The sequence below is a fragment of the Photobacterium sp. S4TG1 genome, from assembly GCF_036040035.1.
Taxonomy (GTDB): Bacteria; Pseudomonadota; Gammaproteobacteria; order Enterobacterales; family Vibrionaceae; genus Photobacterium.
Genome location: NZ_JAYXUH010000011.1, coordinates 1 through 115,343, shown reverse-complemented (window position 1 = coordinate 115,343; position 115,343 = coordinate 1). Strand labels below are relative to the sequence as shown.

The 115,343-nt window shown below is 37.6% G+C and carries 106 protein-coding genes and 5 pseudogenes (1 of these 111 running past the window's edge); 66 read left to right on the top strand and 45 right to left on the bottom strand.

Translation table 11 applies throughout. The features are described 5' to 3' along the window. Positions 1-162, bottom strand: partial view of a LysR family transcriptional regulator gene (locus tag VXS03_RS13630; protein ID WP_327764315.1) — the 5' end (the start) only. Its footprint begins 726 nt before the window's first position; 162 of the gene's 888 nt are visible here — the first part of the coding sequence; the start codon lies at positions 160-162; its stop codon lies off the left edge, out of view. 161 nt (positions 163-323) lie between these two features. Here VXS03_RS13630 and VXS03_RS20310 point away from each other — a divergent pair, with 161 nt between their 5' ends. The 4 genes from VXS03_RS20310 (at position 324) to VXS03_RS13615 (ending at position 3,934) form a co-directional block, all read left to right on the top strand. Then, positions 324-542 carry a DUF1656 domain-containing protein gene (locus VXS03_RS20310; RefSeq protein WP_442957452.1) on the top strand — a complete coding sequence of 73 codons (219 nt, stop codon included), beginning with the start codon at positions 324-326 and terminating at the stop codon, positions 540-542. Positions 543-566: 24 nt separating this feature from the next. Continuing rightward, positions 567-1,475, top strand: coding sequence for an HlyD family secretion protein (locus VXS03_RS13625; RefSeq protein WP_327764314.1), 909 nt, complete (start codon positions 567-569; stop codon positions 1,473-1,475). Next, positions 1,466-3,592: an FUSC family protein gene (locus VXS03_RS13620; protein WP_327764312.1), complete on the top strand. Its 2,127-nt coding sequence runs from the start codon at positions 1,466-1,468 to the stop codon at positions 3,590-3,592. Before VXS03_RS13625 ends, VXS03_RS13620 begins: the two co-directional genes overlap by 10 nt. A gap of 111 nt (positions 3,593-3,703) precedes the next feature. Further along, positions 3,704-3,934: a hypothetical protein gene (locus VXS03_RS13615; protein WP_327764311.1), complete on the top strand. Its 231-nt coding sequence runs from the start codon at positions 3,704-3,706 to the stop codon at positions 3,932-3,934. A gap of 211 nt (positions 3,935-4,145) precedes the next feature. Here VXS03_RS13615 and VXS03_RS13610 read toward each other — a convergent pair whose 3' ends face one another. The 5 genes from VXS03_RS13610 to yfcC all read right to left on the bottom strand — a co-directional run bounded on the left by VXS03_RS13610 (position 4,146) and on the right by yfcC (position 8,861). Then, entirely contained in the window at positions 4,146-4,763 is a 618-nt protein-coding gene (locus VXS03_RS13610; RefSeq protein ID WP_327764310.1) for a TPM domain-containing protein, read from the bottom strand. Continuing rightward, positions 4,763-5,521: a TPM domain-containing protein gene (locus VXS03_RS13605; RefSeq protein ID WP_327764309.1), complete on the bottom strand. Its 759-nt coding sequence runs from the start codon at positions 5,519-5,521 to the stop codon at positions 4,763-4,765. The genes VXS03_RS13610 and VXS03_RS13605 overlap by 1 nt, the downstream gene beginning before the upstream one ends. Then, entirely contained in the window at positions 5,522-6,121 is a 600-nt protein-coding gene (locus tag VXS03_RS13600) for a LemA family protein (RefSeq protein ID WP_327764308.1), read from the bottom strand. Positions 6,122-6,373: 252 nt separating this feature from the next. After that, positions 6,374-7,381: a succinylglutamate desuccinylase/aspartoacylase family protein gene (locus VXS03_RS13595; RefSeq protein WP_327764307.1), complete on the bottom strand. Its 1,008-nt coding sequence runs from the start codon at positions 7,379-7,381 to the stop codon at positions 6,374-6,376. A gap of 4 nt (positions 7,382-7,385) precedes the next feature. Continuing rightward, positions 7,386-8,861 (bottom strand): putative basic amino acid antiporter YfcC, encoded by a 1,476-nt coding sequence (yfcC, locus tag VXS03_RS13590; protein ID WP_327764337.1) that lies wholly within the window; start codon positions 8,859-8,861, stop codon positions 7,386-7,388. Between the two features lie 465 nt (positions 8,862-9,326). On the opposite strand from yfcC, the gene pcp reads away from it, so the two are divergent. Continuing rightward, positions 9,327-9,965 (top strand): pyroglutamyl-peptidase I, encoded by a 639-nt coding sequence (gene pcp, locus VXS03_RS13585; RefSeq protein ID WP_327764306.1) that lies wholly within the window; start codon positions 9,327-9,329, stop codon positions 9,963-9,965. 8 nt (positions 9,966-9,973) lie between these two features. On the opposite strand, the gene VXS03_RS13580 is transcribed toward pcp, so the two are convergent. Beyond that, positions 9,974-11,089 carry an HD-GYP domain-containing protein gene (locus VXS03_RS13580; RefSeq protein WP_327764305.1) on the bottom strand — a complete coding sequence of 372 codons (1,116 nt, stop codon included), beginning with the start codon at positions 11,087-11,089 and terminating at the stop codon, positions 9,974-9,976. 614 nt (positions 11,090-11,703) lie between these two features. Here VXS03_RS13580 and nifJ point away from each other — a divergent pair. Continuing rightward, positions 11,704-15,240, top strand: a complete 3,537-nt coding sequence (gene nifJ / locus VXS03_RS13575; RefSeq protein WP_327764304.1) for a pyruvate:ferredoxin (flavodoxin) oxidoreductase — start codon at positions 11,704-11,706, stop codon at positions 15,238-15,240. A gap of 249 nt (positions 15,241-15,489) precedes the next feature. On the opposite strand, the gene gcvP is transcribed toward nifJ, so the two are convergent. Both gcvP and gcvH read right to left on the bottom strand, forming a co-directional pair. Then, complete coding sequence (gene gcvP, locus VXS03_RS13570) at positions 15,490-18,369, bottom strand: aminomethyl-transferring glycine dehydrogenase (protein ID WP_327764303.1); 2,880 nt, start codon at positions 18,367-18,369, stop codon at positions 15,490-15,492. A 16-nt stretch (positions 18,370-18,385) separates the two neighbouring features. Beyond that, on the bottom strand, positions 18,386-18,766 hold the full coding sequence (gene gcvH, locus VXS03_RS13565; RefSeq protein ID WP_327764302.1) for a glycine cleavage system protein GcvH: 381 nt from the start codon (positions 18,764-18,766) through the stop codon (positions 18,386-18,388). 251 nt (positions 18,767-19,017) lie between these two features. On the opposite strand from gcvH, the gene gcvT reads away from it, so the two are divergent. After that, entirely contained in the window at positions 19,018-20,139 is a 1,122-nt protein-coding gene (gene gcvT, locus VXS03_RS13560; RefSeq protein WP_327764301.1) for a glycine cleavage system aminomethyltransferase GcvT, read from the top strand. Positions 20,140-20,237: 98 nt separating this feature from the next. On the opposite strand, the gene VXS03_RS13555 is transcribed toward gcvT, so the two are convergent. From VXS03_RS13555 to tyrS, 3 genes are all read right to left on the bottom strand, one after another. Then, positions 20,238-20,411, bottom strand: a complete 174-nt coding sequence (locus VXS03_RS13555; RefSeq protein WP_327764300.1) for a hypothetical protein — start codon at positions 20,409-20,411, stop codon at positions 20,238-20,240. Positions 20,412-20,729: 318 nt separating this feature from the next. Beyond that, positions 20,730-21,842, bottom strand: coding sequence for a M20/M25/M40 family metallo-hydrolase (locus VXS03_RS13550; protein WP_327764299.1), 1,113 nt, complete (start codon positions 21,840-21,842; stop codon positions 20,730-20,732). Between the two features lie 288 nt (positions 21,843-22,130). Then, the gene (tyrS, locus tag VXS03_RS13545) at positions 22,131-23,405 is read right to left on the bottom strand and encodes a tyrosine--tRNA ligase (RefSeq protein WP_327764298.1); all 1,275 of its coding nucleotides are present in this window, start codon (positions 23,403-23,405) and stop codon (positions 22,131-22,133) included. A 1,429-nt stretch (positions 23,406-24,834) separates the two neighbouring features. Here tyrS and VXS03_RS13540 point away from each other — a divergent pair. Both VXS03_RS13540 and VXS03_RS13535 read left to right on the top strand, forming a co-directional pair. After that, entirely contained in the window at positions 24,835-25,503 is a 669-nt protein-coding gene (locus tag VXS03_RS13540) for an FCD domain-containing protein (protein ID WP_327764297.1), read from the top strand. 359 nt (positions 25,504-25,862) lie between these two features. Beyond that, positions 25,863-27,044 carry an amino acid aminotransferase gene (locus tag VXS03_RS13535; RefSeq protein ID WP_327764296.1) on the top strand — a complete coding sequence of 394 codons (1,182 nt, stop codon included), beginning with the start codon at positions 25,863-25,865 and terminating at the stop codon, positions 27,042-27,044. Positions 27,045-27,137: 93 nt separating this feature from the next. On the opposite strand, the gene VXS03_RS13530 is transcribed toward VXS03_RS13535, so the two are convergent. After that, positions 27,138-27,518 (bottom strand): PH domain-containing protein, encoded by a 381-nt coding sequence (locus tag VXS03_RS13530; protein WP_080155774.1) that lies wholly within the window; start codon positions 27,516-27,518, stop codon positions 27,138-27,140. Between the two features lie 176 nt (positions 27,519-27,694). Between VXS03_RS13530 and VXS03_RS13525 the strand changes: the two genes are divergently transcribed. The 3 genes from VXS03_RS13525 to VXS03_RS13515 all read left to right on the top strand — a co-directional run bounded on the left by VXS03_RS13525 (position 27,695) and on the right by VXS03_RS13515 (position 31,406). Beyond that, positions 27,695-28,612, top strand: a complete 918-nt coding sequence (locus VXS03_RS13525; RefSeq protein WP_327764295.1) for a LysR family transcriptional regulator — start codon at positions 27,695-27,697, stop codon at positions 28,610-28,612. A gap of 207 nt (positions 28,613-28,819) precedes the next feature. Next, positions 28,820-29,929, top strand: a complete 1,110-nt coding sequence (locus tag VXS03_RS13520; protein WP_327764294.1) for an NAD/NADP-dependent octopine/nopaline dehydrogenase family protein — start codon at positions 28,820-28,822, stop codon at positions 29,927-29,929. 70 nt (positions 29,930-29,999) lie between these two features. Beyond that, entirely contained in the window at positions 30,000-31,406 is a 1,407-nt protein-coding gene (locus VXS03_RS13515; protein WP_327764293.1) for a YfcC family protein, read from the top strand. A gap of 82 nt (positions 31,407-31,488) precedes the next feature. On the opposite strand, the gene mtnN is transcribed toward VXS03_RS13515, so the two are convergent. Continuing rightward, positions 31,489-32,313: a 5'-methylthioadenosine/S-adenosylhomocysteine nucleosidase gene (gene mtnN, locus VXS03_RS13510; protein WP_327764292.1), complete on the bottom strand. Its 825-nt coding sequence runs from the start codon at positions 32,311-32,313 to the stop codon at positions 31,489-31,491. 183 nt (positions 32,314-32,496) lie between these two features. On the opposite strand from mtnN, the gene VXS03_RS13505 reads away from it, so the two are divergent. Then, positions 32,497-35,934, top strand: a complete 3,438-nt coding sequence (locus VXS03_RS13505) for a M66 family metalloprotease (protein WP_327764291.1) — start codon at positions 32,497-32,499, stop codon at positions 35,932-35,934. Between the two features lie 80 nt (positions 35,935-36,014). On the opposite strand, the gene VXS03_RS13500 is transcribed toward VXS03_RS13505, so the two are convergent. Both VXS03_RS13500 and VXS03_RS13495 read right to left on the bottom strand, forming a co-directional pair. Next, positions 36,015-36,932, bottom strand: a complete 918-nt coding sequence (locus VXS03_RS13500) for a permease (protein WP_327764290.1) — start codon at positions 36,930-36,932, stop codon at positions 36,015-36,017. 139 nt (positions 36,933-37,071) lie between these two features. Next, positions 37,072-37,383, bottom strand: coding sequence for an ArsR/SmtB family transcription factor (locus VXS03_RS13495; RefSeq protein WP_442957451.1), 312 nt, complete (start codon positions 37,381-37,383; stop codon positions 37,072-37,074). 209 nt (positions 37,384-37,592) lie between these two features. Between VXS03_RS13495 and VXS03_RS13490 the strand changes: the two genes are divergently transcribed. Then, complete coding sequence (locus tag VXS03_RS13490) at positions 37,593-38,564, top strand: nucleoside hydrolase (protein ID WP_327764289.1); 972 nt, start codon at positions 37,593-37,595, stop codon at positions 38,562-38,564. A 72-nt stretch (positions 38,565-38,636) separates the two neighbouring features. Here the strand turns inward: VXS03_RS13490 and VXS03_RS13485 are convergent, their stop codons facing one another. Both VXS03_RS13485 and VXS03_RS13480 read right to left on the bottom strand, forming a co-directional pair. Beyond that, positions 38,637-39,200, bottom strand: coding sequence for a dihydrofolate reductase family protein (locus VXS03_RS13485; protein WP_327764288.1), 564 nt, complete (start codon positions 39,198-39,200; stop codon positions 38,637-38,639). Positions 39,201-39,396: 196 nt separating this feature from the next. Further along, a complete protein-coding gene (locus VXS03_RS13480) occupies positions 39,397-39,966 on the bottom strand; it encodes a cytochrome b/b6 domain-containing protein (protein ID WP_327764287.1) in 570 nt (189 codons plus the stop codon). Between the two features lie 313 nt (positions 39,967-40,279). Between VXS03_RS13480 and VXS03_RS13475 the strand changes: the two genes are divergently transcribed. The 5 genes from VXS03_RS13475 (at position 40,280) to VXS03_RS13455 (ending at position 45,038) form a co-directional block, all read left to right on the top strand. Next, the gene (locus VXS03_RS13475; protein ID WP_327764286.1) at positions 40,280-40,978 is read left to right on the top strand and encodes an EAL domain-containing protein; all 699 of its coding nucleotides are present in this window, start codon (positions 40,280-40,282) and stop codon (positions 40,976-40,978) included. A gap of 174 nt (positions 40,979-41,152) precedes the next feature. Next, complete coding sequence (locus VXS03_RS13470; RefSeq protein WP_327764283.1) at positions 41,153-42,061, top strand: VirK/YbjX family protein; 909 nt, start codon at positions 41,153-41,155, stop codon at positions 42,059-42,061. A gap of 316 nt (positions 42,062-42,377) precedes the next feature. Further along, positions 42,378-43,166 carry a phytanoyl-CoA dioxygenase family protein gene (locus VXS03_RS13465; RefSeq protein ID WP_327764282.1) on the top strand — a complete coding sequence of 263 codons (789 nt, stop codon included), beginning with the start codon at positions 42,378-42,380 and terminating at the stop codon, positions 43,164-43,166. Positions 43,167-43,528: 362 nt separating this feature from the next. Then, complete coding sequence (locus tag VXS03_RS13460; protein ID WP_327764280.1) at positions 43,529-43,885, top strand: hypothetical protein; 357 nt, start codon at positions 43,529-43,531, stop codon at positions 43,883-43,885. 343 nt (positions 43,886-44,228) lie between these two features. Continuing rightward, the gene (locus tag VXS03_RS13455; protein WP_327764279.1) at positions 44,229-45,038 is read left to right on the top strand and encodes a hypothetical protein; all 810 of its coding nucleotides are present in this window, start codon (positions 44,229-44,231) and stop codon (positions 45,036-45,038) included. 402 nt (positions 45,039-45,440) lie between these two features. On the opposite strand, the gene VXS03_RS13450 is transcribed toward VXS03_RS13455, so the two are convergent. Next, positions 45,441-46,586: a M14 family metallopeptidase gene (locus tag VXS03_RS13450; protein WP_327764278.1), complete on the bottom strand. Its 1,146-nt coding sequence runs from the start codon at positions 46,584-46,586 to the stop codon at positions 45,441-45,443. A 350-nt stretch (positions 46,587-46,936) separates the two neighbouring features. On the opposite strand from VXS03_RS13450, the gene VXS03_RS13445 reads away from it, so the two are divergent. Next, complete coding sequence (locus VXS03_RS13445; RefSeq protein ID WP_327764277.1) at positions 46,937-47,983, top strand: FUSC family protein; 1,047 nt, start codon at positions 46,937-46,939, stop codon at positions 47,981-47,983. Between the two features lie 15 nt (positions 47,984-47,998). Here the strand turns inward: VXS03_RS13445 and VXS03_RS13440 are convergent, their stop codons facing one another. Then, positions 47,999-48,307, bottom strand: a complete 309-nt coding sequence (locus VXS03_RS13440; protein WP_327764335.1) for a c-type cytochrome — start codon at positions 48,305-48,307, stop codon at positions 47,999-48,001. A 175-nt stretch (positions 48,308-48,482) separates the two neighbouring features. Then, a complete protein-coding gene (locus VXS03_RS13435; protein ID WP_442957450.1) occupies positions 48,483-49,454 on the bottom strand; it encodes a DNA ligase in 972 nt (323 codons plus the stop codon). 287 nt (positions 49,455-49,741) lie between these two features. Between VXS03_RS13435 and VXS03_RS13430 the strand changes: the two genes are divergently transcribed. After that, on the top strand, positions 49,742-50,800 hold the full coding sequence (locus VXS03_RS13430) for a PTS transporter subunit IIC (protein WP_327764276.1): 1,059 nt from the start codon (positions 49,742-49,744) through the stop codon (positions 50,798-50,800). Between the two features lie 51 nt (positions 50,801-50,851). Here VXS03_RS13430 and VXS03_RS13425 read toward each other — a convergent pair whose 3' ends face one another. Continuing rightward, positions 50,852-51,361: a hypothetical protein gene (locus VXS03_RS13425; protein ID WP_327764274.1), complete on the bottom strand. Its 510-nt coding sequence runs from the start codon at positions 51,359-51,361 to the stop codon at positions 50,852-50,854. A gap of 289 nt (positions 51,362-51,650) precedes the next feature. Here VXS03_RS13425 and VXS03_RS13420 point away from each other — a divergent pair, with 289 nt between their 5' ends. Further along, positions 51,651-52,346, top strand: coding sequence for a hypothetical protein (locus VXS03_RS13420; RefSeq protein ID WP_327764273.1), 696 nt, complete (start codon positions 51,651-51,653; stop codon positions 52,344-52,346). Between the two features lie 70 nt (positions 52,347-52,416). Here VXS03_RS13420 and VXS03_RS13415 read toward each other — a convergent pair whose 3' ends face one another. Next, positions 52,417-53,883, bottom strand: coding sequence for an NAD(P)-binding protein (locus tag VXS03_RS13415; protein ID WP_327764271.1), 1,467 nt, complete (start codon positions 53,881-53,883; stop codon positions 52,417-52,419). 577 nt (positions 53,884-54,460) lie between these two features. On the opposite strand from VXS03_RS13415, the gene VXS03_RS13410 reads away from it, so the two are divergent. The 4 genes from VXS03_RS13410 to VXS03_RS13395 all read left to right on the top strand — a co-directional run bounded on the left by VXS03_RS13410 (position 54,461) and on the right by VXS03_RS13395 (position 57,611). Continuing rightward, positions 54,461-55,501 carry an OmpA family protein gene (locus VXS03_RS13410; RefSeq protein WP_327764270.1) on the top strand — a complete coding sequence of 347 codons (1,041 nt, stop codon included), beginning with the start codon at positions 54,461-54,463 and terminating at the stop codon, positions 55,499-55,501. A 266-nt stretch (positions 55,502-55,767) separates the two neighbouring features. Beyond that, the gene (locus VXS03_RS13405; RefSeq protein ID WP_327764268.1) at positions 55,768-56,196 is read left to right on the top strand and encodes a hotdog fold thioesterase; all 429 of its coding nucleotides are present in this window, start codon (positions 55,768-55,770) and stop codon (positions 56,194-56,196) included. Between the two features lie 5 nt (positions 56,197-56,201). Further along, positions 56,202-56,438, top strand: a complete 237-nt coding sequence (locus VXS03_RS13400) for a DUF3389 domain-containing protein (protein WP_327764267.1) — start codon at positions 56,202-56,204, stop codon at positions 56,436-56,438. Between the two features lie 171 nt (positions 56,439-56,609). Then, positions 56,610-57,611 (top strand): OmpA family protein, encoded by a 1,002-nt coding sequence (locus VXS03_RS13395; protein ID WP_327764266.1) that lies wholly within the window; start codon positions 56,610-56,612, stop codon positions 57,609-57,611. A gap of 141 nt (positions 57,612-57,752) precedes the next feature. Here VXS03_RS13395 and rodA read toward each other — a convergent pair whose 3' ends face one another. After that, positions 57,753-58,844 carry a rod shape-determining protein RodA gene (gene rodA, locus VXS03_RS13390; RefSeq protein WP_327764265.1) on the bottom strand — a complete coding sequence of 364 codons (1,092 nt, stop codon included), beginning with the start codon at positions 58,842-58,844 and terminating at the stop codon, positions 57,753-57,755. Between the two features lie 254 nt (positions 58,845-59,098). Here rodA and VXS03_RS13385 point away from each other — a divergent pair, with 254 nt between their 5' ends. Then, positions 59,099-60,001, top strand: a complete 903-nt coding sequence (locus tag VXS03_RS13385; RefSeq protein WP_327764264.1) for an ROK family protein — start codon at positions 59,099-59,101, stop codon at positions 59,999-60,001. Positions 60,002-60,077: 76 nt separating this feature from the next. On the opposite strand, the gene VXS03_RS13380 is transcribed toward VXS03_RS13385, so the two are convergent. The 5 genes from VXS03_RS13380 to VXS03_RS13360 form a co-directional block, all read right to left on the bottom strand. Beyond that, positions 60,078-61,238 carry an MFS transporter gene (locus VXS03_RS13380; RefSeq protein WP_327764263.1) on the bottom strand — a complete coding sequence of 387 codons (1,161 nt, stop codon included), beginning with the start codon at positions 61,236-61,238 and terminating at the stop codon, positions 60,078-60,080. A gap of 558 nt (positions 61,239-61,796) precedes the next feature. Continuing rightward, entirely contained in the window at positions 61,797-62,753 is a 957-nt protein-coding gene (gene ylqF / locus VXS03_RS13375) for a ribosome biogenesis GTPase YlqF (RefSeq protein WP_327764262.1), read from the bottom strand. 261 nt (positions 62,754-63,014) lie between these two features. Then, a complete protein-coding gene (locus VXS03_RS13370; RefSeq protein ID WP_327764261.1) occupies positions 63,015-63,530 on the bottom strand; it encodes a macro domain-containing protein in 516 nt (171 codons plus the stop codon). Further along, positions 63,527-63,799, bottom strand: a complete 273-nt coding sequence (locus VXS03_RS13365; protein ID WP_327764260.1) for a hypothetical protein — start codon at positions 63,797-63,799, stop codon at positions 63,527-63,529. The genes VXS03_RS13370 and VXS03_RS13365 overlap by 4 nt, the downstream gene beginning before the upstream one ends. A 42-nt stretch (positions 63,800-63,841) precedes the next feature. After that, positions 63,842-64,306, bottom strand: coding sequence for a hypothetical protein (locus tag VXS03_RS13360; protein WP_327764259.1), 465 nt, complete (start codon positions 64,304-64,306; stop codon positions 63,842-63,844). A 693-nt stretch (positions 64,307-64,999) separates the two neighbouring features. On the opposite strand from VXS03_RS13360, the gene VXS03_RS13355 reads away from it, so the two are divergent. Further along, positions 65,000-65,566: an inovirus Gp2 family protein gene (locus VXS03_RS13355; RefSeq protein ID WP_327764258.1), complete on the top strand. Its 567-nt coding sequence runs from the start codon at positions 65,000-65,002 to the stop codon at positions 65,564-65,566. Between the two features lie 416 nt (positions 65,567-65,982). Here VXS03_RS13355 and VXS03_RS13350 read toward each other — a convergent pair whose 3' ends face one another. The 7 genes from VXS03_RS13350 to VXS03_RS13320 all read right to left on the bottom strand — a co-directional run bounded on the left by VXS03_RS13350 (position 65,983) and on the right by VXS03_RS13320 (position 71,948). After that, positions 65,983-66,411 (bottom strand): hypothetical protein, encoded by a 429-nt coding sequence (locus tag VXS03_RS13350; RefSeq protein WP_107188208.1) that lies wholly within the window; start codon positions 66,409-66,411, stop codon positions 65,983-65,985. 164 nt (positions 66,412-66,575) lie between these two features. Continuing rightward, complete coding sequence (locus tag VXS03_RS13345) at positions 66,576-67,454, bottom strand: L-ribulose-5-phosphate 3-epimerase (RefSeq protein WP_327764257.1); 879 nt, start codon at positions 67,452-67,454, stop codon at positions 66,576-66,578. Positions 67,455-67,462: 8 nt separating this feature from the next. Then, positions 67,463-68,110 carry a 3-keto-L-gulonate-6-phosphate decarboxylase UlaD gene (locus tag VXS03_RS13340; RefSeq protein WP_327764256.1) on the bottom strand — a complete coding sequence of 216 codons (648 nt, stop codon included), beginning with the start codon at positions 68,108-68,110 and terminating at the stop codon, positions 67,463-67,465. A 4-nt stretch (positions 68,111-68,114) separates the two neighbouring features. Continuing rightward, on the bottom strand, positions 68,115-68,936 hold the full coding sequence (locus VXS03_RS13335; protein ID WP_327764255.1) for a Cof-type HAD-IIB family hydrolase: 822 nt from the start codon (positions 68,934-68,936) through the stop codon (positions 68,115-68,117). 5 nt (positions 68,937-68,941) lie between these two features. After that, positions 68,942-69,634 carry an L-ribulose-5-phosphate 4-epimerase gene (locus VXS03_RS13330; protein ID WP_065194142.1) on the bottom strand — a complete coding sequence of 231 codons (693 nt, stop codon included), beginning with the start codon at positions 69,632-69,634 and terminating at the stop codon, positions 68,942-68,944. 10 nt (positions 69,635-69,644) lie between these two features. Further along, a complete protein-coding gene (locus VXS03_RS13325; protein WP_107198363.1) occupies positions 69,645-70,124 on the bottom strand; it encodes a PTS sugar transporter subunit IIA in 480 nt (159 codons plus the stop codon). Between the two features lie 66 nt (positions 70,125-70,190). Next, the gene (locus VXS03_RS13320; protein ID WP_327764253.1) at positions 70,191-71,948 is read right to left on the bottom strand and encodes a PTS ascorbate-specific subunit IIBC; all 1,758 of its coding nucleotides are present in this window, start codon (positions 71,946-71,948) and stop codon (positions 70,191-70,193) included. Positions 71,949-72,310: 362 nt separating this feature from the next. Between VXS03_RS13320 and ulaR the strand changes: the two genes are divergently transcribed. Continuing rightward, complete coding sequence (gene ulaR, locus VXS03_RS13315; RefSeq protein ID WP_107188207.1) at positions 72,311-73,066, top strand: HTH-type transcriptional regulator UlaR; 756 nt, start codon at positions 72,311-72,313, stop codon at positions 73,064-73,066. A gap of 99 nt (positions 73,067-73,165) precedes the next feature. Continuing rightward, positions 73,166-74,233 (top strand): L-ascorbate 6-phosphate lactonase, encoded by a 1,068-nt coding sequence (ulaG, locus tag VXS03_RS13310; protein WP_065194139.1) that lies wholly within the window; start codon positions 73,166-73,168, stop codon positions 74,231-74,233. 319 nt (positions 74,234-74,552) lie between these two features. Here ulaG and uxuA read toward each other — a convergent pair whose 3' ends face one another. The 3 genes from uxuA to VXS03_RS13295 all read right to left on the bottom strand — a co-directional run bounded on the left by uxuA (position 74,553) and on the right by VXS03_RS13295 (position 77,756). Next, positions 74,553-75,737: a mannonate dehydratase gene (gene uxuA, locus VXS03_RS13305; RefSeq protein ID WP_327764250.1), complete on the bottom strand. Its 1,185-nt coding sequence runs from the start codon at positions 75,735-75,737 to the stop codon at positions 74,553-74,555. A 151-nt stretch (positions 75,738-75,888) separates the two neighbouring features. Next, on the bottom strand, positions 75,889-76,677 hold the full coding sequence (locus VXS03_RS13300) for an FCD domain-containing protein (protein WP_065194137.1): 789 nt from the start codon (positions 76,675-76,677) through the stop codon (positions 75,889-75,891). A gap of 95 nt (positions 76,678-76,772) precedes the next feature. Then, the gene (locus tag VXS03_RS13295) at positions 76,773-77,756 is read right to left on the bottom strand and encodes a TRAP transporter substrate-binding protein (RefSeq protein WP_327764248.1); all 984 of its coding nucleotides are present in this window, start codon (positions 77,754-77,756) and stop codon (positions 76,773-76,775) included. Positions 77,757-78,069: 313 nt separating this feature from the next. On the opposite strand from VXS03_RS13295, the gene VXS03_RS13290 reads away from it, so the two are divergent. The 8 genes from VXS03_RS13290 to VXS03_RS13255 all read left to right on the top strand — a co-directional run bounded on the left by VXS03_RS13290 (position 78,070) and on the right by VXS03_RS13255 (position 85,905). Then, entirely contained in the window at positions 78,070-78,582 is a 513-nt protein-coding gene (locus tag VXS03_RS13290; RefSeq protein WP_327764247.1) for a TRAP transporter small permease, read from the top strand. A 20-nt stretch (positions 78,583-78,602) separates the two neighbouring features. After that, positions 78,603-79,904, top strand: a complete 1,302-nt coding sequence (locus VXS03_RS13285; protein ID WP_327764246.1) for a TRAP transporter large permease — start codon at positions 78,603-78,605, stop codon at positions 79,902-79,904. A gap of 105 nt (positions 79,905-80,009) precedes the next feature. After that, complete coding sequence (locus VXS03_RS13280) at positions 80,010-81,473, top strand: fructuronate reductase (RefSeq protein ID WP_327764245.1); 1,464 nt, start codon at positions 80,010-80,012, stop codon at positions 81,471-81,473. Positions 81,474-81,582: 109 nt separating this feature from the next. Then, entirely contained in the window at positions 81,583-83,007 is a 1,425-nt protein-coding gene (uxaC, locus tag VXS03_RS13275) for a glucuronate isomerase (RefSeq protein WP_327764244.1), read from the top strand. After that, positions 83,004-83,951, top strand: coding sequence for a sugar kinase (locus VXS03_RS13270; RefSeq protein ID WP_327764243.1), 948 nt, complete (start codon positions 83,004-83,006; stop codon positions 83,949-83,951). The genes uxaC and VXS03_RS13270 overlap by 4 nt, the downstream gene beginning before the upstream one ends. A 30-nt stretch (positions 83,952-83,981) precedes the next feature. Further along, positions 83,982-84,608: a bifunctional 4-hydroxy-2-oxoglutarate aldolase/2-dehydro-3-deoxy-phosphogluconate aldolase gene (locus VXS03_RS13265; RefSeq protein WP_065194130.1), complete on the top strand. Its 627-nt coding sequence runs from the start codon at positions 83,982-83,984 to the stop codon at positions 84,606-84,608. A gap of 101 nt (positions 84,609-84,709) precedes the next feature. Beyond that, positions 84,710-85,375 (top strand): hypothetical protein, encoded by a 666-nt coding sequence (locus VXS03_RS13260; RefSeq protein ID WP_327764241.1) that lies wholly within the window; start codon positions 84,710-84,712, stop codon positions 85,373-85,375. Continuing rightward, complete coding sequence (locus tag VXS03_RS13255) at positions 85,372-85,905, top strand: YgjV family protein (RefSeq protein WP_327764240.1); 534 nt, start codon at positions 85,372-85,374, stop codon at positions 85,903-85,905. The genes VXS03_RS13260 and VXS03_RS13255 overlap by 4 nt, the downstream gene beginning before the upstream one ends. A 139-nt stretch (positions 85,906-86,044) precedes the next feature. On the opposite strand, the gene VXS03_RS13250 is transcribed toward VXS03_RS13255, so the two are convergent. Both VXS03_RS13250 and VXS03_RS13245 read right to left on the bottom strand, forming a co-directional pair. Then, positions 86,045-86,887 carry a YhcH/YjgK/YiaL family protein gene (locus VXS03_RS13250; RefSeq protein ID WP_327764239.1) on the bottom strand — a complete coding sequence of 281 codons (843 nt, stop codon included), beginning with the start codon at positions 86,885-86,887 and terminating at the stop codon, positions 86,045-86,047. Between the two features lie 352 nt (positions 86,888-87,239). Beyond that, entirely contained in the window at positions 87,240-87,398 is a 159-nt protein-coding gene (locus VXS03_RS13245; protein WP_235860465.1) for a hypothetical protein, read from the bottom strand. 493 nt (positions 87,399-87,891) lie between these two features. On the opposite strand from VXS03_RS13245, the gene VXS03_RS13240 reads away from it, so the two are divergent. From VXS03_RS13240 to VXS03_RS13210, 7 genes are all read left to right on the top strand, one after another. Beyond that, positions 87,892-88,833, top strand: coding sequence for a helix-turn-helix domain-containing protein (locus VXS03_RS13240; RefSeq protein WP_327764238.1), 942 nt, complete (start codon positions 87,892-87,894; stop codon positions 88,831-88,833). 422 nt (positions 88,834-89,255) lie between these two features. Next, entirely contained in the window at positions 89,256-89,789 is a 534-nt protein-coding gene (locus VXS03_RS13235; protein WP_065194124.1) for a fimbrial protein, read from the top strand. 63 nt (positions 89,790-89,852) lie between these two features. Continuing rightward, positions 89,853-92,258, top strand: coding sequence for a PefC/AfrB family outer membrane usher protein (gene pefC, locus VXS03_RS13230; protein WP_327764236.1), 2,406 nt, complete (start codon positions 89,853-89,855; stop codon positions 92,256-92,258). A gap of 13 nt (positions 92,259-92,271) precedes the next feature. Further along, entirely contained in the window at positions 92,272-92,958 is a 687-nt protein-coding gene (locus VXS03_RS13225) for a fimbrial chaperone (RefSeq protein WP_327764235.1), read from the top strand. A 1-nt stretch (position 92,959) separates the two neighbouring features. Then, positions 92,960-93,859, top strand: a complete 900-nt coding sequence (locus VXS03_RS13220) for a hypothetical protein (protein ID WP_327764234.1) — start codon at positions 92,960-92,962, stop codon at positions 93,857-93,859. A gap of 12 nt (positions 93,860-93,871) precedes the next feature. Continuing rightward, positions 93,872-94,423: a hypothetical protein gene (locus VXS03_RS13215; RefSeq protein WP_327764233.1), complete on the top strand. Its 552-nt coding sequence runs from the start codon at positions 93,872-93,874 to the stop codon at positions 94,421-94,423. A gap of 659 nt (positions 94,424-95,082) precedes the next feature. Next, the gene (locus tag VXS03_RS13210) at positions 95,083-95,430 is read left to right on the top strand and encodes an FHA domain-containing protein (protein WP_087853307.1); all 348 of its coding nucleotides are present in this window, start codon (positions 95,083-95,085) and stop codon (positions 95,428-95,430) included. Between the two features lie 47 nt (positions 95,431-95,477). Here the strand turns inward: VXS03_RS13210 and VXS03_RS13205 are convergent, their stop codons facing one another. Continuing rightward, on the bottom strand, positions 95,478-96,689 hold the full coding sequence (locus tag VXS03_RS13205; RefSeq protein ID WP_327764232.1) for a tyrosine-type recombinase/integrase: 1,212 nt from the start codon (positions 96,687-96,689) through the stop codon (positions 95,478-95,480). Positions 96,690-96,836: 147 nt separating this feature from the next. Beyond that, entirely contained in the window at positions 96,837-97,142 is a 306-nt protein-coding gene (locus tag VXS03_RS13200; RefSeq protein WP_327764231.1) for a hypothetical protein, read from the bottom strand. A 766-nt stretch (positions 97,143-97,908) separates the two neighbouring features. On the opposite strand from VXS03_RS13200, the pseudogene VXS03_RS20305 reads away from it, so the two are divergent. The 17 genes and pseudogenes from VXS03_RS20305 to VXS03_RS13120 all read left to right on the top strand — a co-directional run. Further along, a pseudogene (locus VXS03_RS20305) lies at positions 97,909-97,989 on the top strand (AlpA family phage regulatory protein); the annotation flags it as partial. Positions 97,990-98,025: 36 nt separating this feature from the next. Further along, positions 98,026-98,368, top strand: a pseudogene (locus VXS03_RS13195) (HNH endonuclease domain-containing protein); the annotation flags it as partial. 476 nt (positions 98,369-98,844) lie between these two features. Then, the gene (locus VXS03_RS13190) at positions 98,845-99,663 is read left to right on the top strand and encodes a winged helix-turn-helix domain-containing protein (protein ID WP_327764230.1); all 819 of its coding nucleotides are present in this window, start codon (positions 98,845-98,847) and stop codon (positions 99,661-99,663) included. A gap of 2 nt (positions 99,664-99,665) precedes the next feature. Then, the gene (locus VXS03_RS13185) at positions 99,666-100,172 is read left to right on the top strand and encodes a FidL-like protein (protein ID WP_065192217.1); all 507 of its coding nucleotides are present in this window, start codon (positions 99,666-99,668) and stop codon (positions 100,170-100,172) included. 974 nt (positions 100,173-101,146) lie between these two features. Further along, positions 101,147-101,425 (top strand): BMC domain-containing protein, encoded by a 279-nt coding sequence (locus tag VXS03_RS13180; protein WP_327764228.1) that lies wholly within the window; start codon positions 101,147-101,149, stop codon positions 101,423-101,425. A 19-nt stretch (positions 101,426-101,444) separates the two neighbouring features. Then, positions 101,445-101,729 (top strand): BMC domain-containing protein, encoded by a 285-nt coding sequence (locus VXS03_RS13175; protein ID WP_062689453.1) that lies wholly within the window; start codon positions 101,445-101,447, stop codon positions 101,727-101,729. A gap of 12 nt (positions 101,730-101,741) precedes the next feature. After that, positions 101,742-102,020 carry a BMC domain-containing protein gene (locus tag VXS03_RS13170; RefSeq protein WP_327764227.1) on the top strand — a complete coding sequence of 93 codons (279 nt, stop codon included), beginning with the start codon at positions 101,742-101,744 and terminating at the stop codon, positions 102,018-102,020. 62 nt (positions 102,021-102,082) lie between these two features. Beyond that, complete coding sequence (locus tag VXS03_RS13165; RefSeq protein ID WP_327764226.1) at positions 102,083-103,735, top strand: acetaldehyde dehydrogenase (acetylating); 1,653 nt, start codon at positions 102,083-102,085, stop codon at positions 103,733-103,735. Positions 103,736-103,760: 25 nt separating this feature from the next. Next, the gene (locus VXS03_RS13160) at positions 103,761-104,018 is read left to right on the top strand and encodes a EutN/CcmL family microcompartment protein (protein ID WP_065192213.1); all 258 of its coding nucleotides are present in this window, start codon (positions 103,761-103,763) and stop codon (positions 104,016-104,018) included. 13 nt (positions 104,019-104,031) lie between these two features. Then, positions 104,032-105,174 carry a 1-propanol dehydrogenase PduQ gene (locus VXS03_RS13155; protein WP_327764224.1) on the top strand — a complete coding sequence of 381 codons (1,143 nt, stop codon included), beginning with the start codon at positions 104,032-104,034 and terminating at the stop codon, positions 105,172-105,174. An 81-nt stretch (positions 105,175-105,255) separates the two neighbouring features. Further along, positions 105,256-108,672 carry a choline trimethylamine-lyase gene (gene cutC / locus VXS03_RS13150; RefSeq protein ID WP_327764223.1) on the top strand — a complete coding sequence of 1,139 codons (3,417 nt, stop codon included), beginning with the start codon at positions 105,256-105,258 and terminating at the stop codon, positions 108,670-108,672. A gap of 94 nt (positions 108,673-108,766) precedes the next feature. After that, complete coding sequence (gene cutD / locus VXS03_RS13145) at positions 108,767-109,741, top strand: choline TMA-lyase-activating enzyme (RefSeq protein WP_327764222.1); 975 nt, start codon at positions 108,767-108,769, stop codon at positions 109,739-109,741. Between the two features lie 9 nt (positions 109,742-109,750). Continuing rightward, complete coding sequence (locus tag VXS03_RS13140) at positions 109,751-110,353, top strand: BMC domain-containing protein (RefSeq protein WP_327764221.1); 603 nt, start codon at positions 109,751-109,753, stop codon at positions 110,351-110,353. After that, the gene (pduL, locus tag VXS03_RS13135) at positions 110,350-111,015 is read left to right on the top strand and encodes a phosphate propanoyltransferase (protein ID WP_327764220.1); all 666 of its coding nucleotides are present in this window, start codon (positions 110,350-110,352) and stop codon (positions 111,013-111,015) included. The genes VXS03_RS13140 and pduL overlap by 4 nt, the downstream gene beginning before the upstream one ends. A gap of 11 nt (positions 111,016-111,026) precedes the next feature. Next, positions 111,027-111,728 (top strand): hypothetical protein, encoded by a 702-nt coding sequence (locus tag VXS03_RS13130; RefSeq protein WP_327764219.1) that lies wholly within the window; start codon positions 111,027-111,029, stop codon positions 111,726-111,728. A 49-nt stretch (positions 111,729-111,777) separates the two neighbouring features. Further along, on the top strand, positions 111,778-112,188 hold the full coding sequence (locus tag VXS03_RS13125; RefSeq protein ID WP_065192206.1) for a DMT family transporter: 411 nt from the start codon (positions 111,778-111,780) through the stop codon (positions 112,186-112,188). Beyond that, positions 112,182-112,511, top strand: a complete 330-nt coding sequence (locus tag VXS03_RS13120) for a DMT family transporter (RefSeq protein WP_327764217.1) — start codon at positions 112,182-112,184, stop codon at positions 112,509-112,511. The genes VXS03_RS13125 and VXS03_RS13120 overlap by 7 nt, the downstream gene beginning before the upstream one ends. A 72-nt stretch (positions 112,512-112,583) precedes the next feature. Here the strand turns inward: VXS03_RS13120 and VXS03_RS13115 are convergent. Then, positions 112,584-112,874 (bottom strand): annotated as a pseudogene (locus tag VXS03_RS13115) (IS1595 family transposase); the annotation flags it as partial. 144 nt (positions 112,875-113,018) lie between these two features. Here VXS03_RS13115 and tnpA point away from each other — a divergent pair. The 3 genes and pseudogenes from tnpA to VXS03_RS13110 form a co-directional block, all read left to right on the top strand. Beyond that, entirely contained in the window at positions 113,019-113,234 is a 216-nt protein-coding gene (gene tnpA / locus VXS03_RS20300) for an IS66 family insertion sequence element accessory protein TnpA (protein ID WP_412547330.1), read from the top strand. 92 nt (positions 113,235-113,326) lie between these two features. After that, entirely contained in the window at positions 113,327-113,416 is a 90-nt protein-coding gene (gene tnpB, locus VXS03_RS20295) for an IS66 family insertion sequence element accessory protein TnpB (RefSeq protein ID WP_107250207.1), read from the top strand. Positions 113,417-113,526: 110 nt separating this feature from the next. Beyond that, positions 113,527-113,850, top strand: a pseudogene (locus VXS03_RS13110) (IS66 family transposase); the annotation flags it as partial. Here VXS03_RS13110 and VXS03_RS13105 read toward each other — a convergent pair. Continuing rightward, positions 113,837-114,169, bottom strand: a complete 333-nt coding sequence (locus VXS03_RS13105; RefSeq protein WP_327764216.1) for an Arm DNA-binding domain-containing protein — start codon at positions 114,167-114,169, stop codon at positions 113,837-113,839. The pseudogene VXS03_RS13110 and the gene VXS03_RS13105 overlap by 14 nt on opposite strands. 758 nt (positions 114,170-114,927) lie before the next feature. Here VXS03_RS13105 and VXS03_RS13100 point away from each other — a divergent pair. Then, a pseudogene (locus tag VXS03_RS13100) lies at positions 114,928-115,343 on the top strand (MotA/TolQ/ExbB proton channel family protein); the annotation flags it as partial.

Here is a 115,343-nt window from a genome sequence, read left to right as displayed (position 1 = left end):
TCGAGTAGTTTTTATTAATAATTTAACGCCTAAATATTTTTCTAACCCTCGAATATGTTTACCCACCATTGGGGCACTAATTCCAAACTCTTCAGAAACAGCAACGAAAGATCCTAAATCAACAGATCTAACAAATATTTCCATACTAATAAATTTGTCCATGTAACCTCTCAATGTTAATTGTTCATAGTATCATGAATATTATGTTTTATTAAAAACTTATGGTTTTGATTGAAAAAACTTTTTGATTATTGTCTAAGCGGTAAATTAATATAAAATTATCAACTTCAATCAATAATGATATTAAATTATTTAGAGGTGAAATGTTATTTGATATAACATCGAAAGAAGTGTCTATTGATGGTATTTATATACCAACCATATTAATAGTTATGTTGATTTCAATAATGATGACTTCAGGTACTGTGCTAATACTGAATAAGTTAAAATGGTACAGATATATAGTTTGTCCTCCTTTAGTTGAGTTATCGATTGCTATTGTTTATGTAATAATTATTGGTTTTTTTATTATTCCAATTTGAATAATTAATAAATGAGAAGAGATATTGAAAAAAATAACAACTACAATATTTATAATTTTAATAGCATTGTTTTTAATAGCGTTAAAGTACCATTATTACATTAATAATCCATGGACTAGAGATGCTATTGTTAGATCAAATATTATTGAAATAACACCTAAAGTAACTGGAGAGATAATAGCTTTATATGTAAATAATAATACTGAAGTTAAGAAGGGGGATCTTCTTTTTAAGATAGATCCACGAATTTTTGAAGTGGAGTTAGATAAAAATAAAGCTAATTTATATAAAGAAGAGATAAATTTAAAAAGAGAAAAAGATATATATGTTCGCGGGTTGAAATTATATAATCGTCTTCCTAATTCTATATCTAAAATAGAGTTATACCAACAAAAAAACGCAGTAAAATTAGCTCAAGCTAAAGTTAAAATGGCGACATCATTGCTTAATGAAAGTAAGCTAGAGTTAAGCTTTACCAAAGTGATAGCACCAACGGATGGTTATATTACCAATATAAATATTAATGTAGGGAGTCAAGTGGTTTCAAATCAGCCTGTATTTCCTTTAATTGATATAAACAGCTTTTGGATCGAGGGTTTTTTTAAAGAGACGAATATTAAAAATATAAGTATTGGAGATAAAACTACTGTTACATTAATGGCATACGATAATAAGCCTTTAATTGGTTATGTTGAAAGTATTGGTTATGGTATCGCCTACAAAAATGGAAGTACAGGGACCGCATTATTACCTAATGTATCACCAACATTCCAATGGATTCGTTTAGCTCAGAGAATTCCTGTGAGAGTGAGATTAAATATAATCCCTAAAGATGTTAAATTTATAATAGGAGCATCTGCATCTGTTACTATTCATAATGAAAACTCGCCAATAAGTTTTTTAACTTTATTTAAGGAGTTATTATGCATATAAATAGGCGCTTTCATTTGCCTATTAAAACGGCAACAACATTAACTTTAGTTATTGTATTTTCACTCTATCTTGGTTGGGATAAATCATATTGGGCGGCATTTCCTGTTATTATGCTGGCGATAACTGAAACAAGAGGGCATTCATTAAAAAAAGGGCGTCATCGTATAATTGGAACTGTAATAGGATCTATTGTTGCATTTATATTAATATCTCTTTTTTCACAGAAACCTTTTTTATTTTTTATTTTTTATAGCTGTTTAGTATTTATTTGTGTATATAATCAATCAAATGCAGATAATGGTTATATTTGGTTAATGGGGCTAGTTGTTGCTAGTATTATTATTGTTATAGGCGACTTTTCGCCAGAAAGAACTTTTAATATTGCTATGTTAAGGATTCAGGAGACAATTCTCGGTGTTTTTTGTTTCAGTCTTGTGTTTGGTATTTTGTGGCCAAATTCAAGTAGTAAAGCTTTATTTAGTTTAATAATTAATAATTATAAGCATGATAATAAACGAATTGAATACCTTGTTAATAAATTATTTACTACAGATGAATTTAAAAAAAACATTATTTTAAGTGAATATGTAACATCTTTAGCACGATTAGATGATTTATTAAAATCGGCTAAAGTTGATAGTTACCGTGTAAATGCTAATTGTAAATCTTGGGATGTTTTTTATAGGCAGCAAGAAGAGTGGGTTATATTATGCGGACAGTTATCTGAAATTATCTTGTTGTTAAAATGCCCTATAAATAAAATGCAAAAAGATATAATAATAAAAGTATTGTTAAATATTAGAAAGAGAAATGAAGTAACAATAAATGAATTGATTTATTACGATTATAATTCTTTTGTTAAAGCAGACAGAACGTTTTTTTTGAAACCGTTATTAATCGATATTAAAAACTTAGAGATAAAAGGAAATGATAGAATTACTTCATTTCTATATGTTTTGCAAAAAATAGAAATATTAAACTATGAACAACAAAAAACTATTTTTAATATATTAAATGGAAATAATATAATAAATGAGAACTGTAATAATGTTCAAGGGACTAAGAAAATAAAAATTAATCCAACGCAATTGATCAATGCTTTTAAGGTTTGTATTATTTATTGGATCTGTGTTCTATTATATGTTTTTATTCCTATTTCAGATGGAATGATAATGATTTTTATTGGTACTTTGTTTGGTAGCGTTACGGTATCAATGCCCTGTGTAAATCCGATATCATTATTGTTTTATATAATAATTTGGTCTGTTTTTGCGTTAATTCAATATATTTTCTTACTTCCTTTTTTTACGGAAATATGGCAAATAATTCTATTTTATTTTATTAATACATTTATAATTTGGTATGTTTTTGATCAAAATAAACATATATTGCATAGGTTATTTGGTCTTGTTGGTCTAATTTTAACAACAAAAAACATAATATCATTAACACCTGTTTATGATATAAAATCTATATTACTAACATTGGTTTTTATTAGCATTAGCTTTTTTGTAATATTCTTTGTTAATTATAGTGTTTATTCTTCCCAACCAGAGAGTGTATTACTTCGTCAGTTAAATCAATTTAAAAAGGATTTAGCAATAGAGATTAGATGTATTTTAATAAACGATAAAGAACCATTTTATTTTTTTCAGTCACCTGTAAAATCAATATTATTAGCAGAGGTTGCATCAAAAAATATAGATTGGAAATATTATGAATATATAAACTCAGAAATAATGGATGATATCATAGATGAATATTATAGTGTGTATTTGCATCATAAAATATTTTCTAATTATTACCATAATATTCATGATATTGATAATGTTAAAATTAAAGAAATGGTTTTTAATATACTGAATAATGTAATTATTATTATAAATAAAACTGAGAGGGAGGATGTAATAACAAAGTCTATAATTGAAATAAATAACTTTCAAAATGAACTGAAAATATTTATTGGAGATCTTAATGTTAAACATGATAATTTGAATAACAAACAATATTACTTAATAACATCGTTATTTATTTTCACACAATCAATGGGTAAGATCATTGATAGAATAAATTCAGATATTTTATATGAATTAAAATCTCCTCCTTTTATAGTTTGAGGCATCTTAAGGATAGGGTGGTTATTTAGTTGAATAAATATTAATTTAAACGTTATATTTTTTAATCATCATATAGAAATTGTTCAATCTAATGGTTATAGGGAAAACTTTATGAATACTTATATTAAATCAATTATACTACTTACAGTTATTTCAATATCTTATGCTGTTTTTGCTAGTGATGGTAATTTCACTGGTAATGTGAATTTTGAAAGAAACAATGCATATCCATTACAAATTAAAAACCAAGATAACGTGGTAAATAAAGAAAAATTAGAAAGTAAAGAAAAAGTTGAGACCAAAGAAAAAGTAGAAAGTATAAAGTATAGAAAAATAAGATAAGTTATAACTTTTGGGACATGTTATATTTTAAGTTTTTGGTTGGTAATTATTTAATTGTAATAACTAATCAAAAACTTTCATTTTAAATGGTATTGCAAAGAATATGTACTATCTTAAATATGATAACTTTTGAATTATGACAGATTCGATATTGTTGAAATAACCTTAGGCTATTTCAACAATTAATATGAGTGGTTGATTGTTTTATATGTTAATCAATAACGATTAAACAATTAGGTAACTCATTTTTTTCTTCTGTGTACGGTAAGGCGTTAGTCAATAATTTACCAGATTGCTGTAAACACTGAATAAAGCCTTCAAACGTTTTTCCTGCTTTAACATCTTTGGTGAAATCTCTGATTAGACTTTGCCATGCCTCATCACTGATACATTCACTAATACCGTAATCTGTCAGAATTTCAACATAATGCTCGGCTTCGCAAACAAAGATCATCACCCCTAAATGCTGTTTAGTACGATGAACACCATTGGCTAAAAATTGCTCACGAGCCACAAGACTTGCACGACGATGTTTAACTACTTTTGGTAATAAAAGGTACTTAATGGCTGGAATACGAAAGATCAATGTTAGAACAATAAAGGTGGCTAATTGCACTAATAAAATATCTGTCAGCTCTAACCATAATGGAGTAATGATTAATAGTGCGGGGACAAATAGCGCAATAATAGCTGCCCATAAAGTTGGAACAAAGTAATAGTCATCCGCTTTTGTTGCCATTACGGTAATTAATTCGGCATCTGTGGTTTTTTCCATATCACTGATGGTTTGGCTAATTGTTTGTAGTTGTTCATTTGTAAATAATTTCATTACCATCCTCCTGATGCACCGCCGCCGCCAAAGCCACCGCCGCCACCACTAAAACCACCACCGCTACCGCCACTACTTCCTCCGAAACCACCGCCAAAGCCACTAGAGCCGCCACGGTGTGATCCAAAACCACCACTGGTGAAGACATCACCATCGCGGCCGTAATAGGTTGAACGGTTGCGACGACGACGGCTAAAGGCAATAATTTGAATGATAACGACAAATAAAATAAACAAATAGAAATCGTAGGGTGGTTTATCTTCTGTCACAACAGGTTTGTATTCACCATGGATAGCAGCAATGATAGCTGTTACGCCATTATCGATCCCTGTTGCAAACTTACCGGCTTTAAAAGCGGGCTTAATGTCATTATTTATAATATTAATTGCAATCGCATCAGGTAACGCACCTTCTAAGCCATAACCGACTTCAATGCGCATCTTTTTGTCGTTTTTAGCGATAATTAATAATACGCCATTGTCATGTTGTTTCTGTCCAATTCCCCAAGTACGACCGAGTTGATAGCCATAATCGGCGATCGGGATACCATTGGTTGAAGGTATTGTCACAACGACAACTTGATTAGATGATGATTTTTCTTCTGCTGCAAGTATTTGTTCTAGTTGTTGAGTTTGAGCTTGATTAAGCATATGAGCGTCGTCGACCACTCTCCCTGTTAATTCAGGGAAAGTGATTGCAGCCAATGCATTTTGGCTGATGAACAACAAAAGCCCACAGATAAGTAGGACTTTTTTCATTTAGAATTCAACCTTAGGCGCAACATCAGCGTTAGGTGTTGTTGCTGTAAAGTTAGGTTTGATTTTTAGATCGCTATACATTGCCCAGTGCCATAAACGACCAGGGAAGGTACGAATTTCAGTATTAAAGGCTTTTACTGAGTTAATGTAATCTCGGCGTGCAACAGCAATACGGTTCTCTGTGCCTTCTAGCTGGGCTTGAAGCGCAATAAATTGTTGATTCGCTTTCAGATCAGGGTAGCGTTCTGATACAACCATCAATCGAGATAACGCACTGCTGAGTTGGCCTTGAGCAGCTTCAAATTTCTTAAAGGCTTCTGGATTATTTAATGTTTCAGGTGTGACTTGCATTGATGATACTTTTGAGCGCGCTTCTGTTACTGCGGTTAATGTATCTTTTTCGTGGGCAGCATAACCTTTAACGGTTGAAACTAAATTGGGAATAAGATCAGCGCGACGCTGGTAGTTATTTTGTACTTGTGCCCAGTCAGCATTGACTTGTTCATCAAGAGTGGGGATGGTGTTAATACCACACCCTGTTAGTTGAGTAAGCAGTAATGCGATAAATAAATATTTAATTGATTTGAGATACTTCACCATAAGATTCCTTCTTTTATGCTTTTAAGTGATAATTATCACTCAAGTAAAGCATACATTGCATCATTATTGGTAAATGTTCATCGATTATTGTGACTAATTGATGGCAAATCGACCTTTTTTTATACAATATTTGTTGGCATAGAATAAGGCAATGAAATTTTAAATGTTCTATGGGAATGTAGTGTTTATAAACAATAACCCATGCTAATCACTAACCTAGCATGGGTATTGTGGTGAATTGAAGCTTAATGGTTAATCGTGAATAAGACGTACAATTAACGCCCCTGCGTCACGTAAAGCATCTGTATTGTGACTTAATACAATACCATCACGAGGAGCGATATAACGTGTAAGTTCATTACCAAACAGGTCGTATTGTGTTGCGATAATATCGCCTTTGCTTACAGTTGCTAGCATCTCAACATTTGCAAGTGTTAGCCCACCGATATCAGCGCGAATAGATGTCACGTTATCTGCTTCTATCGCGCAAGGCGTCAAGGTTGCTGTTGTTAAATGGTGTTGGTTTTTAATAATTTTCATAACCCCCATAGCTGCACGATTAATTAACGTTGGCTGAGTAATCTTGCCACTACCTACTTCAATGGTGATCGCGCTAACGCCATGCTGATTCCAAACGGTTTCTAATACTCCCTGATCGCCAGGATCATTTAAGATCGCATCAGGCGTTATTAACCTTGCCATCGCCAGTGCTGATTCAATTCGAAAATCAGCAAATACATATAATGGGTAACAGGTTCCCGTAGTTTGAGTATGAAGATCTATCGCAATATCGGCATTGGGTAATAATAAATGTTGCCATAGTTGAGCAAGGTAACGTTCAGCGGCATTACCTTGATTATTACCGGGAAAATAGCGATTAAGATTCACGGTAGATAAATCTTGATCCGCACCATGAAAATCACGATGGTGGTGAATAATACCCGATAGATTAATCGCTGGAACAATAATCACGCAGCCACAAATATCAGTCTGTTGTAGCTGACGCGCCAGTTGTTGCGCGGTTAAAATGCCATTGAGTTCATCACCATGAATGCCTGCGGTGATCATTATTTTCTTGCCCGCTTGCTGGCCTTTAAATACCCACACGGGTAAATGTTGATCTTGATTTAAGGCGTTAGTCGCAACGTTGAACCAAAACTGATGCTGACCAATAGCGAGATCGTCCACATTTAATGCTGAAATCACCGCAACATTATTAATCATATCACCCGTTAGTTGGGTTGTGAGCGTTGTTGTCATGTGATTAATTAAATCCTGCTAGGTGAGCACAAATTACCGTCACACTTGAAGTGACGAACAATAACAGCATAAAGCGCCAGCTAAAACGGATCCAATCACCCCAATCAATACGACATACTCCCAATGTTCCCATTAAGGACGCTGATGTTGGTACCACTATATTGGTAAAGCCATCACCTAATTGGAACGCCAGCACTGTTACTTGACGAGAAACGCCAGCAATGTCGCCCAAAGGTGCGAGTAATGGCATGGTGAGTGCTGCTTGCCCTGATCCTGATGTCACAAAGAAATTAAATACAGATTGGAAGAGGTACATGATCCAAACTGCCGCTACATCAGGAATGCCACTGATTGCGCCGCCAGCACTGTTTAAAATGCTATTAAGTACGCTGGGCTCATTAGCTGAGCCATCACCTAGAATTAATAATACGCCTTTGGCACAACCAACAAGTAGAGCAGGAGCAAGCATGACGCCAGCGCCTTCTTTAAATGAGGTCGCAATGTCATTTAAGGTCATATTATTAAGTTTAAAGATAATACCAATAATACCGGCAATAAAGCCCATAGTGAAAAATTGCGATGCAATCTCAGGAATATACCATGCGTGCGCAACAACCCCCCAAACAACCCAACCTGTTGTGATTGCAACGGTAATGATCACTAAGGTATAACCGATATTCCACTGTGATTGTTTAACCTCTGCTGTTTTATCACGTAAAAATTGATCGGTTTTAAAACTGTAAGATAATTCTGGATTGCGTTTGATTCTCGCGGCATAACGCATGGTAAAGATAACACCCATTAAAGTGAAACCTACCCATAGTGGAATACGAACCGTCATCCCTGAAAGTACAGGGATGCCGGCAATGCCTTGTGCAATAGCAACCGAGAAAGGGTTCATCCATGATGATGCAAAACCAACTTGGGTTGCAACATAAGTCACCATGACCGTTGTAATACCATCATAACCAAGTCGTAACATGAGTGGTGCAATAATAATTGCAAAGGCAATAGCTTCTTCACCCATACCAAAGACAGCACCACCCAATGAAAATAAGACAAAGAGAACGGGAATGAATAGAAAGTCATTGCCTTTTGTTTTATGAATGAGTGCTAAAATACCTGCATCAATGGCACCAGTACGCATGACAACACCAAAAGCGCCACCAATAACCAGCATGAACATAATCACGCCAACAGCGGATCCCCATTTGTCACCAGAAACTAAGCCTTCGAACATAAAGTTCATTAAGCCAATACCGCCGCCGGCACTAAAAAATCCAACTGTGTTATAGATTTTTTCACCATTAGCATCAATAGCATATTTAAAAGATGCGGGATCAATAACAGTACGTGTTTTTTCTACACCATCAGCAATAAAACTCACTGCATGTTGAGTAAAACTGCCTGCCGGAATGAGATAAGTGAGAATAGTTGCTAATACGCCAACGATAAAAATAATGATTAATGTATCTGGTATTTGCCAGGATTTCTTAGTATCAGCTGTTTTAGAATGATCTATTGAATTGTGCAAAATATAATTCGCTATAATTTGATAAAGTATGCATAAAATATCAATTATTATTCGAATCTTATCAATTTAATATTTTTATAGTTACGATAAAAAATATTACTCAATATATAGCATGATGGGATATTTATTGGTAACAAGAATAATACAAGGTTTTAATAAAGAGTGTTTTATAAAAACATATCTATTACTTGGTTTTTTATTATATACACCCTGTTTTTTTCATTCTATTTAACTAGAAACGGCAAATTTAATTTTGTAATCTCGGTGAAATATCACGATTATTCATGAAAGTTACAGCCAGATAATCGCGTAGTTGTTAATTAAAGGCGATATAAACAACAGGATATCCCTGTTATGGTTTTTTGTAGCGAGTGTAGAGCTATTGATTTTGCTTTTAAAGGTGAAGTAAGAATGAAAAAAATATTAATTAGTGGGTTTGAACCTTTTGGTGGTGAAATAATTAATCCGGCATTAGAAGCGGTAAAATTATTAGATGGGGTCGTTCTTAACAACGGCAAAATTGTTGTTTGCCAAGTGCCAGTTACTCGTTTTAAAGCAACCGCAGCTGTGATTGAGGCGATTAAACACCATCAGCCAGATTATGTAATTACTGTGGGGCAAGCTGGTGGGCGAGCTGCAATTACGCCAGAGCGTATTGCGATTAATATTGATGATTTTCGAATTGTTGATAACGAAGGAAATCAACCAATTGATCAACCGATAGTTGTTGGTGGGCCTGATGCTTATTTTTCTACATTACCGATTAAAGCTATCACTCAAGCCCTTCAGCAACAAGGGATACCATGTCAGGTATCAAATACAGCCGGCACTTTTGTGTGTAATCATTTATTTTATGGTGTTCAGCATTATCTACGTTATACCCAGATTGGTCATGGCTTTATTCATATCCCTTTGTTGCCACAGCAAGCAATGTTTAGGGATCTGCCAAGTATGTCATTAGATCTGATCGTTACAGGGTTAAAAATAGCCGCACAAGCGGTAATTGATAATACTTCTGATGTACCATTAAGCGGCGGCACTATTTGTTAATAGATTAGTTATAATGGCGCTGTTTCCTCAATAACATCAGGATATCGTTTCTGAATCAGTGTGATTTTGTCGAGTGAATATAAAATGGCGTCAATACAAAGGGGATCAAATAACGTTCCTGAGCCATTAATTAAATACAGTTCGACATCATCTATTGACCACGGCTGTTTATAAGGGCGGTGGCTTAATAGAGCATCAATAACATCAGCTACCGTAACAATGCGGGCTTCTAATGGAATGTCAGTACCTTTTAATTTATCTGGATAACCATTACCGTCGTAGCGTTCATGGTGGTGACGAATAATATTAAGGATGATATCAAGTTCTTGGTTATTATCGTATTTAAAAGTAGTTAATATATTTGATAGAAGCTGGCAGCCTAGCTCTGGATGTTGATTCATAACCGCTCGTTCTTCATCAGTATAAATCTTTGTTGAATACAAAATATCTTCAGGGATTAAAGATTTACCTATATCGTGCATATCAGAGAAATGATAAACAGAATCAACAAAATCACCGTTGCATTTGCCTTTTTTAGCCAAATAAAGTCCAATCAAACGGCTATATTCTGCAACTCTTTTTAGATGGTTTTGGGTTTCAGGATCTCGATGGTGGCTTAATAATAAAACGGTTTTAACAATAGAATGGAATGATTTTTTGTTATTAAAATTATCAGCAATAAGTAGAGAGATCAGAATGGAGAAGGTAGTAAAATAATTTATTTTTTCACTAAAAAAATCTTTCACCTTAGCATTGATAAATAATACGCCAATAAAAATATCATTACTATAAATTGGACATGCCATGCTTGATATACAATTACTTTGAAGTAATCGTAAATGGATTTGTTTCACTGATGATTGATGAGAAAGCATATTATCAATAATACTAGGTTCTAATGATGCGCGTATTTTATTTAGACGTGGCGATTGGCTAATAGATGAAATAAAAGTTGGGAAGTTATCGCCATAATCAGGGCTACGATAAACTGAATATAGGTTATCGTGTTCATCTATTCGTGTAACCGCAATTCCGATAATTTCTGGATAAAGTTTTTTAACGGAAGCAACAAATAGATTTAAACGTGTATTTAACGAATGTGTTGAATTTAAAAATGAATACATCAATAAGTCCTTCCATAACCATAACCATATGCATATTGATTTATATTTGATCAAATATAGTATCTTGTATAGTTATTTGTTCATTAATAATATGAATATTGAGTATTTATCATAGCTGAGACAGAAAAAGGAATATCAGCACTGTCTTTTGCCTTGTCCCATTGATTATTGTCATATTACTGTCCCCGTGGAGTTGGTTGACCAACTATCTGTGTAAAAACTTAGTCGAGCATTACACACTTACAGCCTCGGAAAAGCATGAAGTAAAAAAGTTAATATTGGTGCAATGAACGTCGAGATTCGTTTAGATAAAGGGTATGCCTAACCGACTTGTTGGTGTCAGACTGGTTACGGAACTGTTCATAATGTTAGCCCTGTTTGGTAGGGGCTTGTACCTTATCCTTATATTATATTTATACGTATTAAGTAAAAATTAACACTAATTTAATACATTAGTATTTACCCTTATTTATACATATTTGATGAGATATAGCTTAATGAATCCAGACAATAAGTCATATATCACTTATATATTATTATTGGTACTAGGCATTAAGGTCAATATATAACGATCACACCAGCTAAGAAGCTGGCCGTAACTTAAGGTTAATTAAATGAAAATACTGGACGGTAATGGCGCAGCAGCGGCAATTGCTTATAAAACCAACGAAGTCATTGGTATTTATCCAATTACACCAAGTTCTTCTATGGCAGAGGCTTGTGATCAATGGGCAAGTCAAGACATGCCTAATACGTGGGGTGATGTACCACGTATTATGGAAATGCAGTCTGAGGGTGGTGCTATTGCGACGGTACACGGTGCCTTAATGGCAGGCAGTCTAGCAACCAGTTTTACCTCGTCTCAAGGTTTATTGTTGATGATCCCGTCGTTGTACAAACTTGCTGGTGAATTAACGCCGTTTGTATTGCACGTGGCTGCCCGTACTATCGCAACCCATTCCTTATCGATTTTTGGTGATCACTCCGATGTGATGGCAATCCGTCAAACGGGTTGTGCTTTATTCTGTGCTTCTTCCGTCCAACAAGCGCATGACTTTGCATTAATATCACAAGCCGCGACATTAAAAAGTCGTTTGCCATTCGTGCATTTTTTTGACGGTTTCCGCACTTCGCATGAGCTGAACAAAATTGCCGAAATTTCAGACGATGTGATCCGTGAGATGATTCCAATAGATCTGATGGAAGCGCACCGTAATCGTGCTTTAACGCCTGATCGTCCCATGCTTCGTGGTACAACTTCAAATCCAGATACTTTTTTCCAAGCGCGTGAAGCGAGTAATCCATGGTACGACCAAGCGGCAGATCATGTGATTCATACCATGGCGCAATTTGCAGAGCTAACGGGGCGTCAATATAAGCCATTTGAGTATCACGGTCATCCTGACGCTGAACGTGTGATCATCGCGATGGGTTCTTCTATTGGCACCATCAAAGAAGTGGTTGATCGTGAGTGTTCTTTGGGTCAAAAAGTGGGAGTGTTAGCGGTTCATTTGTACCGTCCATTTTCAGCTAAGCATTTCTTAGAGGTATTGCCTGTAACGGCAGAGCGTATTGCGGTACTGGATCGTACTAAAGAACCTGGTGCTTTAGGTGAGCCTCTATTCTTAGACGTAATGGCAACTTTGACAGAAGCTTTTCAATTGGGTCAACGCTCAACCTTACCGCGTGTGATTGGTGGACGTTATGGTTTATCCTCTAAAGAATTTGCACCAAACTCAGTCGCTGCCGTATTTGAAGAATTGATTCAGCCGGTATTGGCGATGCGTTCTCGGTTTACGGTCGGCATTAATGATGATGTAACTTATCTTAGTTTACCGTTGTTAAGTAACTATCCGTTGCTTCACACTCTCGGTTATAACAGCATTATGTATGGCTTGGGTAGTGATGGTAGTGTTAGTGCTGCAAAGAGTACCTTGAAGTTGTTAGGTGACCATACTGACGAATACGTGCAAGGGTATTTTGTTTACGATTCGAAAAAAGCGGGCAGCATGACGGTGTCACATTTGCGTAGTCGCCCATACCCCATCGATTCAACCTATTTAATTGCTTATGCAGATTTTGTATCGTGCAGCCAATGGAGCTTCTTAACCAAGCAAAACATGTTGGATAAATTGAAGCATAATGGCATTTTCTTATTGAATAGTCCGTACGATGCTGATCACGCTTGGGATCATTTGCCATTTGAAGTGCAAACTGAAATTCTCGCTCGTAACGCACGCCTTTACGTTATTAATGCAACCGACATTGCGCACAGCACTGGCATGGGTCAACGGATTAATACCGTGATGCAAATGGCGATGTTGTGGTTAACTGAGCAGTTGCCACAAGCAGGCCTATTGGCGTTATTGTCAGACACCATTGCGAAGACCTATTGCAGTAAAGGCGAGAATATTATTCAAGCCAACATTCGTGCGTTAGAACAAACTTTAGAGCGTTTACAAAAGGTGGAGACGACGCAAACTGAGGCTAACGGTGAAATGTCACCATCACCAGTGTCTATGGAAGCGCCTGATTTTGTGAAAGCCGTAACGGGCGTGATGTTAGCAGGTAAAGGCGATGAATTGCCTGTGTCTGCTTTCCCACCGGATGGTATTTGGCCTACGGGAACCAGTCAGTGGGAAAAACGTAACATTGCTAGTGAATTGCCTGAGTGGAAAGCCTATTTATGTACTCAATGTAATTACTGTGTGGCCGCGTGTCCGCACTCTGCGATTCGTGTGAAAGTGGTTGAGCCTGTTGCATTAGAAGGTTCTGAACTAGAATCGATTCCATTTAAAGGCCGTGAGCGCAAAGGACAATCTTACGTACTGCAAGTCTCACCAGACGATTGTACGGGTTGTAACCTTTGTGTGGTGGTGTGTCCTGCGAAGAGCCGTACCGAAGAAGACGTTAAGTCATTAAACATGGTGCCAAAAGTGGAGCCGGTCGATGACAAACGTTCTTTGTTTGAAGAGTTCTTAGGCTTGCCAGAAATCCAACGTAAAGAAATGGATCGCATTGATATTCGTAATATTCAATACGTTCAGCCACTGTTTGAGTACTCTGGTGCGTGTTCAGGTTGTGGTGAAACGCCATACATTAAGTTGTTGAGCCAATTGTTTGGTGATCGCTTACTGATTGCTAATGCAACGGGTTGCTCTTCTATTTATGGTGGTAACTTACCAACCACTCCATACACCAAGGATGCAAATGGACGTGGTCCAGCGTGGGCGAACTCATTATTTGAAGACAATGCCGAATTTGGTTTGGGTTACCGTTTATCGGTGAATCATCACCGTGAGCGTGCGAAGCGTTTGTTAAGTGAGCAAGGCGAAGCCATTCTCGGTACAGAGACGCGTGATGCCTTGTTAGCAACCCCAGAGAAAAGCTACCCAGAGTTCTACTATCATATTGATCAACAACGTCAAACCATTGAAAAATTGAAAAAGAAATTAGCCGGTCAAGCAACCGCAGAATCTTTCTTAAATTCTGTCGATTACTTGGTTGATAAGTCTGTTTGGATCATTGGCGGCGATGGTTGGGCGTATGACATTGGTTTTGGTGGTTTGGATCAAGCTTTGAGTACGGGGGAAAACATCAATATTTTGGTGTTGGATACTCAGTGCTACTCAAATACAGGAGGTCAACACTCCAAAGCTTCACCAACAGGCAGTACTACTAAATTTGCCGTTAATGGTAAATCACATAAGCGTAAGAACTTAGCCGCACAAATGATGATGTATGATCACGTGTATGTGGCACAAGTATCTATGGGCGCTCAGATGAACCAGACAGTGAAAGCATTCCAAGAAGCTGAAGCATGGAATGGTCCATCTTTGATCATCGCTTACAGTCCTTGTGAAGAGCATGGTTATGACTTGGCGAATGCTTTTGATCATCAGAAATTGACAACGGAGGGGGGCTTATGGCCACTTTACCGTTATCAACCTTCTGAAAATGGCAAAGACAAGTTCAACTTAGATTCAAAAGCACCAAAGGCCGATGCCTTGATGCAGATTTTGAGTTCCGAGCGTCGCTATAAGAAAGTCATGGAAAATGATGGAGCAGATTTCTTAGCCGATATTGAACAAGCTATCGATGCTGAGTTTGGTTACTGGACGGCGGTCAGTGAACGCAATAAAGCAAAATAAAGTATCAGTGTAGATTATTATTTTATAGATGTTCGTAAGAGCATCTATTTTTTATCTACGCATTGTTTAACATTTGTCTACTAAGCGGTATCCAGATTTAAATAAAGTAACATACCTTAATATGTAAATTAAATGCGATTTCATTAGTTTAGATAATTGATTTAGAGGCCCCGTCCCTTTAATTACGGAGGCTTCTAAATTCTCAACCTAACTTTTAATTATATGTATTTTATTGTTCCAATATAATTATTACTCATCAATATAACTTTCAATTGGTGGACAAGAGCATATTAAATTTCGATCTCCAAATACGTTATCAACTCGATTGACGCTTGGCCAGTACTTGGAATTTTGAGTGTGTAGTGATGGGAAGCAAGCGACTTCGCGGCTATAACAATGTGTCCATTCAGCGATACGAAGATCGGCTTGAGTGTGAGGGGCATTAACCAATGGATTATCTTTCAAAGGCCATGTGCCGGTTTGTACTTGATTAATCTCATCACGAATGGCAATCATTGCGTCACAGAAACGATCTAACTCAGTTAAATCTTCTGATTCGGTAGGTTCAATCATTAAGGTACCAGCAACAGGGAATGACATTGTTGGCGCATGAAAGCCGTAGTCCATCAAGCGTTTTGCGATGTCTTCTTCTGAAATACCAGAGGCGGCTTTAATCGGACGAATATCGATAATACATTCGTGAGCGACGCGACCTTGTGTTCCTCGATATAACACTGAGTAATATGGACGTAAACGTTCCATCACATAGTTGGCATTTAAAATGGCCAACTCGGTTGCTTGTTTGAGTCCTGCTTCACCCATCATTGAAATATACGCATAGGAAATAGGCAGAATGGATGCTGAACCTAGCGCTGCTGCCGATACCGCATATTGATTGTTCTGTGGCTGTTGGTTATCAATATGTCCGGGTAAAAATGGGCTAAGGTGAGATTTCACTCCGATAGGACCTACGCCAGGGCCGCCTCCGCCATGTGGTATGCAGAAGGTTTTATGAAGGTTTAAGTGAGAAACATCTGAGCCAATAAATCCAGGGCTAGTTAATCCAACTTGCGCGTTCATGTTAGCACCATCAAGGTACACTTGACCGCCAGCAGCATGAACACGTTCGCAAACTTGTTGAACGCCTTCTTCATAGACACCATGGGTTGAAGGATAGGTGATCATAATGCAGGATAAATTATCGCTGTGTTGATCTATTTTTGCTTGTAAATCATTGAGGTCAATATTGCCTTGTTCATCACAGGCCACCACAACCACTTTCATAGATACCATAGCTGCAGAAGCTGGATTAGTGCCATGTGCTGAGCTTGGAATTAAACACACATTACGGTGATTATCGCCATTTGCTTGGTGGTAACGCTGAATCGCAATTAGGCCTGCATATTCCCCCTGTGCGCCTGAGTTAGGTTGCAGTGATACGGCATCATAACCCGTGATAGTACATAACATGGTTGATAGCTTTTGGGCTAATTCTTGATAACCCAACGTTTGAGAATCAGGAGCAAATGGGTGTAACTGACCAAATTCAGGCCATGTAACAGGGATCATTTCAGCGGCCGCATTAAGTTTCATGGTACAGCTACCGAGCGGGATCATGCCGTGGGTCAGTGAATAATCTTTATTTTCAAGTTGCTTCATGTATCGCATCATGTTGGTTTCACTATGATAGCGATGAAAAACAGGGTGCGTTAGGTAATCACTTTGGCGTTGGCAACGTGTTGGAATTGCAGCAAATTCATCACTTGCAATTTGAGTACTGTAATGATCAACCGATAAGGCTTGGCCTGTTAATAACGTAAGCAATATTTCAATGTCATTTGCTGATGTGGTTTCATCAATACTAATGCCAAGTTTATGATTATATTTACGAAGGTTAATACCTGCATCTAATGCTTGCTGATAGAGGTTATCTGTGTGCTCAGCCGTCAGTAAAGTGATGGTGTCAAAGAAGGTGTTATTTTCAATGATAAAGCCATTATCACGTAATCCTGCAGCTAATATTGCCGTAAGGTGATGTACCCGTCGTCCTATTTTTTTAAGGCCTTCCGGACCATGATACAAAGCATAAAAAGCTGCCATATTGGCAAGTAATGCTTGGGCGGTACAGATATTAGATGTCGCTTTTTCACGGCGAATATGTTGCTCACGAGTTTGCATTGCCATACGAAGCGCGCGATTACCTTTGGCATCTTTGGAGACTCCAATTACTCGCCCTGGCATAGTTCGTTTGTATTGATCTTTGGTCGCCATAAAGCCAGCATGTGGGCCACCAAACCCCATCGGAACACCAAAACGCTGCGCACTACCAATCACCACATCGGCACCCATATCACTGGGTGGGGTTAATAACGTTAATGCAAGTAAATCACTGGCAACGGTAACTAAGGTTTTTTTACTGTGAGCAGAGGCGATAATATCGGTTAAATCGTCAACTTGACCGTTAGTGGCGGGATATTGTAATAATGCACCGAAAACATTGTGATCATTTAATTGTTGAGGTTCACCGATAATGACGTCAATTCCAATAAATTGAGCGCGAGTTTTTATTACATCAATAGTTTGCGGATGAACATTAGCGGCAATGAAAAATTGTGTGCTTTTACTTTTACTAGCACGAAGGCACAGTGTCATTGCTTCTGCTGCGGCTGTTGCTTCATCAAGTAGTGACGCATTTGCCAGATCCATGCCCGTCATGTCCATGATCAATTGCTGAAAATTAAGCAATGACTCTAATCGACCTTGCGAAATTTCGGGCTGATAAGGCGTATAAGCTGTATACCATCCCGGATTTTCTAAAATATTCCGTAAAATAACATTTGGCGTGTGAGTGTTATAATATCCCTGACCAATATAGCTTTTGTTAATGATGTTTTTTGCTGCAATTTGCTTGAGTGATGCAAGTAGGTTAGCTTCACTTTGGGCGGGAGATAATGCTAATGGTTGGGGTAATGCAATCGCCGCCGGCAGAGTTTGCTGAATGAGTTGTTCTATACTCGATGCGCCAATTGTTGCTAACATCTGTTGTTGTTGCGATACGTTTGGACCATTATGACGCCAAGCAAAATGAGTATTATCACTGAGGTCATTAAGCAGTGTGGTAGAAGTCATCTTTCTTTCCTTGATGTTAGTCTTCAGCAATGGAAGCAAGGTAAGTATCGCTGTCTATTAACTCGCTGAGTTGCGATAGATCGTCTACTTTAATTTTAGCAATCCAACCTTCACCATATGGGTCGTCATTAATCAGTTCAGGACTATCATCAAGTGAGCTGTTGGTTTCTATGATTTGACCACTCACTGGCGCATAAATATCTGATGCAGCTTTAACTGACTCGACTAATGAAAAAGTAGAACCAGCATCAGTGACATCACCAATATCCGGTAAATCAACAAAAACGACATCACCTAACAATTGCTGAGCATGATCTGAAATGCCCATTGTAATTGTGCCGTCACCATTATCACGTACCCATTCATGGCTAGTTGTAAATTTTAATGTCGATTCCATGTATATACTCCTTACGCGGAAGATTTTATGAGCAAGAACGTTAATTTTTCGTCTTATTGTTCGTTTAAATATCTATTTTGTTAATTTATTGATATGAATACTACGTAGTCGTTTGCGTATTGTCATGCCTATTTAACAATATTGCGGATTCGATCAAGATCTCTGCCATTAGTTTTTCCGTTCCTTGAGTGCTTTTGGTAGGGTGAAACAATCATTGTTTAACTGCTGTTGCTTATTGGGAGTCGATCACCATGTCTCAACCTTTATTACATACCCCGTTATATGCGCTTCATGTTGATATGGGAGCAAAAATGGTGCCATTCGCAGGTTATGAAATGCCCGTACAGTACGCATTAGGCGTTAAAAAAGAGCATTTACATTGTCGTGCAGAGGCCGGTTTGTTTGACGTTTCCCATATGGGGCAGTTACGATTACGTGGTGAAAACGCAGCTAAAATGCTTGAAATGTTAGTGCCTGTAGATATTGCCGATTTACCTGAAGGAAAGCAGCGTTATGCTTTTTTTACTAATGAAGCAGGAGGTATTGAAGACGACTTGATGGTGACGAATTTTGGCGATCATCTATTTATTGTGGTAAATGCGGCGTGTAAAACACAAGATATCGCTCATTTACAATTACATTTACAAGCTGGTGTTGAGTTGGAAGTGATAACGGATAGAGCACTGCTGGCTTTACAAGGACCTAAAGCGGTAGATGTATTAGCGATACTAGCACCTCAAGTATATGACATGGTATTTATGGATGCGGTTCGTATCGAGCTGTTAGGGCAAGAATGTTATGTTAGCCGTTCTGGTTATACCGGTGAAGATGGCTTTGAAATATCAGTACCAGCTTCACATGCCGTTACATTAGCCGCTACATTACTTGAAGATCAACATGTTGAATGGATTGGACTTGGTGCACGCGATTCACTGCGTTTAGAATGCGGGCTATGTTTATATGGCCATGATCTTGATAAAACGACCACGCCAATAGAAGCCAGTTTATTGTGGGGTATCAGTCCTATACGTCGTACTACGGGTGAGCGTGCTGGTGGATTTATTGGGGCTGATGTTATTCTTTCTCAAATTGAAACAAAAGCTGTAGATCGTAAGCGAATAGGGTTGATTGGCCAAACAAAGGCACCAGTACGAGAAGGAAGTCTATTATTTAATGTCGATGGTGAACAGGTCGGGGTTGTGACTAGCGGTAGTTTTGGTCCTTCAGTATCTATCCCTGTTGCTATGGCGTATGTAACACCGCGTTATAGTGCTATTGATACAGTATTATTTGCCGAAGTACGTGGAAAAAGATTGCCGATGACGGTGGCAAAAATGCCATTTGTTCCTCAACGCTACTTTAGAGGAAAATAAGGTGCTGTGTTCAGTAAGGTATAAGAATAAATAATTTTATTTATTGAGGCGTATTAGACACGCCTCAATATTGAGTAAGGACACATTTATAATGTTCATTATAATTTATAAGTGTGAATAATATCTTTATAGACAGATCGAAACATTAGTTGAAACCCTTCTGTCGTCAGTTCTTTTGCTTCAATTTTGGCTGCTGTTAATCGTCGATAACATTCAGCTAATGTTTTAATAAATAAATCTTTTTCTTTTGGGGTTAGGTGCTGGATATCCATCTTTCAAATCTTCTTTTTAGGGTATTGCGCTCTATATCTGAAATAAGATTTTTATGGTTGGATATAGAATTCAGTCATAGAATTTGATTATTTAATAATCGTAATAATATGAACTTCACGGAGTATATTCTATTTGGTTTTGTTCTGATAGAGGATTATTTCAACAAAATAGGAGAATAAGTTGTTAATAATATTAATCTATTATTTTTTTTAATAGGTGTCTTTTTAAATACAATGTCTCACTTATTGTTAAAATTAATAAAAACAAGTAAGACATTGTAGTGGTTTTGTTGATTGTTGTTAGATTAGACTAACCTATTAGTTATTGCTGCACAAAAAGGTATACATGAATTCGGTTATTTTTGTCATGTCATCAATCGTAATAAATTCTTCAGTTGTATGAACTTTACTCATTCCCGTCGATAGATTGACTGTTTTTAAACCATTTCCATTAAAAACATTGGCATCACTGCCGCCACCAGTTGATTTAGTAAATGGAATTAAACCGTTAGATTTAAATGCTGCCATAATACTTTGTACGTGTGGATCGTTATCTTCAATATGATAAGCATTGTATGCACGGCTTGACTCAATATTAATACTCGCGCCATGTTTTGCCGCTGCGTGTTCAAATGTTTCAATCATATGTGCGGTTTGTTGTTCAAGCTTGTTATCATTGAGAGAACGCGCTTCCGCAGCTAGGTATAATGAAGGCATGACGATGTTGGTTACTTGTCCACCTTGTACAACGCCGATGTTAGCTGTTGTTTCTTCATCAATACGCGATAAACGCATATTTGTGATCGCATCCGCTGCAACAGTAAGTGCATTAATGCCTTCTTCTGGCGCTAAACCAGCATGAGCAGGCTTGCCTGTGATAGTGATTTTTAAGCTCTGCTGACCTGGAGCTGTCGTAACAATGGCACCAATAGCGCCGCCTGAATCTAAAACAATCGCTTTATTAGCTGTAATATAGCTCATATCAAATAGTTTTGAGCCTTGTAGACCACCTTCTTCATGAACAGTGAAGGCCAGTTCAATGGTTTTATGATCACGGTTATCAGCTTGAATACAACGTACTGCTTCCATGATTGCAGCAATGCCTGACTTATCATCGCCCCCTAAAATGGTATCGCCTTTTGAACGAATAACACCATTCTCAATAATCGGTTCGATATCATTTCCCGGATTTACTGTATCCATATGGCAGCTAAGTGCAATAGTATCATTGATGCTGCCATCTAACCGCGCATAGATATTAAAGCCATTAGAGATTGCTTCTGGTACGGGAAGGCGATGAACACTAAAACCCAACTCGCCTAATTGTTCAGCCAATGTTTCGGCAATAGCTTTCTCATTGCGAGATTCGCTATTGATTTTGATTAGTTCAATGAAATGGTTAATAAGGCGCTGCTGGTTTATTGTAGACATAATTTAGCTTCAAGTGGACATTAGATGTTATGACTGTAAACGTAAATTGGCGACTATGGCTTGGGGCTAAATCAAATTTAATGGAAATTTATTAATAACAATATCAAATTATGTTAGCGGTATCGTGTTTATGGGAAAGATGCGAGATGCGAGGGGGAGCGTAAAAGAGGTGAGTGGATGCGGAATGATGCAATGGATTTGTTATTAGCAATAAAAAACCACCACTACTATTAATAACGGTGGTTTTAGCTGTTATCTATAATCAAGATAACACTTACCAGTTAAGGATTAACCCCAAACGATAAGGCTGTAGTTCTTCTTACCACGGCGGATAAGTGTGTAACGACCAAACAGTTTGTCAGCATCTTGGAAAGCGTAATAAGCATCGCTTACTTTTTCGCCATTAACCATGATTGCATTTGACGAAATGTGAGTTTTCGCTTGGCTACGAGATGTTGCAAGTTCAGCGTTAACAAGTACTTGTTGAAGATCATCTTCACCAGATGCTTGTGCTGTTGGCATGCCATCTTGTGCTAGTTGGGTAAAATCAGACTCAGATAAGTGCTCAAGGTCATTTTCAAATAGGCAGCGGGTAATGTTTTGTGCTGCTTCTAATTGTGCTTGACCGTGTACAAGTGCCGTTGCTTTTTCTGCAAGAATACGTTGTGCTTGAGGTGCTTTGCCGCTATTACGGTCATCTTCTTCGATCTGTTGAATTTCTTCTTCAGAAAGGAAAGTAAAGAAACGTAGGAAACGGTATACGTCAGCATCTGCTGTGTTCATCCAGAATTGGTAGAACTTGTATGGGCTAGTTTTGCTTGGGTCTAACCAAACAGCGCCGCCTTCAGTTTTACCAAACTTAGTACCATCAGACTTAGTAATTAGCGGTACAGTCATACCGAATACTTGCTGCTGGTTCATACGACGAGTTAGGTCGATACCTGCTGTGATGTTACCCCATTGGTCAGAACCACCGATTTGAAGTTCCATACCCATGTCTTTGTTCATACTTGCAAAGTCGTAAGACTGTAGCAAGCTATAAGCGAACTCAGTAAAAGAGATACCTACTTCGTCACGGTTAATACGCTGTTTAACAGATTCTTTGCTGATCATTTGGTTAACAGAGAAGTGTTTACCAATATCACGTAAGAATGTTAGTACATCCATATTACCGAACCAGTCGTGGTTGTTCACCATACGAGCAGGGTTCGTTGCGTTGTCAAAATCTAAGAAAGGAGAAACTTGACGTTGGATTTTAGTAACCCAATCAGCAACAATATCTAAAGTGTTAAGTGAACGCTCAGTCGCTTTGAAGCTTGGATCACCAATCATACCGGTAGCGCCGCCAACCAAGGCTACTGGATTATGACCTGCTTCTTGGAAGCGCTTAAGGCAAAGTAGAGGTACCAGATGACCTAGGTGCAAACTATCTGCCGTTGGATCAAAGCCGCAATATAATGTAATCGGACCTTTTGCTAAACGCTCGCTTAAAGCTTCTTCATCCGTAATTTGAGCGATCAGACCGCGATCTTTAAGCTCTTGAATTAAATTCAAATGATTCATGTATTCTCCAATAATCATTTTATTTACGTTTAATTTATAGGTACGGCATTATTCAATGTCAGTATCTGGTTTATTATGATTTGTAGACTAATAAATCCTACCACAAACAACGCCATATTATTTGTTATCACATTATATTCAATTTAATGTTGTTTACCACGGAAGTTTTTTTAAGGGTAAGCTCAAGAAATGGAATGGTTAGGATTATTAAGAAAATTGCTGCGGTATCTAAAGCCATTAGGAGACACAAGAGTGACAAGTAACACCATACAGCAGTCATTTATCTTCCTATTACATTACTACCATGTTTAACGGTACTTGCCAATGAATCAAATAATTTTATGAAACATAGAGCTAGAAGATAGACATAATAATGAACGATAGCTTAATAATAAGGAGAGTAATGTTGTTTTTTTAGTGGGCATTTGTGCTTTTTGATGTATAACTACAACATTTCCACCTTATGGTGTAACATTTTAAATATAATAGTTACAGTTAAAGAGGCTCACTTTAATTGACTGAATTTAAATAAAAGAAAAAAATAGTAGACTAAATAGCCAATAATCACGAGATTAAATAATAGTGTGTGGTTGTCGAATTAATATGTTCTATAAATGCTAATTCTTAATCATTAACATTTTAATGATTAAAGATGATGAAAAGAAGATTAGAAATTTATTTAATCGCACAAAAAACAACCTTCTTTGCGGCGGTTATTTGTTCGTGTATTGTCATCAATATAATATTGGTTAGTATTTATTACGCCATAAAAATATTGCTCTAATGTATCAGGTTACTAATGATTATCATTAGGATACTTACAGCGAATGCAGTAACTGCGGCAATAAATAGCATAACAACTGGGGATAAAATATACAGTGAAATATAATGGCTATTGGTATCACTGATAATGTTAATAACATAAGGCATTGTCACTGAAAAACAGATGCAAGTTATCCATGAAAAAAAGAGTACCCAAGCGGAGTATGACTGAATACCTGTAAGAGGTTTATCATGACAATATTCATATCGTTTAATAATATAATGCAGCCCAAATAGCGGAATTAATGCCCATAAAATAATGGCGAGATTAGACATGTCATGTTGGTCATGCCAATTGAACATGATGATATTAATCATAAGTATGCTAAAAATAAAATACACTCGATAATTCATACATAATAGGTAGTTAGACATTAATGTCTGCATTATATTTTTTATACGATTTCAATAACGCCATATTGCTCATAAAAAAGCACTAAAGTGATTATTTTCTAAGATTGTGGATATAAATATCTTACTAAGAATATTTATATCCATAGATAGTATATTGATATACTTTAAGGCATTGGAATGTACCCTTAAATAGAATAAAGACTAGATAGTTGATATGAACAAAAACAACTTTGCAACCATAAGTGATAGAGTAATGTGTCAAATTCGGCATGACATTTTATGTGGTGAATTTGAAGCTGGACAGAAACTTATTCTGAGTGAGTTAAAAGAACGCTACCAAGTTGGTGGTACCCCTTTGCGAGAAGCAATGGTGCAATTGTCGTGGCAAAAATACGTCACCATGAAACCACAGAAAGGGTTTTGGGTAGCGAATGTTTCTCTCGATGAATTGCGGGGAATTTTAAAGACTCGGTTAGCATTAGGCCATGTGGCATTGCAAGATGCGATTAAAAAAGGAGATGAAGCTTGGGAGTTACAGATTCTCACCGCTTTTCATAAGCTTAATCGCTTAAATCCAGAATCTGCACTATTTGATTATGATGAGTGGGAATTGCGTCATAAAGAGTTTCATTTATCGTTAATTTCATGCGAAGGCGCTGAATTTATTCGTGGCATGATTTCACATATTTATGATCAGCAAGAACGCTATCGCCACTTTTTATTGAATGCCCGTTTATCGCCAGAAAAACAGTATCATGATAATGGTGAGCACGAGGCATTAATGAAAGCAGTGCTAGCACGTAATGCTGACTTAGCGTGTCAGTTATTGCAGGAACACAGCGAACGTTTATATTCTTTGCTTGAAGCTGCACCTTCATTACAAGCCTTATTACACTTACCTAATGATAAAACCATATGGTGATACAGTAATATTTTGATGAAGTAATAAGGGAAATATTAACAATGAAAGGTAAACATTGCTCGATTTTGATTGAGTTAATTGTTACGTAAATTTCATCGTAATAAAGTTTACCTGTTATAAAAAACCATATGATGTTGGGCGATGTTTAAGGACGTTCGTCGCCATTACATTAAAAATGGTGATATTTAAATGATTTTTCAATGTTAAATTATTGAGTCATTATATTCAAACCCGCAATCATTTATCATTCTTATAAGAATTGCTATTTTTAAACAAAGTGAGAATTATCATTTTTCTAATGACGGCTTGAAATTGAAATGCTAATTTAAATTCATGCCTCTATAAACGGAATTTGCTTAATGTTTTCACAACTTTCTCCCGCACAACCTGATCCCATATTATCATTATCGTTAATTTATAATGCTGATCAGCGTGATCATAAAATGGATCTAGGTATTGGTGTTTATCGTAACAATCAAGGTCAAACGCCAATTATGGCCGCGATTTCTCAAGCGGAACAACGCTTACTTCAAACTCAAACGACAAAATCATATGTTGGGCTTGCGGGGAGTGAAGTTTTTAATCAATGCATGATTGATCTTTTATTAGCCGAGACTTCAGCCCATAGCCGTACTGCGGGGGTTCAAACCCCTGGTGGTAGCGGAGCATTACGTATGCTGGCAGATCTGATGCACGTAGCCAATGAGAATACTACCGTGTGGTTAACTGATTTAAGTTACGTTAACCATCGACCGGTAATGGAAGCTGCTGGGTTAAAAGTTAAATATTATCCTTATTTTGATCGTGATACTAAACAAGTAAACACCGATGCAATGCTATCAGCGCTAGCACAAGCAGGGGCGAATGATGTGGTATTACTGCATGGTTGTTGCCATAACCCAACGGGTGCAGATATTAATTTTGAAACGTGGCAAGCGATCACCGCATTAGCCAATAACAATGGTTTTATGCCTTTTGTTGATATGGCCTATCTTGGCTTTGGTGACGGTCTTGAAAAAGATGGCGCAGGCTTGAAATTCATGGCAGATAACATTGAAGAAATGATGATCGCCACTTCATGTTCTAAGAACTTTGGATTATATCGCGAGCGTACCGGTGCTGCTTTATTGGTGGGGGATACGTTACAAAATGCGCAAAAAGCTAAAGGTCGAATTTTGACGTTAGCACGAGCCAGTTATACCATGCCACCGGATCACGGTGCGGCATTAGTGGCTGATATATTAACATCTAGTATGTTAACTGCGGTGTGGAAGCAAGAGCTGATTATGATGCAACAACGTATTATTGGTTTACGCCAGAGCCTTGTAAATACATTGGCAACTAAAGGGTGCGACCAATTTAGTTTTATTGCTGATCATAAAGGTATGTTTTCAATGACAGGTTTATCACCTGAGAAAATTATGCGATTACGTGATGAATTTGCTATTTATGCGGTGGGTGATGGCCGTATTAATGTTGCAGGTTTACAAGAGCAGCAGATAGATGCTTTAGCGACAGCATTAGTAACGGTTTCTCAATAACATTATTAAAGCATTGCTAAGTAAACAATAGGCTAAATATAACAAGAGGCACGTAATAGTGTGCCTCTTCGTCTAGCATTACCAAGTAAGGGATTATTTCCCCGCGATCTTAGCGGCTAATTGTCCCTGCATTGTATAGATATTAGTTTTACCATTAAACTCTAAGCTAATTGGATCATGTTGGCCTGAAATCCATAATTTTAATTCTGCATCTAGATCGAAATGGCCTGTACTTTCAATTGTATACATAGTGATTGACTTATAAGGCACTGAGCGGTATTCCACTTTTCGGCCTGTCATTCCTTGCTTATCAATCAATATTAAACGGCGATCTGTTAAAATAATCATGTCGCGAATAAGTTTATAAGCTAATTCGATGTGCTCACCTTGACCAAGAATCGTTGATAATTCTTCAGTTGCCTCTTCAAGATCCATCTCGCCAGCATTACCTAAGATAGCATTAAAAAATCCCATGAATGATTCCTTTTAAAATAACAAAATAAGCACTAATTTATATCTTTAGAGTGTAATCGAATTGCGTTTTTTATACTAGTCACGATTTGAGCCTCCAGTTTGCTTTGCACATCAAGGTTTTTATTAACAATTATGTTTATTATGGCGTTTTGTTATTAATATGTGTGCTAGTGCTTATGAAGTTATCCTATCTACATGCTTTCCGTGCTGTTGTTGAATGCCAAACCGTCACTGCAGCTGCAGAGTTATTGAATATTAGTCAGCCAGCCGTAAGCCGTTTGCTGTCTAGTTTAGAAGAACAGTTAAAATTTAAACTATTTATTCGTCAACGTAATCGATTGATATTAAGTGAGGAAGGCCAAGCTTTTTATTTAGAAGTGGCCAAAGTTTTTGATGCAGTGAATGGATTAGACAGCGCAGCGGAAGCGATTCGAACCCATCATTTAGGATCATTAACTATTGCTGCTATGCCTTTGCTTTCTCATGCTTTTTTGCCACGTATATTAGCCAATTTCTTACAACATAATTGCCAAACTAAAATTGGTCTCAAGACATTCCGCTCTGAAGATGTCGTACGCCAAATTCAAGCACAAACCACTGATATTGGATTTGCGTTTACAACTGAAGATGTGGCAGGGGTCAATAGTCAGACAGTGGCATGCGAATGTGTTGCATTAATTCCAGCCTCATCGCCATTAGCACAAAAAACAACAATATCTGTGACCGATCTTGGTAATGAATGTGTGATCAGGCATGAAAAAGATATGATTCAACGTTGTATTGATAATTTATTACGCCGTCACGATATTAAAATTAATAAGCAAATTGAAGTTTCACTAGCTAGCACTGCTGCCGCTTTAGTCGCAGAAGGGGTTGGAATTGCTATCACTGATCCGTTTACTGCGTATTTGGCTAATGAAACTCGTGATGTTGTGATGCGACCGTTAGCATTTAATTTAGCGTTTGAATTTACCATTTTGTATCCAGGCTTAAGACCTATTCACCGTCACGCAGAACGGTTTATTGAACAGTTTATGTTAACCGCTGATAGTATGGATATTTACCTAAAAATAGGTCCAATGCATAGCTTATGATAATGCTAACAAGGAACAGATCACACTGTATTGAAGATTGTAATTACAATGTCTCTTGTTTTAAGTTGTTATATTTTAATGTTTTATTTCTATTTTTTTTGTTAGCTATAACGTAAAGACATAACCTATTTAGATTACAGTATTATTTTTTAGTCACCATTTTTCTTAATGTGATTTTGTCTTATAACATCATATTAAGGAATAACCATGACAACGCGTGTTGCTATTATTGGATCAGGTAACGCAGGGCTGACAGCAGCATATCATCTGACACGACAAGGCGCAGAGGTGTGTTTATATGGTGCCGCAGGATTTGATCAACCTCTCGCAGATATAGAAGCGCAAGGTGGAATCACGGCGTTAGCCTCGTGTAACGATGTTGAATTATCTTTTGCAGGTTTTCAAGCTATTGATACGATCACGCGTGATTTAAAACAAGCGGTTGATTACGCCGATATATTGATTTTACCTGTCCCTTCTTTTGCTCAAGAACCTTTGTTTCGCTCAATGCTACCGTATTTAAAGAGTGGGCAGCTAATCATGTTAATGCCTGGGAACTATGGATCGTTGGTGTTAAATAAAATTAAGTGTGATGAAGGCTACCAAGATGTTGATATTACCTTTGTTGATGCGATATCTATTCCATGGGCGACACGTATTGTTGGTCCTGCCGAGCTGGCTATTTTAGGCATGAAAACACATCTTCCTGTTGCAGCTTTGCCTGGCAGTCGCACCCAAGCCGCCATTGCACGTTTACAACCATTGATGCCATTACCATTAACAGCTTTAGAAAACGTGATTATGGCGGGATTAGAGAATATTAACTTTGGCGGCCATCCATTGCTCACCACTTTAAATATGGGATTGCTGGAAAACTTTGACGGCCAATTTAACTATTACAAAGACTGCTGTTCAGTGTCTACGGCGCGCGCTGCTGCGGTAATGGAAGCTGAGCGATTAGCTATTGGTCAAGCATTGGGCTTGAATTTAAAGACTGAATTAGAGGCGATGAATGCGCTATATGACATGGAGTGTAAAACAGTTTACGACGTTAATCGTACTTCTGAAACCCACGGTAAATTAAACAGCGCACCTAATTGCTCAAGTAATCGCTATATCACTGAAGATGCCGCTTACTTATTGGTTCCATGTTATGAATTTGCGCAATTAACAGGCGTTAAAACACCGATTATTACTGCTTGTCTACATATTGATAATGCCTATAACAATGCTGATTATTTTAAAGATGGTCGTACATTAAAACAAATGGGGCTCGATGGAATGCCAACTGCTGACATGATGGCTTTCGTTGCATAACAAGAAGATGGCCTAACCATCTCTAAATGGGACGCTGGGAATAGCGTCCCAATAATTTAAGGATATCTGTATGAAAACGCTTAAATTTCCTTCAGCCTACACAATTTTAATGTTACTTACTGTGTTAATGGCAGCATTGACGTGGTTGATCCCTGCGGGTCAGTATCAAATGGTCAATAATGAAACATTGGGTAAAATGGTCCCCTTAGTCGGCTCTTACCAAACAGTTGAAGCAAATCCTCAAGGCTTTCTTGATATATTAATGGCACCGATTCAAGGATTTTATGATCCTGCCAATTATATGGCACGAGCGGTTGATGTTGCTTTATTTGTACTGGTGATTGGCGGTTATCTTGCTGTGGTTACTCAAACCGGTGCCATTGATGCTGGTATTGCGAAAACAATGGCTCGCTTAGGGGGCAAAGAGCGTTGGATGATCCCTATTTTAATGGGGTTATTTGCACTAGGTGGCACTGTTTATGGTATGGCAGAAGAGACAATTCCATTTTATGCCTTACTGATCCCCGTGATGATTGCAGCTGGTTATGATTCCGTTGTCGGGGTTGCGATTATTATGGTGGGAGCAGGAATTGGGTGTTTAGGCTCTACCATTAACCCTTTTGCAACGGTTATTGCCTCTAATGCTGCTGAAATTAACTTTGTTGATGGTATCTGGCTACGACTGGCTATCCTTATTATTGGCTGGCTTGCATGTGTGATTTATGTGATGCGCTACGCCGATAAAGTAAAACGCGATCCATCACAATCTTTAGTTGCAGAGCAAGGTGAAGCGAATAGAGAATACTTTTTACATGGTAGTGGTGAAAATGCACCTGAATTAACCTTAACCCGTAAAATTGTGTTAGCTATTTTTGGATTAACTTTTGCGATTATGATGTGGGGTGTTGCATCCCAAGGCTGGTGGATGGCTGAGCTTTCTGCATTATTTATTGGTTCAAGTATCGTTGCTGGTTTAGTCGGCAAATTATCTGAAGTGGAAATCACCGATAGCTTTATTAATGGTGCGCGAGATTTATTAGGTGTTGCGTTAATTATTGCTATTGCCCGTGGGTTAGTTGTGGTGATGGACGACGGTAATATCACCCATACTATTTTAAATTTCGCGGAAGGATTATTAGTTGGTTTGCCACAAATTTTATTTATTAACGCTATTTATTGGATAGAAGCGGTATTGTGTTTAGTGGTGCCTTCTTCTTCAGGGTTAGCGGTATTATCAATGCCTATCTTGGCACCATTAGCTGACTTTGCCGGTGTTGGGCGTGAGTTGGTGGTGACGGCTTTTCAATCTGCTTCTGGTTTACCTAACTTAGTAACGCCGACATCGGGTGTTGTGATGGGGGGCTTGGCGATTGGGCGTATAGGTTACTCAACATGGTTACGCTTTATTGGACCATTGTTAGGATTCCTAACGGCAATGGTCATGGTGTTGTTAAGTGTGGGCGTTATGCTAGGCTAATTTTTATTACGGTTTATTAATTTATTATGATGAATAGGCTAGCAAGGGTATTGATATCACCCTTGCTAGTTTTTTATGCTTTTTAATTACGCATCATGATGATTTTTTTAGTGTAATCAATCACAAATTGCTGACAATCAATAGCTGTTTGTGGATCAAAATCTTGGTTGTGTAGATCAGTATTAGACAAGATACGAATACCAATAAAAGGCACTTTATAAGCTTGAGCGACTAATGCTGCTGATGATGTTTCCATTTCTTCAACCGAGGTATTATATGTTTTATGGAGCCAGTTAATACGATCAACTTCGCGATTCCATTCATCTGCTGTACCAATAACACCCGTCACAACCTTGCCTTTCGTGTAACTGTTCGTCATGGTGGTCGCGATATGCAGTAAACCTTTGTCGGCAGCAAAATCATTATGTTCGACTAACTTACCTTGCTCACGTAAACGCATTGTGACGCTGAAATTCTGCCATTTTGTTGGTGCAATACCTTTTCCTTGTACGGTAAATTCTGATTTATATGCGCCCATGTTGAAACTGGTTTTACCTATTACTATATCACCACGTTGTAATTGTGGATCGTGGCCGCCAGCTGTGCCTTGGTTAATGATTAAAGCAGGTTTAAAGCGTTCAATAGCAACTGTAGTTGCCGCTGCAGCATTAGCAATTCCTACCTCAGTTCTTGAAACGACAATAGGGTAATCATTAATGGTTCCTTGCCAAAATGACCATGAGCCAATGGTGACTTTAGACTTTTCTTTTAAGGCTCCAATAAGTGTTGTGGTTTCTATATCCATTGCTCCCTGAATTAAGATGGGACCAGAGGTTGGCGTAGCTGCAATGCTCAATGGTGAAAGTACGATGCAGCAAAGTAGAAGACCACGTTTGAGTAATGACATGAATGTTCCTTAAAGAGAATAATTATGTGCAATGTAAATAAAGCAAACGTTTGCGTCAATATTTTTTAATCTAGTGATAGTTTTATTTATACATGATATAAATAAAACTTGTTACATATGAGTGGGTAAGATATTTTATGTAAGCGAAATATCGCTTTATTTTTGAGCTCAAGGAGTCATGGTATGAAAGTGAAGTTATTGGCTGTTCTTATTAGTGGAAGTCTATTTAGCTCTGGTGTTTTGGCTACAGAAATAACGTTAACAGAGATGGCTGAAAAGACATTTGATACTCTCAATAATATGCAAGATTTGGCTGAACAACCTAGCAATGTTATTGAACGTAATGGTGAAAAATACCTACAATATAAAGGCAAAGAATATTGGCTTAATCATGAAAATTCGCCAATATTTCCATTAAATGATGCTCATGGTGAATACAGCACAGCTTTCCCTTTTATTGGACCTGAGTGGGAATATGTTGCTTATAACGGCGGATTTTATTTATTGCACCGTGAATTCGGTGTAATGACACCTGAAGATACTGGATGTTATGTTGAATATATTCCAGCAGCTCGTGGCTCGCAACGTGATGATGGTAGCTATATCTGGGAATCAGAATTAGTACAACGTATGGTTACGTCAGATTGTGGCGATTTAGTAATGCCAACTATTTCAGATTTTAACGTTGACTCTGTCTCTGATGTTGGGGTTGAACTTGTCTGGAATGATAGTGCGACAAATCATGACTATAAAATTCAATTAACCTCTAGTAAACCAGGCGAATCATCAATTACTTACAATTACTCAGCAAAGCATTCTGGATTTTATATTGCTGATCTTGAACCAAATACTCAATATGAAGTAAAGCTGATTGAATGTAATCAACTTGGTTGTGATGAAAAAACGCTTTCTTTTAACACCTTAGCATCACGTTTAAGTTACAACGATAGCCGCAAAGCTGTTAATCATTTAGTAGGTAACTTAAAGGCGAATGTAGCATTAGCACAAACACATACCAGCGTAGCACCTTATGGTAATGATGAGCTCAAACATCCTAATTTAGTGATGAATCGTGAGAGCTTATTATTAGTAACACCTCAATCACGCAATGTTAATCAATTATGGGTTGATGTGGCATTAGATGGTGTGAGCATGGGACGTTTCCCAATGCAACCGCCAAGTGCATTACCTGATACAGATCAGCGTGAAACGAGCAAAAGTAAAGTGATGTTCTCTCACTATGCGTGGAGCTTGCCATTAAACTGGGAATGGATGAAACCTGGTTTATCATTGCAGTTTAGTGATAATCGCAATCGAGAAGGTGAATTAAGCCAAGATATGTTGATCTTTGGTGGTGCGCCAGAGTTAGTGATTCAAAATATTGATATTGGCATGTTAGTTGAGCCTCGTAATCAATATGACATGATCAATAATATGGAACAGCTAGCCACTGATTATTTCCAGAAAATTCCTGTTTCTAAAATGGTTATGGCTGATTATACCCCGTTACACCTTCGCAAAGTGACGCTGCCTAATGGTAAGGTTTATACCAAAGCGAGTGAGTATGAAACGCCGGGAGTGTATGCGGGTGATATGCGCGAATTCATTGGTAAACGTTTAGTCTCTCTTGGTATTAATAATGCAAACTTTGGTATTGTTGATACTGCTGGTGGTGATGCTAGTTGGCCGCGTCCATTTAGCCATATTACGGCACATAATAGCCGTGGTCGTTATTTAGCTAAAGATAAAGAGACAGGCGTTATTACTTCAAAAGTTGTCCAACATGGCTTAAGTGGCGGTGGCGGCATTGTAACCTTAAGTGGAACGCGTGGTAACGAGTGGTCACACGAACTGGGACATAACTTTGGTCGTGGTCATCATCCTAAAAATGCTTCGATTCATGATATGGAATCTGGCTGGGGTTGGGATGCGCGTTATAAACGTTTCATCGGTAATATCCATTGGTCGGATGCTGCAATTACAATGACCAATGAAAACAGCGGTGAAAGTGTACCTCCATTTGCTAATGAATTCCGCTTTATGCGTGAAGCAATGGGTGGTGGTGAGGGGGTATTAACGGGGCTGATCAGTAACTATACATTAGAACATCCAATAGCGACCCGTGTTACTCAAGATTGGTTTAATCGTTCTAATAATATGGATATTAACAGTCGCACGGGTTACGTTAAATGGGATCAAATTAGTCAACGTTATGTAGAATCAGAGACAGGTTTTGCCGCGGCTGAGCAGCAAGGTGTTCCTGTTATTACTGTACTTGGTATTTATGATCCAACAGAAAATAACCCGAGTCAGATTTATCCATTAATCTATTCAAATTACGGCAATTTATATGATTTACCGACGCCGAGTATTGTTACACCTCAGCGTGAAGGTTGGGTTGCAGTCACTGATGTGAGTGATACTGATCGCGATCAAACCGAATGGCATAAGATCAAAATAGATAATGAATGGCGACCACTATGTCAGTTTAGTTATACCAACAATAATGGTGAAATGGCTAATTTTGTGGGTTATGAAGATATAACAACATCTATATGTCGTGTGTCATCTGATATGTTTTGGTCGGTAAATAATGCGCGTGAAGTACCTGTTTCTGCGATTAATGATTATCAACTTTTAGCCTCTAAAGGTGAAGCTGTCGGTAACGTAACCTATATTCCAACGGCTGAATTAGGCGAGAAGACATTGTGTAGCTTAGATAAGTCAGGAACATCACATGACGGTGCTGGATTTATTGAAAATAATAAGTGTATGCAGATTGCCAACGTTAAACATACTAATGGCGCGAACTGGGCATATGCTAGTCATCAAGGTGGTATTAAGCAATATAGCTTGGCTTCACAAAAGCAATGCCAATTGATCGTTGAAGGTGAAAACGGCGACATTAATAATATTGCATTAAGTGGCTATCGACATAACAGTGGTGAAAGTAATAAATTCCATATCAATTTACCAATGAATAACCATCCTGCACGTATGAGTATTCAATGTGCATCAGTGTCAGGAACAGAATCAGTCCTTGATAGTGTTGTAACTCCACGTAATCCTGCGGTAGCTAATCTAAGAGGGCCTGTAATTGTAGGTCAAGAACACGGTTATAAAGTACTTGAGTCTGCAATTCCAGCTGGTTGGTTTGCGCACACTGAAGGGTTTAATCCTAAGACATTGTCAAATCGAGATCGTAATTCATTAGCAACTTTGAGTATGGGAAGTGAAAGGCCTAATGTTTGCCGTTTCCCATTAACTATAAATGGTGTTGAGCAAACCGTTCATGGTTATGTTGAAGACTTTGGTAACGGTGATTTCCAGTGTACTGGCGGCACTGAAATAACCGTAAGTGATGTACAAGGTGAACATCCGCTAGCTTCAATGATAAATCACTTTGAATGGATGTCGTTAAATAACCCTAAGCAAGTAGGACAACGGGTAAAAGCGGTTGAAGGGAATGATGCTAACTTATGTAGCATAATCCGTAGTGGTTTTTATGGTGCTGGTTTTATTAATGCAAGTGGGCAGTGTACTCAAGTGCCTGGTATTAAATGGTCTAATGGTAACCATTGGACATTCTCTAGTGGGCATGGACAATATAGCTACCAGTAACTTATTGTTAAATAGTTGATTTTAATATGCTAAAACCCTCAACCAACAATAAAGGTTGAGGGTTTTTTTAGTCCATAATTTTAAAAAATAAATTGGTAAAGAAATCCAGCACTGATAGCCATACCAAGAATAACTACTAAAAAGGCGATGATCATTTGATTTTTAAATATTGATTTAAGTAAAATCACCTCGGTTAAACTTGCACCTGCACTACCAATAATTAAAGCCATTACCGCACCTAATCCCATTCCTTTTGCAGCCAATGCAGCACTTAATGGAATAACTGCTTCAGCACGAATATAGAGTGGAATACCAATGATAGCGGCAATAGGAATAGCAAATGGATTATTTTCACTTGCAACTTTAGCCACAAATTCTGTTGGCATAAAACCATAAATCATAGAGCCTAAAGCTATACCACCAATTAAATAAGGTAATACTTTTTTGAAATCAACCCATGTTGATTGCCAAATCTTAAGCCATTTGTTTACTTGTTTTGGTGTTGAACTACAGCTTGACCCACAGCATGATGGTTTAGGTTCACTGTATGCTTCGTCTTTGATGTATTTTTCAAAACCTAATTTTTCCAGTAAATAGCCTGCAATAATTGAGACACCCATTGCTATTACAAAATAAAATACTGTTACTTTTATGCCAAACGTCACTGCAAATAACCCAATAATGATGGGGTTAAGCAGTGGGCTAGCAAATAAAAATACCATCATAGTGCCAAATCCAGCTTTCGCTCTTAATAATCCTTTTAAAAATGGAATCGTTGAACATGAGCAAAAAGGAGTAATTGCGCCTAATAAACCTGCGATAAAATAGCCTTTACCATTTTTTCCGCTAAGAATGGATTGAATCTTAGCGGGTGGAATATACACCTGTAATATGCCAACTAAATAACTAATAGCAAGAAACAGTACTGTTAGTTCAATGGCAAGAAACCCAAACATATGTAAGGTATTGGATATCATCTCTGATGTAATTGTAAACATATTAATTCTCTATATTTCTAGTATTGTCGAAATATAAGATCAAAAGACGCTGGTGTCAAAAAATATTTCGATATATATGGAAATATTTTTTGCTATATAAAGTATTAAAGCGTTAACATTATGAAAATAAAGCTATTAATTACGATTGTTGCTCATCAATACAGCATTCATCTTGTAAAAAACTAATGACACTGGCTAAAGCATCATATTGTGCGACACAAAAAAGTGTACGCCCTTCACGACGTTGAGTGAGTAATCCTGCTGAAGCAAGGCTAGAAATATGGTGGGAAAGGGTTGAACCAGGAATCGCCAGTTGTTGTTGAATATCCCCGACAGCAATGCCTTGGTAGCCCGCTTTAATGACGCGTTTAAAAATAGTTAAGCGAGTCGGGTGGCCTAATTCTTTAAGTGATTTGGCAATTTGGTTGATATCTATTTGATGACATGTCATATCAAAGCTGACCTTTTTTATTGGTTTTTATTTCTGTTATTGTCGAAATATAACGAACTCTGATGAAAAAAGAAAGCAAACAGAAGCTTCGATTTATCTACAATTATCACAGTAACAATATCTACAGTCATTTATTCTATCTTAAATCACTCATAATCGTTGCTATATACATTTAATAGCATCAATCCATAGCGCTAATAGAAGATATAATGACCAAAAAAATCATATTAGATACAGATCCTGGCATTGACGATGCAATGGCAATTTTATTTGCTGAAGCACATCCTGATATTGAATTGGTTGCACTTACAACTGTTTTTGGTAATGCAACTATTGAAAATGGCACTCGTAACGCGTTGTACCTTAAAGAAAGATTTAAAATGGCTGCGGATATAGCTAAAGGGGCGAGCCAACCTTTGTTTCGTAGCCCTGTGGGTCCGACAGAAGTTGTGCATGGCACTACAGGCTTTGGTGATTTTCATGTACCAGATAACGTTAGTGGTCAGCTAGACCCACGTCCTGCTTACCAATATATTATCGACACAGTAAAAGCACATCCTCATGAAATTACGTTGGTGGCTGTAGGTCCATTAACCAATCTTGCTTTAGCTTTGGAAGCTGCACCAGAAATAGCTCAATTAGTTGCTCAAGTTGTGATTATGGGGGGCGCATTTGGTGAAAATGATCATCGAGGTAATGTTACTCCTTATGCTGAAGCTAATATTCATGATGATCCCCATGCCGCAGACCGCGTATTTTGTGCGCCTTGGCCTGTTACTATCATTGGTCTTGATGTTACTGAAGAAAGTTTCTTTAGTGCTTATTATCTTGACCAATTACGGCATGATGCTGCTGATGTGGGTCAATTTATTTTTGATATCAGTCGGTATTACTTACGTTTTTATTCGCAAAAAGTGGGGCTTGATGGCTGCCATGTACACGATCCGTCCGCCATTGCTTATGTGATTGATCCTGAATTATTTATAACTCGAAAAGGGGCTGTACGTGTCGTTTGTGAAGGGCCTGCAAGTGGTATGACAATTCAGAAATTAGATACAAGGAAATACCAAACTGATGAATGGTCATCAATGCCAGCTCAAGATGTAGGTATTAGTGTTGACGCGGCACAATTGTTAGACTTGTACCAAAAGACCCTTATTGATTATTCTCATAATCAATAAGATAAGCTGGGATATTAGTATAATAATAAAGGCTATTTATAATGGTGATAGCCTTTTTATTCAGACTGTTTATCACTTATAATCAACACAATACCTGACTTGTATAAAGTCATTAGGAAAAACAACTGCTTGTGTTTGTTTTAACGTTATATCATTGTTTATTTTACCAAACAGCGGAATACCACTACCTAATAGGATAGGTGCGCGTGTGATCGTGATGTCACTGATCAACTGTTGATTAAGAAAGGCTTGAATTGTCATTCCACCATCAATGTAGGCATGCTGATATCCTTCATTGCTTAAATTTGAAACTAAAGTATTTATATCACCCGCATATATTTCGACTTTATTTTGTAGATTTTCGGGCGCTTGGGTCAAGGTCGTACTTAAAATAATCATTCGAGTATCACCATAAGGCCATTGTTCTGGAGATAGATTCATATTTGAAATAACTTCCATACATTTACGCCCCATGATGATACAGTCAACCGAAGCAATATATTGATTAAACCCCATATCTGCCTGATCACCCATATCCGTATTTAGGTTACCGGCCGTTTGTAGCCAATTGACTGAGCCATCTTTTCTAGCAATAAATCCATCAACACTCGTTGCTATAAATACAGAACATTTCATTGTTTATTCTCTTTGATATACCGTTAAATATATTAAAAATTTTAACATCATATGTAATAGCGAGCAGTAATTACTGTGTAAAATTGTATGAATTATTTAGAAATAATACTGATGAGTGATAAAATAATAAAAAGTTCAGTATTTAAATCATTGAACTTTTTATTATTATTCGATGAGATATAAAATTGATTGTTAGTTAACCGTTTATTATTTTTGTTATGGTGTCTTTATTATTGCGGCCATTAGCAAAAATAACCCCACCAATATGGATAAACATAAATCCTAAGATTCCCCACCATGATAGTTTATGGAATGCTTTGCATTGCGCGTAAAAAATAAAGTCATGGTCTAAAAAGTGAATAACTAATCCGGTTATTACGACGCCGGCTAGGAATAAATAAAATGCAATATATAATAACCCTTGGAGGCGATCGTGTAAGCTATTATTTTCAAATGGGTTAGGCATAAATACACCTACTTTTTTAGTATAAAATACCCGTAAAAGTACTAATATGCCAACGATATAACCTACAATATAATGCCATTGAAACATTTCATTTCGAATAGATTTTGCAATGGTAATTGCTTGTTGTTGGGTAATAGCCAGGTTATCTGTTTTTAATCCAGATTGAATAAGTGCTGCTATATTTGATTTATCCATCCATGTCGAGCGTAAAAAGATAGTTAATAGAATGAAAAGAATAGAAAAAGCCAATAACCAGTGTATTAAACGATGTAGTTTTGGAAAGTGAACTTGCGTAGTCATAAATAAACCCAACAATGATAGTATTCCTTGATGGTATCATAGATATGGCGATGTTTGCTGAATGTCTTCTCGCTATTTACACGTCGAAAACTAAGTAATGAATGATAATTTACTTTAGATTACTACTATCTACTGATATAAAATATATTTATATTAAGGTTAATGAAAAAATAAAATATCCTGTTTTTTATTACATCTTAATATTAACGTTATCTTTTATCTATTTTGGTGATTGTTTTATGGTTATTTATGTGTTTTTGGTATATATTAATCCAAAATTAATGATATTTAAATAGATTGTAGTGATAATCATATGCATGATAACGTATTTTTTATGTATCAGCCTAAATATTATAATGACTTATTGTTTGGATATGAGGCATTATTGAGAAGTAATATTAATGGTGGTTTAGTTTTTCCTGATTCTTTAATTTATGATGGAAATAATAACTTTGATTATTTTGTTATTAATAGTGTTCTAGATAGTTTGTCAAAAATATCAGATGAAGATGTGATAGATAAAATAGTTTCTATTAATGTTAGTGCTAAATTCATGTCAGATCAAATATTATTGAGTAAAATAAATATAGATATTATTGAAAAATTAAATTTAAATATTGAACTAGAAATATTAGAGAGTGATAAAATCATAAATTTTGATATCTGTAATAATAATATTACTTTATTAAACTCTATTGGCATTAGTGTGAGTATTGATGACTTTGGAAGTGACTATTCTTCAATTAGACGTTTAATAAATCTGCAAAATATTAGTTTTATAAAAATTGATAAAGAGTTCATTGATGACATTGAAAAACATCCGTCATTACTTCAATCAGTCAGAATTTTATTTGAGTTTATATGGAGTCTTAATTTCAAAATTCTTGCAGAAGGTGTAGAAAAAGAAACAACCTTAGCATTACTTAAATCGCTTGGTGTTGAATATTTTCAAGGTTTTTATTTTTCTAAGCCGTTACGATTAGAAAATGAGGTATACAGATTAGAATTTTAATGGAATTAGTATGAAAATGATTACCAAACCGTAATTTTCTTTGTTTATTTCTGTTATATAGGTTCAAGCTGAGTAAATATGATGCATACCATCCCTTTGTGAGATAATTTAATTGATAAAAATTATGGATGGCAGATAATGGTATACTAAATATTCCATATAAGAATCAACGGTGTGACAAAGTCAAATATCTCTCTTAGTAATCATGCTAAGCTAATTTACCCAGATAGTCTTGCAGGTAAATATTCACCATTATGGCGCTATCGAGTAAAATTTATTCTTCGTGCGATGTACTACCATAAAGCTTTCCAGCATATTACCTCTGAAATAGATCCTTCTTTGCTAGATACTTTATGCCAACGTAACCTTCGTTTTTTAGAAAAGCCATTCCGTCCTTATGTAATTTATGGAACAAATTCTATTGAACGCGCAAAATTTGTTGTAGAGCATTTTAAGTTTGTCTCTCAATTACCTGAACATATTCGTAATGGTATCTACAGGGATAGTAACGGCTTAACATTATGTAGCTTTACTGTAGATGATGTTGATTACTGTTTTAAGTTAGCATATTACTCTCGTTATCAAAAAGAGGGTGATATGAGCTTAACGCTCTTTAATGATGTTGATGAAAATTTTTATACCCTGACATTTGCGATTCGGAATGTAAAAGGGAAGCGTCAATTAGTGATCGGTGGTTTGCAAGGCCCTGCGAGTAGCCCTGAAAATAACCAAAAAATAAAATTACTGACTAAAGCATTATTCGGACAACGTCCAAAAGATTTAATGATTAAAATGGTCACACTGCTTGCTAATGCTTGGCAGGTAGACACACTGCTTGCTATAAAGAATAGTGCTCATACCTATTCAGCAAAGCGTTATGCTACTGGAAAAATCAAGATGGATTACGATAAGCATTGGTTAGCATTAGGCGCAACTGAGTTTGATGAGCATTTATATCAACTAACGCTTGAAGATATTCGTCGTAATCCCGAAGATATTTCACGCCCTAAACGTGCAATGTATCGTCGACGCTATGAATGGCTAGATAATACAAAAGTGTTGATTGAGCAGAATCTAAAATAATTAGATGTGTTAATTTATCTGTTATTTATTAGATGACACTAACAAACGGCTACCTCTTCAGGTGGCCGTTTTTTGTTATGTCTATAGTGTAGTGGCTTCTCATACGTCCGTAATATATTTCGCGTCTAGACATATAAACATAGGACAGCCATAAGTTTTATTAGATGCGATGGAATTTTAAAGTAAAGATATGGGTGTCCTGTGTTTTAGTGTTTTTATTGGTAATTTTATTACTTGGTTGAATACCACCAGTCTGGCATTATGCGCCCAAGAATACCGTCGTCAGTAAACGGTACCGAGAGTGTGAAGGTAGTCAGTGATAGAAAACAGCCAACAATTAAGTAACCATTATGATGAACACGGCTACTTTGTGATTAGAAATTATTTCGATGAAGCTCAGATTTCATTGCTTAGAAAAGTGGTGTTGAAATTCCATGAATTGTGGAAAGCAGACAATACAGAGTTTTATCATGAAGAAGCATTTAATTCGTCTTTAATTACGGGCAGTGAATATTTACCCATCGATGATAGAACGGTACTTTTTGACTTCATCAGCTCCAAAAAGATCATGGATGTTGTTGATACTGTGATACCTGAAAATCCTGCATTTATGAATACACAACTGTTCTTCAACCCCGTAAATCCGCAACAAAAAGACTTTTGGCATCGTGACTGTCAATATGATTATGATCTTAAAGACCAAATGAAAGTCATATTAGAAACGCAAGTGTTACATCTTCGCGTGCCTTTATTTGATGAGCTTGGTATGGAAATTATTCCCGGCACACACAAGCGATGGGACAACGAAGAAGAACACAATGTTCGCCAAGAAGAAAATGGTAAAGTAAGCTATGACAGCATCTCTGGTGGTAAAAAAATTGGATTAGCTGCGGGTGACTTATTGGTGTTTTCAGCCGATATGATCCACCGTGGGTTGTACGGTTTAGATCGTTTAGCATTGGATATTTTGGTCTTTGACTCAGCAGCTGATTATGTCGATTACGTTGATGATGATTGCTTACCGCCTCAATCAATATTGAATAAGATTGCTGATCCAAGGTTATTTCTCAACACCTTGCACTTAAAATCAATGGTGTGTGCTTAAAAAAAAGATAGGACAGCCATAAAATTTATTAGATGTGACGGTTAATAATAACCGTCAATATTTATTATGTCGTATACATACCCATCTATTTTAAATAGAGAATACAGTGCCACCCCCCGTTATTCCCTACAGTGAATGCCCGCGAGGGCGATAGGGAATCTAGTTAAAGAGTAAAGATATGGGTGTCCTGTGTTTTCTCGGTGTTTTGCTAAAATTGTGATTACTTAACATTATTTCTATTTATTTATGTCACTATATCATCATGAGTTGTGGGGCTATAATTTCAACTCAGGTAGCTAAAAACACACAATCTTGTAAGTTTATTTATATTGCGCCATAACGAAATAAGAAAGGGAATCTTTATGTTATATCAAATGATGGTACTAATACATGTAACAAAGAAGAAAAGCTACTGTACTGGAAATGAACAATTCTTACTGGCAACTTCTCGAGAAAATCTTTTTGAAATAATTACAAATCCTAATCGTCACGGAGAACAAACATCAACGTTTAACCAAAAATTTAGACCGTTATTTGATAAAAATCCTAACGAATTAGCGTTTGTACTCTTTGAAGGCGATAGTCGGGAAATTGTTGAATCTAAAGCTCGTGATTTTGCTGATGGAAGAGTCTGTAACAATAGGACAGAAGCTCAAGGAGACCCCCAAAAACATTATGATGTGCTAAAAAGTACACTGAACCCTGTGATAATTAAATAAAAAGATGGACAGCCATAAAATTTATTAGATGTGACAGTTAATAATAACCGTCAATATTTATTATGCCGTATACATACCCATCTATTTTAAATAGAGAATACAGTGCCAACCCTCCGTCATTCCCTACAGTAAATGCCCGCGAGGGCGATTGGAAATCTACTTACAGCGTGTTGAAATTTCAAAAATAAAGATATGGGTGTCCTGTGTTTTTTCATTACTGGTCTAATGAGGTAAACGCGCATGCGCACTATACAAATGTTATAAGCCTTATGTTTAGCATTTTTTGCATATACATTTTGTATATGATTGAATGGAAAGGGATTATTAGATAACTGTAAATATTATGGAACAAAGTAAGAAAAAACCACGAATTAAGCTTTTTAGTTGGATTGCTGCACTTTACATTGCACAATTTATGGTAGATAAAGTGATCTTTGATATCCCTAAGCCTATGATGGACAAGGATATTGAATTTTATCAGCCTAAAAGTGACTTAGATTCTAACTTGCGAAATATGAATTTATATATTCATGATAAAGATTTGATATCGGAGCTTAGTATAGAAACTGGGAAAAAAACCGTTAATGATGAATATATGGTCATTTTGCGTGAATACCATAGCCAAATGTTAGAATTGTATAACCTTATATCTTCCAAGCCTGTTCTAATGTCGATTGAGAAGATGTCTGATAATATCGTTGCATCTCTTAAATATACTAATTCAGATCAGTGTTTATTCATTGATGATTCAAAAGATATATATAATAAGTTAGTCCAAGAATATCCTTCACTAACTGAAAGGTTAAGCCAAAGACCAGATGCTATTATGCGTATACATCAGAGAATATATAGTGTTAAGCCGGAAAAGAATGAAAATGGTGAGTACAACGTCGATGGAATGGTTGAACGATTGGAGATTATTCGAGATCTAATGCAAGATCCATACTTAGCCGTAAGAAAAGACAATACTGAAGCGTTGCAAGAAATTAACCAGTTCCTAGTTCGTTTCGATGATCTTCATGCGGTCTATACTCGCTGTGCTAAAAGTTATAATAGTGAAGTGAAGAATATGACAGATATCAGGGGCGTCGTTAGCTTCCTTACCTTCATAGTATTAACTGTACTCGTTTATCGTAAAGAAATTCTCAGCTAACAATGTAGCTGTCGGCTTATAACAGATAAGGATATGTGTCGCGCAGCCGACACCTATCCGAAGTGTTGGACAAGCCCGAGCAAACCTTATATAAGTAAATATTGCGAATGTCATGAAGGGTGGTGCTGAAAAGAAGTCGAGCGTTATCCTTGGCAAAAAGATAGAACACCTATAAATTTCATTCAATAGCGATGCTATATTTACGATAAAATTAAACGTACTTCATTGGTGTCTTTAAGGCTCAATTACACGTTGAGTAGATCACGGATAGCTTCGTTCCTCGACTTCCGAGATGACGGATATTTAGCTGAGAGAATGCTATACCCATAAATCCCCAATCACCGACTAAAAAAACGGCCACCCAAAGGCAGCCGTTAATATTATAAGTAGCAATAATCAGCCTTAACGAAGATCATCAGTAACAGCAAGCACTGCTGCTAGGGTGTCATGACCAAAGCCAATACTACGCTCTGGAGACCAACCGTATAGGCTATCTGGCTGATTGTTATGATCTTTAAATGGCATTTCAACAGTGTAAGACAAGCAGTTGAATTGCTCACCCACCCAGTTTGAAGCTACTGTTAGGTTCGCTTCGCCGGGCTTATCTTTGCCGTAGCCGTGTTCGTCTTGGAATTCTGGCGTTACTGTTAATAACGCTTGTTTGAATTTATTTTCAAGATTTTCAAGGCGCGCATCGTATGATGGAATGCCTTCAGAACCAGCAACGAAGTTAAATGGGATTGCCTCATCGCCGTGAATATCGAGGAACATATCTACACCAGTTGCTAGCATTTTCTCACGTACGTAGAAAACTTCAGGGCTATTTTCTAGTGACGGTGTTTGCCATTCACGGTTAAGGTTTACACCGATTGCATTTAAGCGTAGATGACCACGTGCGCTACCATCTGGGTTCATGTTAGGCACAACATAGAATACCGCTTTATTTAATAGGGCACGACCAACAGTGTCAGTTTCATCTAACAAACGTTGCACTAAGCCTTCAACAAACCATTCAGCCATGGTTTCACCAGGGTGTTGACGTGCAATTACCCAGATTTTTTTCTTTGGTGCTTCTTCGCTATCAGCGGCGTGTTCATCACCGATCACCAATAGGCTTACATCGCGATTATCAAGAGTATGGCCTAATGTTTCTAGGCGGCAGTTGTAATGGCTTTGTGCAAGGTGCAATAGATCTTGATGACGATCGTAACTGTACGGTGCAAAGTAAGCGAAGTACATTGATTCATTTTCAGGAATAACAGTGAACGTTAAGTTGTCACCATCAAATTCTGAAGGAATACGGAACCACTCTTCACGATCATAAGAAGCTACAACATCATAACCATTCCAACCTTCAGGGTAGGCTGAGTTAGCTAGATCTAATAACTTGATAGTATGCGGCTGTTGAGCTTCTGATTCTAAACGGAAGTGAAACCATTGATGTAGTTCAGATTGGTTATCGTTAGGAATACTAAGTTGAATGTCGTCTTTGCTCTCAGCTTTAACAACATTGATGCTACCGCTTTCGAAGTTACTGAAAATTTTCATGAGGGTTACTCGTTATCTTTATAAGTATTGATTTAGGCTATCACAAACCACCACAATCGATAATGATTTTTGTTCATCAAAATAAGGTTTCATTGTTAGGTTGAGTGAATAATCATCAATGGTGCTGTGTCGTGTGATAGATCGATAAAGATCGTGATGATAAGTTGATTTTAAAAAATGCATAGATTGTATTAAAACAGCTATTAAACAACATTGATGTGATTAAGTTGGCTTTTGCAGTGATAACTTATGCACTGGTGGTTACTAGAATCCATTTTGTGCTGCTGGTGATTTTGAAAACCATGTGTTATTGATATCTGTTTTAAACATGTGTGTGGTAGCTACACCAAATGAAAACCTTACACCAACAGATTATTAAGTACATGCGCTTGTTTCATGTACTGCGTATTATTATCGCTTGTATCATTGCTTTTTCAGTCGACATTATTTTTAAATTACCCTATGGCACATGGGCACCAATTACTATTATTGTTGTGATGTCAGCTAAGTATTCAGGTGAAGTGTCAGATAAAGCCAGTCAACGAATACTTGGTACCACTATTGGGGCAATTTTAGGCCTGTCGTTGTATTTTTTTCCTGTCGATAATGTTTATTGGCATTATGGCTCATTGATTGTAATGCTCAGTGTGTCGCTTTACTTTACTCTAGGAAAATACTCCTACAGTGCGATTTTAACTTCAGTGACATTGGTGTTGGTTGCAGGTAGTGGCCCCGGGGATTTACATATTGCATTATGGCGTACGACTAATGTGCTATGGGGTGGGTTAGTGGCGATCATTGCGAGTCAATATTTGTTTCCGGCTAAAGCAACCGATCATTTCAAATTAGCCTGTGGTGATTTCTTACGCTTATTTCATCAAAACTATTCTGAGCATAATGCGCTGGTTAATAGTGATGATGCTTATCGTGAAATACCGTTATCTCAATTACGACAAACATTAAATAAAATCACTTCATTAGAATCAAGTATTGGTCATGAATCTCCTGCAATGAAATTACCCGTTAAAAAAGCAATTGCTTGCCAGGTAAGAATGTTTAATTTATTTGAGAATATTATTCAGACGCAATGGCGACATCAATACAGCAAAGAAAAAGTACAAGAAATACGGGCTTTATCACAAGCAAAAGAACAGTTATCACTAATGTGTGAACAATGTGGTGAAGATTTATTATCAGCTCAAAAGCCTTTAATGGTGATCAATAAAAGTCAGCTAGAGATTTTGGCGTTATATCCTAAATTAGCCCCAAGTGCAGATAGTCGAACTGACATCAGTTATTATGGTTATTTATGGCTTAATCGAGAATTGGCACGTCAGGTTGCAGAATTATCTGAATATTTGTGCCAATTTGAAACGATTAAGAATGATATGCATTAGATAACGCGGTAACGTTTATTTCATTTCCGAATAATAAGCCGCAATATCAGCCAGATCTTGTGTGCTTAGATTTTGTAGCTGACCTTTCATCATGCTTGCCATTGGGCCTTTACGCATGTCATTAGTGTAAGCCAGCATTGCATCATACAGGTATTGCTGTTGTTGACCGGCAAGGTTGGGATAATTTGGTTGTGGGGCAATGCCATTACTACCATGGCAGAAGCGGCAACTTGGTGTTTTTATTTCTCCTTTGCTAGCATCACCTTTTGGCATAGCGTAAGCATTAGTGCCGATTGCACTCATGAGTAGTATAGCGGTTGTGATAGTGCGAAAACCGTTAAATAGGTATGTCATTATAAGCCATTCGTTGTAAAAATTATGATTATTAGTACAAAACGATACCATAACTAATCAATGGCTTAATCTGTATTTTAAGGTAAATAGTGTAACAATAAATGTCATAGGAAATTACAATTGATACCTATGAGGATTGATTTTATTAACTATCAGGATTGTCTCGTACTCGAATAAAGCGCGCAAAACGAGGGATTCCATTATCGGTATAGCCGTTGTAACGGTATTGAATCGTTGTACCTATCGCTGGTGGTGACTGTCGCTGTTGGTCGTTAAACCCTGATCCAATTTTAAAAGTATTATTAGAGGCTGTTTTTACCCAAACAGAACCCATCATACCTTGGTATTTACCATTGCCTTCTTCATAGCCAATAATTATTGCTTCTGCATCGTGATGATTTTTGAGTTTTAATAAATGCTCAGTTCTGCCAGACGTATAATTATTAGATTTATGGTGCAGCATTAAGCCTTCTCCATCATGACTGCTAATAATATCGAGCCATTGCACTAAGATTGCTAAATTATCGAGTGACTTGTGTTCAACCCATTGTAAATGCTTTAGTGGCTGGTTGTTTTGATCGCGTTGTTGCTCTATTAATGCTTGTAATTGATGGTAACGCTCGCTAAATGGTGCACTGTTATGAGGAAGATCAAACACCATATAATTGACAGTTTTCCATGCTTGATGATCAGGTTTATCATCAAGCACAATACGTGTTAATGCTTGAAACTGACCACGTTCAATCCACAACTCGCCATCTAATGGTGTGCTTGGAAAGTTGGCATAAAACCATGTTGGTGCATGAATAATATTGCCTGTTTTCGTCAGCAGTTGTTGTCCATCCCAATAGGCACGAACGCCATCTAATTTTTCGCTTACCAAATAATCAGTAACCGTGAAAATATCATGAATTTGATTGTCATCACTATAGTGTGCTGCATTTAATTGATCATTGGATAAGGTTTTAGCCAGCATTAATTGGGGTTGTGCCGCAGCAAGAGGAAAACTTAACGACAAACCGATTAAGGCTGCAATAGGGGTTAAATTCTTATTAAAATATTGAAATTTAGAACTATCATGACAATGTGACAGTGGCTGATATTGTAGTAAAGGCATGATATGTATTCCTAGTAAGCACAAGAGGTATAACAGTAAATAAATGCCACTAACGGGTAAATTATAATGATCTACTTTTAGTGATGTTTGTGCTGACGTTAGAGTTACCGAATGTGAATCAAGTTACAGTTACATAATTTATGTGTCAAAGGTGCTAAATAGGAATGCATTATGTGAGTGTTAATTATGGCTGAAATGATCAAAAAAAATCACTTATTGACTGTGTTTATTGACGCGCTAAGGTAAAATTCTGTCACTATTGAATTCTTTATGTGGCCTTTGTTGTAATGCAGTCTTCTTTATCACGCTTTTTTACTCGAGCTAATCAGTTCCTTATTTCTAAAAATATCACTATTTCTTTTCATTGCTATTTTATTCATGCAATGAGCTTTATGGCACTAGGTTTATTTTCATCACTATTGATTGGCTCTATTTTAAATACGATTGGGATTAAATTTTCTATTCCGCTATTGAGTGATGTCTTGTGGCCAATTGCAAAACAAATGACGGGGCCAGCCATTGGTGTGGCTATCGCTTATGCCTTAAAAGCGCCGCCGTTAGTTTTGTTTTCATCAACGATTGCAGGTGCAGCAGGTGCGGCGATGGGTGGGCCTGTTGGTGCTTATGTCGCCAGTATTTTCGCTGCTGAATGCGGTAAATTGGTTGCAGGTGAAACAAAGGTTGATATTTTAGTGACACCTGCAGTAACTGTATTAGTAGGCGTTATGGTTGGCAGTTGGATTGGCCCACTAGTGGGGGCTGTGATGACTCAATTTGGGCAATTGATTATGTCTACCACTCAACTACAACCGTTGTTAATGGGAGCATTAGTCGCGGTATTAATGGGCATGGCATTAACATTACCTATTAGTAGTGCCGCGATTGCTATTATGCTGAGTTTAAATGGTTTAGCTGCCGGTGCGGCAACAGTCGGTTGTGCTGCACAAATGGTAGGGTTTGCGGTCATGAGTTATCGCGTAAATGGTTGGGCAGGTATTTTTGCTCAAGGACTCGGTACTTCGATGCTACAAATGCCAAATATAGTTAAGAATTATAAGATTTGGATCCCTCCGATTGTGGCTTCTGCAATACTTGGTCCCATTGCGACTGTTGTGTTTCACATGGAAAATACGCCACTTGGCGCTGGAATGGGGACATCAGGATTAGTCGGGCAGATTCAAACAGTAATCGCAATGGAACAAACGGGTCTAAGCAGTAGTTATATTTACGGGTTAATTGTATTAATGCACTTTATTCTACCTGCGCTGATCACTGTTATTGTTGCATATATTATGCGCCGCCAAGGGTGGATAAAAGACAGTGATCTGGTGTTAAAATTAGGCTGATAACTGTTGTTAATTATGAGTCATACTCGTTATTGGCAATGATACTGATCATTAACGCTTTGCTAATGTCGTTATTTGTTGTTCAGCACAACGAAAGAAAGCATTGGCTTGGCGTTGACTTGCAATAAAAGTGAGTGGGTTTAATCCTTTAATATGTAACTTTGTACGGTAGCTGTGTGCTTTAAAGGCTTCGGCAAATTGTTGTGGGCTGATATTATTAACATCATTTGCAATCGTTGTTGTATAAATAACAGTTTTATCGTCTACGCGCTTAAATAAATTGTGATCCACGACATAATTAAACTTTTGATGTGATTCGATATTATCCATCGCATGTTGGGTTAATTCTCCTCGAGATGGCGCTTGCAGATTGTTGAGATGATAGACTTTAATGTCATAATGGTTATTTCTATTGGTCGACATGGTTAATACAATATTATCTTGCAGGCGTTGTTCTTTGACCGTGAGTGTACATTGTGTTTCGGTTTGACTATAGGTTGAGTTTTCAAGCAAAGGTAATGAAAATGCCGACACAGTTAAAAAGATTAATGGTGTGATCATAAAAAGTACCTTTGCTTATATTGTGTATTAAAACCAACTAGTTTAATCCTAGTTTGGTTGGATTATTTTTATTGAATAATCTCACAAGATATTATGGTTGAAACACATTATTAATATTGAGAATCGACCGAGAATTTCTCTGAATTTATTAATTATTAAAGTTTTTTTCCAAAGACATAACATTATTTGATAGGGAGTTAACAATTTATCATCAGTAAAATGTTAATCTCATCAATAGTTAAATGTATTAGTTGTTCTTAATCCGAAAAATAAAATGGAGAAAGTGATTATGTCTACTACAACAAGCAAAACCCCTTTGTTATTCTCTCTTTTAGCGCTTATTGCTGGTGGCGTTATTGGTTGTGGTGTCGGAATGAAAATTGAAAAAAGCACCAGTGCTCCAAATTTATTGACTTGTCAGCAGAATGTACAGTCACAAACAGAAAAGCTTAAAAAGAGTGAACAACAAAATCAATTGTTGGTTATAAATAATGAAAAGCAAAGTCAGCAGTTAGAACAAACAACAAAAGACTTAACGGCAATGACGGAATTAGTGGATAAGCAAAAAAAGGAATTTTCAGCTCAATTGACTTTACTTACCGAGAAAAAACAAAAATTGGCAGCAACCAAACAAAAGTTGGAAGTAACCAAAAAGAAATTGAATACTGAAGTTGTTAAGTTAAAAACAGCCACGACCAAGCAACAAGTGGTTATTGATAAATCTCAGCAGTATTTTAAACGCCAAGCTGAAATGCAAGCCAATGTTAAAGCTACGCAAGCCAATATTGCAGAGTTAAAACAAGCGGCAAAAGGCTTTAAAAAAGCATGTGATGAATTTAAATCAGGTAATAGCTGGAATTGGGTCTCACAAAAAGATTGTGATAACTATGATCAGCAATTGGAATTATTAAAAGATAAGCAAGCGTTATTAAATTCTCAACAGCAGGCATTAACGGTCATAAATGCTGAAATTGGTAAAAAATAAAGTGGATTTTATGTAGGTTATCAATAATAAAAGTAGCTGTGTTAGCAGCTACTTTTATTGTTATTGGAGGCTATTTTATATTGTGGCCAATAGGGCGAGCAAGTGACGTTGGAAAACCACGTTCAGCCGCTAATTTTTCTGCATAAGTCACTATATCGTGTAGACTTAGCAGCTGAGATACGGGAAATTCGTTTTCGCGAGTTTGTAGTATAGGTTGTGAAATTAAATTCAATGCTGCTAACTGATCAACAATAGCATCAGCAACAGATAATGCAGATGATGCTTTCACAATTTCAGAGCGCGCATAGCGCTGATGAGAATAAGAAACATCGGCAGCGCGTAATGTTGGATCATTTCCAGGTATTTGTTGCGCGCCAAATAATGGCTTTCCACCCACTGTTGCTTGTTCAAAATGATTCACAAACTGCGCCATGTGATTAATTGCGCGTTGAGTGCGTTGTTCAATCTCTGGTTGTGACCAATGTTGCTGCAATTTCTCTTTAAATGATGCATCTAGCTGAGGCTGAGCACTGGTTGCATTTGATGACACTAATCCATTTTTAAACAGTGTGATGTCTTGTGTCATGCCATGTAGCTGAAAATAGCCATCAGGGTATGGGGTTAATTGTGCCATACCATTAGGTGTACCACGCTCACCATGAAAAATCACTTCTGGCCATTGTGCATCACATTGTGACCAGTGAGTAATATAAGCCGCTTTAAATTCAACCATGCGCTGACGTGGAATGTGCGCTAAATCATCAATGGTACCGGTACGGTAACCGCCAGCATTCACTAAATAATCAACATTAACTTGGTGTGGTTGATCCGTAGAATCTTGATAATTTACTTGCCAGCCAGTGCCTTGTTTACATTCGACTAAAGAAACCACTTTGCTATTGGTATGCACATGGCATTGTGTCAGCTTATTTAATGCGAGGGTTAAAGTGGCTGCAATTCTAAAGACACTTAAACCATATTCTTGCACCATGACTAATGGATATTTGAACTGATCTAAATTAATCGATTTAGCGACAGGGATCATCCATTGATCGGGTGTTAGGGGATGTTCAGGGTTTGCTTGTAATGCGAGGAGCTCTAAATCATGACGTTGATATAGTTTAAAGTAATCTTTTGGCTCACCAAGTACAGCGTTTTTAGGATCTTGTTCGACAAGCGCTTGGTAAGTTTGTTGTAATAACGTCAGGCGGGGTAATAAGTCATTAGGGCTACCTGCATCACTACAGGGGATCGCTATAACGGTTGGTCTGATATTAGAGGTGTGGCGATAAACACGTAACGTATCAATAGATTGCTTGAGTAACGTTATGCATTGTTGATCTGATATTTCACGATAAAGATTACCACCTGCATGCAAGTGGCAAATTGGAGGACCATTAACTAGGCTTTTTCCTTCCTCAAAAAGTTGAACATTAATACCTTGTTCAGCTAATCGAAGTGCAATAGTTGATCCTGCTATGCCACCACCAATAATACCCACAGTTGTTGGTAAATTTGAGTCGGGCAAGGATGTCATTTTACTTTCAATTAAATTCATCATACTTGAACACGTAAATCAGCTAAAAACAACAAAAGGATTTATTTAATAAAGACATGAACAATAAATCCTTTGAATGGATAAGAGAAACTATTTTACGTTGTAATCGGGTAAAGAGAAATAGTAGTAAAATAAAATCCTATTAAAAGCCAATTTATTGCATTTGCGATAGGAATTATTTTTGTTGATGCTATGTTTAATTGTTTATTGATATGCGATGATTTTTGATTTTATTGTGTCTATTTTGTTATTTTATTTCGGTATGATTACTGTGTTTTATAGTGACAGCAGCAATGTTTTCTATACCTTAAAAAATATTATTTGTGTGATTTGAATAAATATAGAAAAACGATATCCAATTAAATCATTTATTATCATGAATTTACTGTTTTAATGTGTTGATGGTATTTATTTATTCTGGATTTTTATTTTTTCTTTTGCTAAATTTAATTTTGTTTTTTGAACTTAAAGATAAAAATATGGTCGTGAATTATATTTTTATGTTGAGACATCGAAAAACAGCAGTAGTGGTAACAAATATAATAAAGGATAAATAATGTCTAAAATGAATCTAGTAGTTTTACCTCTTGCACTTCTTGTTTCAGGTGCAGTAAACGCGGCAACAGAAAACCCATTCTATGCGGGTGCTCGTGCTGGTGGTGTTCATTATTCTGATTTCGATGCGAAAACAGGCGATCTACACTCAAACCCAAATCAATCTCTTTCAATCGATAAAGATGATTTTGCTGGTGGTATTTTCATGGGTTACAACGTAACACCATGGTTTGCTGTTGAAACTGGTTACACTTGGTTAGGCGAAGTAACTCTTAAGAATGATGACCATCATGACGCTGGTAAAATTGAACAGCAAGTTATCGATCTTGTTGGTAAATTTACTTACCAAGCTACAGATTCTTTAGATGTTTACACTAAAGTCGGTGGTGCATGGCAGTTCTCTCGTTACAAAGATAACAACATTTCAGATCGTGACGACAGTTTAATCGCTACAGCAGGTCTTGGTGCTGAATATCACTTCACAAATGACCTTTCTGCTCGTGCTGAATACCAGTACTACCACGATATGGAAGTGAAGCCAGGCGATACTAAACTAAATTGGGATGCACACTACTACGGTGTGAGCCTTGTTTACGGTTGGGGTGCAGCAGCAGCTGTTGTTCCAGCAGTAGCTGAAGTTGTTGAAGCATCAACTGTTCAACTTGAGCCAATCTCTGCTGAAATGCCATTCGCATTTGATAGCAACGAGCTATCTGAGCAAGACATGCAGCGTCTTGAACCAATTGCACAGCGTCTTGTAAACTTCCCTGAGTCACAACTTGTTGTTATTGGTCACACAGACAGCACTGGTGCAGAAGCATACAACCAAAAGCTATCTGAAGAGCGTGCACTTACAGTTGCAACGTACTTAACACAACATTTCAACATCGACCCAAGCCGTGTATCTGCTGAAGGTCGTGGTGAGCTAGATCCAGTTGCATCTAACGATACAACTGAAGGTCGTGCTCAAAACCGTCGTGCTGATGTAACGACTCCTGGTTTTGAAATTGAACAAGCAGCAGTAGAAGCTGTTGCTCAATAATATTGTTTATTCAATATTAATCGATAAATAACTGTCGATAGTATTATAAAAAGCGCCTAATTGGCGCTTTTTTTATATCATAACTAATTGAAATTTTATTGGTTAATGATTTTTCTCAACAGCCGTTTTGAAGTGATTAACTTTATTAATTGGTATAGCTGAATGATATTATTAAAGTATCATTTTTCTGACTTAACCGGAGAGTGGTATCATAGTAATTAAATAAAACACTGGCTGTTACATATAATAAATAAGCGGAGAATATGATGGCGATTTGGCAACGACCGTTTACGTTAGCACTTTTTAATCAGACCTCTAAAAACACATTAGTTGAGCACTTAGGGATTGAATACGTTGCTGTTGATGATTCATCACTGTCAGCGACGATGCCTGTTGATTCACGCACGCATCAACCATTAGGTATGTTGCATGGTGGCGCCTCTGTCGTATTAGCTGAAACATTAGGATCATTAGCAGCAAACTTTGCCGTTAGTAGTGAATACTATTGTGTGGGCTTAGACATTAATGCGAACCATATTCGTGCGGTTCGTAGTGGTTTTGTTACCGGTAAAGCAACACCATTACACCTTGGTGCGACTACACAAGTATGGCAGATTGAAATTTGTGATGAACGTCAGCGTTTAGTGTGTACTAGCCGTTTAACGATGGCCGTTTTAAAACATAAAAAGCAGTAAATAAAATGATAGTCACTTTTTCTCAAGGTAAAATTATCGCAACGCAACATGAAGTTGTTATTCGTATTGATGGCAGTTGCCGAATAATGATGCAAGCACAAGTTGATGAACTAACATTAATTGGTGGTGCAAATGTGATCACAGCTGTTGGCAGTGGTTTAAACTGGTCAGTGAAGTTAGATTCCGAGGAACAACTGCAACAGATAGCGTCTGAAATAGGTATTTCTATCACCCAATATTAAGTCGGTAAGCTATTATTTATATTAAGTGAGCGGATAATAATATTCAATGTAACGAGATGATTTTATTTATATTTACTTATGACAATTAAATGCTATTTTGGCATTATTAACTGAGTTTGCAGATCATTGCATTCAAACTTATTTAATATTAATCACGATAAAGTAAATAGTATGTCTAATAAATATTTTGCACTGTTACCGCTGGCTGTTCTTATTTCTGGTGTTGCTCAGGCTGCACCTGCTGACCCTTATTATGTTGGTGTTCGTTTAGGTGATGCTAACTATTCACATTTTGAGCAGAATGGCCATGCCTCTAACCTCGGATTGAAGCAAAATGATTGGGGCGCGGGTATTTTTGCAGGTTATAACATCACCCCATGGTTTGCGGTTGAGACAGGTTATACAGCATTGGGTGAAGTCCATTTTTCATCCCAAAAAATAAAATTACATGCATTTGATTTAACAGGTAAGGCGACATGGCATCTTAATAATAGCTGGGGTCTATTTGCGAAAGCGGGCGGCAGTTATATGCTGACTGATTACCATAGCCGTGATAACCGTATTAAAGATATTGATGATCATCTTGTTGGCACTGTCGGTGCGGGTATTGAATATCAATTGACTGATCACTTGTCTACTCGCCTTGAATATCAGTTCTATCATGATTTAGCATCAAAGCCCCGCGGTACTGATTTAAGCTATAAGTTTGATACTAACTTCTATGGTCTAAGCCTTGTTTACAACTGGGGTGCAGCGCCGGTTGTTGATACTATCGCGCCTGCGGTAGCGCAAACAGTGACTATTGAACCTTCAACATTATCATTAGATTATGGTGTTAATCAGTATAAATTAACGGCAGATAATGAGAGAGCGCTACAGCCAATGGCTAAACGCTTAACTCGTTACCCAAGTGCAACGATTGTGGTAACTGGCTATACTTCTAACACGGGTACAGCAGCTTATAACCAAGCATTGTCTGAAAAACGCGCTCATGCTGTGGCATCGGAGTTAGCAAAATACGTAACAAACCCTGCTCAAGTAACAGCACAAGGTATGGGCGAACAGCACCCAATCGCAACCAATGCAACAGCAGAAGGTCGTGCGCAAAACCGTCGTGTAGAAATTACATCACCAGCATTAAAAATCGCAACAGAAGCTGCTTCTGAGCGTTAATCTATATTATTAAAACAGGCTGTTATTGAAGAGCCTGCTATTTAATAAAATTTACGTGAATAAAAAAGCAGCAACAAAAAGGCCAGCCTGTTGATATCAACAAAGCTGGCTTTTTATTAAATAAATTAAGCATTAATGACTTTATTTACATGGCGCACAAATAGATTTTTTACGTAGGCAAAGTGACATGATCATGCCAAATATTGCCCCTTGCGTAATAATGGCAGAACCACCGTAACTAAAGAAAGGCAATGGACTTCCCATTACGGGTAATACGCCACTTACCATGCCAATATTAATAAAGCTATAAAGAAAGAAGCTTAACGCAAAAGCGGCACTGACTAAGCGTGAAAATGGTGATTCTGATTGATTTGCTAACCAAATCACTCTAAAAGTCATAAAAGCGTAAATCCCCAATAGCAAAACGCTGCCCCAATATCCCCATTCTTCAGCGAACGTTGAGAAAATAAAGTCAGTGTGGCTTTCTGGAATAAAGCCTAAATTACCTTGAGTGGCATCTGTCCAGCCTTTACCGCGAATACCGCCAGAACCAATGGCAATTTTTGATTGAATGATCTGATAACCAGAACCAAGAGGATCTGATTCAGGATCAAGAAACTGTAGCACACGTTTTTTTTGGTAGGTTGCCATCACAAAATACCAAGCTAGCGGTATGGTCACGCCAATAATACCAAGTACTGTTGAAATGATTTTCCAGCTCATACCTGCATAGTAAAGTACAAACAAAGCATACAAAATAGTAAAAATAGCACCATCAAGATCTGGCTGAATAAAAATAAGTCCAGCAGGAATGGCGGTGATCATCAAGCAAACCAACACTTTTTTGAGCGTTGGACGTCCAGCTTCTGCTATTAACACCCACGCAATCATTAATGGAACCGCAATTTTTACCAGTTCTGAGGGCTGAAAACGAATAGGACCAAGGGCTAACCAGCGCCGAGAACCGTTGGTACTGTCGCCACTAACAAACACGCCTAGTAAAAAAATAACAGTAATAACAAATAAGTAGGGTGCATAGCGTTGATAAACTGCCGGAGGAATGGCTGACATTATAATTAATGCAACAACGGAGAGCATACCTCGAACAAGGTGACGCTCAATAATAGGCACACTGAAGCTACTTGCGCTCCATACAGTTAATGAACTAAAGGTAATCAAAAGAAGAATTGATATACAGAGTGGCACATCAAGATAAGGACGATATTTATTCATTAAGTACTACTGTAAACCACGCGAAATTGCGCATCGATGATAATTACCGCTACTTTAAAATATTATCGCTTCGCTACAAGAGATATTTTGCAAGAAAATGTATTTCTGTCGCAATGGGCGAATAAATAGACAAATAATTGCTTCAAATAGGGCTAATAATCGCTGTGGTTGAGTGTTTTTTCGACAGTGTCGCAGTATTTAATACTACGTGTTCGTATAATAACTAAAAATAACCCAATTGCAGTGGAGTAGAGATGGATCAGTATTACTGGGGTGTTGATTTAGGTGGGACTAAAATTGAATGTGCCATTATTGAGCGTTGTACGGATAAATGCGTAGTAAGAGAGCGTATAGCAACAGAAAGCGATCAAGGTTATGCCCATATTCTAAATCAGATTAAATTACTGATCGATAGGTGTGCTGAGCAATTAGGGCAACGGCCTCTTGCTATTGGCTTTGGTACACCAGGCACGTTAGATCCGCGTTATGGTGTAATGAAAAACTGTAATTCAACAGCGCTTAATGGCAAACCGCTTGATAAAGATCTTTCCCAGTTATTAGATACACAAGTGGTATTGGCAAATGACGCGAATTGTTTTGCTTTAGCAGAAGCGCATTTTGGTGCGGCTAAACGTGTAAAACCGAATGCTGAAGTGGTGTTTGGTATCATCATGGGTACAGGCGTTGGATCGGGTATTGTTGTCAATGGCAAAGGCTTATATGGTTGCCATGGTATTGCCGGAGAGTGGGGACATAACGTGATTGAGCCTAATGGCGCCCTTTGTTATTGCGGTCAATCAGGGTGTTTAGAAACCGTTATTTCAGGTAAAGGTTTAGAACGGTTCTACTTTGAACAATCTGGCGTTGAATTATCATTACCAGAAATTGTTGCACGCACGGCTGATGATGAACATGCTCAAGCAACGATGGCTAGAATGTCGCATTATTTTGGTATTGCTGCGGCACAGATCATCAATGTGCTTGATCCTGATGTCATTGTTATCGGTGGTGGTGTCGGCAACATTGATGCTTTATACCAACACGCTCAACAAGCAATATTACCGCATTTATTTAATGGTGAATTAAACACCCAGATTGTGAAACCAGATTTAGGTGATAGTGCAGGTGTCTTTGGTGCTGCGGCATTAGTGAAGTAAATTGTAAGTAATGAATAATAAAAAGGCGTAATAGCAATGTCGCTATTACGCCTTTTTTAATAGGGTATGATTATACTTAGCTTGCCAATACTTGAGGCTTGCGTTGTAAACTTGCAAATAGCATATAAATAGCTGTTGCCAGTAGTACGATAAAGAAGAAATCCATCAAGCCATTTTGTTCCGCCATGAAGCTATTCGCACCAATTGGACCTAATGCAGAACCAATACTGTAACTAAATAGCATTACTTGAGTGGCAGCTACAATGTAAGATGAATCTAAATTATCACACGCTAATGTAATCGCAATAGGGTATAACGCAAATGCTGACATACCTAATAATGCTAATGCACTGACTAGCATGATGTAATCTGACGATAAGTAGGTTAATCCCATAGCAAATACACCTAATAATGACATCAATGCCAATAATAAAGTTTTGCTCATGCGAATAGATAACTTACTAATAATAGGCTGAATAACCATGCCACCTAAAATAATTGCCGCCATTAACACACCAATTTGGTTGGTTGTTAGCTCACTCTTTTTAAGTGCAAGTGGCATTAAGCCATAGATGCTACCCATTACTACGCCAGAGGTAATACAGCCAATAATTGCCGGCTTGCTCAAGCGTGAAATTTGTTTTAGAGACAATATCTGATGGCCACTGCTATCAGGTTGCCCTTGCTTGATCAGTAATGGCGGTAAAATAGCAATTAACAGTAATGCCATAATAACAGCAAAGGGAATAAACCCTTTAACACCAAAATAACCCACAGCTAGCTGGCCTACTGTTGTGCCACCGTATAATGACGTCATGTAAAAGCCTAAACGTTTAGCGCGCTCTTTTGCGCTATCGCCAATTAGTAGCCATGATTCAACAACAACAAAAATACCCGCTACAGCAATACCCGCGACTAAACGCGCAGATAACCATAATTCTTTATATGGAAAGAAAGGTAATACAGCGACCGTTGATGCTAATAATGCAAGAAAGCTAATAAAAGCAATACGGTGACCTATTTTGGCTATAACAGGTTCAATCATTAATGAGCCTATTAACAAACCAATATAATAGATACTTGCTAACCAACTGGCATAACTATTATCAATATTAAAGTTTGCTAATGATAGCGGGATCAAGCTCATTAAGTAGCCTGAAGCAATTGCAAATACAGTTAGTCCCGCAACTGGCACGAACATGCCATTGCTTTTGTGACAAGTAGTAGTTTGTTGCACTACCGTACTCTCCACATCCAAATTCGGTTTAGGTTATCTGTCCCTTTTAATAAAGGAATACTCTTTAAGAGTCGTCAAAACTCACCTATCAGAAAAGAGAGGAGAGTTAAAATAAGAGACAGCGCTGTTTAAGTTACTTTCGACTGAAAGCCGAGCGATTATTCACGTAATATAAGCGCGAGTAAAATGAGAAAAACTAATCCGAAATGATGTTTTTATTTATAATTTTATCGATATAGAAAAAATGATTAGAGGTAGGTTTAATCGCATATTGTTAATAGTTATGGTGGATGTTAAAAATACATACTATTTAATGGCTTACACTTATTATTTTAATGAATAACTAGGAAGATAAACCTAAAATCATTAGTGTTGTAATTGAGTTTTAGTGGCGCTATTTCCATCATTAGTACGAAAAAAAATAATCATAACCAATAAAATTTTTTCTGATACATAGGATTTATTAGAAATATAAAAAAAGTCACTTCATCAGATATAAATTAATAAACAGATGGAAGTGACTATTAAAATTTGTGTAAAAAAATATTGTTTTATTACTTAGCGTTTGTTTTTAAGGTAACGCTTACGGCGTTCTTCTTTTTTCTTGATTTTTTCTTCTGTCTTACGTTCTTCAGCAATCGCAACATTGATCAGTTCTTCAGTGATCATTTCAGGATGTTCAAGCGTGATATTACCTAAAGTACCATTACGTAATTCATTAATTAAAATCACAGAGGCTTTGTGTAAATCAACACGACCACCACCTTTTAGACAGCCACGCTTACGGCCTATCTCTTCGATTAATTCAATTGCAGACTCAGGAAGATCATCGTCAAGGTTGTAACGCGCTTTGATCAAATCAGGGTAAGCTTTAATTAGGTATTCAATACTAAAGAAGCCAACATCAATATAATCCATGGCCGTATCTTTAATCGCACCAGTTGCCGCTAAACGAAAACCACTGTGCGGGTTCTCTACTTTAGGCCACAAAATGCCAGGGGTGTCAGACAGTAAAATACCATTATCTAAATTAATACGTTGTTGCTGGCGCGTTACGGCAGGTTGGTTACCTGTAATTGCAACAGTACGACCCGCAAGGGCATTGATAATGGTTGATTTACCTACGTTAGGAATACCCATGATCATGGTACGAATTTTCTTACCCGCTTCTTCACGCAGTGGCGCAAGCTTACGGCAGAGATCCATGATCTGGTTTACTTCGTTTAAGTTCTCGGTAGTGATCGCAATCGCTTTTACACCTTGTTCTTTTTCAAGGTGATTAATCCAAAGTTGGGTCATTTCAGGATCAGCTAAATCACGCTTGTTCAGTACTTTAACTACAGGTTTGCCATCATTAGTTTCACGGAACGACTTGATCAGCGGGTTTTCACTACTAAAAGGAATACGGGCATCTAGCACTTCGATGATCACATCGACTTTTGGCATTGCCTCTTCAATTTCTTTACGGGCTTTGTGCATATGGCCCGGGAACCACTGGATACTCTGACTACTCATTTGATTTATATACTCTTTATTTTTGCTGGTAGCCCCATGGGGTACATAAGGGGGTACTAAAAACTTTTGTAAAAGATAGCAGTGGACATCATTTTCTAACCACATTGGTAATGCTGCGATCGCTTACATACAAATACTTATCACTGAGTTTACCATAACTGTTAGGGGATGCTTGCCCGTTAATGTATTTAGACGTTACAGCGCCGTAAGCATGGTCAGTTATTGTGCGGTTAGCTATTCCCTATGGTTATTGCTCAGCTGCTATTGCTCAGTCGCAGTTAAGGCTTGTTGCCAGATATTAACCAAGCTTTGATCAAATAAGTAAAAGCTAATATCGAGTTGTTTAAATGCAGCTTCATTACAGACGTTAATTGCAATGGTAGCTGCTTGTGCTGGTGGATAACGATAAATGCCACACGAGATAGCAGGGAATGCAATAGACTGGCACTGATGGCTAATAGCCAGTTGCAGTGAATGTCGATAAGCGTTTTCTAATGCGAGTGCCGGATTTTTATGGCCGTAATACATTGGTCCAACAGTATGAATAATATATTTAGCATTCAGTTCTCCCGCTTCAGTAATACGAGCTTCGCCAACAGGACAACGGATGCCATTTATTTCAGGAACCTCATAACACGCTTTTAATAAAGCAGGTCCAGCGGCCCGATGTATTGCACCATCAACGCCTCCACCACCTAACATACGAGAATTAGCAGCATTAACAATAGCATCTGATATAGCGGTAGTTATATCACCTGTAATAATCTTGATTGTCATTGCTTTACTCCTAGCTCAAGTATTTTATTGTTGATAAGTGATTCTAGAATATGATTTTTAGGAACACCTTGAAGCTCTGCTAATAAAGCTAATTGGTTAATGCTTTTTTGTGAAAGATTAAATGAGCATTGCTTTTTACCTATTTGTTTATCTCTAAATTTCTTTTGTGAATAGGCTCTTTTAATTGATTGGATAAAAAGCTGTTTAGTATCAGGAAGGCAAATCCAACTATCAAATAAGAGGACAAATTTAGAGTAATTATTCTCCACTTCAATATTTATTGTATTATTATGATTGATGTTATTTTTATTTCAATAATCAATAATATAATCAATGCACCATTTATTTTGTTGTTCATTGTCTTGAGTTAGCCATGAGAAACTATCATTACTGGATATTATATTCCATTGATGTCTTATTGCAGTTATCAAATTAATCTTATCTTCTTTTTTAGCTAAAGCGAGATCAAAGTATTTAATGATAATTTCATGTTTCTCTTTATTTGAATATGGATTTTGGTTGAAATTAAAAGTAAAAAATAAATCAATGTAAGGTAAAGTTTTTGGTATTGGTGGTGGAGTGAGAACAGGAATATGGTAAATGTAAGGCGTATATTGATTGTAGTCACATTGATTATTTGAAGGTAGATTATCAGGTTCGTAAGATATGTAGTTAATATTAAAAAAGGTGAATAAATTATTAATGCTTTTACTTGATAATATAAGAGACCACAGCCAATTTATTTGTCTTTCATCTTTTCTATTTAACCAAATCATTTCTGTTTCAGATAATAAACAATTATCACAATCTTTTTTTTATCTTAATTAATACCTGGTCTTCAATTACCTTATTATTAAAGTGCTGTGATAAATAAGCTTTCATTAAACAGATGTTTATTTGGTTTACATCAGCTCTTGGATATGGGGGTATTGTTTTATTTGTCGTTGAGTAAATATAACTCCAATAAAAACTAAACTCTCTCTTATTCTTTATTTTTAATTCCATGTTCTTAAATCCCATAATCTACCATGTAGTATTTATAGTGATTTTACAGTGTATTTAAAGATGGTTTTGTGATGGTTTTAGCATAAATTTACTTGCGATTTATAGTAATCATATGCGACTGGTTCTTTGTGGGTGCTGGGGTTGTGATAGATGTAAGGTAGAGATATCTCCAGAGTAGCACAGCTACGGAGTTACCGTCACTAAGGTAGACATTGTTCTCGGTAGTTTCGATGCATTTAATAAGCTTATTTGTCTGTATGTTAATACTAGTATATTTAATAGTAAGGAATATATAAGTGAACTAATAACACTAATACTTAAAGTACTATCAATAACTAGAATTATATTTATTGAGATATGAATGGAACGGTTACTAATACCTGTAATGTAAGGGGTAGTGATATTGGTTAAATAATAAATTACGCATGTTGTCTCTCTTATGTAATTACTAACGGAGATAAAACATGAATAACCATTTACAACAATTAAACCAAAATACAAACCCTACATATATGGGACTTGCTATCATTCCTGGTTATACGATGATAGATGATTACTTAGCTAAAATTAAAGTAGTATTAGATAAAGCTATTACAGAACACCCTAGAACTTTTGTAGTTCGATTTGATTTACATTTACCAATACAACCTAATTGTATTGATATGCCAAATGTATATGACTCTACCGTTATATCGAGATTTATTGATTCATTTAAAGCTCATGTTAAATACGATCTTCTTGCTAAGAAAAGAGAAGGCAAAAGAGTACATGACTGTACAATCAGATATATATGGTCGAAAGAAAAAAATGAATCACAGCAAGCACATTATCATGTGGCACTATTATTAAACCATGATACCTATTTTACATTGGGTAATTATGATGGTAGTGGTAATAACCTAGCATCTAAGGTTTATTCAGCCTGGGCGAGTGCACTTGCTATCGAATATTTTTCAATTAGTCGTTATGTTCATTTTCCGCAAGATACACCTACCTATTGTGTGAACATTACTAGTGTAGTGGTACATTAAATTTGGTCACCTACTCAGAGGTGATATCATCACCTCATAACATGGATAGGTGACATAATGAAAAGGATCGTTCAAGCCCAATATGAAGATCAACAATCCAGATCACACTTCTCGTCTGTAGAGTGGTTATATTACTAATGCTAAGCCTATTCATATTTGAATTATTAGGAAGATTGGTAAATAAATATGATGATATTCATTCTACGCTTGAAATGTTGTGTTCAAGAATTTTGGCTTAGGATAAACAATATTTACACAAATTTATTTTATCGTAATGATTTATATGGTTTTTATATGATGTTGTTATGTGGTTTCTACTTGGTGGTATATAAATAATAGTATATTTAGCTGTTACATTGTAGTAGTAAATAATATTACCGAGTTCTAAGTGAGATGCTTTATAGATAGGTCATATGCTAATTGTTTTTTATTTGAATGAATTTACTATAGCTACTCAAAATACCATTAATGTATTCAAAACCAGAATGAATGTTATTAAGGTTACTACCGATGATTTGATATTCTACTATCACCTCGCCACTGATGATTTTTATAAAAAGAAAGCCATCACTGACATGCCATAGCCCTTTGACTGATTGCTCTGTAAAGAGATCTTTTTCAATTAATTTGCCGTTAGGCTGTAATTCTAATTGTGATGAAAAACCATCGAGAGTTACCTTTACCCACGATTGAGAATGAACTTCAAAGTTAAGAATTTTTCTTTTTGTTTTATACCATTGCTGACATTCTATTGTTTGATTTGTTGTCAGATGTGGTAAATCCTCTAATTCAAGCAACGTCTGAGTTGTTTCATAAAAAAATAGTTGTAGATGTATGCGTTTCATTATTTAACTTAATTTAATATTTTATGCTGAAAGTATACTGAAACCAAGGGAAGATAACGATATTATTAGAGCTTTATTATCTGAATTTGAGATAGATAGCAAAGAAAGCAGCACCCAAAAAGAGGTGCTGTTAATAATTTAATTACTATCTAATGTAATAACGTTTAACTAAAAAGTAATGGCATTTTAGCGTTAAAGCAGGCTTTATTTATACGTTGCTGTGCTTGAATAATATTTTTACGCCAGTTATCGTCTTGCGCCCACATTTCAATAACTAATGGCACTACACAGTTTATTTGTTTAAGTGTTTTAAAAATAAGATCAAAGTCGACATCTCCTTCGCCGATGACCAAATCTCTAAACTGGCCTTGATAGTCACCATTAACATTATACGTGTCTTTTAAATGGATCTGAGTGATATGTGATGAACTTAATATTAATTCGGTACAGACGTCATAATTCCAGCCCGAAATATTCCCTATATCTGGATAGGCACAAAAGTAAGGAGAATTAATTTCACGACGTAATATCTCAAATTTACTTAATGAGTTTAAGTATTGAGTATCCATAATTTCAACTGCCAACATAACACTAGCGCGTTCGGCTTGTTTTGCTGCCCATTGCATACCTTCGATAAAACGCTGATGAGTATCAGTATTTGCTTTTTCATAATAGACATCGTAACCCGCTAATTGAATAGTACGAATGCCCAATTTATAAGCCAACGTAATTGCTTTATTCATATGAATTTTAGCTTGTTCCCGAGTGGCAGCATTAGCTGATCCAAAAGGAAATTTACGGTGTGCACTTAGGCACATTGAATGTAAAGGCAACTGATATTGCTCTGATAATCGTTTGATGTGATAGATGGTATCATCGTTCCAGTCTAAACGACTACGTCGCTCATCTGATTCATCAATTGATATTTCAAAAAAATCAAAACCAAGCTCTTTAGCGGCAATGAATTTCTTTTCCCAGTCCATATTATTAGGCAACGCTTTTTCATATATACCAACACGAGAGCGAGTAAGTACTTGATACATATCTACTCCTAAGCCCAGTAGCGATTGATTTGGTTACGTAATTCTGTGGCTGTTTGTTGACCATTATTACCAGCTAAAGCTCTGCCTGCGATGAATGTTTTTGCTTTGATACCTTCAAATAAGTGCAGTTCTTCAGGCACGATGCCACCAGTGATAGAAAGTTCAAGCCCTAATGCTGACAATTGGTGCATTTTATCAATATCAGCTTGTGTCCAACCAATTCCGGCTAATTCAGCATCACGTGAACGGTGGTAAATAGCTTGAGTAATACCTAAGTCTACCCAATGTTGAGCATCCTCCATCGTCCAATTACCATAAATTTCAATTTGGATTTCTCCATTAAATTTATCAGCAACCTTTTTGCATGCCTCGATAGTAGCAATATGCGCAGCTGCTGATACGGTGATCCAGTTGGCTCCTGCTTCAAAAGCCATTGTTGCTAATATAGCGCCACCATCTGTTGTTTTCATATCACAAACTAAAATATGATCTGGATATTGTTTACGTAAAGTTTGAACGGCACTCATTCCTTCAGCAAACGCAAGAATAGTTCCTACTTCAATTACATCAACGTAGCTGTGTACCTTTGCAGCTACAGCCATAGCATCAATAAGATTTGTTTGATCTAGCGCAATTTGAATCATTGGTTTTGTCATGAGATTATCCTTTAAATTGTTCACGAAAAAATGTGGCAAGGCCATTATTATTGTTATCAGTACTACATATATGTTGTGCGAAGGCTTTTACTGTAGCATCAGCATTTAGCATAGCTACGCCTAAGCCTGCATATTTCAGCATTGAGATATCGTTGTGATTATCACCGACAGCTATTACATGGTGGGGGTGATATCCTAATTGATTTACATAGTTAGCTAATAAAGTTCCTTTGTTATTATTTTTAGCCGCAAAATCAATTCGGTTTGACCATGATCGCTCGCTATTAAAATTAGCTTGCACCCAAGGGTGGGCAGTTAAACCTTCAATAGAGCTAGGCAGTCCTTCAACGACAAACTTCCAGATATGATCTTCTGTTACAGCTAAAGCTTCAAAGTCATCAATTTGACGAATTTGGGGACGTTGATATTCAGGGTATTGCTGAGACCATTTCTCAAGCGCGTGCATATAGGCAATTGGAGTAGAACGTGAATACACCATGGCATTAGTTACATACATTACTACTTTCATTTGGAATTCTTTTGCAAGAGCAAGAAATGTTAATGCTTGCTCTTTTTTTATGGCGTTATGCTCTAATACTGTTTCCGTTTGGAAATCATAAAGATAAGTACCATTACAACAAATAATAGGTGTTGTGAGTCCTAATTCTAGATAATAAGGCCTTGCTGCTGTGTGATGACGTCCGGTGACTATCACTACGTGGTAGCTTCGGCTTATATCCTGAATTGCACTTTTGACTTCTGGGTGGATAGTGTGAGTATCTGTTAATACTGTGCCATCAAGATCTAATGCTAATATTTTATACATGATGATCACCGTTGGCCGTAATAAGCATGCTCACCGTGTTTACGTAAGTAATGCTTATCTGAGAGTTCTGGCTGAATTTTAATACCACTATTTAGGCTGCGTGTTGCAAGAGCCATTGCAGAAATTTCTTCAAGGACAACAGCATTGTGTACTGCATCTACAGCATTTTTACCCCATGAGAATGGTGCATGCCCAGCGACAATTACACTTGGTATCGCTTGAGGATCTACCTTACGCTGATGAAACTCTTCAATAATGACTAAACCTGTATTTCGTTCATATTCACCGCTAATTTCTTGGTGAGTTAATTTTCGAGTACAAGGAATATCACCGTAAAAGTAATCAGCATGAGTGGTACCGAGTGCTGGAATATCAATTCCAGCTTGTGCCCAGATTGTTGCACTGCGAGAGTGGGTGTGTACAATTCCACCTATATTAGGAAAGGCTTTATATAATTCTAAATGTGTTGCTGTATCACTAGATGGATTTAGGTATCCTTCTATAGTTTCGCCTTGTAAATTAACTATAACGATGTCATCAATCTGCATATTTTCATATTCAACTCCTGATGGTTTTATAGCTATAACGCCACGATCTCGATCAATTTCAGAAACATTACCCCATGTAAATGTGACTAATTTATACTTAGGTAACATTAAGTTCGCTTGTAAAACTCGTTGTTTAAGTTCTTGATACATGATGATTTCCTTATGCTATTTCAACGTTAAGAGCGTCATCAATCACCATGTAAATTTCTTCTACTGTGCGACAATTACGTAATTTATCGAGATCTACACCAGTTTCACTATCTTCATCATCAAGAATTTGAGTGACTTCTAGTAAGCCATCCATATGTTCATCTGATGACGATCCTGCGAGTGTAATTAGTACATCCACAGGTTCATCTTCACCTTCAAAAAAAACAGGTTTTTGCAATGTGACTAATGCAAAAGCAGTTCTATTAACTCCATTTTCGGGACGAGCATGAGGCATTGCTAATTGTGGAGCAATAACAATATAAGGACCCAGTTGTTTAATACTGCTGATAATAGCATCGTGATAACTTGGATTAATTGCTCCAGATGTAATTAACATATCTGTGCCGATCTTAATTGCTTGCTCCCATGAATTTGCTGATGCTTGTAGTTTAATAGAATTATTTTCAATAAGAGATTGTTTAAAAGCCATGATAAAGTCTCCGAATAGGCATTGATAAAATTTACAATGCCTATGTTGGTTATATAAAAAATAGGATTATTGGATTGAAAGACGTTTATTGATAAGAGATATTAATTCATCACCAAAGGTATTAGGATTCAGCATATTTTGTACACCAAGTACAAATTTTCCTTCGCCTGCATCCATTTCTGCGGATAGATGTTTGGATGAAACGATAATATCTGTGACAGCTAATTTTGATTTGTAGTCAGATACGGCACAAGAATCCATTACGTGAGGAATACCTTTCTTTTCAAGGTATTTCCCGATTTTCATTTTCATCATCATTGAAGAGCCTTGACCATTTCCACAAACAGCAAGGATACTTATTGGACGGGCGCCATCATATTGTTTAATGGCATCCTCTACTGCTTTTAATACTTCTGGTTCGTCAGATACTTGAATATCACCGATGGCATCTTCTTCAGCGCGTAATTTTTTTGATGCAAAGAACATATACACGCCAGCAAATGCAATGATGACAAAGAAGAACATTTTAGAGGCAGATAATCCTTGCATAATAGGAGGGAAGACAATAGCCCAGTCTGCCATACCCATCCAACCGTTAAATGTTGTTCCTTGTGCGCTGATTAAATGAATAGCCCAAGCAGAGCCTAATACTTCAATAATACCCATCACAAAACAGATTTTCATTACTGCACGCCAGCCTCCAAAGTGGTTTGCAAATACTCCAATTGTGGCGTTGGAGAAAAACATAGGGACAAAGCCTGGAATAATCATGATTGGTGCATTAAGCGCAAGCATAGCGAGAACGGCGGTGAATTGACCAAGCGCCCCCCACATAAAACCAAATACCATAGCATTGGGTGAGAAAGCATAAATAGCAGCACAGTCGATAGCTAAAACAGCGTTAGGAATGACACGCTCAGAGATCCCTTTAAATGCCTCTGATAGTTCAGCAACGAACATACGGACACCTGCAACAATGACCTGAATTGCAACGGCAAATTTTAGACCTGTTTCTAAAATATAAATTGACCAATGAGTTGAACCAGCCATTTGTTGAAGGTTATGTAGCCCGAATGAGAGTAAAATGATGCCAAAAAAGATGGTCATGACAATCACGGTAGCAGCAATGCTATCGTGAAAAATGTGGAGCCATTTGGGAAGATTTAGGTTGTCGACAGTATCATTTTTATCACCTAATTTTGGTGCTATTTTTACTGCAATCCATGAGGCAACTTGTTGTTGATGGCCAATAGAGAAGCCTGCACCGCCAGTGACTTCTTCTGTTGGTTTAAACATAATATTGGATGAGATACTCCAATATAGCGCCATGATAATTGAAGAATAGATAATGGTTTCCCACATATTGCCACCAAGGACAAAATAGAAAACTGCTATTAAGCCTGCTTGTTGGAACATAATGTGTCCCGTTAGCATGATGGTGCGGATACCTGTGTAACGGCGGAAGAGGACAAGCACAATATTAATAGCCAGTGCTAAGAGTACGGTATAACCAACCCAGGAATAGTTATCCCCCATGGTTTCCATCGTTGCCATCATTGAGGTGTAAGGGTCAATGACTGAGCCTGTCAGGCCATGATATTCTGATAATTTAGTGATGACTGGTTTAAAACCAGCCACTAAAACATTCGCCCCAACTTGTACCATCATAAAACCAACAATGGTTTTTATGGTTCCTTTTAAAATAGTTGTCATATCTCTTCTTAGTAACCAGTAACCAATAAAGGTCACTAGTCCAAGTAATAAAGGTGCTTTCGTCATTACTTGGCTGTAAAAAATATAGAAGGCGCTGTATACCATTTCCATATATTTACCTCTTCTTTAGTTTTTATATTATTTTGTAGGATAGAGCAGGTAAGTATTTTTTATGCTTACTTAACTCTGTATTTGCTCACCACTAGACAATATGTAATCACAAATAATCATTCAATGACCACTTATGACTATATTGATGCAGATCAATTTTTAAGTCGTAGATGATTTGTTTTTGATACACTCGTCACATCAAAAATAAAAATATCTTATTTTACAGTTAGTTATGTATTTTTTGGTTTGTTGTTAAAAAAAAACGATGAAATATTTGACAGAAATTAAAACGACAAATAGAATCAAATTAAATCAAAAGTAATCACAAAGTAATCACACTTAAATGTGAAGGTGATAATAAAATGAATGAATCGCAACGACATCATGAGATATTGTCTTTGTTAGAACAGCAGCAAATGATCACAGTAGCTAATATTACTCATCAGTTTGACGTTTCTCCGGCAACGGCAAGACGAGATATTTCAAAATTAGATGAGCAAGGTAAATTAAAAAAAATTCGTAATGGCGCAGAGCGGTTAATTACAACCAAAGAAATGTGGTCACCATTAAATATTAATAGTGCGACTAATTATAAAGAAAAAGCAAAGATCGCAATTAAAGCTGCTGAATTGTGTAATTCTGGTGATAGTGTCGTTATTAACTGTGGTTCAACAGCATTTTTATTAGGACGTGAATTAGCAGGTCAAGATATTCAAGTAATTACTAATTATTTTCCGTTAGCGAATTATTTAATTAATGAAGATCATGATGATGTAATCATTATCGGTGGCCAATATAATAAAGCTCAAAATATTTTTTTAAACCCTACACCTAATGCATTAGAAGGTTATGCAGGAAACTGGATGTTTACTAGTGGTAAGGGATTGACAGAACAGGGTTTATTTAAAACAAACATGTTAACAGCTGTTGCTGAGCAACAAATGATAGAACAAATAGATAAGTTAGTTGTTGTCGTTGATAGTTCTAAAATTGGCGTAAGAACTGGCATGCTTTTCTGTCAATCAGAGCAAATCGATATATTAATAACAGGTAAAGATGCTAATCCTAATGTTATTAAAGCAATAGAGAATAAAGGCACTAAAGTTTATTTAGTGTAAATATAAAAGTACTAATTAAACATCCTCGCACCTTAGATAAATAAGGTGCTGAGTCCCTACATCTATATAAATATAAAATTAAAACAGAAGGTATTAATAATGGCAAATGTAAATGAAATTACTCGTGAATCTTGGATTTTAAATACATTCCCTGAATGGGGTACATGGCTAAATGAAGAAATAGCTAAAACAGAAGTAGCATCTAATACTTTCTCTATGTGGTGGTTAGGCTGTACAGGTATTTGGCTAAAAACAGAGGGTAATACTAATCTTTCTATCGATTTTTGGTGTGGTACTGGTAAAAAAACACAAAAAAATCAATTTATGAATAATCAACATCAGATGATGCGAATGGGAGGTGTACGAGAATTGCAGCCTAACTTACGTACCTCACCATTCGTAATGGATCCTTTTGGAATAACAGAAATCGATGCAGTATTAGCGAGTCATGATCACGCCGATCATATTGATATCAATGTTGCTGCTGCTGTATTACAAAATTGCGGTAAACACGTAAAATTTATCGGTCCACAAGCATGTGTGAATTTATGGATGAAGTGGGGAGTGCCTGCTGAGCGTTGTATTGTTGCTCGTGTCGGTGATTGTATTGAAGTTGGTGATGTTAAAATTAAAGTTCTTGATTCTTTTGATCGTACAGCACTAGTAACACTACCAGAAGGTACTTCATCAACAGATAAAGGTATTCTTGATGGTATGGATGAACGTGCAGTTAATTATTTAATTGAAACTACCGGTGGTTCTGTTTATCACTCAGGAGATTCTCATTATTCAAACTATTATGCTAAGCATGGCAATGAATATCAAATTGATGTTGCTTTACTTTCATATGGTGAAAACCCACGTGGTGTGACTGATAAAATGACTGCATCTGATATCTTACGTGCTGGCGAGGCATTAGATTGCGATATTGTAATTCCATTCCATCATGACATTTGGGCTAACTTCCAAAATGATCCTCGTGAAATTGAAGTATTATGGGAAATGAAAAAAGAACGTTTACAATATCAATTTGCACCTTTTTTCTGGCAAGTTGGTGGTAAATATACGTTCCCAACAGATAAAGGACGTATGCATTACCAACATTTCCGCGGCTTTAAAGATATTTTTATTGATGAGCCTGAATTGCCATATAAAGCATTTTTATAAGATCTAATAATTTGAAATGAGAAACTAAAGAAGGGAAATTAGGATAATCTAATTTCCCTTTTTGTTATCTTTAATAAATTACTCGTTGAATCTAAAACAATTTAATCGTCGATTGGTTATTTCTCGTTGAGAACTTCATTCTACAAGCTAAATATGAAAATGATTATTATCGAGAATCTTTTATTAATGTGGCTTTAAATATGTAGATAGGTAAATATATTTTACAAAGGAAATTAGATGAGATAAAAATGCCCCCAATAATTGGGGGCGTTTTTAATTTAATGAATTACTTGATGGAGAATAAAATACTCAATACGTTTTATTTCGAGAAGAATGCGCGCTTGAGGCCAATCTCTAAACCTCGAACTTCAGCAAGGCCTTTCAAACGACCGATCGCTGAGTAACCTGGGTTAGTTTTCTTCTTTAGATCGTCCAGCATTTGATGACCGTGATCAGGACGCATTGGGATCTTACGCAGATCGCCAGCTTCTTCTCGGCGCTGTTCTTCTTCAAGAATCGCCATCACCACGCTGTACATGTCCACGTCACCTTCTAGGTGCGCCGCTTCATGGAAGCTTAGTTGATTCTCTTCACGTTGTGTTGAACGCAGGTGAGTGAAGTAGACGCGATCGCCGTGCTTTTTGATCATATTCACTAGGTCGTTGTCACCACGAACGCCATAAGAACCAGTACACATTGTGATACCGTTGTTCGAGCTTGGCACTTTTTGGGTTAACCAGTCGATATCTTCGATAGTTGAAACAATACGAGGAAGGCCTAGGATAGGGCGCGGTGGATCGTCTGGGTGAACAGCCATCTTAATATTTTCTTCGTCACATACTGTCATTATTTCCTTTAGGAAGTACGCCATATGTTCACGAAGTTTGTCTTTAGTAATCCCCGCGTAGCGATCAAGCTGAGCTTGGAATGCTTCTAGTGTGTAGCCTTCTTCAGCTCCAGGAAGACCTGCGATGATATTAGCAGTCAACTGCTTGATTTGTGTTTCAGACATGTTGTTGAAGTATTCAAGAGCTTGTACTTGTTCTGCTTCAGTGTAGTCTATACTTGCATCTGGGCGTTTCAGAATATGTAATTCAAATGCTGCGAATGCAATTTGATCAAAGCGTAATGCTTTAGAACCATCAGCCATTTCATACTCAAGGTCAGTACGTGTCCAGTCAAGCACTGGCATGAAGTTATAACAAACGGTGTCGATTCCACATTGCGCAAGGTTGCGTAATGTTTGTTTGTAGTTGTCGATCCAAAGTTGGAAATCACCAGTCTGAGTTTTGATTTCTTCATGTACTGGCACACTTTCAACAACCGACCAAGTTAGGCCTTTTGCTTCAATAATTGCTTTACGTGCAAGGATTTCTTCTTTTGACCACACTTCACCATTTTTAATATGATGTAGAGCATTTACGATTCCTGTTGCGCCTGCTTGACGAATATCATTGAGAGATACGAGGTCGTTCGGGCCATACCAACGCCATGTTTGTTCCATTACTAATCACCTTTAAATAGGCAGACTTAACCGGCTCAAAAAATTGAACCCATTAAGTTGCGAATAACAAATATAAATAACGACTTTATTGGCTATTATGTAGCTATTTCTTGCAGCGAATGCCGCTATTACATAACTGGCGAACTATTAACTATTGTTCGCCACCGAATAAGACAACCGGGTTAGAGTTAAAGAGGTAACCATCAAAATTCGGATCGTCAATATCTGACAGTTCGAGAAGCCGTTGTTTCACATTTTCAAGGTGTTGCCACATTGCGCTTTTTGCCATGACCGGATCTTTACGCTGCATTGCTGCTAAAATTCGCGTATGATCTTCCATCCATTCTTGGCGGTAATCATGGCCAATAATACGTGAGTGAAGCTTTTGCCACATTGGACTTTGTTCGCGACGTTCCCAAGAATTTTTCAGCATATCAACTAATACAGAGTTATGGGTTGCTTCTGCAATACTTATGTGGAACTGCTCGTCACCAATGCAATATTCACTTTGCGCCGCCAGCTCTTGTCGCTCTAGTTTGAGCGCTGCACGCATTTGGGCAATATCTCCCGGTGTTACTTGTAATGCTGCAAATTCTGCAATATTACTTTCAAGTAACTGACGCGCTTGTAACATTTCAAAAGGTCCAGCATCATCTGTAATGATACGTTCATGGTGGGGTGATTGGTTTGGAATATTAATCACATATACCCCAGAGCCTTTTTTTACTTCAACAAGATTTTCCAGCTCAAGCATAATAATTGCTTCACGCACGACAGTGCGACTGACGTCTAAACGCTCAGCGATATCACGCTCAGGTGGTAGACGATCACCAACGTTGTAGTGGCCGTCAGTCAATTCTTGTCGTAAAACCAAGCCTAATTCTTGATATGGGCGTTTGGGTTCAAAAGGCATCATGATGATATTGTCACTTATTTCCATTGCTATTCACTCCATCATAACTAACCAAAATAATTGGTCAACCTATCTTAATAGTTATGTGGTAATACCTTAACTTCTCGAATTGATAGACTAATTTACTTTACAGCTTGAATACGTTCGATCAGTGTCGCCAATTTAGCGTTGTTCTTTTTCACATCGTCGTACATTGGTTGAACTGCTGTTACGAACGATGCCTTGTCGACTTCAACAAACTTCACGCCAATTTTTTCTGCTTTAGCTCGTTCTTCTTTTTCAGATTCAGCCCAAAGTGTTTTCATTAACTGCATTGAATTTAATGCTGCTGTCTTAACCGCTTTTTGGTGATCTTCAGATAAACCATCAAAAGCGTTGGTTGAGATCACCAATACATCTGGAACCATAGTGTGTTCATCAAGTGTAAAGTATTTAGATACTTCGCTGTGACGGCTCATGCCGTATGACGGAATGTTGTTTTCTGCTGCATCAACAACGCCTTGTTGTAGGGCTGTATATAGTTCACCGTACGCAAGAGGTGTTGGACTGCCACCAAGTGCCTTAACCATTGCTATGGCAGATGGACTTGGCTGTACACGTACTTTCATACCTTTAAGATCAGCAGGAGTGTTGATTGGCTTAGTCGTGTAGAAACTACGTGCACCTGCATCGTAGTAAGTCAGACCGATAAAGCCGCTTTTACGTGAAGATTCAAGGATATCTTCACCAATTTCACCTTCTTGTGTTGCGTAAAAATGCGCTTGGTCGCGGAAAAGGTAAGGCATGTTAAAGGCAGAATAAGCGGGTGCGAATGCTTCAAGTTCAGCTGCGTTGGTTTTAACCATTTGAAGTGCACCATTTTGTAATAATTCCATTGACTCTCGTTGAGAACCAAGCTGTGCATCTGGGTAGATACGAATGCGTACTTCGCCATCGGTGGTTTTACGGACTTCTTTCGCCATTGCGTCCATTGCTTTGTGTACTGCGTGGTCACGAGTGTGGTTGTGGCTTAGTTTCAAAGTTGTCGCCGCATATGAAGATGCATTGATACCAAACGTTAATGCTGTGCCGATCACTGCTGTTAGTAGACTTTTACGCATTTTCATTATTATTTCTCCGTGGAATGGGAATCATTAATTTGTAGGTGGAGGCGAATTTCTGCGTTCATCTTGCGACCAATTCACCTCACAGTCAAAGCAAAAAACGCAATTGGTTGAGCAAAATCACAGTTACAATCAAAAGATTGGTCAACCAATATTGGTGTGAAGTAAGTCACGGACCAGTTTAGAGTTGTGAATATAATGCCCGTGGGAAAAGGAATGTTATTGATTGAATGAGATGAGCGTAAGTTCATATCGATTGCTCAGTAGCGATAATTTGCTCGTTATATGAAATAACAGCGATGTTAAGGAAACAATAATGAAAAAGTTGGTCAAATACATCAATAAAGGCTTGGCGGCGTTCACTGTCTCGCTTTCTACTTTCCTCGTTCTGTGTGTTGTTTGGCAAGTATTGTCACGCTACATCATTGGTCGACCAAGTACTGTTACTGATGAGCTAGCACGCTACTTATTTATGTGGGTTGCTCTTGTTGGTGCTGCATATACTACTGGGCAAAAACGTCATCTCGCAATTGACCTGTTAACTATGAAGCTAAAAGGTAAGTACAAAGTAATTAATGAGCTGATTATTCAAATGGCTATAGCCGTTTTTGCTTTTGTTGTACTTGTGTATGGCGGTTCTAACTTGGCAATCAAAACGCTTGCAACAGGTCAGTTAACTCCAGCTTTAGGTTGGGAAATGGGATATATCTATTTTTGCCTTCCAATCAGTGGTGCGTTGATGATTTTTTACTCTGTGGTTTATTCCATTGAAAAAATTCAGCAGCTTTTTTCTAATCATGTCGCTCTAAGCAACGTACAACAAAATTAATATCGAAAAGGAATTCGACAATGGAATGGCAACTAATTCTTACGCTATTTGGCTCTTTTGGTATTCTGCTTGCTCTTGGCATACCAGTATCTTTTTCGATTGGTCTTTCTTCACTAGCAACTATTATGATGAGTTTGCCACTTGAACCTGCTATTGCAGTAGTGGCGCAGCGTATGGCAGCTGGTTTGGATAACTTTGCATTATTGGCAATCCCTTTCTTTATCCTTGCTGGCAATATCATGAACCAAGGTGGTATTGCAATCCGTCTTATTAACTTCGCAAAAGTATTGGGTGGGCAGCTACCAGGTTCACTAGCACACGTTAACGTTCTTGCTAATATGATGTTTGGTTCAATCTCTGGTTCTGCGGTTGCATCTGCAGCAGCAGTGGGTGGCACTATGGCACCACTACAGAAGAAAGATGGTTACGATGAAGCATTCAGTGCAGCAGTAAACATTACTTCTTGTCCTACCGGTCTGTTGATCCCGCCAAGTAATACGCTAATCGTATTCTCACTGGTTTCTGGTGGTACATCGATTGCGGCACTTTTCCTTGCAGGTTACCTACCTGGTATCTTGATGGGTCTAAGCTTGATGATTGTTGCAGGTATTATCGCGAAACGCCGTGGCTACCCAGTGGCTGCGCGTCCAACACTAGCCGCGGTTTGGGATACTTTTATTAAAGCAGCACCGTCACTTCTTCTTATTGTTGTGATTATGGGCGGTATCATCGGGGGTATCTTTACTGCAACAGAAGCGTCGGCAATTGCCGTAGTTTACACGCTTATTCTTGCGGTGGGTGTTTACCGTGAAGTAACTGTCCGTGATTTACCAAAAATCGTGCTTGAATCTGCGGTAACTACTTCAATTGTTTTACTCTTAGTTGGCGCTTCAATGGGTATGTCTTGGGCAATGGCAAATGCAGATATCCCTTACATGATTGCCGATGCTTTATTAGCTGTTTCTGATAACCCACTAGTCATCCTATTGATTATCAACATAATATTATTGATTGTTGGTATATTTATGGACATGACACCTGCAGTTTTAATCTTTACGCCAATATTCCTACCAATCGTGTTGGATATGGGAGTAGATCCTGTGCACTTCGGTATCATGATGACATTCAACCTTGCTATTGGCCTATGTACACCACCAGTAGGTAGTGCACTGTTTGTCGGTTGTTCGGTTGCAAACATATCTATCGATAAAGTAATCAAGCCACTACTACCGTTTTACGCGGCGCTATTCCTAGCACTATTGGCAATTACGTTTATCCCACAAATCAGTCTATTACTTCCACAGTTAATTTTAGGTTACTAATTTAGCGCTACACATTTCGATTTTAAATACGATTTGATTATCAGATTTGCCTCCATCTATTCACCTCGCAGTGCTCTATTTGCTGCGAGGTCAAGGAAAAAAACAATGAAAACAATCGCAAATACCAACTTGAATGAACAAGTAATTCGTCCAACTTTTGCTCGCTCAAACCTTAAGACTCGTATCGTTCACTTAGGTTTTGGTGCTTTCCACCGCGCACACCAAGCGCTATTTACTAATGAAATGCTAGAGAAGACCAACAGTGATTGGGGCATTTGTGAAGTGAACTTATTTGGTGGCGAAGATCTAATTGAGCAGCTGCGCGCGCAAGACCACCTGTACACAGTAGCAGAGAAGGGCGCTGAAGCGACCGACGTAAAACTGATTGCATCAGTAACCGAATCACTACACCCAACATTAGATGGCAAAGAGGCTGTTCTGGCGAAAATGATAGAAGAGCAAGTGGCTATCGTATCGATGACTATTACCGAAAAAGGTTACTGCGCAGATCCAGCTACAGGTCGCCTCGATAAGAACAACGGTCTAATCATTGCTGATTTGACTAATCCACAAGACCCAAGTTCAGCGATCGGTTACATCGTTGAAGCATTGCGTCAGCGGCGTGAAAAAGGCATCCAACCATTTACTGTGATGTCTTGCGATAACGTACAAGAGAATGGCCACGTAGCACGCGCGGCAGTTCTAGATTTCGCTAACTTGGTTGATATTGAATTAGCATCATGGATTGAAGCGAATGTAACGTTCCCATGCACCATGGTTGACCGTATTGTACCTGCTGCAACAGAAGAGACCTTGACTGAAATTGGTGAATTAGTGGGCGTTCAAGACCTATGTGGTATCGCATGTGAACCATTCCGCCAATGGGTTATCGAGGATAATTTCGTTGCTGGTCGTCCAGATTGGAACGTAGCAGGCGCAGAATTTGTAAGCGACGTAGTACCGTTTGAAGAAATGAAACTGCGCATGCTAAATGGCAGTCACTCATTCTTAGCTTACCTCGGTTATTTAGGTGGTTACGCGCACATATCTGACACCATGACCAACGATGATTACCGCAAAGCTGCGTTCGACATGATGATGAAAGCGCAAGCGCCAACACTGAATATGCCAGAAGGAGCTGATTTAAAGGCATACGCTACGCTGCTGATTGAGCGTTTTACCAACCCAAGTTTAAAACACCAAACGTGGCAAATCGCGATGGATGGCAGCCAGAAGATCCCACAACGTATGGGCGGTTCTCTACGTCATCATCTAGCGCAAGGTACGGATTTCAAATGGTTGGCGATGGGCATTGCTGGTTGGATGCGTTACGTAGGTGCCGTGAATGAACACGGTGAAGCAATTGACGTACGTGACCCAATGGTTGAGCAATTCCAAGTAATTTATGCAGAACATGGTTTGAATGCTTCTGCGGTTAAAGCGTTACTTTCAATCGAAGCAATTTTTGGCACAGACCTTATCGAAAATGAAACCTTCGTGAGCACAGTGACTGACGCTTACCAATTGATCCTAGATAAAGGTGCGCGTGAAGCCGTAGCTTCTCTTTAATCTATGAAATGATGCCTTCTTTATATAAAGGCATCTTTTTACATATTGTTCTACATAGTGATTTTAAAGTTCTTTGGTGTGGGCCAAGCTGGCACCTACGGAGTAAAAAATGAAAAACTTTTTGTGTGAAGACTTCTTATTATCTAATGATATCGCTTGTGAACTATATCATGATTACGCCAAAGCGATGCCGATCTATGATTACCATTGCCACCTAAACCCAAAAGAAGTGGCTGAGAACCGCCAGTTTGAAAACCTGACTAAGATCTGGTTAGAAGGCGACCACTATAAGTGGCGTGGCATGCGCTCTGCAGGTGTACCTGAAGCGTTGATCACAGGTACTGAAGCGTCAGACTACGAAAAGTTCCAAGCGTGGGCAAGAACCGTTCCACAAACATTGGGTAACCCACTGTACCATTGGTCACACCTTGAATTGCGTCGTCCATTTGGCATTACCGGTAAACTGTTTGGCCCTGAAACTGCGGATCAAATTTGGCATGAGTGTAACGAGCTACTGGCAACACCTGAATTCTCAGCTTGCGGCATTATGAAACAGATGAATGTTGTGATGGCCGGCACCACGGATGACCCAATTCATTCACTGGAATACCATAAAACCATCGCCGAAGATGACAGTTTTGATGTTGAAGTTGCGCCTAGCTGGCGTCCAGACCGTGCGTTTAAGATTGAATTGGATGGCTTTGCCGAATACATGACTCTGTTAGGTGAAGTAGCGGATGTTGAGATTACACGCTTTACAGATCTACTGACTGCGCTAGAGCGTCGCCTAGAGCACTTTAGTGCACACGGCTGTCGCGCCGCTGACCACGGTATCGAAGTGGTTCGCTACGCTGCAGTACCAAGTGAAGCGACACTGGATGCGATGCTAACGCGACGTCTGCAAGGTGAAACGCTGAGCGAGCTAGAAATTGAACAGTTCAGCACGGCGGTTCAAGTATGGCTTGGTAAGCAATATGCGAAAATGGGCTGGGTAATGCAGTTGCACATCGGTGCACAGCGTAACAACAGCACGCGTATGTTCCAACTACTAGGCGCTGATGCGGGTTTTGACTCAATCGGCGACCGTCCGTTCGCATTGCAACTGTCTTGCTTAATGAACGCGATGGATATTACCAATGAATTACCAAAAACTATTCTTTACTGCCTAAACCCTCGCGATAACGAAATGATGGCAACCATGATTGGTAACTTCCAAGGTGGCGGCATTGTAGGCAAGATCCAATTTGGCTCCGGCTGGTGGTTTAACGATCAAAAAGATGGCATGGAGCGTCAAATCCAGCAACTTTCTCAACTGGGTTTATTAAGCCAGTTTGTTGGTATGCTAACGGACTCTCGTAGCTTCCTATCGTACACGCGCCATGAATACTTCCGTCGTATCCTTTGTAACATCATCGGCCAATGGGCAGTAAATGGTGAAGTGCCAAACGACATCTCAATGCTGGGCAAAATGGTCCAAGACATCTGTTACCAAAACGCTAAATCTTACTTCGTTTTACCAGGAGATAAAGCATGAAGCGTATTGCCTTAATCGGGGAATGCATGATTGAGTTAAATGGCGCGCCATTTGGTGCCATGACTCAAGCGTTTGGTGGCGACTCGCTTAATACCGCAGTTTACCTTGCACGTGTTGCAGGTGAAAAAGTGGCGATTGATTATGTGTCGGCTTTGGGCACTGATGCCATCAGTAACGGTATGTTAGTGCGTTGGCAACAAGAAGGTGTGAGCACCGATTTGGTGTTGCGCGACGAGACACGTCAACCGGGTTTATACCTGATCCAATTGGATGAACAAGGTGAGCGAACCTTCCTTTATTGGCGTAACCAATCTGCGGCACGTTACATGATACAGCATGCAGATTTTGTTCGAATCGAAGCAGCGTTAACCAAGGTTGATATGGTTTATTTAAGCGGTATTAGCTTAGCGATTTTACCGGCTGAAGATCGCACTAAGTTGGTAGCGCTGCTTGCAAGCTTGCGACAACAAGGTGTGGAAGTGGCGTTTGATTCAAACTACCGCTCAGCGCTATGGCGTGATGCTGATGAAGCACGCCGTTGCTACCGTCAAGTGTTTGAGATTACCGATTTGGCACTGGTCACCAATGATGATGAAGCCAACCTGTGGGGCGATAGCGATGAGCAAGCGACCTTAAATCGTCTACAAGCCGCTGGTGTGAAGAAAGCGGTAGTGAAAATGGGGGCGAAGGGCAACTTGTATCAAGAGTTTACCGCAGATTCAACCGCAGATGAGGCTGAAAATATCGCGACCACGCTAGTTCAAACAGTTGTCGATACAACTTCGGCTGGTGATTCATTTAATGCTGGATTCTTGGCGGGCTACCTGCAAGGGAAAGATGCACAGCAATGCTCGCGTCAAGGCCATCAATTAGCAGGGATTGTGATCCAGCATAAGGGCGCGATTATCGCCAAACAACTGACTGACATGTTTCGATTTGTTTAATAAAGATTGATTTTAAATAAGGACTTTAAAATGGCAACGATTGCACAACAACTCGCTGAAATTAAAGTGATCCCTGTGATTGCTATTGATCGTGCAGAAGATATTATTCCTTTAGGTAAAGCATTAGCAGACAACGGCTTGCCTGCTGCTGAGATCACTTTTCGCTCAGATGCCGCAGTAGAAGCTATTCGTCTATTACGTGAAGCGCAGCCAGAGATGCTTATCGGTGCAGGTACAGTGTTAAACCGCGAGCAAGCTATTGCTGCGAAACAAGCAGGCGCTACATTTGTTGTTTCACCGGGCTTTAATCCTAATACTGTTAACGCGTGTCGTGAAATTGGTATCGATATCGTACCGGGTGTGAATAATCCAAGCGCGGTGGAAGCGGCAATTGAAATGGGGCTAACGACGCTGAAATTTTTCCCGGCAGAAGCATCTGGCGGCATTAACATGCTGAAGTCATTACTAGGTCCTTATACGCACGTCCAATTCATGCCTACGGGTGGTATCAGCACTAAGAACGTAAATGACTATCTTGCCATTGATCGTGTTATTGCCTGTGGCGGTACCTGGATGGTTGATAAAGCGCTGATCAATGAAGGTCGTTGGGACGAGATTGGTCGTCTTGCACGCGAAGCTGCAGATTTAGTTAAATAAGCTCGTGCAGTAATAGTAAAATCCTATCATTAAGGCTTCCTTCGAGAAGCCTTTTTTCGATAAGCAGTTTTAGCACGATATTCATTTTTGAGTGAGGCACAATGCAGATTGCTTTTTTACATACATTATCGGCGAATCAGACTTTATTTGACTTATTTATTGCTTCAAGTGGATTAGAAAAACGGGTGAGTATCCGTCATTATTGCGCACCGAAACTTTTGCAACATGCCAGTGAAGTGGGAATCGACGATGAATTAGCAGCGATGGTTGAACAGCAAATAGTACTGCTGGAAGAGCTGGGCGCAGATTGGATTATCTGCACTTGCTCCAGCATTGGTGCGTTAGCTGAACAGGCAAAAACACGCTTTGCTCAAGTTATGCGAGTCGATAGGCCGATGGCAAGCGAGGCGAGCCAATGTGGTCATATTAAAGTGTTAGCAGCGCTTGAAACCACCATCAATCCTACGATGATCTTATTGGCAGAATACGATGCTGATATTGCACAGCGAGCCACAGTGGAAGTCATTCCCGAGGCGTGGGCACATTATCTGGCTGGAGACAATGACACTTACCTAGCGATCATCGCGCAATATACTTACGATCATTGTGAAAACGATAGTCGTATTGTGTTGGCACAAGCTTCAATGGCACCGGCGATTTTGCAACTCGATCAAGCGACACGTCAACGCACCTTAACCAGCCCAAGTTTGTGCTTGGACTATTTACTGGCTGAGCTGGAAAATAACGATAATGGTGATTCACAATGATGACATCGTTAACGCAGTGGACAATACCGGAATGGAATTTTGCCCAAACCATCGGCATGGTGGCTTTTTTTATTGGAGCGACCGCTTTCTTACACAGCGATGGGCGACGCTTTCGTCTTCATTTGATGTTGTTCCAAATGGTGCTGTGTAGTCACTTTGTGATGATGGGGGCGCTGGTGGCAGCGTTTGGATGCGGTATTAGCGCTATACGTAGTTACGCGTCGACTAAAACACAATCAACATCTGTGATGTTGTTCTTCATCATTATGTTGTGGGTGATGGGATTACCTCAGCTTGAAAATCATTATGAACTACTTACTCTTTTGGGGTCATCGGTAGCCACTTATGCCTTGTTTAAAATACAAGGAATTAACATGCGTCTGTTGGTCATGTTCAATTCATTTTGTTGGTTCATTAATAATTTCTTGTTGGGATCGGTTGGTGGTGCCTTGATGGAGTTGACCTTCATCATTCTCAATAGCGTCACCATTTTACGCATGTTCAGCTCACGCCTTTTGGGTAAGGTTTAGGATTTAAAGAACATTGGTAGAGGATAGATGTTGCCACGTAAATAAAAACACCGATCTTTCGATAAAGAGCTCGGTGTTTTTGCATTTTGGTGATGATTACTTTAGCTGCTCAAATACAAAAGCTTAAGTTGGAACGCTTTTATATCGCGGCCAATTGACCATTGATGGCATGCATAGCGGGAACCCATGCCAATTTGTCTGCTGACATTTTATTACCGCAAGGTAGCTGAATGTGATTTACTAGCCACACAACACAACCTTGCTCAAGGTTGAACAGCACACGCGCTTGCGAGAAGAAGTTACCGTCATCAAACGCTTCAGATATTGGTAGCGCAGCGCCTTGCCATGCTGCGATTAAGGTTTCGACTTTGTGTTCAACTGTTAGCGTAATCAATTCAGGCTCAAAATCTTTGACAATACGCATTTCAATATTAGTACGCAGACCTGCTTGTTTTAGTGATATTTGGTGTGGAATATTGTTGTCATTCCAAGTCAGTGTTGTATGCATTGATTGTTCTGCTAACCATTGGTGAGAGATTTTAATGATCGCTTTACGGATCGCCATCGGTTCATTAACCGCAATCTGTGGACGGTGTGGCTGCTCTGCATTGAATATGATGAAATCGTTGACCTGAAGATCGGCAAATTGCTCGGTCACTACATCTTCACTGAACGCAACATCACGCACTGCAAGCAGATCTTCGGTAATGCTTTTGAAGGGGTGTAAGCTGTAACCAAAACGTTCTTCGCCTGCAAGTACAATTTGAATATCGATATATTTGCGATGGATTTCAGATTTACACTCCGTCACCAATTTGGTGTTTTCATCAACAACGAAGAAGAAAATATCATCACCTTCTAATTGGTAGCGACCATTTTCCACTGAAGCACTTAAGTGCTTCTTTACCTGCTCGATAACCTCAAACATTTTAATTGGAAGGCTCTGATAAGCTTCCAAGTTAGATAAGTTGCCTTTAAACACTAATTACCTCAATAGCCACTCAGTGGCTGCATTCGAAAGGGCTAGTATAAGCGATCAGCACAATTGGTTGACCAATTATTTTAATATTTAAGTAAGGAAGGATAACTGGATCAAGAATTCACTTAATAGTTGGCTTCATTAATATCATAGAATCTTAAATCACCTTGTTCATTAGATATATGTGTTCGTCAGGTTTTCTTATCGTGAGCATATCCTTGGTCATGTTTTCTTTGTATGTAAGTGGTCAAGTAAAACTGGTCACTAATTTGTATTCATTATTAAATCGGCGTTCTGATTCATTAGGCGTCAAGACACCATTATATTGGTTCGAATCACGACCTAAATATAAAAACTATTCTTTATTCATGAAGAAGCTGTCTTGTGCGGTTTCTTCTATATACGCACTCCACCAGCACATGATCTCTTTACGCTGTTCTAAATAATCAGAGCGGTCGTAACTTGCCCTTACTTCATTTTGATCAGTATGTGATAAGCACGCTTCAATAAGCAAACTATCAAAACCTTGTTCATGAAGGGCTGTAAAGGTTACATAATTATTTGAAATTTACTTACAAAAGAAAGTCATCATCAAACATCCATTTATCTTAAATTAGATTGAATTCTTAAGCAGGATATTATCCTTACAATTGATATGTATGTGCAATTATATGCTTATGATGTTGTTGTGAATGGATATTTAATAGTACAAAAAGAAGGCGAAAAGCATAATAATACTCACACTTTAGTGCCCTAATGCGCATATGTCATGGAGAGGTATTGATATAAGTTCATTGTTTAGTGTCTAATGGCTACATCGAATTTAAGTATGGTTATTTGTTATTAATTAAGGAAGATATTGTAATAAAGCATACTAAATGCAATTGGCTGATTATAGCTAAGTAATAAATATTTCAGATAAAGAAGGGGCTTTTATTAAGCGAAATATTCATTGTGTTAGTTATAATAAATATATTGTGTGTGCTTTATTCTCGATGGAGTGAATTATGCCAATTATATCTATGCCTATACAGAATAAAGAAAACTTATCTGTACGTTTAAATATATTATCTTGTACAGATTTATCAGATTTTATGGAAAAATTTTTTTTCCCTTGTTTTATAAGTACATCTAAAAATAGCGAGATTAATATTTTATCTCATATTATTGAATATGAAGATGGATGTTATATTGTTTCATCTAGAGTGACACCTCACATTATTCAGTGTGATTTCTCTAATAAAAAAGATTTTGTTTATTTTGTTTATTCAAGAAATAAAATTACGTGGTGTAATGATAATGGTAGAGGTGTACTACAAAATGGTGGATTTATAATCTTCGATTGTAATAAACCATTTAAATATGAGTTTCATATTGAAACTGATGTTGTGTGCTTTTTATTACCAAAATCTTTTCTTTGTGTTGGTAAAAATGTATTTGTAAATAATATTGGCTCAATAAATAATACTAGATACGATGATGTTCTTATAGAATTAATTCTTGGATTGTTTAATTATGACAATCAAGTGAAAGTAAAATTATCTGCTATTACTAGTTTGTTAGCAATCGCATTATATGAAAATGATGTTGTTAATCTAGTAACAAAGAGCGAATATGAATTTAAAAAAATGACAAATTTAATTAGGATAAATATTGGGAATTCAGAATTATGTTTAAACTTTATTGCATCCGAACTTCATATGTCAAAAAGCAAAGCACAAAAAGTTTTTTATAAAAATGGAACTTCATTCAGAGTTGTTTTAAAACAATCTAGAGTAGATGCTCTTGCTATTAAATTGTTGAGTGAGGGAAATAAAACAATAAATAAGATATGTTTTGATTGTGGGTTTAAAACTGTAGCAAATGCAAATATTCAATTTAAAAAAATATACCATATGTCTTTATCTGAATACCGGAGAGTACAGAGGATAAAGAAAATAACAAGTTAGATTTATTATAATAAATAATCCTCTAATGTTAGTAGTTGATGTGATAATAAATAAATTATTTCCTATTTATAAAAAGAAGAAACGTGCAGCTATTATTAAAACAAAAATGGAGAAAATTCGATACCAGTTGATTCAAGCTGTTTGTGATGATGATAAGTATCTTCGGGATGAGTTGTTATTTATTTATGAATCATTACTTATTGATTTCGAATGTATATATGATGATTTAAATAATAACCATAGATGAAAAACATATTACTAATAGTTGTTTGTAATATAAATATAATGAGAGTAATGAATATAAAAATAGTTGGTTTTTATCCTGATTCCTTTTTTGTGTTAATTAAAACAAAAAAGGAATCAGGATGATGATAGTAGTCAGGAAGATTTGTATTAATAATATATTTAAAATGGAATTAAACATGAAAACGAAAATCACTTTTGCAGCTGTTCTTTTGAGTACCCTTGTTTCAAGTTCTGCATTTGCGAATACTGGAACGATTAATTTTGTAGGGTCGGTATTTGATACTACTTGTGATTTTATTGGTGAGCAAAATGGTGCTCAAAATAATACGATTGATCTTGGTACAAGTGCCATCGATGTTGTGAATGCTGGTACAACGCCAATTGTTGATTTCTTCTTAGTAGGAAAGACAGAAACTGGCGAAGCATGCGAGGTTGAAGCGGGAAAATCTGTTGATGTTTCTTGGATTCCTGCAACTGGCTCATGGGATGCAATGGGCTTACAAAATACAGGTACTGCAGCAAATACTGCAGTTAAATTAATGGATAAAAATAGTAAAGCATTTAGTGCTTTTTATGAAACAGTGCAATATACAGCAGCAGATGCTGCTGGCGGTAAAATACCATTTAAAGCTCAATTAGTAAAAACAGGTGCTGATGCAACTGCTGGTACTGTGATTTCTGCTGCTAAATTTGCTGTTGCTTATAAATAAGCACTATTTGTAATCAGTAATAAAGGCCTTATTAATAATAAGGCCCTTTAGTTATGGGGTTTTATGAAATACTCGCTTAAGAATAGAAAAATAAAAAAGATCATATTTTTTGCCATTATTAATCTTGTTTTTTTAAAACCTCTCTATGCTCAATCTGAGTTAGATTTCTCATTTGTTCAAGGACAGGGTACTCAAATTCCTGATGTTCTTAAGCAGTCATCAGGGAATGTTCCTGGACAATATCTTATTGATGTATTTTTCAATGGTCAAAAAACTGGACGGCAAGCATTAACAATAACAACAGATGATAAAGAAACGTTATGTTTATCATCAAGCTGGTTGACACAACTAAATTTGCCTATTAATTTTGAAAAGATGAATGCGACATTTAATATTACACGTCAATGTTATGACTTCAGTCGTATTAAAGGTGGAAAAATAACCTTTGATTATGGTCAACAATCTTTAAAGTTAAATTTACCACAAATTGTATTGTTAAATGATACACAACAAAAAGATTGGGATTATGGTACACCTGGTTTTCGCTTAAATTATGCAATTAATGGTAATAAAAGTTTTGGTTATGGCTCAATACCTGATACTGAAAATATCTATGGAAATATTGATTTTAATGCTAATTATGGCTTATGGGTTTTATCAGCAAAAACCAGTGGTACAGATAATGATGGTTTTACATCCCCAGATTTAACATTATCAACCGCAATACAGTCAGTACGAGGTGATTTAATTATTGGTAAGAGCTTTTCTCATTCTACTATCTTACCTGATTTTTCTTTTTATGGTGCATCTTTACGGTCTAATTCAGCGATGGTGCCGTGGAGTGCTCGCGGTTATGCTCCAATTATTGATGGGGTATTAAATGGAAATTCGCGTATAACGGTGAAGCAAGGTAGCTATGTTTTATATTCAAAGACTCTGCCAGCAGGACCATATTCACTAACAGATATATCACCTGTGTCTAATGGTGATATTATAGTAACTGTTGAAAATGATAATGGCACGATTTCTACAAGAACTTATCCAGTCACAGCAATGCCTACATTACTACGCGATGGTGATTTTAATTATAACTTTGCAACAGGTATTCGAGAAAATTCAAGTAAAATAGAAGGTATCTTTGGGTTAGCTTCGTTAGATTATGGTTTAGATTTTGGTACAGTTAATGTTGCTTCAATAATACATCGTCAGTATCAAAGTATTGGTTCTGGTATTACATTACCAATTAGTGACTTTGGTGCTATTTCAACTAGCTTAAATATGGCTTGGAGTCATTACGAAGACACTGTGCAACAATCATTTTTGAAAAAAAATCAAAAAGGCATAAGTGCAATATTCCAATATGCAAAAGATTTTGGCCAAGATACGAATCTTCAATTATTAACATATCGCTATACAGGTAAAGGATATAACGATTTTAGTAGCTTTAATCCTCAAAATATTCATAGTGATGGTGATAAACATAGTCGTTACGAAGCTATTGTTACTCAGCGTCTTGAATCTGCATATTTAAATATATCAGGTTGGGCGCAAAATTACCGTAATGGAAAAAATCGCGATATAGGAGCAAGTTTGTCGTTATCGACAACGGTTGGAAATATATCTCTTGGATTAGGTGGTTCTTATACAAAATCAGGCTCAACTGGATCACAATATAACACTTCTTTAAGTGTTAGTATTCCATTTGACTTATGGGGAAGAAATCAGTTTTCAAATAGTAGTGTGAGTTATGATTCGTTATACGGTACATCATTTAATAGTGGAATATCGTTCTCAGTAAATGATGATATTAATCATAATTTAAATGTGAATGTGGGTAAAAATGAACGAACAGCATCGTTATATACTGGTGTTCGTTTTGATGCGGTACAAACAGGATTATCTATTTCTCAAAGTGAACAGTCGACAGCACTATCTGCTAGTATTTCTGGTTCAGTTGCAGGTGCAAAAGGCGTAGGATTTGCTTATTCTAGACAACAAAATGACACAATTGCGATTGCCCATATTAATGAACTAGATGATATCAATTTTAATGGTTCATCTCCAACAAACATATGGGGAAATACTATTGTACCATTGAGTAGTTATCAGCGTAATGATATTACAATTGATACTAATAATATTCCAGAAAACGTTGAATTATTAAATAGTACATATCAGGTAGTTCCCACTAATAAAGCAATTATTGTTAGAGACTATAAATATATTAATGTTAGTCGTTATTTACTTAGAGTGTTAAACAAACAAGATAAACCTTTTAATATGGGGACGCAGGTTAAAACAGATGAGGGAACTGATGTAGGGTTTGTGGCAAGTGGTGGTATTTTAGTTGCAACGTTGTTGTCAACACCAAAATTCTTAGAAATTAAAGAAAATAATTTAGTTTGTCGATTAAATATTACGGGAATAAAGCCTGGCAGTAATTATGTGACAGATGTCCGTTGTCAATAAATAAGAGAAAATTATGAAAATAAAAATATTAATATTATTAATGCTTTGTACTCTTTCACACTCAGCATTCGCTGCTTTTATTTTAAATGGAACACGATTTATTTATGATGAGGGACGTAAAAATATTTCTATTGAAATTTCTAACGAATCAAAAGAAGCATACGGAGGTCAAGTATGGGTAGAAAATGTACTTCTTCCTAAAGATGATGTCGCATTTGTGCCAATGCCATCTTTTTTTAAAGTGGATGGTGGAAAAAAACAAGTTGTTCGTATAATAAAAGTTTCTGACAAGTTACCTAAAGATAAAGAATCTATTTTTTGGTTGAACGTTCAGGAAATTCCACCCGTAAATAAAGATAAAAATAACGTAATGGTTGTTGCTGTTAATACGCAAGTTAAATTAATTTATCGGCCAATATCAATAACAAAAAAAAGAGAAAATGCTGAAGCTAAAATGAAATTGGTAAAAGAAGGTAAATATTATAGATTAAACAATCCAACCCCATATTATTTTGCAATAACAGAGCTAAAAGTAGATGGTAAAACTATAAAATTAGAAAAGGAATTAAGCCATAAACTTGGAATGGTATCACCTAAAAGCTCAATATTATTGAGTGATATTAAATTATTACCTACATCAATAGTAGTTATAAAAGCTATTGACGATTATGGTGCTGTTAATGAGTATGAGGTTAAATAATATGAAAGTAAGGAGTATTTTTTTATTTATATCTGTTTTTATTAGTTTAAGTATTTCAAAAATAGTATTTGCAGTGAATGTAACATTATCACCTGGAGATACTTATATTGCACATGCTCCCTTATCATTATCAAGTGAATCAACATCATCGCCTAATGGTGGTGTATGTTTTGGTTTTGCTAAATCACAGGCACCAGATTATTTTTGTCAGCTTCCAATGAGTTATTCAAAAAGTGGAATTAAAGCATCTGTGTATTCCGCTTCTGCTGAAATAAAATATGAAGATATTTTACCGAAAATGGAAATAACAAATGGAATTATTACTTGTACATCAGGAAGCTGTAGTGATTCAAATAAGATAGCGTTATTTAAAAAATATTTAACAGGAACATCAATAAGGGATGAGGATGATTATTATTCCAGAGCTAATTTAAAAACGATTAAAATAACAGCATCTAATAAGGCAAAGCCTGGTACCTATATAATTCCTGTTTCTATATCTAATATTGATGGGGCTTATTGGAAGACAAAAAGATCCTTAGATATTTTTGTAACAGTAAGAAATACTACTTGTACAATGATGAATAAGGTAATAGATATTGGGAAAATTTTTCCTGGAAATAAAGCTACAAAAAAAATAGATTTAAATTTAGATTGTAATAACTCAATTAATGGAGCGTCTTGGAAGTATACAAATATTAATTATAATGGTACCGATAATACCAATTTGAAAAATGTCTTTATTAAGGTTAAGAATAACAAAAATGATACTTTAGAAAGTAATAAAGATTATTCATCTGTTGATGATTTAGGTGAGATTTTTATTGAAATAGATGCAAGGAAAAATGCTCAAGGGGGTAAATTAAATGTGCCATTACGATTTACTCTTACCTATTCGTAATAGGAAAATTATATGTACATTTATAAATTATTACCAATTATTGTTTTTATATCATTCTTTTCTTCAGCTAAAGAAGCAACTTCAACCGTTGTAGTCAATGGCATGATATCTATACCTACGTGTTTAATTAATGGCAATATTGATATGGCGACAGGATTAAGTCAGACTATCGATTTAGGTAGTTATACAACATCTGATGTGATTTTGGAAAAAACAAAAAAAATTAATGTTCCATTAATTATAGATTGTTCAAAATCAACTGGGTTGAATGGTATATCATTAGAGTTATCTACATTAGGTAATTATGGAGCAGTTGGTAGCTTTCGAAATGGTGTTATTAAAACAAGTTTAGATGGTATATCAATATATCTTCAATGGAAAAATAGTAATCATTCTGTTGATTTATCTGCTGGAGCTAAAAAAAATATTCCTAATACTAATAGTAGTAATATATTTGATGGAAGTATGAATGCTAGAGTATTACCTATTGTTGGATTTTCTTCTAATACAATAGAAAAAGGACGTTTTCGAAGTGGTATTAATGTAACATTAAGTTATTATTAGAAACGAATAGGTAAATTAATAAGGATACTATAGTTAAAGAATCCTTATTGAATATGCTTTAAATATATTGAACGGTTATTATTTTTTTATTAGAGGTTGGTGGGGTATTCTTGTCAATATGCTGAACTGTTGTTCTTATTATTTGATTACAATTTGAGTTTTTAACTATAGATGTATTTTGTAAATATGTTAGTTTAATATCACATGACGGAGTGATTATTTTTCCTGTAAATATTAATGTGTCTCCATAAGATAACTTTGTGAAAAATAATAAGCTTATCAAGATTAATTTTATCATAAAACATTCCTTTGTCTTTATGTTAATATTTTCTTATTGAACGCATAATAAATATTAATGATGTTGGTGTTATTTGCTACTAAAAAAATAAATATTAAAGTGATTATTTAACCTTGTTCTAAAAAATCTATGTAAATAGTGATATTTTTACTATCTATCTTGACTATTTGTTTTTCTTTAAAAAAGATAGTTATAGTTGTATTTTATCCTTTAGTGGTATCTTTAATTCCTTGGTAATATTGATGTATGAAATGGTCAGGTTTATTGATGTGTTTAATATGCAAATATATTTGAAGTCAATCACAATTTTATATGTGTCTTGATATCTTAATGAAAGTATTAATATAAAGTGATCTTAATAATGAAAGTTGAATTGATGATTGTTAATGACCAATATTTTGATTTATCATATCCATTGAAAAATGAATTTTCTATTGAAGGTGGAACAATTGGAGCAAATGTATATTGTGATTGGTGCCTAAATGACAATCGTTGGAAATTAAAAGATATTCACTGCTATATATCATTCGAAAATGATATGTTTTATATCACAGATTTTTCTGATCAGATTTATATTAATGATTCATTATTTGCGATTGGCTTTGATATTACTGTAAGATTAAATAAGAATGACATTTTGTATATAGGCCCTTATGTCATTAGGGTGAATTATTTAAAAGATACAATTAAGATCAAAATGATTGAATAACTCAAATAGTATCATTTTGAGAATGATGCATTTATTAATACATCATTTTAGAAGCTGCCTTGTGCAGCTTCTTCTATATATGCACTCCACCAGCCCATAATCTCTTTACGCTGTTCTAAATAATCAGAGCGGTTGTAACTTGCCCTGACTTCATTTTGATCTGCGTGTGATAAGCACGCTTCAATGAGTAAACTATCAAAACCTTGTTCATGAAGAGCGGTAGAGGCGACTGAGCGCAGCCCGTGAGCGACTAATTCATCCTTTAACCCCAGACTACGTTTAATAGCGGCATTCGCAGTAAACAGGCTTACATGGCTTGCTGTATCACGCTCACCAGGGAAGACATAATCGTACAGCTCACTCAGCGGACGTATCTGATCTAGTATCTCGATAGCCTGTGGCGTTAATGGTATACGGTGTGCTTTTCGACGCTTCATATTTTCTGCTGGAATCGTCCATACTCGATTTTCTAAATCAATATCAGCCCAATGTGTTGTAGCTGCTTCTTTAGGTCGCGTCATTGTGTGCAATTGCCACAGAATGAGTAATTTGGTTTTCGTTTGCACTCTTGCGCAGGCCTTTAAGCGCTCTAAAAAGTCAGGCAGTTGCTCTGGCCGTATTGTTGGCATGTGTAATACGGTATTTTTGCGAAATACTTTAATTATCTTGGCAAGTGGGTTGGCATGAATTAAACCGTGGTTAACCGCAAAATCCATTATCTGATTAACACTCTGGCATATTCTTTTAACGGTTGAATATTTACCGTCTTTTTCTAATGGCCGTAATACTGCAATAGTACCAACAGCATTAATTGCAGTGATTGGCATTTTGCCAAGATGAGGGAAGATATATTTATCTAATGTTCGCCATTCACGATAAGCGTGTTCGGGCGTGATGTTGTCCTTTTTGCGCTCAAACCATAATTCAGCAATGGTTAGAAAGGTGTCTGCCTGTTGTTTGCGAGCTTCTAACTTTTTGGTTTGCTCAAATGACTTTGGGTTTATGTGTTGTGCTAATAGTTCACGATACTCAACCGCTTTTGTGCGAGCATTGGCGAGTGATAGATCCGGGTAAGTACCTAGCGTGAGTTTCTGTGTTTTATTTGTTACAGGGTCACTATATTTAAATTGCCATGATTTAGTGCCAGCAGGGCGTACACGAAGCTGTAATCCATTACCATCTGATAGGGTAAATTCCTTGCCTGTTGGTGCTATAGTTTTCACTTTTCTATCGGTAAGACGTGTCACTTGACGAGCCATATTCATCACCTCAAAACTAGACTTTGCCATTATATATTAGTTTCGATTTATGGGGTACATCATGGGGTACTAAAAGTGTTGGCTTGGGGTATTATTCAGTGGATTTTAATGGACGATAAATTATAGTTAAGTTGTTGATTTGTAATATTAAATGTGGTTTTTATCAAACGTTAATGGACGTGTATTTTTAGTCCCTGCTGACTCAACTTCTGCGTAGTTAACATTCTTTTTTTTGTAGAATATATGAGTCTCTTCATAAGACAGTTGCATGTCTTTTATAACGTTAGCTGCGCTTGCTGCTAGCTTTGTATTACTAGAAGCAATGAAATCGCTATATAGATCTTCTACAGGTACATTAAAGCGATGCTGTAAATGGAACTCTTGTTCTTTCAGTATCCCACCAATACGATCGTGTGTTTCAGATTGATGTTGAATAGTCGAGCAACTAAGCATCCCTAAATTATCACTTTCGAGGTCTTGTTGAATGTTCCCCAACGTACTGTTATTAGTGGCGTAATATCATGGATATCTTTGTCTCTAAGTATGAATATAGCTGGAGCTAGTATTATAGGGTAAGCTGTTTCAACAATACCAAGGTCTTCATCGATAGCACTTCACTAGGCATATCAACAATTGTTGGCATGTAGTCAGCGTAAGATGTATCTTGATTTAATATCTAAGATATATGCACCATTGTTGCCAGTGATTGTTGTTGGTTCTCCTACATCTAACTTGCCGTTAAAGTTTAAATCCAAACCTACAGTTGCACCTTTTATAGCCATCAATGGCTTTGCCTTGAATACTACGAGTTGAGCTCGTGTTATCTGAATCAGAGCCGTCCGCCGCATGCAGATAATAATAGTATTGATGATATACCAAGAGCAATGGTTGAAACTTTCATTATTTATTCCTTAATGAAAATATGTTTTAGGTAAGTTTTCTTTTTGTGATGTAGTCAACGATGCGGTATTTTATGTCACATGAGTGGTTGCAATATAATGCTAGTTATTAGAGTTGTGTCATTGGTAACGTTTTTTCATTAATTATTTTTTGTATTCGAATATTGTGTAGAGAACTAAATTTAATTTAGTAAGTTAATGAAAGATGGATTTAATATTTGTAGGAGAAAAATTTCTGTATTCTATTTATTAGTTTAATAAACTTCTACACACAAATGATATATGTTTTAAATTTCTTTGATTTGGATTTATGAGAGTAGTTAGGTGGCAGAGCCGTAGCTTGGGTTGAGAGTGAAATAACAGATTGGATTCAAGCTAAAATAGTGCAAAGAACAAATTAAATATATAGTTAGAAAGTAGCGTGAGCTACTTTCTAACTTTGGCGTGGTTACACATTAAAGCATCAATATCATGTTGATCATTGTTTACCATTTTCTTATTGGCCTAATAATGATAAATGGAACTTATTGCCGACGACAGCCAAAGAAAAACTTTTTAAAAGCGATAAATTACCAACGGCTGGACGGTTATATGATTCGAAACGACGAATTATTGATTGGTGGCAGTTAGCTTGGGGCGCTAATCAGCAACGTTTCTTGACCGAAGCCTCGCTTTCTTTACCAAACTTATCTGTACAGTGGTGACTTTGAAGCCGTATTTGAGGCAATGGGTTTACAAGTTAAAGGCGTGAAAAGTCGCTTATTGGTTTCTGAGTGGTAGCGGTTAAATGAAATTTTACGCCATGAGAAGAATTAATAAGGGTGTAATGCTATAGGAAAAAAAGATAAAACGTTTTTATAATATAAAATCGCCCATAGAATATAAATGTCTAGTTTTTAAAACGGAGTAGGAAGCCAGCCTTTATAATGTATGCTTTTTAGATACAGTGGGTTACAAAGTTAGTTTAATAGTTAGTAATACTAATTTAAAACATTAATAGTGATATATACAGTTTATTATGTGCTCAGTTTTATTTGGCTATTTCATATTTGTATACTTCAAGATGTTGAAATATAGAATATTATTTAACAGCTATTGTTAAATCGTGGTAATAATGTTGATTTATTAATTATAAATGTGAGTTACCTTACATAATGATAAAATATAGACTAATATGAATTGATCTGCATCACTATTTTACTCCTAGTTAGGTATTATTATAAGTATTAATACCTAATTGAGATAGTTAGACGTTGATGAAATATATAATAAATAATTTCCTCTATTATGATGCTGTTGATGCAACGTTGAGTCTTCATGATGATGGTATTTCTGACACTCATCTTTCAATTACTGCTAATGCATTGTTATATTTTTTATTACAGCATGATGGTATCATTACTCGTGATGAAATAATGAAAAGAGTATGGGATGATAATGGGTTAACATCATCAAATGGAAATCTTAATCAATATTTAAGTTTGTTAAGAAAATCATTTCGTAATTATCAAATAGAAAATGTAATTATTACAATTGCGCGTGGGCGACTAGAAATAAATAAAGATATATGTATTGAAATTATTGATGATAATAAATTACATCCGCTTTTTTTTAATCAAGAAAAACAGTTGGATGAAAATATAAAAACTAAAAATTATGATTATAAACCAGATGTGAATCTGGTAGTAATAGATAAAGATCAAAGACAAGAGCGTAATTGGATGATAGCTTGTGCCATTTTATTTACGGCAGCATTAATATTATTATGGACGGCAATTATTTCTGAACATTCCATCAATGTAGTCAAATTAAATCAAGTGTCAGCGGGTATTTGCGAATTGTTTTCTAATGAAAATATGATTAACTCTGAAATGAGTAAAAGTTACCAAAATAGCTTTAACGTGGTACGTGAAAAACTGAATTTAGAATGTAATGAAGATCGAAGATTTGTTTTTTATTATAGTGACAAATTCAAGAATAAAGGTTTAGGGCGTACTTTTATGGCTCAATGTGCAAAGAATGAAAATAATCCTTATGCCTATTGCGATAATTATTTTTACTACTCTTGGAAATAAGAATGAAATCTAAAAAAAATGGTAAAATATTTTTCTTTTATATGTTGATCCTTTTTTTTCTTTGTACGTTACCTTTTTTGTCTAAAGTTCTTTTAGAAAATAGGGGAGAAATGAAGTGTATTGCGCGTGCAATTATGCACTTTGAGGATCCTAATGTAGAAACGGTAAATGCTAATATCCACTTCCATTTTGCATCTAAAGGACAAGGTTCTATGGTTGTGGAAGGTTATTCTGACTCAAAAGCTGGATGGTTATATCTTCAGCGTTATGTGAAATTTGAATATGATAGTCAACAAATATCTAATTTAGAACGCATGTATAAGGTAAAAAAGTGGTCATCTAGCAAATCATCTATAGATGAAGCACCAGATGTTATTTTTGATTATTTCATGCGTGAAATGTCCGATAGTAATCATGCATTACAAATTCATGTTAAAAAATTAAATCATAGTACAGTATTATTAAGCTCAATTAACTCTCCTTTATTTATCTGTTCTTTATCTGAATAGAACCATCTTTATCTATCATTTCTCTGCGCTGTAGTTTGCCACTATCAGATTATATTTAAGTTAGCTAAGCATAGAGATGACATCTCTTTTTTTAGCCTAACTTTTTTTACTTCGTTAAGTATATTGTTTTTATATTTTTAATCTAAATTACTGTACTTACAAAGATTAACTTTATTTGAAGTTAATTCGTTATGCTTTTTCTATATAGAATTCCAATATACTTGGTCTGCTTGGTCTGCTTGGTCTGCTTGGTCTGCTTGGTCTGCTTGGTCTGCTTGGTCTGCTTGGTCTGCTTGGTCTACTTGTTTTCTTAGATTTTAGTGATTGTTCTTTCATTGTCTTTGTTATCTATCTACTCATATTTGCAGTAGATAATTCTGTTTCAGAGTATATTATTTATTTCCTGCTTGTTATGTACCTCTTTACTTTCTCATTGCCTCATTGCCTCATTGCCTCATTGCCTCATTGCCTCATTGCCTCATTGCCTCAATGCTGGGATTACCCTTTAAACTCTTATATCGAGTTGAGGTGTGTTTACAGGCATTTCTGCTATTTGAGAATAGTATATCTGTTTTTCATCAATGACTGCTTTTGTCCACACCCTTATCTAAATAGCTATTGTCCTAGTTCACAGTTATTACCTTTAATTTATTGATAAATAAGAATTACTTTAAAATTGTTGATGATTCTATTAAGTAAGAGAATGAATGTTGAATTTTCTATTTTTTAGATATTGTAAAAACATAAAAATCAGATTAATTTCGTGAATATAGGTATTAATCAAGACTAATTTTAGATTAATCATCTAAATATGGGTTTTTTTAGGGGTAATATGCCATTTTGTTTTTTTTACCGTTATGGTTGTTTCGTGGTTGCTAGTGAACTTGTTTTACAACGTTCTTGAGTAAGTAAGTTACCTCGTTCTGGTAGCTTTCTAATAACAACATTTAATCCCAGTAACGGAGGAATCAAACATGGGTGATGCATTAGGTTTGATTGAAACAAAAGGTCTTGTGGCGTGTATTGAAGCTGCAGATGCAATGTGTAAAGCCGCGAATGTCGAGCTGATTGGCTATGAAAATGTCGGTTCTGGCTTAGTAACGGCAATGGTAAAAGGCGATGTTGGTGCAGTGAAAGCGGCGGTTGATTCTGGTGTCGAATCTGCGCAACGCGTTGGTGAAGTTGTGACTTCTCTTGTGATCGCCCGTCCTCATAACGATATCGATAAGATCGTTATTAAACATAAAGCATAAGGCTAACAAGGAATACGACATGAAAGATGCGTTAGGTCTTATTGAAACTAAAGGATTAGTTGCTTGTATTGAAGCGGCTGATGCGATGTGTAAAGCCGCCAATGTTGATTTGATCGGTTATGAAAATGTAGGTTCAGGCTTAGTTACCGCCATGGTTCGCGGTGATGTAGGTGCTGTAAAAGCGGCTGTTGATTCTGGCGTTGAATCTGCGCAACGAGTAGGTGAAGTTGTGACTTCTCTTGTGATCGCTCGTCCACACACTGATATTGAGAAAATTGTTTCTCAATACACCATGACTGAATAAAAGGAATATCCGATGAAAGACGCATTAGGTCTTATCGAAACAAAAGGGTTAGTTCCAGCAATTGAAGCCGCTGATGCAATGTGCAAAGCCGCCAATATTGAATTAATTGGCTACGAAAATGTCGGTTCTGGTTTAGTTACTGTCATGGTGAAAGGGGATGTAGGCGCAGTAAATGCTGCGGTTGAGTCTGGTATTGAAGCGGCTCAGAAAATTGGCGCTGTAGTCTCATACCGTGTAATTGCTCGTCCGCATAACGACATCGAAAAAATCGCCTCTCAACACCGAGCATGAAGATGATCCTGCTGGCTAGGCAATGCCTCGCTAGCGGGAAGTAAGATGAAGGATTATTGGTCATGATGTTAGATAAAGATTTACAGTCCATTCAAGCCGCTCGTGAGTTGGTAAAGAATGCGAAAAAGGCCCAGCATCAGTTTGCTAAGTTCTCTCAGGAACAAGTCGACAAAATTGTTGCACATATTGCCGCTGAAGCTGCACGACATGCTGAAGTCTTGGCAAAATCAGCGCATCAAGAGACGGGTTTTGGGCGCTGGCAAGACAAAGTGCTTAAAAACCTTTTTGCTTCAACGCAGGTACATGAACATATCCGTGATATGAAAACCGTGGGCATTATTGCTGATGACTCGGTGAATAAGATCATGGAAGTGGGTGTGCCGTTGGGGGTAATAACAGCACTTGTTCCATCGACGAATCCAACGTCGACTATTTTCTACAAAACGTTAATCGCATTGAAAGCGGGTAACGCCATTATTTTCTCACCGCATCCCAATGCGAAAGTGTGTAGCCAGCAAGCGATTGATGTCGTGAAACGTGCAGCACTAGAAGCTGGTGCGCCAGAGGGGATTGTTGACGGGGTAACCTTGTTGACAATGCAGGCGACTGAAACGCTGATGAAGAGCAAAGATATCTCTTTGATTTTAGCGACAGGCGGTGAAGGTATGGTACGTGCCGCATACGCATCAGGCACGCCAACAATCAGTGGGGGGCCTGGTAATGGTCCTGCATTTATTGAACGCAGTGCTAATATTCCACAAGCGGTGAAAGATATTATCACCAGTAAAACGTTTGATAACGGTGTGATTTGTGCGTCTGAGCAGTCGATCATTGCAGAGCGTTGTATTTATGATCAAGTGCATTATGAGTTAGTACGTCAAGGTGCGTACCTAATGAATGAGCAAGAATCAGACAAACTTGCTGCTATCTTGCTACGCCCTAATGGCATGATTAACCCTGAGCTTGTTGGCCAGTGTGCGTTAACGTTAGCTCAAAAAGCAGGTTTTACTGTTCCGGCGACAACAACGGTATTGGTATCGCCACAAACAACCGTCTCTCCGAAAAACCCATACTCGCGTGAAAAACTGTGCCCAGTATTAGGCTTGTATATTGAAGAAGATTGGCATGCAGCTTGTGAGCGTGTTTTAGCGTTGCTAACCAATGAAGGTATGGGACACACCCTCGTGATTCATACACAGAATCCTGAAATTGTACGTGAATTCGCGCTAGAAAAGCCAGTATATCGAATGTTGGTGAATACCCCTGCAGCACTGGGTGGCATTGGCGCAACAACCAATATTACACCAGCTTTGACATTAGGCTGTGGTGCACTGGGTGGTGGTTCTAGCTCTGACAATGTTGGCCCAATGAACTTACTTAATGTAAGACGAGTGGGTTACGGTGTTCGTTCAATTGAAGAGCTTCGTCAGCCAGCTGTTGTATTAACGCCAGCACCTGCTTGTCAGTCTGCTTACACCTCGTACGCTGAGCCTACATCAGTCGCTCCAGTCGCGTCAGCTCAATCCGTTAGTATTTTCGAAGATACGCGCTTCATGGGGGCTGCACCGACTACTCCGGCTGTCGCGGCAAATACTGTGTCGTCAACCCAGAGTGATGACCGTTTTGCTGCAGTAGTCGCGTCAGCGAATGATGAAATTAATGCCGCGCAAGTTGAGCACATCATTAAGCAAGTTATGGGCCGTCTCGCGCCATAGTACACATAACGAAGGTGGTAAGAATATGCTTCTTGCAACAGTAACCGGGCGCGTTGTCGCCACCCAGAAAAGTGATGAATTACGAGGCTCCAATTTATTACTCGTAACCGCACTTGGTGATGACTTGGAACCCCTTAAAGATCGCACATATGTGGCTGTCGATTGCGTCGGTGCCGGGATTCACGATCAGGTATTGGTAGAAGAATACTTTGCATTACATAAGCAGCAATACAAGGCAATGTCGATAGTCGCCATCGTCGAGAAGATCCAGCAGGAACGATAGGAAAGGCAGAAAGATGAATAAATTTCAGATCAAGCCCACTATTCAATTCGGAGCTAATGCGCTGAATAAGCTGAGAACCTTAACAGGGCAGCGTGCATTACTTATTACCGATCAAGCCATGGTTAAGTTTGGTATCGCAGAGATGGTGAGCCAGCACTTACAGGCTAATCACATGGCGGTTGAACTGTTTGCTGATGTTACCCCCGATCCTGATGTGTCTGTGATTGCCAGTGGTATGAAAGCCTTTATTGCAGCAAAGCCTGATGTGGTGATTGCTGTGGGTGGTGGGTCCGTTATCGATGCAGCTAAAGGGGTGATTTACACCTTGTCGCAAGGTGGTCAGTTAGCTGATAAACCATATTTTGTGGCAATCCCGACGACGAGTGGAACAGGCTCTGAAGTGACCGCGTTTTCAGTCATCAAATCGAATACTGAAAAATGGGTAGTGGTAGATGAGTATATGTTGCCAGACCTGGCGATTCTCGACCCTGCATTGGTGAAGTCTGTACCGGCTTCGATCACCGCAGATACAGGGATGGATGTGTTGTGTCATGCACTAGAAGCTTATGTCTCTAATCAGGCGTCTGACTTTAGTGATGCACTGGCAGAGAAAGCGGTTCAACTCGTCTTTTCTCATTTGCTGGATTGTTATCTACAAGGAAATGACTTGCAAGCGCGCGAAAAAATGCACAACGCATCATGTATCGCGGGTATGGCATTTACCAATGCATCTTTGGGAATTACGCATAGTTTAGCGCATGCGTTAGGTGGCAAGTTTAGAGTGCCACATGGTCGCGCAAACGCGTTACTAATGAGCCATGTCGTCGCATTTAATGCTGATTTTTTTGGCGGCTGTAATACCCCCGCAGCGAAAAAATATACTCGCTTAGCGACGCTGCTTGGGTTACCTGCTGCGGATTATCGTGAAGGGGTACGTAGTTTGCTGGTGGCAATTGATGTATTGCGTGAGCAATTGGGTCAGGTTACTAACATTCAAGCCTGTGGTATTACAGCGTCTGATTTTAACGCCGCGATGGCTGCAATGGTGACGTTGGCTGGCCAAGATAGTTGTACCCCAACCAGCCCGCGTCCAGCGAGTGCCATAGAGCTGGAAACCTTGTATCGAAAGAGTTTTCTAACGGCATCTCTAACGTAATCGCACGGTATTAATTTTCCAATATTCAGATGGCCAGTCAAGGCTGGCCATAGTGAAACAAAATAGTAGGAGAGGCTAACGATGGCCCATTATTCTCTAACGCCACGCGTAAAAATGCTGGCAGAAAAGTTACTTGCAAAAAATAGCTCTATTAATTCAGAACGTGCAACCATTTTGGCCTCGATTGGTGATGAAATTGCAGGCATGCCGCCGTTGGTTAAAAAAGCACAACATTTTAGTCAATTGATGTCGGATCTGCCGCTATACATCGGTCAAGATGAATTGATTGTAGGTAGCCAGTCATCAGCATTACGTGGGGCGATTTTCCACACCGAAGAAGAACTAAATAGCCCTTCTGTGTTTGGTTTTTTAAATAGCGATATGACGCATACGCCAGATTATATGGCAATGATTAGCGTTGGTCTTAACGTGCTAGAACAGCACATGGAATCGCGCCTAAAAAATATTGGTAGTGCGATCAGCCGTAATGGTATGGACGAAGTCAACCAAGGTAAAGCCATGCTATTGGCGTGCAAAGGTGCAGAAACCTTAACACAACGTTTAGCAGCAGAGCTGGAAGCGAAAGCGAATACAGAAAATCATCCGTATCGTAAGGCTGAGTTGCAAGATGCAGCTTCAACGCTACGTCATATTTTGGGTCAGCCAGCAAGAACGTTTAAAGAAGCGTGCCAGGCTTTCTATTTGATTCAACTAATGATGCACCTTGATAACGGCGGCTACGCTGTGGGTCATATCGGGTTCGATAAGGCGCTATACGGTTACTACCAACGCGACATCAACGCTGGGGTGATCACGCCAGAGCAAGCTTACGAAATCGTTGAGTGTTTATGGCTGAAATTGGTAGAGCTGTCTGAAGTGCGAGCTAATGTTGCAGGCACTGGGTACCCAATGTTTGATTGGTTAGTACACGGCGGCAAAATGGCTGATAGCCAGTTAGTGCAAAATGAACTTTCTGCGATGCTATTAGCGGCCCGCAACAATCTCGCGAGCTTGGATAGCGCGCTACAAATGCGTTTATATCAAGGTGGTGTAAGCACAATGGCACCGACCACTGAAGCATCATGTTTCACTGCCGCTGCTGATTGTGATGTGAAAGAGATGGAAGGCTTAACGCCACGTATGCAACGCCTGCGTAGCAATTACCTGAAAGCGCGTCCTAGTGTGTCTATCTACCGTGCGCAAGCATTCACTGAAGTGACGAAGAAGCACCAGGGTTTACCGCTTATTCTGCTGCGAGCGAAAGCGTTCCGCTATGCGTGTGAAACTGCACCGCTATTAATTCAAGATGATGAGCTGATTGTTGGCCACCCATGTGGTAAACCGCGTGCGGGTGCATTCTCTCCAGATATCGCATGGCGTTGGGTGAGTGATGAGCTTGATACTATGAGTACTCGCGCACAAGACCCTTTTGAAATCTCAGAAGAAGACAAACGCATTATCCGCGAAGAGCTTGTTCCATTCTGGGAAGGTCGATCATTGGATGAGATCTGTGAAGCGCAATATCGCGAAGCGGGCCTTTGGGACTTCAGTGGTGAAACCTTTGTCAGTGATTTGTCTTACCACCAAATTAACGGTGGTGGTGATACCTGTCCAGGATACGACATTCTTTTGTTTACCAAAGGTATGAATGGCATTAAAGCAGATGCAGAAGAAAAACTGGCATCGCTAAGCATGGAAAACCCGGACGATATCGATAAGATTTATTTCTACAAAGCATCGATTGAAACCTGTGAAGGCGTGGTGGCTTACTCACATCGTATTGCCGCTCATGCACTGGAATTAGCCGAGAAAGAAACGGATCCAACACGCCGTGCTGAGCTGCTTACTATTGCGAAAACCAATGAGAATGTACCAGCAAATCCACCGAAAACACTGCAAGAAGCATTGCAAAGTATCTGGACCATTGAATCGCTATTTGAAGTAGAAGAAAACCAAACTGGTCTTTCTCTAGGTCGCTTAGACCAATACTGCTACCCAATGTACCGTGCTGATATTGACTCTGGTCGTTTAACGGAAGAACAAGCACTTGAAATGATGCAGGCTTTCATCATCAAATGTGCCGAACTGATGTGGATGTCGAGTGAACTGGGTGCGAAATACTTTGCGGGTTACCAGCCGTTCATCAACTTAACCGTTGGTGGTCAGAAGCGCCAAGGTGGCGATGCTACCAATGACTTAACCCTCATGATTATGGATGCAGTGCGCTTTGTGAAAGTGTACCAACCGTCACTTGCCTGTCGTATTCACAACCAATCACCTCAACATTACCTTGAGAAAATTGTTGATGTGGTAAAAGCGGGCATGGGCTTCCCAGCCTGTCACTTTGATGATTCACACATCAAGATGATGCTACGTAAAGGTTATGATTTCGAAGATGCGCGTGACTACTGCTTAATGGGTTGTGTTGAGCCACAAAAATCAGGTCGAATTTACCAATGGACATCAACGGGTTATACCCAATGGCCAATTGCTATTGAGTTCGTACTAAACCGTGGTCGTATGGTGCTGTTTGATAGCTACCAAGGTCTTGATACCGGTGATCTTAATAGCATTCACACCTTCGAGCAGTTTGATGAAGCCGTGAAAGCGCAAGTGGCTCACATTATCAAATTGTCCGCAATTGGTACCGTTATTAGTCAACGTGTTCACCGCGATGTTGCGCCTAAGCCACTGATGTCTTTGATGGTTGAAGGCTGTATGGAGCAGGGGAAAGACGTTGCTGCTGGTGGTGCGGTTATTAACAATGGTCCAGGTTTGATCTTCTCTGGCTTAGCAACGTATGTTGATTCAATGGCTGCAATTCGCAAGCTGGTATTTGATGATAAAAAATACACATTAGTGCAAATGCGCGATGCGATGTTAGCGAACTTTGAAGGCTTTGAAGAGCTCCGCCGTGACTGTCTCAATGCGCCTAAGTTCGGTAACGATAATAACTACGCAGATGATTTTGCACTCGATATTACCGAGTGGACTGAACGCGAATGTCGTGACTACAAAATGCTGTATTCAACCATGAGCCACGGCACGCTATCGATTTCTAATAACACGCCAATTGGTGAACTAACCAACGCAACACCGAATGGCCGTTTAGCGTGGATGCCATTATCTGATGGTATTAGCCCAACGCAGGGTGCGGATAAGCATGGTCCGACAGCCATCATTAAATCTGTCAGCAAAATGAATGTTGAAACCATGAATATCGGCATGGTGCACAACTTCAAATTCCTGAAAGGTTTGTTGGATACCCCAGAAGGTAAAAATGGCCTGATCACCTTACTACGCACGGCTTCAATTCTTGGTAATGGCCAAATGCAGTTTAGCTATGTTGACAACGAAGTGCTGAAGAAAGCGCAACTTGAGCCAGAAAAATACCGCGACTTAATCGTTCGTGTCGCAGGTTACAGCGCCTACTTCGTCGAACTTTGTAAAGAAGTTCAGGATGAAATCATCAGTCGTACGGTTATAGAAAAATTCTAACCCAGCAGTAAGGGGGTGAAAGCCCCCTTAATTAAAAACACCACTACGCCTAAGTAATGGCAAATAGACACAGGCAAAGTGAGGATAAATAACAATGACTGGGATAGCAGAAGTGAGCAAAGAAACTGAATTGAAAGGGCGTATTTTTAATATTCAAAAATACTCTATCTACGATGGTGAAGGGATCCGTACGCTGATCTTCTTTAAAGGGTGCAATCTTCGTTGTGATTGGTGTGCAAACCCCGAAGGGTTGAGTAGCAAGTTTCAAGTAATGTTTAGCCATGACAAATGCATCGCTTGTGGGAAATGTGCCGAAGTGTGCCCTGCAGGTGTACACCTGATGTCGACCGATACTGAAGGTAATGCAGTGCATACCATTGACCGCAGCGTGGATTGCATTGGTTGCCGGAAGTGTGAAGAAGTTTGCATGGGTAATGCGCTAGATATCATGGGTAAAGACGTGACTGTGCCGGAGTTGATGGAGGTCGTTATGCAAGATTATGACTTCTACATGTCATCTGGTGGCGGTGTCACTTTAGGTGGGGGCGAGCTGAGCTTACAAACGGATTTTGCGGTGGCACTACTGACCGAATGTAAAAAGCAGATGATCAACACGGCCATCGAAACGCAAGGAACAACTAGCCTCGCTAATTATGAAAAGCTCGCCAAGTGTACCGATTTATTTTTATTTGATATTAAGCAAATAAACACAAATCAGCATCGAAGCTTGCTTGGTATTGGTAACGAAGGCGTGAAACGTAACCTTGAGCGATTGGTTGAGCTTGGTGCCAATATTGTTATTCGGATGCCGCTAATTCGAGGTTACAACGATTCATTTGATTCGATCACCGGGGCTTTTGAATACGTCATGGAATTAGCCAAACGTGGTAACGGTAATATCCAGCGGATTGATGTTCTGCCTTACCACCAGTTTGGTAAGACTAAATATGAAAAGCTCGACATGATTTATCCCATCACTCAAGACCTTGGCTATAGCGATGAAGAGCTAAATAAGTTGAGTGACTTCTTTACCCAGTTTGATTTCGATATCCGCTTAGTTCGACATTAAGGAGACAATATGACGGTAAGTATTGGGGTGATAGAAACGATTGGCTTAACGGCCGCCATTCATGCCGCAGATGCTGCATGCAAAGCGGCGGGTGTGCGCTTAACGGGGTATCGCAAAGCAGGGTCGGGATTGGTTTCGGTCTATTTTGAAGGTGAGATCAGTGCCGTGAAAGCGGCGGTTGATTGTGGTGTTGATGCGATCAGTGGTAGTGCTGAGCTTTGTATGTCACTGGTTATGGCAAGGCCGGATACGAGTGTACTGGCGATGCTTTCGCAAGGTTGTCTTTCTAAGGTGCATCATTTGCATCATGCGGTGAAAGAGAAGATGCCAGACATTGCAGTCGATGATAATGCTTCAAATATCACGATTTCGGATCAATTGGCTGTAGATCCTGCTATATCAGAGTCTGCTTCGGAAGCAGCTGTCATGTCAGCATCAACGGCAAAGGATGAGGCTGAACAGGTTGCATCAACGACGCTTGAGAAGAGCGATAAAGCCGTAGTTGAAGAAGTCTCTGAAGCAACATCAGTAACAACGGTGCCAAACCGAAAGCCCGCGATTGCGCGCAATAAACGAGGTAGCACATCAAAATCGCAGGGAAGTAAGAAATGATTAATACCGTATTAATGACTCATATTCAGGAACGACTACCAGCATCGAAGTTATGGACTCCAGTTGTATCATCTGCTTCGTTGACAGGCGCAACAGTTGGGATCCCTACCGGGGTGTCAAACCGTCATGTGCATCTTTCACAAGCTGATATCGAGGCGCTTTTTGGGGAGGGTTATCAACTTCATCCCTTGAAAGAACTCAGCCAACCTGGCCAGTTTGCCGCGAAAGAGTGCGTTATGGTCGTGGGGCCTAAAGGCAGCATTAATAATGTCCGTGTATTGGGGCCAGCAAGATCCGAAACACAACTTGAAGTATCGAAGGCTGATTGTTACGCCTTGGGTATTAAAGCTCCAGTACGTGAATCGGGGGATTTATACCAATCAGCAGATGCATTGCTTGTCGGTACGACGGGACATGTCAACCTGCAATCGAAAGTGATCTGTGCACAGCGACATATTCATATGTCACCGCAAGATGCGCAGTTATTAGGGGTTGAGCATGGTCAAAAAGTCCGGGTGAGTGCTGGTCAGCAATGTGGTTTGGTATTTGAACAAGTTGTGGTTCGCGTCGATGATCGCTATGCCCTTGAATTCCATATTGATACCGATGAAGCCAATGCGGCAGGTATTCGTTCTGGTGATGCGGTTTATCTCGTTGATTGACGGAGTAAAACATGGACGAACAAAGCCTCAACCAACAAGCCATTGATGCCATTGTTGAACAAGTATTAGCAAAAATGGGTAAGCCGACGCTGATGGTACTCACCACCGCGAATGGTTATCACCAAGAAATTGCCAATCATCTTGGAGCATGGACGGGGATACGCTGGCATATTTTAGCGAGTCAACCGTCAGGGGATGAGCTGGCGGCAGTCCATCACCTTGGTAATCAAGTGCATTGGGATGGTGCTAACCCATCCCAATGGTTAAATGATTATGAGCAGGTACTGTTTCCATTCTTGGATTTAGCCACGCTAGGTGAAGTGAGTAACGGTTTGTACTTAACCCCTGCGGGTCAGTTGTTTCAATATGCATTGATGAAAGGGATACCAACGTATGCCTTTAACTATCAATGTGATTTAAACAGTGAGTTAAACCAATTATTAGGGCTATCTGGCAATGTCGCTATGTGTGAACGTGCCACGTTGCAACTGGAGCAAATCGCAAAACTTGGTGTTAGAACAGGCTCGTTACTAACCATTAAGGCGGCTATGTTGGGAACACCTGAACAAAGTGAACCCGTATTAATGTCGTCAATTCCATCTGGATATATCACGCTTAATGAGGTGAAGAATAAAGGAGTAAGAGCATATACGCTACAAGATAATTTAACAGATCTTGCTGCGGAATATATTAAAGAACAACAATTACAGTAATTTATTTATCCAATCATTAAGCAAAATTTAATTAAGCAAGGATCTTAAAATGCCTGAGTCTATAAAAAAATGGTTATGGATGGTGTTAGTTATAGCATCAGAAACGTCAGCCACTTCAACTTTAAAAATGTTTGATACAAGTGTTGGTATGACAAAAACAGTATTATTAGCTGTTATTGTCTTACTCTATATTGTTTGTTATTACTCGCTCTCACAAGCAGTGAAATATTTACCTGTTGGCTTAGCATATGCGACATGGTCGGGCACGGGTATTTTGCTTGTATCTACATTAGGAATGATCTTTTATGGTCAACATCCTGATATGGCAGCAGTAATTGGAATGATCATTATTGCTAGCGGTATTATTATAATGAATTTATTTTCAAAGATGGGTGAAGAAGTCCCCGAAGTTGAAAATGATATAAAATTAACGCATAAAGATGGAGACGTAAAATGTTAAGTACTGGTTTTTTATGGTTAGGTTTGTCGATTTGTTCAGAAATAACAGGTACTTCATTTATTAAGAAAACAAATAGTTTTCGTAAACTAGGTCCCTCAGTTCTTGTTATTTGTGCTTATTCTATCTGTTATTTTGCTTTAACAAAGGCAATGGGATATATACCTGTAGGTATAGCATATTCATTATGGTGTGGTTTTGGTATTGTTGGTGTTACTTTTATGTCTATGATCCTATATAAACAAAAACCAGATTTACCAGCAATTATAGCCATGGCATTAATTATTTCTGGTGGCGTCATTATGAATATATACTCAAATATGTAATTATCTATTTTAATAAAATAATAATGTCGATGAAAATTTACATTATTATTCTTAATAAACATTTTAGTCTGATTACCACCGATACTCAGCGATGGTTAATAATCTCTCTGATATTGGTGGTGATTTTGCACCACATTTAATCAGCGTATTGAATATATCTTTAACTCGAAACTGATAATTAAATCGAAGACAGAATACACCAAGATAACGAGGAATATGTTTTTCTTTAATTGCATGATATGTCTCTTTTATCGAATTTTGAACGTTACCAATCATGGTATCGATCCAATAAAATGCAGCTTTATATTGGTGAAGTTCTTTACCGTTTTTTGGTAATCAACTATGAATAATATCTGCTACTAGGTAAGCGCCTAATTAACTACACATTCTAATTACAGTCCGCTTTTGTCATAGTTTTTCAGACTAAAAGGAAGAACTATGACACAATTCAAAAAATACCAATATTGAACATTTATCGTTAACCAGCAGCAAAATAGGGGTATTTAAATATCGCAATTTTGCAAACAGAATGATATTAATTACGCTAATTTTCATTATTGGGTGAAGAAAATTAAACAAATTGCTCATCAAGTTATTATAAATAAGCCATTGATTCTAATCGGTGAAATCGTGATTATTCATCTACCTAATGAAATTCGAACGGAACTACCAGCATCACTGACATTGATCCAGATTCAGACATGGCTAAAGGCTCTACAATGATCCCAAAAGGTGCTATTTATCTCGTGTTTGGTATTACAGACATGAGAAAAGCGATTGATGATCTCTCACTTATTGTGGTCGATGTACTATAAATGGATCCATTAAGCAGCATATGGTTTATATTTTGTAATCGTGGCAAAGATAAAATCAAGATCCTTTTCTGGGATACGAATGTATTTTAGCTTTATTATCGGCGTTTAGAAAAAGGTCGTTTCAATAGCCAAAGCCAACGGCTTCTGGTCATATTCATATCTCAACGCAGCAGCTGAACTTATTATTATCCGGTCTAAAACTAGAAAATGTCAGCCAAGCAGGTTGTTTAGCGCATGTTAGACGTAAGTTTACTGATGCACAAAAAGTGCAATCAAAGAAGAAATCAGGTCGAGTAGAAAAGGTGATTAACTTCATCGCTAAATTGTATGGTATTGAGCAAGAAGAGAAAGGATTAAGTGCTGTTGAACGACAACAATTACGTTAACAAAAATCAAAACCTATCTTAGATAAATTCCATGAATGATTATTTGAAACCCAAGATAAAGTATTACTAAAAAGTCAGCTAGGAGGTACGGTTAATTACACCATTAATCAATGGCAAAAGTTGCTCACCTATCTAGAAACCATAATTCAGCGATGGTTAAAAGGTATCTGCTTGTTGTTTGCTCAAATGACTTTGGGTTTATGTGTTGTGCTAATAGCTCACGATACTCAACGGATTTTGTACGAGCATTGGCGAGTGACAGATCAGGATAAGTACCTAGCGTGAGTTTTTGTGTTTTATTTGTTACAGGGTCACTATATTTAAATTGCCATGATTTAGTGCCAGCAGGGCGTACACGAAGCTGTAATCCATTACCATCTGATAGGGTAAATTCCTTGCCTGTTGGTGCTATAGTTTTCACTTTTCTATCGGTAAGACGTGTCACTTGACGAGCCATATTCATCACCTCAAAACTAGACTTAGCCAGTATATATTAGTTTCGATTTATGGGGTACATCATGGGGTACTAAAAGTGTTGGCTTGGGGTATTATTCAGTGGATTTTAATGGACGATAAATCATAGTTAAGTTGTTGATTGGTAATATTAAATGTGGTTTTTATTAAACGTTAATGGACGTGGTATTTTTAGTCCAGGGAACCACTGAATTGTTTGACTACTCATTTGATTTTTATACTCTTTATTTTTCTAGTTAACCTGTGGCGTGCAACCAGAGGTACTAAAATTTACTGTAAACGATAACGGTGGACGGTATTTCCTATCCACACTGGTAATGCTGCGATCGCTTACATACAAATACTTATCACTGAGTTTACCATAACTGCTAGGGGATGCTTGCCCGTTAATGTATTTAGACGTTACAGCGCGGTAAGCATGGCTAGTTATTGCCCTGTGGTTATTGTGCAGATGCTATTGCTCAGTCGTAGCTAAGGCTTGTAGCTAAATACTGACCAAGGTTTTATTAAATCAGTAGAAATTAATATTAAATTGTTTAAACGTAGTCTCATTACCGTCGTTGATTGTAAGTTGTTAGTATTTTAGTTTTATGTGGTTTTAGGATTGCATTAATTGTTTCAAAATGTAATTTTTATTATAAATATTTGTTTTTATACATATTTTTTGTTTTTTGTAAATATAGTCAACTTTTGGGATTTACTTTAAACTCACGATCCTTATATACAACTAGTTTTTTAATGATGACTGAATTACTTGCGAATTTAATCGCTTCATATAGTGCCGAATTTATATCTGATGCATTTATATATCTTATTTTATCTCTTCTTATTTTATCCATTGTTTTAGCTATTTTACATAAAGCACCAAGATTTACGGCCAGCACAACAAATATTCTTACTTCGTTAGGTATTTTAGGTACTTTTGCCGGTATTGTTGTTGGCCTTATGGATTTTAATCCATCTAATATTGATGGCAGTATTTAAGCTCTTCTTGATGGATTAAAAACTGCATTCCTAACTAGTTTAGTTGGTATGGCTGGCTCTATTATTTATAAAGCTATTGTTGGTGCTATTCCTTCTCGTAAAGAAGAACAAGTTAAAAGTGTAGGACCGGATGAGATTTTCTCTGTAATGTCGAAACAGCTCAAAAGTTCAAA

Bases quoted from the DNA above. Each gene is read 5' to 3' on its own strand.
- VXS03_RS13370 (WP_327764261.1), bottom strand. From the start codon at position 63,530: ATGACAATCAAGATTATTACAGGTGATATAACTACCGCTATATCAGAT.
- pduL (WP_327764220.1), top strand. From the start codon at position 110,350: ATGATTAATACCGTATTAATGACTCATATTCAGGAACGACTACCAGCA.
- VXS03_RS13220 (WP_327764234.1), top strand. From the start codon at position 92,960: ATGAAAGTAAGGAGTATTTTTTTATTTATATCTGTTTTTATTAGTTTA.
- VXS03_RS13505 (WP_327764291.1), top strand. From the start codon at position 32,497: ATGAAAGTGAAGTTATTGGCTGTTCTTATTAGTGGAAGTCTATTTAGC.
- VXS03_RS13530 (WP_080155774.1), bottom strand. From the start codon at position 27,518: ATGGGATTTTTTAATGCTATCTTAGGTAATGCTGGCGAGATGGATCTT.
- VXS03_RS13235 (WP_065194124.1), top strand. From the start codon at position 89,256: ATGAAAACGAAAATCACTTTTGCAGCTGTTCTTTTGAGTACCCTTGTT.
- VXS03_RS13515 (WP_327764293.1), top strand. From the start codon at position 30,000: ATGAAAACGCTTAAATTTCCTTCAGCCTACACAATTTTAATGTTACTT.
- VXS03_RS20310 (WP_442957452.1), top strand. From the start codon at position 324: ATGTTATTTGATATAACATCGAAAGAAGTGTCTATTGATGGTATTTAT.
- gcvP (WP_327764303.1), bottom strand. From the start codon at position 18,369: ATGACTTCTACCACACTGCTTAATGACCTCAGTGATAATACTCATTTT.
- VXS03_RS13500 (WP_327764290.1), bottom strand. From the start codon at position 36,932: ATGTTTACAATTACATCAGAGATGATATCCAATACCTTACATATGTTT.
- VXS03_RS13140 (WP_327764221.1), top strand. From the start codon at position 109,751: ATGACGGTAAGTATTGGGGTGATAGAAACGATTGGCTTAACGGCCGCC.
- VXS03_RS13160 (WP_065192213.1), top strand. From the start codon at position 103,761: ATGCTTCTTGCAACAGTAACCGGGCGCGTTGTCGCCACCCAGAAAAGT.
- VXS03_RS13605 (WP_327764309.1), bottom strand. From the start codon at position 5,521: ATGAAAAAAGTCCTACTTATCTGTGGGCTTTTGTTGTTCATCAGCCAA.
- VXS03_RS13285 (WP_327764246.1), top strand. From the start codon at position 78,603: ATGGAATGGCAACTAATTCTTACGCTATTTGGCTCTTTTGGTATTCTG.
- tnpB (WP_107250207.1), top strand. From the start codon at position 113,327: ATGGATCCATTAAGCAGCATATGGTTTATATTTTGTAATCGTGGCAAA.
- VXS03_RS13540 (WP_327764297.1), top strand. From the start codon at position 24,835: ATGTGTCAAATTCGGCATGACATTTTATGTGGTGAATTTGAAGCTGGA.
- VXS03_RS13555 (WP_327764300.1), bottom strand. From the start codon at position 20,411: ATGGATATCCAGCACCTAACCCCAAAAGAAAAAGATTTATTTATTAAA.
- VXS03_RS13270 (WP_327764243.1), top strand. From the start codon at position 83,004: ATGAAGCGTATTGCCTTAATCGGGGAATGCATGATTGAGTTAAATGGC.
- VXS03_RS13125 (WP_065192206.1), top strand. From the start codon at position 111,778: ATGCCTGAGTCTATAAAAAAATGGTTATGGATGGTGTTAGTTATAGCA.
- VXS03_RS13395 (WP_327764266.1), top strand. From the start codon at position 56,610: ATGTCTAATAAATATTTTGCACTGTTACCGCTGGCTGTTCTTATTTCT.
- cutD (WP_327764222.1), top strand. From the start codon at position 108,767: ATGACTGGGATAGCAGAAGTGAGCAAAGAAACTGAATTGAAAGGGCGT.
- VXS03_RS13480 (WP_327764287.1), bottom strand. From the start codon at position 39,966: ATGACTACGCAAGTTCACTTTCCAAAACTACATCGTTTAATACACTGG.
- VXS03_RS13180 (WP_327764228.1), top strand. From the start codon at position 101,147: ATGGGTGATGCATTAGGTTTGATTGAAACAAAAGGTCTTGTGGCGTGT.
- ulaR (WP_107188207.1), top strand. From the start codon at position 72,311: ATGAATGAATCGCAACGACATCATGAGATATTGTCTTTGTTAGAACAG.
- VXS03_RS13450 (WP_327764278.1), bottom strand. From the start codon at position 46,586: ATGAAAATTTTCAGTAACTTCGAAAGCGGTAGCATCAATGTTGTTAAA.
- VXS03_RS13520 (WP_327764294.1), top strand. From the start codon at position 28,820: ATGACAACGCGTGTTGCTATTATTGGATCAGGTAACGCAGGGCTGACA.
- VXS03_RS13360 (WP_327764259.1), bottom strand. From the start codon at position 64,306: ATGATTTGGTTAAATAGAAAAGATGAAAGACAAATAAATTGGCTGTGG.
- VXS03_RS13355 (WP_327764258.1), top strand. From the start codon at position 65,000: ATGAATAACCATTTACAACAATTAAACCAAAATACAAACCCTACATAT.
- VXS03_RS13425 (WP_327764274.1), bottom strand. From the start codon at position 51,361: ATGATCACACCATTAATCTTTTTAACTGTGTCGGCATTTTCATTACCT.
- VXS03_RS13485 (WP_327764288.1), bottom strand. From the start codon at position 39,200: ATGAAATGTTCTGTATTTATAGCAACGAGTGTTGATGGATTTATTGCT.
- VXS03_RS13620 (WP_327764312.1), top strand. From the start codon at position 1,466: ATGCATATAAATAGGCGCTTTCATTTGCCTATTAAAACGGCAACAACA.
- pefC (WP_327764236.1), top strand. From the start codon at position 89,853: ATGAAATACTCGCTTAAGAATAGAAAAATAAAAAAGATCATATTTTTT.
- uxaC (WP_327764244.1), top strand. From the start codon at position 81,583: ATGAAAAACTTTTTGTGTGAAGACTTCTTATTATCTAATGATATCGCT.
- VXS03_RS13345 (WP_327764257.1), bottom strand. From the start codon at position 67,454: ATGTATCAAGTACTTACTCGCTCTCGTGTTGGTATATATGAAAAAGCG.
- VXS03_RS13120 (WP_327764217.1), top strand. From the start codon at position 112,182: ATGTTAAGTACTGGTTTTTTATGGTTAGGTTTGTCGATTTGTTCAGAA.
- VXS03_RS13260 (WP_327764241.1), top strand. From the start codon at position 84,710: ATGCAGATTGCTTTTTTACATACATTATCGGCGAATCAGACTTTATTT.
- ulaG (WP_065194139.1), top strand. From the start codon at position 73,166: ATGGCAAATGTAAATGAAATTACTCGTGAATCTTGGATTTTAAATACA.
- VXS03_RS13255 (WP_327764240.1), top strand. From the start codon at position 85,372: ATGATGACATCGTTAACGCAGTGGACAATACCGGAATGGAATTTTGCC.
- VXS03_RS13350 (WP_107188208.1), bottom strand. From the start codon at position 66,411: ATGAAACGCATACATCTACAACTATTTTTTTATGAAACAACTCAGACG.
- VXS03_RS13405 (WP_327764268.1), top strand. From the start codon at position 55,768: ATGGCGATTTGGCAACGACCGTTTACGTTAGCACTTTTTAATCAGACC.
- VXS03_RS13240 (WP_327764238.1), top strand. From the start codon at position 87,892: ATGCCAATTATATCTATGCCTATACAGAATAAAGAAAACTTATCTGTA.
- VXS03_RS13320 (WP_327764253.1), bottom strand. From the start codon at position 71,948: ATGGAAATGGTATACAGCGCCTTCTATATTTTTTACAGCCAAGTAATG.
- VXS03_RS13200 (WP_327764231.1), bottom strand. From the start codon at position 97,142: ATGCTTAGTTGCTCGACTATTCAACATCAATCTGAAACACACGATCGT.
- VXS03_RS13175 (WP_062689453.1), top strand. From the start codon at position 101,445: ATGAAAGATGCGTTAGGTCTTATTGAAACTAAAGGATTAGTTGCTTGT.
- VXS03_RS13595 (WP_327764307.1), bottom strand. From the start codon at position 7,381: ATGACAACAACGCTCACAACCCAACTAACGGGTGATATGATTAATAAT.
- cutC (WP_327764223.1), top strand. From the start codon at position 105,256: ATGGCCCATTATTCTCTAACGCCACGCGTAAAAATGCTGGCAGAAAAG.
- VXS03_RS13225 (WP_327764235.1), top strand. From the start codon at position 92,272: ATGAAAATAAAAATATTAATATTATTAATGCTTTGTACTCTTTCACAC.
- gcvT (WP_327764301.1), top strand. From the start codon at position 19,018: ATGTCTCAACCTTTATTACATACCCCGTTATATGCGCTTCATGTTGAT.
- nifJ (WP_327764304.1), top strand. From the start codon at position 11,704: ATGAAAATACTGGACGGTAATGGCGCAGCAGCGGCAATTGCTTATAAA.
- VXS03_RS13475 (WP_327764286.1), top strand. From the start codon at position 40,280: ATGCATGATAACGTATTTTTTATGTATCAGCCTAAATATTATAATGAC.
- mtnN (WP_327764292.1), bottom strand. From the start codon at position 32,313: ATGTCATTACTCAAACGTGGTCTTCTACTTTGCTGCATCGTACTTTCA.
- VXS03_RS13615 (WP_327764311.1), top strand. From the start codon at position 3,704: ATGAATACTTATATTAAATCAATTATACTACTTACAGTTATTTCAATA.
- VXS03_RS13325 (WP_107198363.1), bottom strand. From the start codon at position 70,124: ATGGCTTTTAAACAATCTCTTATTGAAAATAATTCTATTAAACTACAA.
- VXS03_RS13335 (WP_327764255.1), bottom strand. From the start codon at position 68,936: ATGTATAAAATATTAGCATTAGATCTTGATGGCACAGTATTAACAGAT.
- VXS03_RS13210 (WP_087853307.1), top strand. From the start codon at position 95,083: ATGAAAGTTGAATTGATGATTGTTAATGACCAATATTTTGATTTATCA.
- VXS03_RS13495 (WP_442957451.1), bottom strand. From the start codon at position 37,383: ATGACATGTCATCAAATAGATATCAACCAAATTGCCAAATCACTTAAA.
- gcvH (WP_327764302.1), bottom strand. From the start codon at position 18,766: ATGGAATCGACATTAAAATTTACAACTAGCCATGAATGGGTACGTGAT.
- VXS03_RS13130 (WP_327764219.1), top strand. From the start codon at position 111,027: ATGGACGAACAAAGCCTCAACCAACAAGCCATTGATGCCATTGTTGAA.
- VXS03_RS13415 (WP_327764271.1), bottom strand. From the start codon at position 53,883: ATGACATCCTTGCCCGACTCAAATTTACCAACAACTGTGGGTATTATT.
- VXS03_RS13410 (WP_327764270.1), top strand. From the start codon at position 54,461: ATGTCTAAAATGAATCTAGTAGTTTTACCTCTTGCACTTCTTGTTTCA.
- VXS03_RS13190 (WP_327764230.1), top strand. From the start codon at position 98,845: ATGAAATATATAATAAATAATTTCCTCTATTATGATGCTGTTGATGCA.
- VXS03_RS13165 (WP_327764226.1), top strand. From the start codon at position 102,083: ATGATGTTAGATAAAGATTTACAGTCCATTCAAGCCGCTCGTGAGTTG.
- VXS03_RS13430 (WP_327764276.1), top strand. From the start codon at position 49,742: ATGCAGTCTTCTTTATCACGCTTTTTTACTCGAGCTAATCAGTTCCTT.
- VXS03_RS13105 (WP_327764216.1), bottom strand. From the start codon at position 114,169: ATGGCTCGTCAAGTGACACGTCTTACCGATAGAAAAGTGAAAACTATA.
- uxuA (WP_327764250.1), bottom strand. From the start codon at position 75,737: ATGGAACAAACATGGCGTTGGTATGGCCCGAACGACCTCGTATCTCTC.
- VXS03_RS13205 (WP_327764232.1), bottom strand. From the start codon at position 96,689: ATGGCTCGTCAAGTGACACGTCTTACCGATAGAAAAGTGAAAACTATA.
- VXS03_RS13535 (WP_327764296.1), top strand. From the start codon at position 25,863: ATGTTTTCACAACTTTCTCCCGCACAACCTGATCCCATATTATCATTA.
- VXS03_RS13330 (WP_065194142.1), bottom strand. From the start codon at position 69,634: ATGTATCAAGAACTTAAACAACGAGTTTTACAAGCGAACTTAATGTTA.
- VXS03_RS13525 (WP_327764295.1), top strand. From the start codon at position 27,695: ATGAAGTTATCCTATCTACATGCTTTCCGTGCTGTTGTTGAATGCCAA.
- VXS03_RS13600 (WP_327764308.1), bottom strand. From the start codon at position 6,121: ATGGTGAAGTATCTCAAATCAATTAAATATTTATTTATCGCATTACTG.
- VXS03_RS13340 (WP_327764256.1), bottom strand. From the start codon at position 68,110: ATGACAAAACCAATGATTCAAATTGCGCTAGATCAAACAAATCTTATT.
- rodA (WP_327764265.1), bottom strand. From the start codon at position 58,844: ATGAATAAATATCGTCCTTATCTTGATGTGCCACTCTGTATATCAATT.
- VXS03_RS13300 (WP_065194137.1), bottom strand. From the start codon at position 76,677: ATGGAAATAAGTGACAATATCATCATGATGCCTTTTGAACCCAAACGC.
- VXS03_RS13155 (WP_327764224.1), top strand. From the start codon at position 104,032: ATGAATAAATTTCAGATCAAGCCCACTATTCAATTCGGAGCTAATGCG.
- VXS03_RS13580 (WP_327764305.1), bottom strand. From the start codon at position 11,089: ATGTATTCATTTTTAAATTCAACACATTCGTTAAATACACGTTTAAAT.
- VXS03_RS13265 (WP_065194130.1), top strand. From the start codon at position 83,982: ATGGCAACGATTGCACAACAACTCGCTGAAATTAAAGTGATCCCTGTG.
- VXS03_RS13185 (WP_065192217.1), top strand. From the start codon at position 99,666: ATGAAATCTAAAAAAAATGGTAAAATATTTTTCTTTTATATGTTGATC.
- VXS03_RS13295 (WP_327764248.1), bottom strand. From the start codon at position 77,756: ATGAAAATGCGTAAAAGTCTACTAACAGCAGTGATCGGCACAGCATTA.
- tyrS (WP_327764298.1), bottom strand. From the start codon at position 23,405: ATGAATCATTTGAATTTAATTCAAGAGCTTAAAGATCGCGGTCTGATC.
- VXS03_RS13435 (WP_442957450.1), bottom strand. From the start codon at position 49,454: ATGCCTTTACTACAATATCAGCCACTGTCACATTGTCATGATAGTTCT.
- VXS03_RS13215 (WP_327764233.1), top strand. From the start codon at position 93,872: ATGTACATTTATAAATTATTACCAATTATTGTTTTTATATCATTCTTT.
- VXS03_RS13280 (WP_327764245.1), top strand. From the start codon at position 80,010: ATGAAAACAATCGCAAATACCAACTTGAATGAACAAGTAATTCGTCCA.
- pcp (WP_327764306.1), top strand. From the start codon at position 9,327: ATGAAAAAAATATTAATTAGTGGGTTTGAACCTTTTGGTGGTGAAATA.
- VXS03_RS13490 (WP_327764289.1), top strand. From the start codon at position 37,593: ATGACCAAAAAAATCATATTAGATACAGATCCTGGCATTGACGATGCA.
- VXS03_RS13170 (WP_327764227.1), top strand. From the start codon at position 101,742: ATGAAAGACGCATTAGGTCTTATCGAAACAAAAGGGTTAGTTCCAGCA.
- VXS03_RS13400 (WP_327764267.1), top strand. From the start codon at position 56,202: ATGATAGTCACTTTTTCTCAAGGTAAAATTATCGCAACGCAACATGAA.
- VXS03_RS13290 (WP_327764247.1), top strand. From the start codon at position 78,070: ATGAAAAAGTTGGTCAAATACATCAATAAAGGCTTGGCGGCGTTCACT.
- VXS03_RS13420 (WP_327764273.1), top strand. From the start codon at position 51,651: ATGTCTACTACAACAAGCAAAACCCCTTTGTTATTCTCTCTTTTAGCG.
- VXS03_RS13455 (WP_327764279.1), top strand. From the start codon at position 44,229: ATGGAACAAAGTAAGAAAAAACCACGAATTAAGCTTTTTAGTTGGATT.
- VXS03_RS13550 (WP_327764299.1), bottom strand. From the start codon at position 21,842: ATGTCTACAATAAACCAGCAGCGCCTTATTAACCATTTCATTGAACTA.
- ylqF (WP_327764262.1), bottom strand. From the start codon at position 62,753: ATGAGTAGTCAGAGTATCCAGTGGTTCCCGGGCCATATGCACAAAGCC.
- VXS03_RS13460 (WP_327764280.1), top strand. From the start codon at position 43,529: ATGTTATATCAAATGATGGTACTAATACATGTAACAAAGAAGAAAAGC.
- VXS03_RS13610 (WP_327764310.1), bottom strand. From the start codon at position 4,763: ATGAAATTATTTACAAATGAACAACTACAAACAATTAGCCAAACCATC.
- VXS03_RS13445 (WP_327764277.1), top strand. From the start codon at position 46,937: ATGAAAACCTTACACCAACAGATTATTAAGTACATGCGCTTGTTTCAT.
- VXS03_RS13385 (WP_327764264.1), top strand. From the start codon at position 59,099: ATGGATCAGTATTACTGGGGTGTTGATTTAGGTGGGACTAAAATTGAA.